The sequence below is a fragment of the Pseudomonas sp. JUb42 genome, from assembly GCF_024807945.1.
Lineage (GTDB): Bacteria > Pseudomonadota > Gammaproteobacteria > Pseudomonadales > Pseudomonadaceae > Aquipseudomonas.
Window position 1 is genome coordinate 55,081 of sequence record NZ_JANUFD010000014.1, and the last position, 110,618, is coordinate 165,698.

114 protein-coding genes, 1 tRNA gene, 1 pseudogene and 1 riboswitch (2 of these 117 only partly in view) are annotated in these 110,618 nt (G+C 60.1%); of the genes and pseudogenes, 58 read left to right on the forward strand and 58 right to left on the reverse strand.

The annotated features are described in order from the left end of the window. Positions 1-325 carry the end of a methyl-accepting chemotaxis protein gene (locus M2401_RS34745; protein WP_409033982.1) on the forward strand. It extends 695 nt beyond the left edge of the window, so the window shows 325 of its 1,020 coding nt (coding positions 696-1,020); its start codon lies off the left edge, out of view; the stop codon is at positions 323-325. A gap of 184 nt (positions 326-509) precedes the next feature. Here the strand turns inward: M2401_RS34745 and M2401_RS24855 are convergent, their stop codons facing one another. Continuing rightward, complete coding sequence (locus M2401_RS24855; protein ID WP_259106986.1) at positions 510-1,214, reverse strand: glutathione binding-like protein; 705 nt, start codon at positions 1,212-1,214, stop codon at positions 510-512. A 15-nt stretch (positions 1,215-1,229) separates the two neighbouring features. Beyond that, positions 1,230-1,823, reverse strand: coding sequence for a TetR/AcrR family transcriptional regulator (locus M2401_RS24860; RefSeq protein ID WP_259106988.1), 594 nt, complete (start codon positions 1,821-1,823; stop codon positions 1,230-1,232). 165 nt (positions 1,824-1,988) lie between these two features. On the opposite strand from M2401_RS24860, the gene M2401_RS24865 reads away from it, so the two are divergent. Continuing rightward, complete coding sequence (locus M2401_RS24865; protein WP_259106990.1) at positions 1,989-2,696, forward strand: glutathione S-transferase family protein; 708 nt, start codon at positions 1,989-1,991, stop codon at positions 2,694-2,696. A gap of 35 nt (positions 2,697-2,731) precedes the next feature. Here M2401_RS24865 and M2401_RS24870 read toward each other — a convergent pair whose 3' ends face one another. Both M2401_RS24870 and M2401_RS24875 read right to left on the reverse strand, forming a co-directional pair. After that, positions 2,732-3,649 carry an HD-GYP domain-containing protein gene (locus tag M2401_RS24870; protein WP_259106993.1) on the reverse strand — a complete coding sequence of 306 codons (918 nt, stop codon included), beginning with the start codon at positions 3,647-3,649 and terminating at the stop codon, positions 2,732-2,734. Positions 3,650-3,814: 165 nt separating this feature from the next. Next, on the reverse strand, positions 3,815-5,164 hold the full coding sequence (locus M2401_RS24875; protein WP_259106995.1) for an MFS transporter: 1,350 nt from the start codon (positions 5,162-5,164) through the stop codon (positions 3,815-3,817). A 124-nt stretch (positions 5,165-5,288) separates the two neighbouring features. Here M2401_RS24875 and M2401_RS24880 point away from each other — a divergent pair, with 124 nt between their 5' ends. The 4 genes from M2401_RS24880 (at position 5,289) to M2401_RS24895 (ending at position 9,228) form a co-directional block, all read left to right on the forward strand. Next, positions 5,289-6,197, forward strand: a complete 909-nt coding sequence (locus M2401_RS24880; protein ID WP_259106997.1) for a LysR family transcriptional regulator — start codon at positions 5,289-5,291, stop codon at positions 6,195-6,197. Positions 6,198-6,269: 72 nt separating this feature from the next. Then, complete coding sequence (locus M2401_RS24885; protein WP_259106999.1) at positions 6,270-7,064, forward strand: SDR family NAD(P)-dependent oxidoreductase; 795 nt, start codon at positions 6,270-6,272, stop codon at positions 7,062-7,064. A gap of 827 nt (positions 7,065-7,891) precedes the next feature. Beyond that, positions 7,892-8,854 carry a hypothetical protein gene (locus tag M2401_RS24890; RefSeq protein ID WP_259107002.1) on the forward strand — a complete coding sequence of 321 codons (963 nt, stop codon included), beginning with the start codon at positions 7,892-7,894 and terminating at the stop codon, positions 8,852-8,854. After that, entirely contained in the window at positions 8,854-9,228 is a 375-nt protein-coding gene (locus M2401_RS24895) for a hypothetical protein (protein ID WP_259107010.1), read from the forward strand. Before M2401_RS24890 ends, M2401_RS24895 begins: the two co-directional genes overlap by 1 nt. A 49-nt stretch (positions 9,229-9,277) precedes the next feature. Here M2401_RS24895 and M2401_RS24900 read toward each other — a convergent pair whose 3' ends face one another. Beyond that, a complete protein-coding gene (locus M2401_RS24900; RefSeq protein WP_259107012.1) occupies positions 9,278-10,807 on the reverse strand; it encodes an MFS transporter in 1,530 nt (509 codons plus the stop codon). Next, positions 10,804-11,301 carry a heme-binding protein gene (locus M2401_RS24905; protein ID WP_259107015.1) on the reverse strand — a complete coding sequence of 166 codons (498 nt, stop codon included), beginning with the start codon at positions 11,299-11,301 and terminating at the stop codon, positions 10,804-10,806. The genes M2401_RS24900 and M2401_RS24905 overlap by 4 nt, the downstream gene beginning before the upstream one ends. A 103-nt stretch (positions 11,302-11,404) precedes the next feature. On the opposite strand from M2401_RS24905, the gene M2401_RS24910 reads away from it, so the two are divergent. The 4 genes from M2401_RS24910 (at position 11,405) to M2401_RS24925 (ending at position 15,257) form a co-directional block, all read left to right on the forward strand. After that, positions 11,405-12,286 carry a LysR family transcriptional regulator gene (locus M2401_RS24910; RefSeq protein ID WP_259107018.1) on the forward strand — a complete coding sequence of 294 codons (882 nt, stop codon included), beginning with the start codon at positions 11,405-11,407 and terminating at the stop codon, positions 12,284-12,286. A gap of 78 nt (positions 12,287-12,364) precedes the next feature. Then, the gene (locus tag M2401_RS24915) at positions 12,365-12,799 is read left to right on the forward strand and encodes a DUF305 domain-containing protein (RefSeq protein ID WP_259107020.1); all 435 of its coding nucleotides are present in this window, start codon (positions 12,365-12,367) and stop codon (positions 12,797-12,799) included. A gap of 16 nt (positions 12,800-12,815) precedes the next feature. Next, positions 12,816-14,279 (forward strand): YncE family protein, encoded by a 1,464-nt coding sequence (locus tag M2401_RS24920; protein WP_259107022.1) that lies wholly within the window; start codon positions 12,816-12,818, stop codon positions 14,277-14,279. Positions 14,280-14,381: 102 nt separating this feature from the next. Beyond that, positions 14,382-15,257 (forward strand): methylenetetrahydrofolate reductase, encoded by an 876-nt coding sequence (locus tag M2401_RS24925; protein WP_259107036.1) that lies wholly within the window; start codon positions 14,382-14,384, stop codon positions 15,255-15,257. Here M2401_RS24925 and M2401_RS24930 read toward each other — a convergent pair. Beyond that, positions 15,231-16,724 carry an FAD-dependent oxidoreductase gene (locus M2401_RS24930; protein ID WP_259107038.1) on the reverse strand — a complete coding sequence of 498 codons (1,494 nt, stop codon included), beginning with the start codon at positions 16,722-16,724 and terminating at the stop codon, positions 15,231-15,233. The genes M2401_RS24925 and M2401_RS24930 overlap by 27 nt on opposite strands. Positions 16,725-16,787: 63 nt before the next feature. Between M2401_RS24930 and M2401_RS24935 the strand changes: the two genes are divergently transcribed. Both M2401_RS24935 and M2401_RS24940 read left to right on the forward strand, forming a co-directional pair. Further along, positions 16,788-17,279 carry a MarR family winged helix-turn-helix transcriptional regulator gene (locus tag M2401_RS24935; RefSeq protein ID WP_259107040.1) on the forward strand — a complete coding sequence of 164 codons (492 nt, stop codon included), beginning with the start codon at positions 16,788-16,790 and terminating at the stop codon, positions 17,277-17,279. 535 nt (positions 17,280-17,814) lie between these two features. After that, positions 17,815-18,042 carry a DUF6124 family protein gene (locus M2401_RS24940; RefSeq protein WP_259107042.1) on the forward strand — a complete coding sequence of 76 codons (228 nt, stop codon included), beginning with the start codon at positions 17,815-17,817 and terminating at the stop codon, positions 18,040-18,042. A 49-nt stretch (positions 18,043-18,091) separates the two neighbouring features. Here M2401_RS24940 and M2401_RS24945 read toward each other — a convergent pair whose 3' ends face one another. Beyond that, entirely contained in the window at positions 18,092-19,756 is a 1,665-nt protein-coding gene (locus tag M2401_RS24945) for a M24 family metallopeptidase (protein ID WP_259107045.1), read from the reverse strand. 79 nt (positions 19,757-19,835) lie between these two features. Here M2401_RS24945 and M2401_RS24950 point away from each other — a divergent pair, with 79 nt between their 5' ends. The 4 genes from M2401_RS24950 (at position 19,836) to M2401_RS24965 (ending at position 25,812) form a co-directional block, all read left to right on the forward strand. Then, positions 19,836-21,326, forward strand: a complete 1,491-nt coding sequence (locus tag M2401_RS24950; protein WP_259107047.1) for a PLP-dependent aminotransferase family protein — start codon at positions 19,836-19,838, stop codon at positions 21,324-21,326. Positions 21,327-21,413: 87 nt separating this feature from the next. Further along, entirely contained in the window at positions 21,414-23,663 is a 2,250-nt protein-coding gene (locus tag M2401_RS24955) for a tetratricopeptide repeat protein (protein ID WP_259107050.1), read from the forward strand. Positions 23,664-23,670: 7 nt separating this feature from the next. Beyond that, the gene (locus M2401_RS24960) at positions 23,671-24,372 is read left to right on the forward strand and encodes an acetyltransferase (protein WP_259107052.1); all 702 of its coding nucleotides are present in this window, start codon (positions 23,671-23,673) and stop codon (positions 24,370-24,372) included. Between the two features lie 255 nt (positions 24,373-24,627). After that, positions 24,628-25,812 carry a DUF5710 domain-containing protein gene (locus tag M2401_RS24965; protein ID WP_259107054.1) on the forward strand — a complete coding sequence of 395 codons (1,185 nt, stop codon included), beginning with the start codon at positions 24,628-24,630 and terminating at the stop codon, positions 25,810-25,812. 128 nt (positions 25,813-25,940) lie between these two features. On the opposite strand, the gene ychF is transcribed toward M2401_RS24965, so the two are convergent. The 8 genes from ychF to M2401_RS25005 all read right to left on the reverse strand — a co-directional run bounded on the left by ychF (position 25,941) and on the right by M2401_RS25005 (position 32,730). Then, positions 25,941-27,041, reverse strand: coding sequence for a redox-regulated ATPase YchF (gene ychF / locus M2401_RS24970; protein ID WP_259107056.1), 1,101 nt, complete (start codon positions 27,039-27,041; stop codon positions 25,941-25,943). A 21-nt stretch (positions 27,042-27,062) separates the two neighbouring features. Then, on the reverse strand, positions 27,063-27,647 hold the full coding sequence (gene pth / locus M2401_RS24975; RefSeq protein WP_259107059.1) for an aminoacyl-tRNA hydrolase: 585 nt from the start codon (positions 27,645-27,647) through the stop codon (positions 27,063-27,065). A gap of 43 nt (positions 27,648-27,690) precedes the next feature. After that, complete coding sequence (locus M2401_RS24980) at positions 27,691-28,284, reverse strand: 50S ribosomal protein L25/general stress protein Ctc (protein ID WP_259107061.1); 594 nt, start codon at positions 28,282-28,284, stop codon at positions 27,691-27,693. A 136-nt stretch (positions 28,285-28,420) separates the two neighbouring features. Next, a complete protein-coding gene (locus M2401_RS24985; protein ID WP_016971225.1) occupies positions 28,421-29,362 on the reverse strand; it encodes a ribose-phosphate pyrophosphokinase in 942 nt (313 codons plus the stop codon). A gap of 47 nt (positions 29,363-29,409) precedes the next feature. Beyond that, a tRNA-Gln gene (locus M2401_RS24990) sits at positions 29,410-29,484 on the reverse strand. Between the two features lie 37 nt (positions 29,485-29,521). Next, on the reverse strand, positions 29,522-30,373 hold the full coding sequence (gene ispE / locus M2401_RS24995) for a 4-(cytidine 5'-diphospho)-2-C-methyl-D-erythritol kinase (RefSeq protein ID WP_259107068.1): 852 nt from the start codon (positions 30,371-30,373) through the stop codon (positions 29,522-29,524). Positions 30,374-30,375: 2 nt separating this feature from the next. Continuing rightward, entirely contained in the window at positions 30,376-31,002 is a 627-nt protein-coding gene (lolB, locus tag M2401_RS25000) for a lipoprotein insertase outer membrane protein LolB (RefSeq protein ID WP_259107071.1), read from the reverse strand. Positions 31,003-31,005: 3 nt separating this feature from the next. Next, positions 31,006-32,730 (reverse strand): tetratricopeptide repeat protein, encoded by a 1,725-nt coding sequence (locus M2401_RS25005; RefSeq protein ID WP_259107073.1) that lies wholly within the window; start codon positions 32,728-32,730, stop codon positions 31,006-31,008. Positions 32,731-32,955: 225 nt separating this feature from the next. Here M2401_RS25005 and hemA point away from each other — a divergent pair, with 225 nt between their 5' ends. The 6 genes from hemA (at position 32,956) to M2401_RS25035 (ending at position 38,346) form a co-directional block, all read left to right on the forward strand. Beyond that, positions 32,956-34,233: a glutamyl-tRNA reductase gene (hemA, locus tag M2401_RS25010; RefSeq protein ID WP_259107076.1), complete on the forward strand. Its 1,278-nt coding sequence runs from the start codon at positions 32,956-32,958 to the stop codon at positions 34,231-34,233. Continuing rightward, entirely contained in the window at positions 34,230-35,312 is a 1,083-nt protein-coding gene (gene prfA / locus M2401_RS25015) for a peptide chain release factor 1 (protein ID WP_259107103.1), read from the forward strand. The genes hemA and prfA overlap by 4 nt, the downstream gene beginning before the upstream one ends. Beyond that, positions 35,313-36,146 carry a peptide chain release factor N(5)-glutamine methyltransferase gene (prmC, locus tag M2401_RS25020; RefSeq protein ID WP_259107107.1) on the forward strand — a complete coding sequence of 278 codons (834 nt, stop codon included), beginning with the start codon at positions 35,313-35,315 and terminating at the stop codon, positions 36,144-36,146. After that, positions 36,140-36,919, forward strand: a complete 780-nt coding sequence (locus M2401_RS25025) for a molybdopterin-synthase adenylyltransferase MoeB (RefSeq protein ID WP_259107108.1) — start codon at positions 36,140-36,142, stop codon at positions 36,917-36,919. Before prmC ends, M2401_RS25025 begins: the two co-directional genes overlap by 7 nt. Next, a complete protein-coding gene (murI, locus tag M2401_RS25030) occupies positions 36,903-37,703 on the forward strand; it encodes a glutamate racemase (protein ID WP_259107109.1) in 801 nt (266 codons plus the stop codon). The genes M2401_RS25025 and murI overlap by 17 nt, the downstream gene beginning before the upstream one ends. Positions 37,704-37,827: 124 nt before the next feature. Beyond that, complete coding sequence (locus M2401_RS25035; RefSeq protein ID WP_259107111.1) at positions 37,828-38,346, forward strand: acyloxyacyl hydrolase; 519 nt, start codon at positions 37,828-37,830, stop codon at positions 38,344-38,346. A 113-nt stretch (positions 38,347-38,459) separates the two neighbouring features. Here the strand turns inward: M2401_RS25035 and M2401_RS25040 are convergent, their stop codons facing one another. From M2401_RS25040 to M2401_RS25095, 12 genes are all read right to left on the reverse strand, one after another. Then, positions 38,460-38,774: a YkgJ family cysteine cluster protein gene (locus M2401_RS25040; RefSeq protein WP_259107115.1), complete on the reverse strand. Its 315-nt coding sequence runs from the start codon at positions 38,772-38,774 to the stop codon at positions 38,460-38,462. A 26-nt stretch (positions 38,775-38,800) separates the two neighbouring features. Further along, positions 38,801-39,334, reverse strand: coding sequence for a DUF2878 domain-containing protein (locus M2401_RS25045; protein WP_259107118.1), 534 nt, complete (start codon positions 39,332-39,334; stop codon positions 38,801-38,803). Beyond that, positions 39,327-40,595 carry a cyclopropane-fatty-acyl-phospholipid synthase family protein gene (locus M2401_RS25050; RefSeq protein ID WP_259107120.1) on the reverse strand — a complete coding sequence of 423 codons (1,269 nt, stop codon included), beginning with the start codon at positions 40,593-40,595 and terminating at the stop codon, positions 39,327-39,329. The genes M2401_RS25045 and M2401_RS25050 overlap by 8 nt, the downstream gene beginning before the upstream one ends. Further along, the gene (locus M2401_RS25055; RefSeq protein ID WP_259107122.1) at positions 40,582-41,382 is read right to left on the reverse strand and encodes a DUF1365 domain-containing protein; all 801 of its coding nucleotides are present in this window, start codon (positions 41,380-41,382) and stop codon (positions 40,582-40,584) included. The genes M2401_RS25050 and M2401_RS25055 overlap by 14 nt, the downstream gene beginning before the upstream one ends. Continuing rightward, positions 41,379-42,626, reverse strand: coding sequence for an NAD(P)/FAD-dependent oxidoreductase (locus M2401_RS25060; protein WP_259107125.1), 1,248 nt, complete (start codon positions 42,624-42,626; stop codon positions 41,379-41,381). Before M2401_RS25060 ends, M2401_RS25055 begins: the two co-directional genes overlap by 4 nt. Then, positions 42,623-43,411 (reverse strand): SDR family oxidoreductase, encoded by a 789-nt coding sequence (locus tag M2401_RS25065; RefSeq protein WP_259107128.1) that lies wholly within the window; start codon positions 43,409-43,411, stop codon positions 42,623-42,625. The genes M2401_RS25060 and M2401_RS25065 overlap by 4 nt, the downstream gene beginning before the upstream one ends. Continuing rightward, positions 43,408-43,830 (reverse strand): nuclear transport factor 2 family protein, encoded by a 423-nt coding sequence (locus M2401_RS25070; protein WP_259107130.1) that lies wholly within the window; start codon positions 43,828-43,830, stop codon positions 43,408-43,410. The genes M2401_RS25065 and M2401_RS25070 overlap by 4 nt, the downstream gene beginning before the upstream one ends. Beyond that, the gene (gene phrB, locus M2401_RS25075; protein WP_259107133.1) at positions 43,823-45,271 is read right to left on the reverse strand and encodes a deoxyribodipyrimidine photo-lyase; all 1,449 of its coding nucleotides are present in this window, start codon (positions 45,269-45,271) and stop codon (positions 43,823-43,825) included. The genes M2401_RS25070 and phrB overlap by 8 nt, the downstream gene beginning before the upstream one ends. Positions 45,272-45,287: 16 nt before the next feature. After that, positions 45,288-46,202 (reverse strand): MerR family transcriptional regulator, encoded by a 915-nt coding sequence (locus M2401_RS25080; protein ID WP_259107146.1) that lies wholly within the window; start codon positions 46,200-46,202, stop codon positions 45,288-45,290. Positions 46,203-46,205: 3 nt separating this feature from the next. Continuing rightward, entirely contained in the window at positions 46,206-47,165 is a 960-nt protein-coding gene (locus tag M2401_RS25085; RefSeq protein WP_259107474.1) for a DUF523 and DUF1722 domain-containing protein, read from the reverse strand. Between the two features lie 235 nt (positions 47,166-47,400). Next, entirely contained in the window at positions 47,401-47,616 is a 216-nt protein-coding gene (locus tag M2401_RS25090; protein ID WP_259107148.1) for a TIGR02450 family Trp-rich protein, read from the reverse strand. Then, positions 47,613-48,599: an NAD(P)/FAD-dependent oxidoreductase gene (locus tag M2401_RS25095; protein ID WP_259107150.1), complete on the reverse strand. Its 987-nt coding sequence runs from the start codon at positions 48,597-48,599 to the stop codon at positions 47,613-47,615. Before M2401_RS25095 ends, M2401_RS25090 begins: the two co-directional genes overlap by 4 nt. Before the next feature lie 301 nt (positions 48,600-48,900). Here M2401_RS25095 and M2401_RS25100 point away from each other — a divergent pair, with 301 nt between their 5' ends. Beyond that, on the forward strand, positions 48,901-49,803 hold the full coding sequence (locus M2401_RS25100) for a TIGR01777 family oxidoreductase (protein ID WP_259107152.1): 903 nt from the start codon (positions 48,901-48,903) through the stop codon (positions 49,801-49,803). Between the two features lie 13 nt (positions 49,804-49,816). Next, positions 49,817-50,842: a ferrochelatase gene (gene hemH / locus M2401_RS25105; RefSeq protein ID WP_259107154.1), complete on the forward strand. Its 1,026-nt coding sequence runs from the start codon at positions 49,817-49,819 to the stop codon at positions 50,840-50,842. Positions 50,843-51,042: 200 nt separating this feature from the next. Here the strand turns inward: hemH and upp are convergent, their stop codons facing one another. Beyond that, positions 51,043-51,678 carry a uracil phosphoribosyltransferase gene (gene upp, locus M2401_RS25110; protein WP_259107155.1) on the reverse strand — a complete coding sequence of 212 codons (636 nt, stop codon included), beginning with the start codon at positions 51,676-51,678 and terminating at the stop codon, positions 51,043-51,045. A gap of 204 nt (positions 51,679-51,882) precedes the next feature. Between upp and M2401_RS25115 the strand changes: the two genes are divergently transcribed. The 3 genes from M2401_RS25115 (at position 51,883) to M2401_RS25125 (ending at position 53,341) form a co-directional block, all read left to right on the forward strand. Next, positions 51,883-52,440 (forward strand): hypoxanthine-guanine phosphoribosyltransferase, encoded by a 558-nt coding sequence (locus tag M2401_RS25115; protein WP_259107157.1) that lies wholly within the window; start codon positions 51,883-51,885, stop codon positions 52,438-52,440. A gap of 52 nt (positions 52,441-52,492) precedes the next feature. Beyond that, on the forward strand, positions 52,493-52,987 hold the full coding sequence (locus tag M2401_RS25120) for a hypothetical protein (RefSeq protein ID WP_259107159.1): 495 nt from the start codon (positions 52,493-52,495) through the stop codon (positions 52,985-52,987). Between the two features lie 66 nt (positions 52,988-53,053). Then, complete coding sequence (locus M2401_RS25125; protein WP_259107161.1) at positions 53,054-53,341, forward strand: PA4642 family protein; 288 nt, start codon at positions 53,054-53,056, stop codon at positions 53,339-53,341. Between the two features lie 164 nt (positions 53,342-53,505). Here the strand turns inward: M2401_RS25125 and mqo are convergent, their stop codons facing one another. Further along, positions 53,506-55,014 carry a malate dehydrogenase (quinone) gene (gene mqo / locus M2401_RS25130; protein ID WP_259107165.1) on the reverse strand — a complete coding sequence of 503 codons (1,509 nt, stop codon included), beginning with the start codon at positions 55,012-55,014 and terminating at the stop codon, positions 53,506-53,508. 116 nt (positions 55,015-55,130) lie between these two features. Here mqo and M2401_RS25135 point away from each other — a divergent pair, with 116 nt between their 5' ends. Next, the gene (locus M2401_RS25135) at positions 55,131-55,343 is read left to right on the forward strand and encodes a hypothetical protein (RefSeq protein WP_259107167.1); all 213 of its coding nucleotides are present in this window, start codon (positions 55,131-55,133) and stop codon (positions 55,341-55,343) included. Positions 55,344-55,743: 400 nt separating this feature from the next. On the opposite strand, the gene M2401_RS25140 is transcribed toward M2401_RS25135, so the two are convergent. Further along, positions 55,744-55,974 carry a hypothetical protein gene (locus M2401_RS25140; RefSeq protein ID WP_259107170.1) on the reverse strand — a complete coding sequence of 77 codons (231 nt, stop codon included), beginning with the start codon at positions 55,972-55,974 and terminating at the stop codon, positions 55,744-55,746. A gap of 188 nt (positions 55,975-56,162) precedes the next feature. Between M2401_RS25140 and M2401_RS25145 the strand changes: the two genes are divergently transcribed. After that, the gene (locus M2401_RS25145; protein WP_259107172.1) at positions 56,163-56,747 is read left to right on the forward strand and encodes a YajG family lipoprotein; all 585 of its coding nucleotides are present in this window, start codon (positions 56,163-56,165) and stop codon (positions 56,745-56,747) included. Positions 56,748-56,842: 95 nt separating this feature from the next. Here M2401_RS25145 and M2401_RS25150 read toward each other — a convergent pair whose 3' ends face one another. Next, the gene (locus M2401_RS25150; protein WP_259107175.1) at positions 56,843-57,049 is read right to left on the reverse strand and encodes a hypothetical protein; all 207 of its coding nucleotides are present in this window, start codon (positions 57,047-57,049) and stop codon (positions 56,843-56,845) included. 143 nt (positions 57,050-57,192) lie between these two features. Here M2401_RS25150 and M2401_RS25155 point away from each other — a divergent pair, with 143 nt between their 5' ends. Continuing rightward, positions 57,193-57,468 carry a hypothetical protein gene (locus M2401_RS25155; protein ID WP_259107182.1) on the forward strand — a complete coding sequence of 92 codons (276 nt, stop codon included), beginning with the start codon at positions 57,193-57,195 and terminating at the stop codon, positions 57,466-57,468. Between the two features lie 92 nt (positions 57,469-57,560). Here the strand turns inward: M2401_RS25155 and M2401_RS25160 are convergent, their stop codons facing one another. Further along, a complete protein-coding gene (locus tag M2401_RS25160) occupies positions 57,561-58,727 on the reverse strand; it encodes a 1-acyl-sn-glycerol-3-phosphate acyltransferase (RefSeq protein ID WP_259107183.1) in 1,167 nt (388 codons plus the stop codon). A 122-nt stretch (positions 58,728-58,849) separates the two neighbouring features. Here M2401_RS25160 and M2401_RS25165 point away from each other — a divergent pair, with 122 nt between their 5' ends. The 4 genes from M2401_RS25165 (at position 58,850) to M2401_RS25180 (ending at position 60,845) form a co-directional block, all read left to right on the forward strand. After that, positions 58,850-59,032, forward strand: a complete 183-nt coding sequence (locus M2401_RS25165; RefSeq protein ID WP_259107184.1) for a CPXCG motif-containing cysteine-rich protein — start codon at positions 58,850-58,852, stop codon at positions 59,030-59,032. Continuing rightward, positions 59,032-59,292, forward strand: coding sequence for a DUF2007 domain-containing protein (locus M2401_RS25170; RefSeq protein ID WP_259107186.1), 261 nt, complete (start codon positions 59,032-59,034; stop codon positions 59,290-59,292). Before M2401_RS25165 ends, M2401_RS25170 begins: the two co-directional genes overlap by 1 nt. 30 nt (positions 59,293-59,322) lie before the next feature. Next, the gene (locus tag M2401_RS25175) at positions 59,323-59,958 is read left to right on the forward strand and encodes an SOS response-associated peptidase (RefSeq protein ID WP_259107189.1); all 636 of its coding nucleotides are present in this window, start codon (positions 59,323-59,325) and stop codon (positions 59,956-59,958) included. 68 nt (positions 59,959-60,026) lie between these two features. Then, positions 60,027-60,845, forward strand: coding sequence for a M48 family metallopeptidase (locus tag M2401_RS25180; RefSeq protein ID WP_259107192.1), 819 nt, complete (start codon positions 60,027-60,029; stop codon positions 60,843-60,845). A 45-nt stretch (positions 60,846-60,890) separates the two neighbouring features. Here M2401_RS25180 and M2401_RS25185 read toward each other — a convergent pair whose 3' ends face one another. The 3 genes from M2401_RS25185 to M2401_RS25195 form a co-directional block, all read right to left on the reverse strand. Then, complete coding sequence (locus M2401_RS25185) at positions 60,891-61,478, reverse strand: TMEM165/GDT1 family protein (protein ID WP_259107194.1); 588 nt, start codon at positions 61,476-61,478, stop codon at positions 60,891-60,893. An 88-nt stretch (positions 61,479-61,566) separates the two neighbouring features. Continuing rightward, positions 61,567-61,685, reverse strand: a riboswitch (yybP-ykoY riboswitch). Positions 61,686-61,724: 39 nt separating this feature from the next. After that, positions 61,725-62,723: a class I SAM-dependent methyltransferase gene (locus M2401_RS25190; RefSeq protein ID WP_259107197.1), complete on the reverse strand. Its 999-nt coding sequence runs from the start codon at positions 62,721-62,723 to the stop codon at positions 61,725-61,727. 189 nt (positions 62,724-62,912) lie between these two features. After that, positions 62,913-63,878, reverse strand: coding sequence for a 2-hydroxyacid dehydrogenase (locus tag M2401_RS25195; protein ID WP_259107200.1), 966 nt, complete (start codon positions 63,876-63,878; stop codon positions 62,913-62,915). Positions 63,879-63,955: 77 nt separating this feature from the next. Between M2401_RS25195 and M2401_RS25200 the strand changes: the two genes are divergently transcribed. From M2401_RS25200 to M2401_RS25225, 6 genes are all read left to right on the forward strand, one after another. Beyond that, positions 63,956-64,585: a LysE family translocator gene (locus M2401_RS25200; RefSeq protein WP_259107203.1), complete on the forward strand. Its 630-nt coding sequence runs from the start codon at positions 63,956-63,958 to the stop codon at positions 64,583-64,585. A gap of 241 nt (positions 64,586-64,826) precedes the next feature. Next, positions 64,827-66,509 carry a fatty acid--CoA ligase gene (locus M2401_RS25205; protein ID WP_259107205.1) on the forward strand — a complete coding sequence of 561 codons (1,683 nt, stop codon included), beginning with the start codon at positions 64,827-64,829 and terminating at the stop codon, positions 66,507-66,509. 345 nt (positions 66,510-66,854) lie between these two features. Beyond that, positions 66,855-68,792, forward strand: coding sequence for a DUF1302 domain-containing protein (locus M2401_RS25210; RefSeq protein ID WP_259107208.1), 1,938 nt, complete (start codon positions 66,855-66,857; stop codon positions 68,790-68,792). 31 nt (positions 68,793-68,823) lie between these two features. After that, complete coding sequence (locus tag M2401_RS25215) at positions 68,824-70,188, forward strand: DUF1329 domain-containing protein (RefSeq protein ID WP_259107211.1); 1,365 nt, start codon at positions 68,824-68,826, stop codon at positions 70,186-70,188. 245 nt (positions 70,189-70,433) lie between these two features. Continuing rightward, positions 70,434-73,166, forward strand: a complete 2,733-nt coding sequence (locus M2401_RS25220; protein WP_259107213.1) for a LuxR C-terminal-related transcriptional regulator — start codon at positions 70,434-70,436, stop codon at positions 73,164-73,166. Between the two features lie 166 nt (positions 73,167-73,332). Next, on the forward strand, positions 73,333-74,472 hold the full coding sequence (locus M2401_RS25225) for a transporter substrate-binding protein (protein ID WP_259107215.1): 1,140 nt from the start codon (positions 73,333-73,335) through the stop codon (positions 74,470-74,472). 87 nt (positions 74,473-74,559) lie between these two features. Here M2401_RS25225 and M2401_RS25230 read toward each other — a convergent pair whose 3' ends face one another. Together M2401_RS25230 and M2401_RS25235 are read right to left on the reverse strand one after the other, a co-directional pair. Then, positions 74,560-75,756, reverse strand: coding sequence for an HD-GYP domain-containing protein (locus M2401_RS25230; protein ID WP_259107218.1), 1,197 nt, complete (start codon positions 75,754-75,756; stop codon positions 74,560-74,562). Between the two features lie 412 nt (positions 75,757-76,168). Then, positions 76,169-76,762: an NUDIX domain-containing protein gene (locus tag M2401_RS25235; RefSeq protein ID WP_259107219.1), complete on the reverse strand. Its 594-nt coding sequence runs from the start codon at positions 76,760-76,762 to the stop codon at positions 76,169-76,171. Positions 76,763-76,878: 116 nt separating this feature from the next. Here M2401_RS25235 and M2401_RS25240 point away from each other — a divergent pair, with 116 nt between their 5' ends. Both M2401_RS25240 and M2401_RS25245 read left to right on the forward strand, forming a co-directional pair. Continuing rightward, on the forward strand, positions 76,879-77,523 hold the full coding sequence (locus M2401_RS25240) for an MBL fold metallo-hydrolase (RefSeq protein ID WP_259107222.1): 645 nt from the start codon (positions 76,879-76,881) through the stop codon (positions 77,521-77,523). Positions 77,524-77,621: 98 nt separating this feature from the next. Beyond that, positions 77,622-78,323, forward strand: coding sequence for an OmpA family protein (locus tag M2401_RS25245; RefSeq protein WP_259107224.1), 702 nt, complete (start codon positions 77,622-77,624; stop codon positions 78,321-78,323). Between the two features lie 140 nt (positions 78,324-78,463). On the opposite strand, the gene M2401_RS25250 is transcribed toward M2401_RS25245, so the two are convergent. From M2401_RS25250 to M2401_RS25260, 3 genes and pseudogenes are all read right to left on the reverse strand, one after another. Continuing rightward, positions 78,464-79,369, reverse strand: a complete 906-nt coding sequence (locus M2401_RS25250) for an acyltransferase (protein ID WP_259107226.1) — start codon at positions 79,367-79,369, stop codon at positions 78,464-78,466. A gap of 78 nt (positions 79,370-79,447) precedes the next feature. Next, positions 79,448-81,538, reverse strand: coding sequence for a phosphate acetyltransferase (gene pta / locus M2401_RS25255; protein WP_259107228.1), 2,091 nt, complete (start codon positions 81,536-81,538; stop codon positions 79,448-79,450). Between the two features lie 96 nt (positions 81,539-81,634). Next, positions 81,635-81,993: pseudogene (locus M2401_RS25260) on the reverse strand (DUF3565 domain-containing protein). Between M2401_RS25260 and M2401_RS25265 the strand changes: the two are divergent. From M2401_RS25265 to M2401_RS25275, 3 genes are all read left to right on the forward strand, one after another. Beyond that, complete coding sequence (locus M2401_RS25265) at positions 81,962-82,447, forward strand: peptidylprolyl isomerase (protein ID WP_259107230.1); 486 nt, start codon at positions 81,962-81,964, stop codon at positions 82,445-82,447. The pseudogene M2401_RS25260 and the gene M2401_RS25265 sit on opposite strands and share 32 nt — an antisense overlap. A gap of 121 nt (positions 82,448-82,568) precedes the next feature. Next, the gene (locus M2401_RS25270) at positions 82,569-83,051 is read left to right on the forward strand and encodes a glutathione peroxidase (RefSeq protein WP_259107232.1); all 483 of its coding nucleotides are present in this window, start codon (positions 82,569-82,571) and stop codon (positions 83,049-83,051) included. 254 nt (positions 83,052-83,305) lie between these two features. Continuing rightward, positions 83,306-84,409: an NADH:flavin oxidoreductase gene (locus M2401_RS25275; RefSeq protein WP_259107235.1), complete on the forward strand. Its 1,104-nt coding sequence runs from the start codon at positions 83,306-83,308 to the stop codon at positions 84,407-84,409. 15 nt (positions 84,410-84,424) lie between these two features. Here M2401_RS25275 and M2401_RS25280 read toward each other — a convergent pair whose 3' ends face one another. From M2401_RS25280 to cysZ, 4 genes are all read right to left on the reverse strand, one after another. Continuing rightward, the gene (locus tag M2401_RS25280; protein ID WP_259107477.1) at positions 84,425-85,630 is read right to left on the reverse strand and encodes a glycosyltransferase family 1 protein; all 1,206 of its coding nucleotides are present in this window, start codon (positions 85,628-85,630) and stop codon (positions 84,425-84,427) included. 1,067 nt (positions 85,631-86,697) lie between these two features. Further along, entirely contained in the window at positions 86,698-87,279 is a 582-nt protein-coding gene (locus tag M2401_RS25285) for a hypothetical protein (protein WP_259107239.1), read from the reverse strand. A gap of 38 nt (positions 87,280-87,317) precedes the next feature. Next, positions 87,318-87,623, reverse strand: coding sequence for a hypothetical protein (locus tag M2401_RS25290; RefSeq protein ID WP_259107242.1), 306 nt, complete (start codon positions 87,621-87,623; stop codon positions 87,318-87,320). Between the two features lie 288 nt (positions 87,624-87,911). After that, complete coding sequence (gene cysZ, locus M2401_RS25295; protein ID WP_259107245.1) at positions 87,912-88,661, reverse strand: sulfate transporter CysZ; 750 nt, start codon at positions 88,659-88,661, stop codon at positions 87,912-87,914. A gap of 265 nt (positions 88,662-88,926) precedes the next feature. Between cysZ and M2401_RS25300 the strand changes: the two genes are divergently transcribed. Continuing rightward, positions 88,927-89,526, forward strand: a complete 600-nt coding sequence (locus M2401_RS25300) for a peroxiredoxin (RefSeq protein WP_259107247.1) — start codon at positions 88,927-88,929, stop codon at positions 89,524-89,526. Positions 89,527-89,651: 125 nt separating this feature from the next. Continuing rightward, a complete protein-coding gene (gene trxB, locus M2401_RS25305; protein ID WP_259107250.1) occupies positions 89,652-90,614 on the forward strand; it encodes a thioredoxin-disulfide reductase in 963 nt (320 codons plus the stop codon). 238 nt (positions 90,615-90,852) lie between these two features. On the opposite strand, the gene M2401_RS25310 is transcribed toward trxB, so the two are convergent. From M2401_RS25310 to M2401_RS25335, 6 genes are all read right to left on the reverse strand, one after another. Further along, complete coding sequence (locus M2401_RS25310; protein WP_259107252.1) at positions 90,853-91,194, reverse strand: HopJ type III effector protein; 342 nt, start codon at positions 91,192-91,194, stop codon at positions 90,853-90,855. Next, complete coding sequence (locus M2401_RS25315; protein ID WP_259107254.1) at positions 91,187-91,483, reverse strand: DUF1244 domain-containing protein; 297 nt, start codon at positions 91,481-91,483, stop codon at positions 91,187-91,189. Before M2401_RS25315 ends, M2401_RS25310 begins: the two co-directional genes overlap by 8 nt. 58 nt (positions 91,484-91,541) lie before the next feature. Beyond that, the gene (folX, locus tag M2401_RS25320; RefSeq protein ID WP_259107256.1) at positions 91,542-91,913 is read right to left on the reverse strand and encodes a dihydroneopterin triphosphate 2'-epimerase; all 372 of its coding nucleotides are present in this window, start codon (positions 91,911-91,913) and stop codon (positions 91,542-91,544) included. 2 nt (positions 91,914-91,915) lie between these two features. After that, on the reverse strand, positions 91,916-92,476 hold the full coding sequence (gene folE / locus M2401_RS25325; protein ID WP_259107258.1) for a GTP cyclohydrolase I FolE: 561 nt from the start codon (positions 92,474-92,476) through the stop codon (positions 91,916-91,918). Positions 92,477-92,496: 20 nt separating this feature from the next. Then, a complete protein-coding gene (folM, locus tag M2401_RS25330; protein WP_259107260.1) occupies positions 92,497-93,207 on the reverse strand; it encodes a dihydromonapterin reductase in 711 nt (236 codons plus the stop codon). 212 nt (positions 93,208-93,419) lie between these two features. Continuing rightward, positions 93,420-93,989 (reverse strand): antibiotic biosynthesis monooxygenase, encoded by a 570-nt coding sequence (locus M2401_RS25335; RefSeq protein ID WP_259107262.1) that lies wholly within the window; start codon positions 93,987-93,989, stop codon positions 93,420-93,422. Positions 93,990-94,225: 236 nt separating this feature from the next. Between M2401_RS25335 and M2401_RS25340 the strand changes: the two genes are divergently transcribed. After that, a complete protein-coding gene (locus tag M2401_RS25340; protein WP_259107264.1) occupies positions 94,226-95,188 on the forward strand; it encodes a MerR family transcriptional regulator in 963 nt (320 codons plus the stop codon). Between the two features lie 9 nt (positions 95,189-95,197). On the opposite strand, the gene M2401_RS25345 is transcribed toward M2401_RS25340, so the two are convergent. After that, positions 95,198-95,803, reverse strand: a complete 606-nt coding sequence (locus M2401_RS25345; RefSeq protein ID WP_259107266.1) for a hypothetical protein — start codon at positions 95,801-95,803, stop codon at positions 95,198-95,200. 43 nt (positions 95,804-95,846) lie between these two features. After that, positions 95,847-96,320, reverse strand: coding sequence for a PAS domain-containing protein (locus M2401_RS25350; RefSeq protein WP_259107269.1), 474 nt, complete (start codon positions 96,318-96,320; stop codon positions 95,847-95,849). Between the two features lie 87 nt (positions 96,321-96,407). Between M2401_RS25350 and M2401_RS25355 the strand changes: the two genes are divergently transcribed. Beyond that, the gene (locus M2401_RS25355) at positions 96,408-96,860 is read left to right on the forward strand and encodes a flavodoxin (protein ID WP_259107272.1); all 453 of its coding nucleotides are present in this window, start codon (positions 96,408-96,410) and stop codon (positions 96,858-96,860) included. Positions 96,861-96,871: 11 nt separating this feature from the next. Here M2401_RS25355 and M2401_RS25360 read toward each other — a convergent pair whose 3' ends face one another. Then, complete coding sequence (locus M2401_RS25360; protein ID WP_259107274.1) at positions 96,872-97,756, reverse strand: LysR family transcriptional regulator; 885 nt, start codon at positions 97,754-97,756, stop codon at positions 96,872-96,874. Positions 97,757-97,958: 202 nt separating this feature from the next. On the opposite strand from M2401_RS25360, the gene M2401_RS25365 reads away from it, so the two are divergent. From M2401_RS25365 to M2401_RS25380, 4 genes are all read left to right on the forward strand, one after another. Then, the gene (locus M2401_RS25365; protein ID WP_259107277.1) at positions 97,959-98,345 is read left to right on the forward strand and encodes a CidA/LrgA family protein; all 387 of its coding nucleotides are present in this window, start codon (positions 97,959-97,961) and stop codon (positions 98,343-98,345) included. After that, entirely contained in the window at positions 98,335-99,021 is a 687-nt protein-coding gene (locus M2401_RS25370) for an LrgB family protein (RefSeq protein WP_259107280.1), read from the forward strand. Before M2401_RS25365 ends, M2401_RS25370 begins: the two co-directional genes overlap by 11 nt. Before the next feature lie 133 nt (positions 99,022-99,154). Further along, on the forward strand, positions 99,155-100,066 hold the full coding sequence (locus tag M2401_RS25375; RefSeq protein WP_259107282.1) for an SDR family oxidoreductase: 912 nt from the start codon (positions 99,155-99,157) through the stop codon (positions 100,064-100,066). Positions 100,067-100,317: 251 nt separating this feature from the next. Beyond that, positions 100,318-100,890, forward strand: a complete 573-nt coding sequence (locus M2401_RS25380) for a hypothetical protein (RefSeq protein WP_259107284.1) — start codon at positions 100,318-100,320, stop codon at positions 100,888-100,890. Between the two features lie 267 nt (positions 100,891-101,157). Here the strand turns inward: M2401_RS25380 and M2401_RS25385 are convergent, their stop codons facing one another. Beyond that, entirely contained in the window at positions 101,158-101,952 is a 795-nt protein-coding gene (locus M2401_RS25385; RefSeq protein WP_259107287.1) for a SirB1 family protein, read from the reverse strand. Between the two features lie 196 nt (positions 101,953-102,148). Here M2401_RS25385 and M2401_RS25390 point away from each other — a divergent pair, with 196 nt between their 5' ends. The 5 genes from M2401_RS25390 (at position 102,149) to M2401_RS25410 (ending at position 108,308) form a co-directional block, all read left to right on the forward strand. Next, on the forward strand, positions 102,149-103,171 hold the full coding sequence (locus M2401_RS25390; protein ID WP_259107289.1) for a Glu/Leu/Phe/Val dehydrogenase dimerization domain-containing protein: 1,023 nt from the start codon (positions 102,149-102,151) through the stop codon (positions 103,169-103,171). 88 nt (positions 103,172-103,259) lie between these two features. Next, positions 103,260-104,354, forward strand: coding sequence for a pyruvate dehydrogenase (acetyl-transferring) E1 component subunit alpha (gene pdhA, locus M2401_RS25395; RefSeq protein ID WP_259107292.1), 1,095 nt, complete (start codon positions 103,260-103,262; stop codon positions 104,352-104,354). After that, positions 104,344-105,330, forward strand: coding sequence for an alpha-ketoacid dehydrogenase subunit beta (locus tag M2401_RS25400; protein WP_259107294.1), 987 nt, complete (start codon positions 104,344-104,346; stop codon positions 105,328-105,330). Before pdhA ends, M2401_RS25400 begins: the two co-directional genes overlap by 11 nt. A gap of 139 nt (positions 105,331-105,469) precedes the next feature. Further along, positions 105,470-106,576, forward strand: a complete 1,107-nt coding sequence (locus M2401_RS25405) for a dihydrolipoamide acetyltransferase family protein (RefSeq protein ID WP_259107297.1) — start codon at positions 105,470-105,472, stop codon at positions 106,574-106,576. A 415-nt stretch (positions 106,577-106,991) separates the two neighbouring features. Next, the gene (locus tag M2401_RS25410; RefSeq protein WP_259107300.1) at positions 106,992-108,308 is read left to right on the forward strand and encodes an ammonium transporter; all 1,317 of its coding nucleotides are present in this window, start codon (positions 106,992-106,994) and stop codon (positions 108,306-108,308) included. A gap of 127 nt (positions 108,309-108,435) precedes the next feature. Here the strand turns inward: M2401_RS25410 and M2401_RS25415 are convergent, their stop codons facing one another. The 3 genes from M2401_RS25415 to M2401_RS25425 form a co-directional block, all read right to left on the reverse strand. After that, the gene (locus M2401_RS25415) at positions 108,436-109,206 is read right to left on the reverse strand and encodes an IclR family transcriptional regulator (RefSeq protein WP_259107302.1); all 771 of its coding nucleotides are present in this window, start codon (positions 109,204-109,206) and stop codon (positions 108,436-108,438) included. A gap of 317 nt (positions 109,207-109,523) precedes the next feature. Further along, the gene (locus tag M2401_RS25420; RefSeq protein WP_259107305.1) at positions 109,524-110,093 is read right to left on the reverse strand and encodes a sarcosine oxidase subunit gamma; all 570 of its coding nucleotides are present in this window, start codon (positions 110,091-110,093) and stop codon (positions 109,524-109,526) included. Then, positions 110,090-110,618: the 3' end of a 2Fe-2S iron-sulfur cluster-binding protein gene (locus M2401_RS25425; protein ID WP_259107308.1), read on the reverse strand. 2,375 nt of this gene lie beyond the right edge of the window; the window shows 529 of its 2,904 coding nt (coding positions 2,376-2,904); the start codon falls outside the window, past its right edge; its stop codon occupies positions 110,090-110,092. Before M2401_RS25425 ends, M2401_RS25420 begins: the two co-directional genes overlap by 4 nt.

Sequence of the window (110,618 nt, forward strand, 5' to 3'; positions counted from 1 at the left end):
CTCCACCGTGAGTCAGGCAGTCAGCTTGATGGAAGCCGCGTGCGGGCAGGCCCTGAGTGATGCGCAGTCGGTGACCAACCTGGGCCAGCGCCTGGGTGAAATCGCCCAGGCGGTGCAGGGCGTGACTGACACCTTGGCGCAGATCTCCACCGCCGTCGAAGAACAGGCGACTACCGCAGATGAAGTGAGTGGCAATATCCAGCAGGTGGACCAGGCCGCCGGGCGTCTGCTTGACGGTGCGCGGGCGGTCAATCAGGCGGCGGATACCTTGAGTCGTGGTAGTCGGGCCCTGAGCGACAATACTTCGCGCTTCCGCTTGAGCTGATCACGGGTTTTGCCCCACCCGTTCTGATGGCGGGTGGGGCACGACGCAATAATTTGATTTGAAACTCTATGTGGGAGCCGGCTTGTCGGATCGCCGCACCGTGGCGATCAAGTTCGAAGCGCTCGTAATGGCTCAGCGACTGGCCTGACGCCATCGCCAGCAAGCCGGCTCCCACAGGGTTGTATCAGTTGCGCTGTGAGGTCTTCGCTGTCTGCCCGAACAGAATCTTCTTGCCTTCCTCCGTCACCGTCGGCCGATTCCTCAATGGCTCGCCCTTGGCATAGGCGGCGATGGTCGCCGGGCGTGCAGCGATTGCGTTGAGCCAGCGCTTCAGATTCGGGAAGTCATCAATGTTCTGCTGCTGGTTCTGCCACGGCACCACCCACGGATACGCGGCCATATCGGCGATGCTGTAGTGCTCGCCGGTGATGAACTCGCGCCCGGTCAACTGACGGTCGAGCACGCCGTACAGGCGATTGGTTTCGTTGACATAGCGATTGATCGCGTAGGGGATTTTCTCCGGTGCGTACAGACCGAAGTGATGGTTCTGTCCGGCCATTGGCCCAAGCCCGCCCATCTGCCAGAACAGCCATTCGGTTACGGTCTTCTTGCCGCGCACATCGCCGGGCATGAACTGGCCGGTCTTTTCCGCCAGGTACAGCAGAATGGCGCCGGACTCGAACACCGTGATCGCCTCGCCGCCGTCGGCCGGGGCGGTGTCGATGATGGCGGGCATGCGGTTGTTCGGCGAGAAGCTCAGGAACCCGGGCTTGAACTGGTCGCCTGCGCTGATATCCACCGGGTGGATGCGGTAGTCCAGGCCTGACTCTTCGAGGAACAGGGTGATTTTGTGGCCGTTGGGTGTCGGCCAGTAATACAGCTCAATCATTGCAGCACATCCTCATCAGTGGAGTGGAGGGTCGAGCAGCGCCGCCACCGGGCGCACGATGCCTTCGAGCAGCGCGCGTTCCGGGCGCGCCCTGGCCAATACGCGAATGCCCAGCAGCATGCTCAACAGCAGGCGCGCCAGGTCTTCGGCCGGTTGCGCGCGGCTGATGCTGCCGTCGGCCTGACCGGCATTCAGGCAGCGCAGAAAGAAGTTTTCGGCGCGGTGCAGAAAGTCGGTCGCCAGGGTCTTGCATTCATCGTCATAGGGCGAGCGCTCCAGCGCTGTATTCACCAGCAGGCAGCCCTTGTGTTCGGGGTCGCTCAAAGACTTCCCGACCAGTTCGTCGAAGAAAGTGGCGATGGCCTGACGTGGCGGCAGATTGCCCTCAAGGCGTTGTATGCGGACATCGAAGCCCTGCTCGCGATAATGCAGCAGCGCGCGTTGATACAACGCGTGCTTGTCGCCGAAAGCGTTGTAGAGACTGGCACCGGTGATGCCCATCCGTTCGGCCAGATGACGCACCGAGGTGCCCTCGTAACCGTGCATCCAGAAACACTGGATGGCGGCTTCGAGCACGGCGGCTTCATCAAATTCTCTGGGGCGAGCCATGGCGCGATGTTCTCCATTGGGGATTTTCAGGGATTGCTCCCTGACGGCAGCTGATCTAATCTAAAACGGTTGCTCTAAAATAAAAAGGCCTAATTTTCCAGGCTCCGGCGGTCTGGCTGATTGTGCCTACCACTCGTTTTCCCACACCCCTGAATGAGAAGTCCGATGATCCGTCTCTACTTCAACCCTGCACCCAACCCGTTCAAGATCGCTCTGGCCCTTGAAGAGTTGGGCATGGCTTACGAACTGGTGCCTGTGGATCCGCGCAAGGGCGAGCAGCACAGCCCTGAATTCCGCGCCATCAACCCCAATGGCAAGATGCCAGCGATCATCGACACGGACGGCGCGGGCGGCAACGAGGTGCGGGTGTTCGATTCCACCGCGATCCTGATGTACCTGGCCGAGAAGAGCGGGCGCCTGCAAGGCTCGCCGGCGGACCGGCCCGAGCTGCTGTCGTGGCTGATGTTCATCGGTACCGGTATCGGCCCGTTTTCCGGGCAGGCGGTGCACTTCCAGCATGCGGCACCGGCGGGCAACGAATACGGAGTCAATCGCTATCTGCGCGAGATCGAGCGGCATTACGATGTGCTGGACAAGCATCTGGCGGGGCGTGATTTCATCGTCGGCAATGAGCTGACCATTGCCGATATTTCCGCCTGGGGCTGGCTGCGGGTGGCGCCTCGCGTGTTCAAGGACGCCGCCGATGCCTTCGCGCCGTTCCCGAACATCCAGCGCTGGTTCCAGCGTATCGACGCGCTGCCTGCTGCGGCCCGTGCCCGTGAGGCGGGCAAGGATCTCAGCTTCAAGCAGGACATGGACGAAGCGGCGCAGCGCGCCATGTTTCCGTCCAATTTTCCCAAGCAGGCCGTCTAGTTTTCAGCCTGGCTGATTGACCTGCTGTCGCGGTATCAGTGCCGCGACAGCGGGGTTTGCACATGACGTGCGGTGCGCTGCACCAACGTGTGGATCAGCAGCATATCTGCCTGTGGCGTCAGGTCTCTGGCCGTGCCATTGCGCCCGGTCGCCACCAGTTCCAGTGCGGCGCCGTGCTTGCCGTCCTGCAACTCATAATCGGCCCCGCACGACGCGCAGAACACATGATCCCCGGCCTTGTTGACCTGACGCAGCGTCACAGTCGGCCCGCACATGCCGCAATGGCGCAGCGGGATGCCCTCGTCGGTATGACCGATGATCGGGCTCAGGCGATCCTCTTCGCCCAATTGAATAAACAGCTCTCCAAAACGCGTATCGAACTGCGTGCCCAGGTTCTTGCGAATGATCCCCAGCGCCTGCTCTTGCGGCATGCCGGCGCGATAGGGGCGGGTGCTGGTCATGGCATCGAAGGCATCGCAAATGCCGGTGATGGCCGCCATCGGCGAGATTTCACCGACCTTGAGGCCCAGCGGGTAGCCGCGACCATCAGGGGTTTCGTGATGCAGGCGCACGGCATCGCTGACCAGTTCGGCCAAGGGGTGGCTGTGCAACAGGTTGTGGCCGATGTCGGGGTGAGTCTTGATCACCGCGTATTCTTCATCGCTCAGCGGGCCGGGTTTGCGCAACACGGCATCGGGAATGGCGATCTTGCCCAGATCGTGAACAAAGCCGCCGAGGGCAATGCGCGCCACTTCGGTTTTATCCATGCCGGCTTTTTCTGCCAACAGCTCGCAAAACTGCGCCACGCGCCACAGATGACCACCGGTATAAGGATCGCGGGCTTCCACTACCCAAGCCATGACCAACAGGCTCGACAGCAATTCTTCTTCGTGGCGTGCGCTGTCGGGGCTTTTACGACCGGACAGGTTGCGGATCAATTGCGTCAGATTCATGGGAGATATTTCCGAATACCGCCCGCGTCGGGCTGGATGATGGACAAGGTAAGACCAGTCATGGGCGACTTGCCATCATTAATTCGGAGAAAAGTGCTGCCCGGTTACAGCGCCGGGGAAAATATTCGGCCCCTGGGAAAACCGCAGAGGCCGGTTCAACGCTGATTATTTACGAATCATCACCCGCTCAAACCGCCCGGCCAGCACGGTGTAGGCGAAGATGCCGATCAGACTGTGTGCGGCGACGAACCACAGGGCCGAATTGAAGGAACCGGTGGTGGCGACGAAATAGCCGATCACCAGCGGGGTAACGATACCGGCAACGTTGCCGATGCCGTTGAAAACGCCGCCACTCAAGCCAACCATGCCTTCGGGTGCGGTGTCCGACAGCACGGCCCAGCCGACAGCCGCCAACCCCTTGCCGAAGAACGCCAGGGCCATCAGGGCGATGACCATCCAGTTGGCGTCGACAAAGTTGGCCGAGACCAGGCTTGCCGCCAGGGCCATGCCAATGACGAACGGGGTTTTGCGGGCACGGGACGGATGCACGCCACGGCGGATCAGGTAGTCGGAGACCAACCCGCCCAGTACGCCACCGGAGAAGCCGCACACTGCAGGCAAAGCGGCCACCCAGCCAGCTTCCATGATGGTCATGCCGCGGCCCTTGATCAGATAGATCGGGAACCAGGTAATAAAGAAGTACGTCAGCGCGGTGATGCAGTATTGCCCCAGATAAACGGCCCAGAGCGTGCGGTTGGTAAACAGTTGGGCGACCTGCTTGAAGTCGGTCTTGGGCTTGTCACTCTTGCGCGTCACTTCCAGGTCGACCAGGCCGCCACCTTCGCGGATGTATTCCAGCTCCTCTTCACTGAGGCGCGAATAACTGCGCGGTTCGTGATACAGGGCAAACCAGAACACCGTCGCTACCAGCCCCAGCGCACCCATCCACAGGAATACATGCTCCCAACCCAGCGTGTGGGTGAGCCATGCCATCAATGGCGCAAAGACCACTACAGCCATGTATTGCGCCGAGTTGAACAGCGCAGACGCGGTGCCGCGTTCACGGGTGGGAAACCAGCACGAGACGATCCGGTTATTGGCCGGGAAGGCCGGGGATTCGACCAAACCCAGCATGAAGCGCATGCCGAACAGCATCATGGCGGCGCTGGAGCCGACGATGCCGAACCAGCCCACAGTGCCTTGCAGCATAGTGAACAGCGACCAGAGCAACAGGCTGCACCCATAGACCCGACGCGCGCCGAAGCGATCCAGCAACCAGCCTCCGGGAATCTGGCCAAGGGCGTAGGCCCAGGCAAACGCCGAAAAGATCATGCCGAGCATGATCGGGTCCAGGCCCAGATCCTTGACCACGCCGGTACCGGCGATGGACATGGTGGCTCGATCGGCATAATTGAGGACGGTAACGACGAAGATCAGGGCGAGGATAACGAAGCGCTGACGACCGACGCGGGTGGTCGCAAGGGACGCCTCAAGGGGCGCTGTCTTGGCATTCATGGTGCTCTCCGGCTCCCTTCAAGGGGGCATTTATTATTGGAATGGTGCACAGAGCTACAGCCTAGGAAAAACAGCGATTCACGTCTAACATCCTTACTGAATCTATCAATACAAGAATTGAATCGTGGAACTGCACCAACTGCGTTGTTTTGTGATGGTGGCGGAGGAGCTGCACTTCGGTCGGGCGGCCAGGCGCATGTTCATGACCCAGCCGCCCTTGAGCCGACAAATTCAGCTGCTTGAGCGCTCCCTGGGCGTGGAACTGCTCGATCGCAGCAACCGCCAGGTGCGTTTGACCGTGGCCGGTCAGCATTTCCTGCGCGACGCCCAACACCTGCTGGCTTACACCGAGCAGGCGGGCAATGCTGCCCGGCGCCTTGCGCGTGGCGAGGCGGGGCAATTGGTATTGGGGTTTACCGCCGTCAGTGGCTACAACATGATTCCCGATCTGCTCTATCAGGCAGGCAAGTCCCTGCCAGAGGTGGGTTTCGAGTTGCACGAAATGGTGTCCGGCAGTCAGACCGAAGCGTTGATCGCCAAAATGATCGATATCGGCTTTGTCCGCCGTGTCGAACCGATACCCGAATTGCGCGCACACCTGGCCCGTCGCGAGTCTCTGCTGGTGGTGATGCCCCCCGGACATCCCCTGGCCGCCCAACAAACCCTGAGTGTCACCGATCTGGCCCATCAGCCGTTCGTCATGTACTCCCCCAAGGAAGGGCGTTATTTCTACGATTGTATCGTCGGGTTGTTTGCCAGCGCTGGCGTGTCACCGCGGTATCTGTATTACCTGGAACAGACTCACTCCATCCTCGGGCTGGTGCGGGCCGGGCTGGGCATTGCGATCGTTCCGGCATCGGCTCAGGAGCTGTTTCCCGGGCTGCTGGCATTCAGGCCGCTGCAAGGCGCGGTGCCCACGGCGGATATGTTCATGGTTTTTCGCGAGGACAATGACAACCCGGCGCTACCGCCATTTATCGAGATGGCCAAGGCGCACTTTGCCCAATTGCCCGACGCAACCATTACGACCTAACGGCATGAGCGAAGACAGCTAAGCTGTCCTTTCCGCGGCTACGGCCGACTCCTACCGAAGGATGTGATGCTGATGAAAATCTCCTTGCATGGAAAACACGCGCTGGTCAGTGGATCTACCGCCGGTATCGGCCTGGCCATTGCCACCGGGCTGGCCGAGGCGGGTGCCGAAGTAGTGATCAATGGCCGTAGTCAGGAGCGCGTTGATGCGGCCATCGTAGGTATTCGCGTGCAATTCCCGGAAGCAAAACTGCTGGGGCTGGCGGCTGACCTGAGCACGGTCGAAGGCGCGCAAAGGCTGTTCGAACAGGTGCCGCAGACCGACATTCTGGTCAACAACCTGGGCATCTTCGAGCCCAAGGGGTTTTTTGACATCACCGACGAAGAGTGGAGCCGTTTCTTCGATGTCAACGTACTGAGCGCCGTGCGCCTGTCGCGCTTCTATGCGCCGGGCATGGTCGAGCGGGGTTGGGGCCGGGTGCAGTTCTTGTCCAGTGAGTCGGGGTTGCAGATCCCCACCGAAATGGTTCATTACGGCATGACCAAGACCGCCTTGCTGGCGGTGTCCCGTGGCCTGGCCGAAACCCTGGCCGGCAGCGGCGTGACCGTCAATGCCATCCTGCCGGGCCCGACCCGCTCCGAAGGCGTGGGCGGCTTCATTGCACAATTGGCCAAAGACAGCGGCAAGAGCGTGGAGAGCCTTGAGCGAGATTTCATCGCGGAGCATCGCCCCAGTTCGATCATTCAACGCCTGGCCAGTGTCGAGGAAGTCGCCAACCTCTCGGTTTACCTGGCCTCGACCCAGGCCAGCGCGACGACGGGCGCGGCGATGCGAGTGGATGGTGGGGTGGTGCGCTCGATTGCCTGATTCTCACCTGGACCTGGAGTGAGGCTGTGCTCTTGTGGGACCGGCTTCAGCCGGGAAGCAATTGGTACATTCGATACACAGGTGTCGTCTGTCATGCCGTCTTCCCGGCTAAAGCCGGTCCCACAGATCATGTTCAGTCAGTGAGTTCTATATTTAGCAGCGCTCGACATGAGCCAATGAGCCATCCACCTCACATTTGAGCCGTTCGATCAGGTACAGCATCGAGAACAGCAGATCACGCTGCGAGCCACTGAGGCTTTCGCCGGTTCCTAGGCGATAGCGGCCAGATAGCGCAGCAGGTCGGAGGAATGTAGCAGGGATTTTTCGAGTGAAAATGGCGGTGTTTCGGACGTAGGAATATTCATTAGAAAGAGCCTTACAGGTAAGGCCACCAAATGCTGGCTGCTAAACAAACACAAGGGTGGCGACTTTGACGCGGGTTAGCAGACCGGTGCTCTTTCCCATACCCGGCGCACTCGAAAGTGCCCCACGCCAAGTCGCCATAATAGACACTTGCACGTATAGGAAAGAAAAAAGAGGCTGCTAAACCCGATCGCTGATATTCAGCGACCGGAGCAGCCTAAAGAGCGAAGCTGCCTCATGCAAGAGCCCGGAATTGTCTCGGAAATTTCATACGAAAGATACAGAAAGGCCTTTCACACAATGGTCGGTTTGTTAGCGAAAGTAAGTATTCCATTGACCTTGTAGGAATGGGTTACTACAAGTTGTAGGCGGTTTCTGGAAATCTAAAAAGTGCCGAGTTTGTTGTAGCCACCCCTTGATAAATTTCAATACTCTCGCGCTCTCAGTTACAGGGAGTACAAGGGATGACCAAGGCTTACGCATTTATCAATGACCAAATGCAAGGCGATAACGCCATCAAATCCAGGCTGGGCGCGGGTGACAAGTTCACAGCGCTCAATATACATATTCGCAATCAGGTCGTCATGCCGGGGCAAATGGTCATCGTGCCCGATAGCACCACTAAATCCTGCACCGTCGAGGAGGCCGAGTTGATGCGCATGGCCCGGCAGGTCAGCCATGATATACACCATCACTCCCTGGGTTCCGATGGCCTGATGCTCAAGCACTACGATGTGCTGCAGCGCATGCTTGGCTACGGCTCGCTGGGGCTTGGCGCGGTCTCTGGCAGTTGGGCCAATCACCTCAAGGCCGTCGAAACTACCCTGGCCGATATCGAGAGGCTGCATAAATTGTCGCTGCAACGCGGCACGCCCATCGCGCGGCAGGAGTTCATCAACCAGCGCCAGGTGCTGTTCAACAAACTGGATGGCCAACTCAAGGGCATTGCCCGCTGGGGCACGGGCATGCAGAACAGAGGTTCGATCAAGAAAATGCTCGGGATCTCGACTAAAAGTTATCTGCACACCGGAGAGTTGCGCGATTACGCACGGCGCATGAATCGCGTGGCTAGGGTGGCGATGTTGTTGAAGGGTGGGACGTATGTGGGGATAGCGTTGAATGCCACTTCGACCACACTGGAGATAAAGGAGGCTTGCTCAACGGGGCGCGAGGATAAGTGTGAGAAGGCGCATTATGTGGAAAGGAGCAAGTTGGTCGTAGGGGTATTGGGTGGTTTAGCCGGGGGTGGTGTCGCCGGCGCCTTTACGGGGCCGATGTGCGCCGCCATTGCAGTCCCTACGGGAGGGGCGGGAGGGCTGGTTTGCGCAATTGTTGTCGGGATTGCAGGAGGGTATATAAGGGGATCTGCTGGAGAAATTGTCGGCGAAAAGATAGGTACGAAAGTTTATGAGTGGAGGCCGCAATAATGACGGATGGAGAGTTCTGGGTAGCCATCATTATCGTTGTAAACCTCTTTGCAAGCCTATGCATCCTGGCTTTTTTCCAACACCGCCCGCTGGAAAAACTGGAAAGCTATCTCAAAGGTGTCAAATGCGTAGAGTGGAACCGTACGGTTTGGGGCGGCGGATATATTGGTCGACAGATGAGGCTAAGTACCATAGTGAATATCGTTGTGTGGCCGACATTGTATTTTAAGCTGGGTCATATTCCCCTGGACGCTCATAAACGGATACCTGTGAGGCTTCGTAAGCAGTTAGTTGCGGTTTACGCTTATCTTTTTTTCTCGATGATTGGTTTGTGCGCGCTGTATTTCACACTTTCCGATAAATCCGGCGGCTAGCGCATCCCCGTAAGACCGGCTGAAGCCGGTTCTACGGTTTTGTGCGCTGTCAGGGGGGCGGCGTGGCCTTTTTCAGCATCAACGGCATCGGCTTGCGCATCAAACTCCCCACCACCACGGCCCCAAGCAACGCCAATAATCCTGCCACCCACAGCAATGTCGTAAAGCCGCCCACAAAGGCCTGTCGAGCCAGTGGTTCCATTTGCGCTCGGGCGCTTTCCGGCAACAGGCCAAGGGCAGCAGGCATATCCCCGGCGACCACCCGGGCGCTGATGCTGCGGGCCTGATCCGCCCATTGCGGTGCGACGTCACTAAGGCGAGTGTGCAGGAGTTGTTCGCTCTGGCTGGCGAGCAAGGCACCGTACACGCCGATGGCCAGCACGATGGCGCTAAAGCGCATGGTAGTGCTCATGCCCGAGGCCATGCCGGTGCGGTCGCGGGGTACGCAGGCCATGATGTTTTTCTGCGTGTCGCCGTTGAGCAGCCCGGCGCCGGCGCCTGTTACGGCGATGGCCAGGGCGAAGCTGAGGTAGCCGCCGAGATGGGCGGCCCAGGCGCTGAGCAGGTTGCCACTGCCAACCAGAATCAACCCGACCGCCATCAGCGTTGCCGGGCTGTAGCGACCGGCCAGACGTGCGCCGATACGCGGGAAGATCAGCATGGTCGCGGCAAAGGGCAGCATGCCCAGGCCCGAGGCAATGGCGGAAAAACCCAAGCCGTTTTGCAGGTAAAACGGCAGCAGGGTCATCATCACCTGGGCGCAGCCGGCGTAGCTGAACATACCCAGCAACGCGCCGATAAAGCGCGGATGGCGCAGCAGAGTAAGGTCGACCATGGGCCGCTGTTGGGCGCGCTCGATCAGTACGAACAGCCCCAGCAATGCGACGCCACCGAGCAGGCGTGCAGAGGTCAGCGAGCTGTTCCAGCCGATGCGATTGGCCTCGATCAGGCCCCAGATCAGGCACAGCAGGCTGCTGCTGAAGGCCAGGCTGCCCCAGGGGTCGAGGCGTGCGGCGAGGCTGTCACGGGATTCGGGCACGCAGCGCTGCACCATCAGCATCAACAGCAGGCCCACCGGCAGGTTGAGGTAGAAGATCCAGCGCCACCCGATGTACTGGGTAATCAGCCCGCCGACGGTGGGCGCCGCCGTCATTGCCACGCCCATACAGGCGCCCCAGAAGGCCCAGGCCTTGGCCCGTTCGACTTCGTCATGGAAGGTATGGCCGATGGTGGCCAAGGCCGAAGTCAGCAGCAGCGCCGCGCCGATACCCTTGCAGGCCCGAGCAATATCCAAAAACATCGCATTGGGCGCGGCGCCGCAACCCAGGGACGCGAGGATGAAAATGCTCAGGCCACAGAGCAGAGTTTTCTTGCGGCCGAAGCGGTCGGCCAGGCTGCCTGCGGGTAGCAGCAGGGCGGCGAAGGCGAGCATGTAGGCGCTGACCACCCATTCGATATCGGCGAAATTGGCCCCCAGGTCCCGGGCAATGCTTGGCAGGGTTACGGCGACGATATTGGTGTCGAGGACGATCAGCGAGCACACCCCCGACGCGGTGAGCAGGGTCTGCCGTGGGGTCATGGCTGCACCTGCGGGCGCAACGCGGCGACGGCGGCCAGGGCGATTTCGTCGTCATGGGCCGGGGTGTCGGCGCTGATGCCGATGGCGCCGATCACCCGGCCTTCGACGACAATGGGCTGCGCCCCTTTCATCATCAAGAGGCCAGCGGTGATGGCCGCCTGACGCCCGCCATTGATGGCGTTTTCCAGATCCCCGGAAGGGCGTTTGAACAGCGCCGAAGTGCGCGCTTTGCCCTCGGCCAGTTCGATACCGGCCACCACGGGGGCGCCATCCATGCGTGCAGTGAGGATTGGCCAGCCGCCGTCGTCGACGATGGCTATGGCGCAGGGCCAATGCCCGGCTTCGGCGGTGCGTTGCGCGGCCATGAGCAGTTGTTGGGCGGTACCCAGGTCCAGTATTGCTTTGTGAGCAATATTGGATTCTGGCGGCGCCGCTAAGGCGTTAGTAACGACGAAACTGAAAGCGAGGGGCAGTAAAACGGATTTGACGCGCATGGCTGAAACTCTCTAGTTTTGGTCTGCTGCCAGCTTATCCCGCTGCCTGGGCGCCTTTGTTAGGTCGCCTTCGCCTCTTCATTACCTTTGAGCTAACGCAGTTATGGAAATACGTCATTTCCGCTACTTTCTCGAAGTCGCCCGCCAGCGCAACTTCACCCGTGCCGCCGAGCAATTGGGTATCGCCACGCCGACCCTGAGCCGACAAATTCAGGACATGGAACAGGCCTTGGGCACGCGCCTGTTCGTGCGCCAGCAGCGCGAAATCAGCCTGACCGAAGCGGGCGCGGCATTGGTGCGGGAGGCCGAGGCGACGGTGCGCCAGTTCGAGCTGGCGCAACGCAGCGCTCAACGTGCCGGGCGGGGTGATACCGGGCATATCGAGTTGGGTTATGTGGCGTCGGCAGTCTATTCGGGCGTGCTGCAAAAGCAGGTGCAGGGCTTCAGCCGTGAGCATCCGGACATCACCCTGAGCCTGCACGAAAGCCCCATGGCCAGCTTGCCGAGCCTGATTGCCGAGGGGCGTTTTGATATTGGCTACGTGCGTTCGCCGATGAATCTGCCCGAAGGTGTGGAGGCCGTGCGTCTGGATGCCGAAGGATTTGTCCTGGCCTTGTCGTCAGACTCCTGGCTGCGGCGTTTGCCGGAAATCAGCGTCGAGCATCTGCAGAACGAGACGTTTATCCTGCCCGAGCAAATCAACGGCACCTTGCAGGTCGCCGCCGACGGCGGTTACGCGCCGACTCTGGGGCCGCAGCCCGGCGGCCTGCTGGCGGTGATTGCCTTAGTGTCGTTGGGTCAGGGGGTGGCGGTGGTGCCGGAGTCGGTGGTTGGCCACTTGAGTCTGCCCAATGTGCTGTACCGACCGATCAAGGGCAGCAGTGGCTCGTCGTGGTTGTCGCTGATCCATCGACGCTTCGAAAAAGCCCCGGCGGTGACGCGCTATATCGAACGGGCCCTTCAGGCATTTCGTCGAACGTTGTAAAAAATTTCATCGAGCATGGAATAGAGGCCCAGGCTCTGCGTCCCACTGACGAACCCTTTCTTTACGGAGGAAACGCCAGTGCTGAACCTTGAACGCACCCCGTCGCGGCACAGCCTGCTCTGCGCTTTCGGCCTGTTTCTATTGACCTGCATGAGCAGCGCCATGGCCCACGAAGGTCATGACCACGGCCCGGCGCCTGAGGCGGTCAGCGCCGAGGCGCCGTTTCTCACTGAGAACGATGCCGCCATGGACAAAATGATGGCCGGCATGGGCGCCCAGCCCAGCGGCGATATCGACCGCGATTTCGTCACCAGCATGACCGCCCACCATCAGGGCGCCATCGATATGGCCGTGACCATGCTCAAGTACGGTCACAACGACCAGCTCAAGCGCATGGCCCAGGAAATCATCGTCGAGCAGCAGCAGGAAATTGCCGCGATGCGCCTGGCCCTTGGCGACCCGCTGCCGCCGTCAGTGGCATCCCCCACCCAGATAGCCCCCGTCAAACCCTGACCCGAAGGACATAACAATGAAAATGCCAAACTTCCCCCTGGCGCTGCTGGCCTGCGCACTCTTCAGCGGTCCCCTTGCGGCCATGGCCGGGCAGATCCCCGGCAAGGCGTCGGCCAAGGACATTCCGGTCAGCCATCAGGACCGGGTGTACGCCTCCGAGCAGTTCTCCAACACCCTGTCGGTCACCGACCCTGTGGATAACAAGTTGCTGGGCGTGATCAGCCTCGGCGATCCGCAACCGGGCAACCTCAGCCCGCTGTACCGGGGCGAAGTATTGGTCCACGGTCTGGGCTTCTCGCCGGATCACAAGACCCTGGCGGTGGTGTCCATTGGCACCAACTCAGTGTCGTTCATTGATACCGAGACCAATACGGTCAAGCACAAAACCTACGTCGGCCGGGCGCCGCATGAGGCGTTCTTCACCCCGGATGGCAAGGAGGTGTGGGTGACGGTGCGCGGCGAAGATTATGTGTCGGTCCTCGACGCCCATACCTACGCCGAGAAAACCCGGATCAAGACCCCGGCCGGCCCTGGCATGCAGATTTTCTCCCCGGACGGCAAATACGGTTACGTCTGCTCGTCGTTCAACCCCGAAACCGTAGTGGTGGCCGTGGCCACTCACAAGATCGTCGGCCACGTCGAGCAGGCCAGCCCGTTCTGCCCTAACATCGCCGCATCCGCTGATGGCAAACAGGTCTGGTTCACCCTCAAAGACGTCGGCAAAGCCCAGGTATTCGAGGCCACGCCGCCATTCAAGTTGATCAAGACCCTGGATATCGGGCCCATCGCCAACCACGTCAATCTGCTGACCAACGCCCATGGTTCGTTCGCCTACATCACCGTGGGCGGCCTGAATGAGGTGCAGGTCTATCGCACGGATACCTTCGAGAAAGTGGCGACCATCCCTGTAGGCAACCTGCCTCATGGTGTGTGGCCGTCGGGTGATGGCACGCGGGTCTATGTCGGCCTGGAAAACGCCGATGCCCTGGCGGTGATCGACACCTTGAGCAACACAGTGATCGGCAATGTGCCTATCGGCCAGGCGCCCCAAGCCATTGCCTACGTGCCCAATGCCGTGAGCAAAGGCCCAGGCACCGAGAACCTGAAACCATTGGGTGTTGCCGGGCAGGCGGTGCATCTGACGCTGCAGGCGACGGGCACATCCACTGACAAGGCGCCGACCAGCGTAACGCTGTTCAGCCAGGGCCTGACTCAGGTGTTGCAGGCCGCGGTGACCGGTCTTAATCCCAAGCAGCCCTACACCCTGGCGCTGTCAACTCAGGCCGATGGCGGCGGCACGCTTGAACCTTTGGCCGCCTTCATGACCAACCCGGCCGGTTCGGCCATCGTCAACACCATCGGGCCGATCCGCCAGATTGTGCAGAACGACAGCGCCGATCAGCGCCGTTATCTGGTGGTGGTCGAAGGCAAACCGGAGCAGTTGGGCGCGCTGATGCAGGTGCAGGTCACATCTCGATAAAAAACCCGGATCGGGAGCGCTGCGGCGCTTCCAATCCCGTTGGCAAAAGGCGATAAGTGAGGCAGTCCCGGCAGCACTTTTCCCAAGGCCCTCGCCATTATCATGAGCAACATTCGGTCATCGCTGTTCCAGGGCTTCTCTCTGGAAACCACCGCAAAAGACGTATCGCGTTTGCTTCAGGCCAAAGCCCTGCTGCCCACGGACATACCCGTCAATATCGCCTTTATCAGCAACGAGTCCTACGCCGAGCGGCTTGCCGCTGTCGAAGCCTTGCGTGCCGCCGGCGCCCGGCCGCGGCCGATTATTTCCGCACGGCGCATCACTTCCCCTGAAGTACTGCGTTCCTACCTGACCCAGGCCGTGGAGGTAGGGCAGGTGCGCGGGGTGTTTCTGGTCGGCGGTGACCCGGCCGGGCCGCAGGGCCCGTTCACCGATTCGATGGATGTGATCAACGGCCGTTTCCTCGACGGCCTGGCTATCGAAACGGTGGGCATCCCCGGCTACCCGGAAGGCCATCCGCGCATCACCGATGAAGTGCTGTGGGACTACCTGCGGCGCAAGGTCGATGCCCTCACGGCCAAGGGCTTCAAGGTCGAGATCACCACGCAGCTATCGTTCGACACTGATGCGGTGATCCGCTGGATCGAGCAGGTGCGGCAGGCCGGTATCCATGTGCCGATCCGCGTCGGCATTCCCGGCCCGAGCAATATGACCGGGCTGCTCAATTTCGCCCGACAATGCCGCGTCGGCACCTCCGCGCAACTGTTGCACCGCTATGGCTGGCAAGTCACCTCCTTGCTCGGTACGGAAGGGCCGGAACGCTTTCTGACCACGCTGTTGCAGCGCATGGCCTTGCACGATCTGGGCGAATTGCACCTGCATATCTACACCCTGGGAGATATTTCCAGGGCTATTCAGTGGTTTCAGGATTACGAACAGCGTGCGCCAGGCTTAAGCGCTCAGACCTTGCCGTTGTAAAAAGCTTTCCAGTGCGCCGAGCTCATTCCCGTTAACGATGGCAGCAACATAGCCATCGGGGCGTATCAGGATCCAGTCGCCCACTGCCGCAGCGCAGGCGTCGCGCAAAAGGTTTTGCTCATCGATAAGATCACCGCGCGCGCCAATCATATGAATGTGCAGCCCTGGCCGTGGCGACACGAGTTTGCGCTCGGTTTCGTAGCCCAACAGCGTCCAGTGCGTGCCGCGCAATAGCTCGAACAGACGTGTCGGCTGACCCGCCGCACCGCGCAAAGGCGCATCCGGCGCGCGATCACCGGCAAGCAATCCTTCGCTGCGTTGGGTGCCAAGGGCGAGGGACGATTCGCGATAACCGAGATCAAGCTGCCTGACCTCGCGACCCCGATGCATGTCCCCGCGCTTCGCCGCATCAAGCAGACGCGAAGCCAGTCCCAGCATAGTGGCGGCGATAGGCCGACGTTCCTCTTCGTAACTGTCGAGCAGGCTATCGGGCGCACCGTTGAGCACGGCTGCCAGTTTCCAGCCCAGGTTATAGGCGTCCTGCACGCTGGTATTGAGCCCCTGGCCGCCGGTTGGCGGATGGACATGGGCCGCGTCGCCGATCAGCAGGACGCGATCAACGCGATACCGATCCGCCAGGCGCGCGCTCATGCTATAGGCCGATGCCCAACTCACCGACTGCACCGCAATGTCATCGCGCCCGCTGCGTGCGGCGACCAACGCGGTCAGGCCCTCAGGTGACAAATCGACATCGCCTTCCAGCGGCACCGGTGCCTGAATCTGAAACAGGTCGGTGCCTGCCAGCGGGCAGATCGCCAGTTGATGAGCCGGCGAGCCTTGGTTGAACTGATGCCAGGCGTCAGCTTTCAGTCCGGTTAAATGCACGTCGGCGACCAGTGCGCGCACGCCCAGGGTTTTGCCGGGGAAGCCTATCTCCAGGGTATGTCGGACATAGCTACGGCCGCCGTCAGCGCCAATCAGATAGCGGGCGCGAATGGTCTCTTCGCCTTGTGCGGTGGTTAGGGTGGCCGTGACACCTTGCGCGTCCTGAACAAAGCCGGTCAGCTCGCAGCCGAAGGCAGGGCGCTGGCCCAGCGCCAACAGGCGTGCGCGCAAGACCTGCTCGGTGAGGAACTGCGGCACCAGCAGGGCATGGTGATAGGGCTCGGCGGGGGTTGGCGGTTCGGCTTCGATGACGGCTGTCTGCGTGTAACTGCCGTCGCTGGCGTACTGGCGCAGTGGCGGATACAGGCCGCCGGTGGCCAGCAACTGGTCGAGAACGCCTTGGTCTTCGAAGATTTCCTGAGTCCTCGGCTGAATGCCTTTGCCCCGCGAGCCGGGGAAGGGCGTAGGCATTTTCTCGATCAGACGCAGGGATATTCCCCGACGGGCCAGTTCGATTGCCAGGGTCAGGCCTGCCGCGCCTGCGCCACAGATCAGTACTTCCACCGCCGGGCTATCTGTCATGACTCACTCCAATATGTGTAATATGCACGCAACTGGCCGGATCCTATGCCAATGGAGAAAAGAGTGCAAGATACACATAATTCCGCGCAGCTCAGGGCGCTGCATAACGCCCTGATCAGTATTGTCAGCGTGATGAACCGCCCGCAGAACGACGAGGCCATGGTTCGCGACGCCGGCATCGCCCTGGACCGGGCGCTGTTTCCACTATTGGTCGGCATCGAGCGCCTGGGGCCGATTGGCGTGGTGGACATGGCCGACCGCATCGGCCGCGACTACACCACGGTCAGCCGCCAGGTGGCCAAACTGGAAAGCCTGGGCCTGATCGCTCGCCAGGCCAGCGAGAAGGACCGGCGCGTACGCGAGGCGGTGATCCTGCCCAAGGGCAAGACCATGACCGACGCCGTGGACGAGGCGCGGGCGCGCCGGGCACGGGAGATTTTTGCCACCTGGGAGCCGGGTGAGTTCGAAGACCTGGTGCGCCTGATGGGCAAGTTTGCCGACGGCATGGAGCGCAGCGCGGCGGATGCGTTGGCAGCGCAGAATGTGCAGTTGTGATCGCATAGCAACACCTTATTTGGCGAGCTCGCATGTGTGGTGGTGAACTCTGCGGGAGCGGCTTTGGTGGGAGCGAATTCATTCGCGAAAGCGGTATTTCAGACACTAAATAGGCGTCGGATGTACCGGCGTCTTCGCGAATGAATTCGCTCCCACATTTCATAACGTGCCGCCATAACGATCTGCTTCAGTATTTTCGGCGTGCTTGCAGGACATCGCCTACAAGAAAAGTGACGAATCTGACGGACCGCTCTCTATCTCTTGAGTGAATTTTCCTAAACAATTCCAACCGCTTGTGCCTGCCAAATTCGGTCACTAATCTGCGCTCCGTCACTGACGAATCAGTGGCCGGGTGTGAGATCCCGGTTCAATTTAGTGGGCACGCAAGCTGTCTTCATGGCAGCTGTGTGCAGGCAGACGTATGTCTGGCCGGGTGCCTACTAACCGGAATCTCACCCTGTACATAGCTGCCACCCTTTTTCGTCGAGTGAGATTGACAAAAAAGATGGCGTTAACGAGTAAGTAGGAGAATCCAATGATTAAGCTCGTCCCCGATCCACCCCACACCCTCGAAGAAAACCTGATCCGCATTTCCGACATTCTGCGCTGCGCCTCTGCGGTTGCGTACGAAGCGGGCGATCACCTCAACGGCTCGAAACGCAGCCTGGCCTTGGCCGTGGTCTACATGATCGATATGGCCAGGGCGCTGGTTGATCAGTCCATTGTCGAGTTGGAGGCGCGCTCGAAAACGGTTAAGGCTTAACCGCCCGGAGGTTTTTCTGTCGGACCGGCTAAAGCCGGTCCCACATAAGCTATGAGCCGTTCTCACCAATCAAAATATCCTCAAAAAACCCGCCCACCGCCTCCGTGGGATGGCACAGCTGAATCTCCAATACCCAGACCATTTCGCTCGGCACAATCTCCAGCTCCGCCAGTTTGTCCTGGCCGAACAGCGCGTGGGGGAAGTCGGCGATGCGGTGGCCGGCCAGATTGCGCTCCAGACGCCAGCCTTTGGCGATTGCACTGTGTTCGGCGAAGTCATACAGCTCACGCCCGGTGAGGCCGCGGTGCCAGGCGTTGCGGGTCTCGTCGAAGACTTCGTGCAGCGCTTTCACACAGGCCTGATGCAGCGGGTGCTCGCCGAAGACGAAGGTGTCGCCGTAGTCGCCTTCGTAGCCGTCCCACACCGGACCCAGGTCGACCACGGCGATATCGGTGGCGCGCAGTCTGCGTTCGGGGTCAATGCCCTGGCGCGGCGTGCGCACCGTATCATCGCCGAAGCGGATGTAGGTGGGGTGCCAGGTATGGGAGGCACCCATGGCCTGCAACTGTTCGTTGGCCATTTCCAAAGCCTGGGCGGTGGTCATGCCGACTTTCAACTGGCTGGCGATGGCGGCCAGGGCGCGAACCGATTGCTCGCGAGCTGCAAGCATGCCGTCCAGCGAGTAGCGCGGGCCGACTTTTTCCAATATCGGGTCCAGCGCCGCGAGCAGTGCAACCGGCGCCAGCGCACCGCTGGCAACGAAGGCTTCGGCGACAAAACGGTGGGCCTGCACGCCCGCTTTCAGGCAGTGTTCCCGGACCTGGCTGATCATCGTGCCATTGCCGCAGGCATAGACCTGCACATCGGCCCAGTCATGCGCCTGGGCCAGTGCGACGTGGTGTACCCGTGCCTCGGCCGACAGCACCGGGTGCCAGCGAAAGCGTGGATGTTCACGGCTGGCCTGCTCGAGAAATTCGCGGTCGTAGAAATCTTCGGGCGTCGATCCAGCCCAATACAGCGTCACTTCGGCATCACGCGCCAGGGCCGTCAGCAGCATCGGCTTGATCCCGGCATAGCCGGTGCCGGTGGCGAACAGTACGATAGGGCGCTGATCGTGCTGCCAGGTGCAGGCGCCCAACGGGCCCTCCAGTTGCAGCGCGTCGCCCGCTTGCAGGCCCGGCAGGATGCCTGCGGAAAACAGCCCGCCCTTGACCTGACGGATATGAAAGACCAGTTCTCCATGGTCCAGTGCCGGCAGGTTGCTGACGGAGAAACAGCGGCTGTCGCCATTGTCGAGACGAAATCTGACGTATTGCCCGGCGCGAACCTCGAGAGGCTGCGGCGTGCGCAGTACCAATTCAACGATGTCGCTGCTCAGCGCCCGCTGGCTGACGACCTGTGCGGTGACTTCCAGGGGCGGCGTATCCAGTGACCAGCCGGGGATTTCCAGGCGCATGTCGCTGCAGGCGTGGCTCTGGCACAGCAGCATTTCGTCCGGGGCCAATGGATAGCAGGGGGCCGGGGCGTCTTGTGCCAGCAGCTTGTCGCGATACTGGCCCGAAACCACCTTGACCTTGCACGACCCGCAGGCGCCGCGGCGGCAGGAAAATGGCACGGCCAGGCCGTTGGCAAGCATGGCATCGAGCAGCAGCTCGTCCGTGGCCTGGAAGGTTTTGCCCGAGGGCGACAATTGGATGACATGACCTGCGTGCATAAAAACCTCGGGGGGCGAGTGAGGTTCAATTGTTGCGTTAGACTAGGACCAGGAAAACCTCCAGTTTTGGATAGTTCATATGGTCCAGTTGCGTAAATGGCGTCCGCTGCTCAATCTTGATGCCGGTCAATCCAAGGCGTCATTTCGGCGAATTGTCGAAGGACTGGTCACGGCGATTGCCGAGGGCCGTCTTGCCCCTGGAACCTTGCTGCCGGGCACGCGGGAGATGGCGCAGTTGCTGGACGTCAACCGCAAGACGGTGATCCTGGCCTACGAAGAGGCGGTGACCAAGGGCTGGCTGGTCAGCGAGCAACGCCGCGGCACCTTTGTCAGTGCGCAACTGGCGTCTGGCGCAAGCATGGCCCGCAGCGTGCCGCAGTCGTTTGCTCTGGAGTTGAGAGACGCGCCGCCGGTGGCCTATTTCACCCAGAGCGAAGAGGTGAGGGCGCTGCAACATCGGCCTGGCGCGCTGTTCTTCGACAACGGCGCCTGCGACCACCGCCTGCTGCCGCAAGCCGTGCTCCATCGCTACTACCGCAATGCGCTGCGCAATACCTTCACCTCCAATACCGTGCGCCACGGCAGCGAGGGCACCAGTCACGCCCTGCGCAGAGCCCTGGCGCAAATGCTGCGTAACAATCGCGGCCTGGCCGTGGACGTTGAGCATATCTGCCTGACCCAGGGCACGCAGATGTCGCTGTATCTCACGGCCAGTGCCCTGCTCAAACCCGGAGATGTGGTACTGGTGGAACGCCTGAGTTATCCACCGGCCTGGGAGATATTTCGCCGTCTGGGGGCGCGATTGGTCACGGTGGATATGGACGGCGAAGGCTGTCGCGTCGAGCAGATCGATGCGCTGTGTCGTGAGCATGACGTGCGCATGATGTACCTCACGCCCCACCATCAGTTTCCTACCACGGTGAGCCTGCACGCCGGGCGTCGCCAGCAGTTGCTGGCGCTGGCGCGGGAGCATGATTTCTGTGTGATCGAAGAAGACTACGACCACGAGTATCACTTTGCCGGGCGGCCCTACCTGCCATTGGCCAGCGACAGCGCGCAGCGCCATGTGATTTATATCGGCTCGATTTCCAAGTCCTTGGGCAACACCTTCCGTTGCAGCTACGTGGTCGCCCCGGCCGACCTTATCGCTGTGCTTGAACGCAATGCCGCGCTGACCCTGGGCCAGGGCGATGCGATCATGCAGCAGATGCTCGCTGACCTGATCAATGACGGCGAGTTGAAGAAGCACCTGCGCCGGGTTTCGAAGGAATACCGGCGACGTCGGCAAACCCTGCAAAGTTGCCTGCACGAAGCATTCGGCGAGCAGATCGCGGTGCAGGAACCGGAAGGCGGGCTGGCGCTGTGGGTGCGGTTTGCTGAATCGATCGATGTCGATCAATTGATCGAGAAGGCGCTGGAACGGGATCTTGTGGTGCGCGGCGGCCGGCAGTTTTCCCCCGACGATCAGCCGGAAAACGCCTTGCGCCTGGGTTTTGCTTCGCTCAATGAAGAGGAGATTCGGCGGGCTGTACAGCGGTTGGCGCAGGCAGCGAAAGCCCTCGGCTGTTGAACCCGGTGGCCCGCTCAAAAAAGGGGCCGTGCATGCATGGCTAAATACTGGCTCCAAGACGCAGGCTTTCTGGAATACTCTGACCTCATGACCGATACCACTGCAGATCAGCTCTTGAAACAAGCCATCGCCCTGCATCGCGCCGGGCAGTGGCCGGACGCCGAGCGGCTGTATCGGACGATTCTTCAAGCTCAGCCGCATCACGCCAGTGCCAACCATAACCTTGGCATGCTGGCCCTGGCCGCCCATACGCCTCAGGCAGCGTTGCCATGGCTCAAGCGTGCGCTGGAAGCCGAGCCGGGTGTCGAGCAGTTCTGGCAGAGTTACATTCAGGCCCTGATCAATGCAGGCCAAACGAGCCAGGCCCAACAATTACTCATGGCCGCGCCGTTGCAACATCGGCAGAATCTCGACAGGCATTTCGACCTGCCGTTGCAGACTGCCCTCACCGAGCAATTAGCCAGTCTGTATGAACAGCACCGTCTCGACGAAGCCGTCATAACCGCCAGGGCCTTGCTGCTGCGCCAGCCCGGCGACGCCGGGGTGCTGGGCACTCTGGCGGTGATGCTGCGCCAACAAGGCCAACTGCGAGCGTCCGCCGATTGTTATGCCCAGGCTATTCCTCTGCATCCACATAACGCGCAGTTGCACGCCAATTACGGTCTCTGCCTGTTGGCGCTGAATGAGCCGCAGCAAGCCCTAGGTATGGCGCAGCGGGCGCTGCAGCTTGAGCCACGGCACCTCGGCGCATTGATCAATGGCGGCAATGCTCTGAAAGCACTGGGCCGTGTGGACGAAGCCATCAGTGCTTATCGCCAGGCCCTGAGCATCAACGCGCAACTGCTGAGTGCGCTGATCAATCTGGGCGCGTTGCTGAACCGACAGAACCAGCCGGCCCAGGCCCAGATCCATGCCGAACAGGCCCTGGCCATCGAACCCGATAACGCTGATGCGCTGCTTATTCTCGGCACGGCCCTGCAAAAGCAGGATCTGCTGGCTGGCGCCATTGCCGCCTTTCGCCGGGTTGTCGCCTTGCGGCCAGCCGACGCCAAGACCCATACCACCCTGCTGTTTCTGTTGATGCACGATGAAGCGCAACCCCCCGCAGACCTGCTTGCTGCGCACCTGAGGTTTGCCGACTGCTTTGAAGCGCCGCTGCGGGGCAAATGGCCCGTCCACAGCAACCGCCGTGAGCCCGATCGCCGTCTGCGCGTCGGTTTTGTCTCCGGCGATTTGCGCAATCATGCGGTGGCGCACTTTATCGAACCGGTCTGGGCCAACCTCGACCCGGCGCTGTTGGATGTCTGGGTCTATGCCAATCATCCGCGCGAAGATGCCGTGACCCAGCGCCTGCGCCAACAGGTGCCTAATTGGCGTAAGGTTGACGGCCTTGGCGACGAGCAATTGGCCGCGCAGATTCAGGCCGATGGCATCGACATTCTTATCGACCTGTCCGGGCATACCGAACTCAATCGCTTGCTGACCTTCGCCCGCAAGCCGGCGCCGGTGCAGGCCACCTGGATCGGCTACCCCGGCACCACCGGCATGAGCAGCATCGATTACCTGATCTGCGACCCGTTCAACGCGCCGCAGGGGTTATACGAACGTTACTACAGCGAACGTTTCGCCCGACTGCCGTCCACCGGAGCCTTCGCGCCCGCTGCCAGCGCGCCGCCCGTCAATGCACTGCCTGCGCTGGAAAACGGCTATGTCACCTTCGCCAGCTTCAATCGCGTCAGCAAACTGGGCGACAGTGTGGTTCGAGCCTGGAGCCGTGTGTTGCAAGGTGTGCCGGATTCGCGACTGCTGTTGGCCCATGTCGATAGCGATGCCTTGGGTCAGCAACTGATCGCCCGTTTTGCCCGCCACGGTATTGCCCCTGAACGTCTGCGCGTGCTCCCCCGGTTCAGCCTCAATGAATACCTGGCCTTGCATCAGCAGGTCGATATCATCCTCGACACCTGGCCCTATACCGGCGGCACCACCAGTAATCACGCGGTCTGGATGGGCGTGCCGGTGGTGACCTTGCGCGGGCCGTCTCGTGCCCACTGTCAGAGCGCTGCGGTTCTGGGGCGCACCGGGCTGGGGGACTGGGTGGCCGATGACGTGGAAGGCTTCGTTGGCATGGCCATACGGCACGCAGCCGATCTGCACGCCCTGGCGCGTTTACGTGCAGGCATGCGCGATCAATGGCGGGCATCGCCATGGCGCCAGGCGAGCACTGTTGCCCGAGGCCTTGAAGCCGGTGTGCGGGTGATGTGGCAACGCTGGTGCGCGGGTTTGCCCGCCGAGGATTTCCAGGTACCCGCTGCTGCAATCCAGATCAACCTGAAGTAGGCACACCATGCATACCAATGACGCAGCCCTGGTCAGCTCCAACGATGTTGTCCTGTTTGGCGCTGATACCTTCGCCAGCCTGGCCTGGTTCTGCCTGACCCACGACAGCCCCTGGCGCGTACGCGCCTTCACCGTCGATGCGGCTTACCTGAGCAATGGCAGCCACGAAGGTTTGCCCGTGGTGCCATTCGAGCAGCTCCTGGAACACTACCCACCGGACAAAGTGCGTCTGCTCCTGCCACTGGGTTACCACGCCATCAACGGCCTGCGCCGCGAGCGCTATCTGCAGGCCAAGGCCATGGGTTATCAATTCATCAGCTACGTCTCCAGCCGCGCCAGTACCTGGCCGGATCTGCAAGTCGGTGAAAACACGCTGATCTACGAACACGCCATCATCCAGCCGTTTGCCCGCATCGGCAGCAACGTGATCATCCGCAGCGGCACGCATATCTCCCATCATTGTCAGGTGGCCGATCATGCCTTTGTCGCGGCGGGGGTCACCCTGGGCGGCAATGTGCGGATAGGCGAGCAGGCGTTTATCGGCTTGGGCGCTATATTGCGCGACGGCATACAGATTGCCGAACGCACCTTCGTGGGGGCAGGTGCTGTGGTTTTGCGTGATACCGAAGCCGATGGGGTGTATGTCGGCAATCCGGCGCGCAAGGGTGAGCGCACGGCGCAGCAAGTGACAGGTTTTCAATCGTCATAGAAACGAAAAAGCCCGGCTCATTGGGTGGGTGCGGGGCTTTTACCGCTTGTCACATTCGACGTTGGGCAAAGAGTGTTATCAGTTTTGTCTTGGGGGACCGGGTAGAAATACTTTGTCTTCGATTTAGGTTTTACGACTGCAGAATCTGCCACTTAGTCTGGGCACCCACTGTGAGTGCACGAACGCTCTAACGACAAATGCCGTCGCTTCGCCCTCGTGCCTCATGAGCGTGTGCAACCTGGCGGGATAATGGAAATGTCCAAGCGTATAGATTTAGCGGTTCCCTTCGAAGAAAAGGATGAGGCAAAGAAGTTCTACGTAGAGTGGGACGATGAAAAACGTGTCTGGTGGACCACCGAAGCATTCATGTGTAAGGAACTCGAACGCTGGCTTCCATTCCAGCCAACACCCGAGGAGGTTATTGAGTCACTGCCTGCCTTCGCCTCGACGGATGACGACAGGACGTCTGTGGAGCTGATGTCTCAGACCTGCGAATTTGCGGAGTGGATGCTGTTGATGCTTCCGGGCGGCCTGTGGGGAGCATTTCTACGGGCTGATCTGGAAGGTCGTGCGGCTTCGGCTGTTGCAGAGGGTCATTATCAGGACGGGTGTCGTTACCTTTCCGGCAAGCCCGCTGACACGCTGGGTTTCATGCGCGAGAATCGTATTTATCAGGGCGTACTCGGGAAGGACGACGACAGTTGGCCCCTCGATGCCGCTGATCATGATGATCTCGATGGGAGCAGCCCCTCGTACTGCGTCGGCCTGCTTACCGTAGGCAATCAGACCCTCGAAGTTCAGCTGCCTGCGAGCTGCGAAAAGCTGATGGCTCATCTGGCTGATCACGCCCCGGTGCCCCACCGGGATAGCAGGCTTTCCCTGCAGGTGTTCGCTTATCTGGATAGCTACACTCCTGACTCGGTGAAATATCCCCTGCGCGAGCAATTGCACCTGGCTCGTGAGATCTCACAGAAGCTTTGTATCCCGATGTCTTCGCTCGAGCGTGAGAACCGCGCCGCTTGTGCGGCCTTTATTGCCCAGCACAAAGCGGAGCTGACGATGTACCGCGCGATCTTCAAAGAGTTGAACTCCGGGATGTGGCCATTGGCGAAGCTCATTAATAACTACGTGAAATGGTCGGCGGCCAGGAGTGCGCTTTCCAGCGATGTTGCGTGGGAGTCCATTGCCGAATCGCTGGGCGTGAAAACCAGGGCGACCGTCGAAAAATATGCCGCGTCAGCCACCCAGGCCGAAATTGAGACGCCCGAACTACTGACTGAGCCTTTATTCCAGGACTTGATTCAGCTTGGACGAGAGGGGGCGAGTGTAGAACTGGCAGTGCGGGAGAGGGTAGAAGCCCTGACTTGGCAGCGCTTCAGTCGAGAGCGTTTGATCAGGGCTGCGCTGCGTAAGCAAGCGACCATCGAACGGGTTGAATGAACCGAACAATCTGCCGCATAAACCAAATGCACCCCCCAGAAACAGCAAAACCGCGACAGGCGCGGTTTTGTTGAGGGTTCTCCGGTTTCTCGGTGTTTCAGCGAACACCTTGAAACCGGATGTGCCAATCAGACGTTAAAGCGGAAGTGCAGCACGTCACCGTCTTTGACGATGTAGTCCTTGCCTTCCAGGCGCCATTTACCGGCTTCCTTGGTTCCGGCTTCACCCTTGTACTGGATGAAGTCGTTGTAGGCGATGCACTCGGCGCGGATAAAGCCTTTTTCGAAGTCGGTGTGGATTACGCCGGCCGCCTGTGGCGCGGTAGCGCCGACTTTTACGGTCCAGGCGCGGACTTCTTCGACACCAGCAGTGAAGTAGGTCTGCAGGTTGAGCATTTCGTAGCCTGCGCGGATCACGCGGTTCAGGCCAGGCTCTTCGAGGCCCAGGGCTTCGAGGAACATGTCTTTCTCTTCGCCGTCATCGAGCTCGGCGATTTCCGCTTCGATCTTGTTGCACACCGGCACCACGATCGCGCCTTCTTCGTCGGCAATGGCTTTCACCACGTCCAGCAACGGGTTGTTCTCGAAACCGTCTTCGGCGACGTTGGCGATGTACATGACCGGCTTGGTGGTCAGCAGGTGGAAGCCACGGATGACCTGCTTCTCGTCGGCGCTCATGTTTTTCATCAGGCTGCGCGCTGGCTTGCCTTCGGTGAAGTGGTTGATCAACTGCTCCAGCAGGCCCTTCTGGACCACGGCATCCTTGTCGCCGCCCTTGGCGTTGCGCGCGACTTTCTGCAGTTGCTTCTCGCAGCTGTCGAGGTCGGCGAAGATCAGTTCCAGGTCGATGATTTCGATATCGCGCTTGGGGTCGACGCTGTTGGCGACGTGGATGACGTTGTCATCCTCGAAGCAGCGGACCACGTGGGCGATGGCATCGGTCTCACGGATGTTGGCGAGGAACTTGTTGCCCAGGCCTTCACCCTTGGACGCGCCCGCCACGAGGCCGGCGATGTCGACGAACTCCATGGTGGTCGGCAGGATGCGCTTTGGATTGACGATCGCGGCCAGGGCATCCAGGCGCGGGTCGGGCATCGGTACGATGCCGCTGTTCGGTTCGATGGTGCAGAAGGGAAAGTTCTCCGCCGCGATACCGGATTTGGTCAGGGCGTTGAACAGGGTGGACTTGCCGACGTTGGGCAGGCCGACGATGCCGCAATTGAATCCCATGGTGTTTCCCCTCGAGTGGTGTCAGGCCTTCTGGCTGTGCAGGTTTTTCATCGCCCGGTTCCATTCACCGGCGAAGATATCCGGCAGCACGCCGAGGGCAAAGTCGATGCTGGCGTCCAGTTTTTCCTGTTCGGCGCGCGGCGCTCGACCCAGGACAAAACCGGAGACCTTGCTGGCATCGCCCGGGTGGCCAATGCCAAGCCGCAAGCGATGGAAGGTGTTCTGGTTGCCGAGCTGCGCAATGATGTCGCGCAACCCGTTATGACCGCCATGGCCGCCGCCAACCTTGAGCTTGGCAACGCCCGGAGGCAAGTCCAGTTCGTCATGCGCCACCAGGATCGCGTCTACCGGGATGCGGTAGAAACCGGCGAGAGCCGCTACGGCCTGGCCGCTGCGGTTCATGTAGGTGGTGGGTATCAGCAGACGAACATCCTGACCCTGGTGCGTGAAGCGCCCGGTCAGGCCGAAGAATTTGCGCTCGGCGACGAGATTGACTCGTTGCGCCGCAGCGATACGCTCAACGAAAAGAGCCCCTGCGTTATGCCGGGTCTGTTCGTATTCAGTGCCTGGATTTCCCAGGCCAACGATCAGTTGTATGGCGGTCACGACAGGGGCCCTTCTTCAGCAACTTCTGACAATGGCGAGTGGATTACTCGGCAGCGTCTTCGGTTGGTGCTACGCGTGGAGCGTGAACGTTGGCAACAGCCAGGTCGTTACCGTGCGCCAGTGCAACGAATTCAACGCCTTTAGGGGCCTTGACGTCGGACAGGTGAACGATGTCGCCGATTTCAGCGTTGTTCAGGTCGACTTCGATGAACTCAGGCAGGTCTTTCGGCAGGCAGGTCACTTCAACTTCAGCAACAACGTGCGAAATTTCGCCGCCTTTCTTGACCGGAGCAGCTTCGTTGATGAAGTGCAATGGAACGTGAGCGGTCAGTTTCTGACCAGCAACAACGCGGACGAAGTCAGCGTGCAGCACGTGGCCTTTGGCCGGGTGACGCTGCAGGGCTTTGATGACGACGTTTTGCTTGGTGCCACCGATGTTCAGCTCGATGATGTGGCTGTAAGCCGCTTCGTTTTCGAGCAGTTTGGCAACTTCTTTGGCCAGCATGCTGATGGACTCAGGGGCTTTTTCGCCGCCGTAGACTACAGCTGGAACCAGGCTTGCGAGACGACGCAGGCGGCGGCTCGCACCTTTCCCCAGGTCGGAACGCACTTCAGCATTCAGGGTAAAATCGTTCATGTTGTATCTCCAAATTAGCCACATTCGACTGGCGTTTGCGACCGACGCCAGGACGATATGGGCAAAAAAGCCCCGCCCCGACGGAATGTCGGGGCGGGGCGCTTTTCGTCAACGGGATGGGCGAAGGGCAGGGCCCTTAGCGGAACATCGCGCTGATCGATTCTTCATTGCTGATGCGGCGGACCGCCTCAGCGACAACCGGTGCGATATCCAGTTGACGGATACGGCTACAGGCTTGTGCAGCAGCGGACAACGGGATGGTGTTGGTCACCACCAGTTCGTCCAGCACTGAGTTTTCGATGTTCTCGATTGCACGACCCGACAATACAGGGTGTGTGCAATACGCGAATACCTTGGCAGCGCCATGCTCTTTCAGGGCCTTGGCCGCGTGGCACAGAGTGCCGGCGGTATCGACCATGTCATCAACCAGAATGCAGGTACGCCCTTCGACGTCGCCGATGATATGCATCACTTCAGAGTGATTGGCTTTCTCGCGGCGTTTGTCGATGATCCCGAGATCGACGCCCAGGGATTTGGCAACAGCTCGTGCACGCACGACGCCACCGATATCCGGGGATACGATCATCAGGTTTTCAAAGCGCTGATCTTCAATGTCATCCACCAGAACCGGGGAGCCGTAGATGTTATCTACCGGAATATCGAAGAAACCCTGAATCTGGTCAGCATGCAGATCAACCGTGAGAACACGGTCGATGCCGACTACGGTGAGCATGTCAGCGACGACTTTCGCGCTTATTGCCACACGTGCGGAACGCGGACGGCGATCCTGACGGGCATAACCAAAGTAAGGAATAACAGCTGTGATTCGAGTCGCTGAGGAGCGGCGGAAGGCATCAGCCATCACGACGAGTTCCATCAGGTTATCGTTGGTCGGAGCGCAAGTCGGCTGAATAATGAAGACGTCTTTACCGCGAACGTTTTCATTGATTTCCGCAGTAATTTCGCCGTCGGAGAACTTACCGACAGAAATATCACCGAGAGGAATATGCAGCTGACGTACGACACGTCGAGCCAGATCGGGGTTAGCGTTCCCCGTAAAGACCATCATCTTGGACACGCGCAGTACCTGAAGGCTGAGGGTATACCTGGATGAGTATAGGAAAATGGCAGGGGCGGCTGGATTCGAACCAACGCATGGCAGGATCAAAACCTGCTGCCTTACCGCTTGGCGACGCCCCTGTATCTGTTGCAACGAGTACCCAGTACTCGGTTCCTTTTAGAGCAGACTTTGTAACTTGCGATGCAACATCGAAACGTTGCTTCCCTTTGCTACAAACCCTGTAAGGGTCTCTGTAAGAAGGGCCGAGACTTTATCAGCTTCAGCTTTGTTTGGGAAGGCCCCAAACACACAACTTCCAGTTCCGGTTAATTTTGCTTCGGTAAATTTACCTAACAAATTCAAAGCGTTACGTACATCTGGATAACGCCTTGCTACAACCGGTAAGCAGTCATTTCGACTGTTTCCCTTGGGAACGGGGCGCACTTTAATGGGAGGTGTGTCGCGTGTCAACAGTGGATCTGAAAAAATTTCTGCTGTACTTACAGAGACTTGCGGTACGAGCACCAGATACCACGGTTCTTCGGGGTTTTCCGGGGTGAGGATTTCACCCACACCTTCGGCAAAAGCCGCGTGGCCACGGACGAAAACCGGCACATCGGCACCTAGGGTCAGGCCCAGAGCGGCGAGCTGATCCTCGCTCCAGTCCAGCTTCCACAAATGATTGAGCGCCAGCAAAGTGGTGGCCGCATCGGAACTGCCGCCACCGATACCGCCGCCCATGGGCAGACGTTTTTCCAGCCAGATGTCCATGCCGAGCGGGCAAGCGGATTGTTTTTGCAGGGCGCGGGCGGCCTTGACGATCAGATTGCTGTCGTGGGGCACGCCGGGGACATCGGTCTGCAGGCGGATTTCGCCGTCCTCGCGTACGGCGAAGGAAAGTTCGTCGCCGTAATCGAGAAACTGAAACAGGGTTTGCAGTTCGTGATAGCCGTCAGGACGACGGCCCAGGATGTGCAACATCAGGTTGAGCTTGGCCGGGGCGGGCAGGGTCAGGCGTGGCTGGCTCATGCTTATTGCCCCAGTTTGCGTGGCTGCCAGTCCTTGACCACCACTGTGACATCGAGATCCTGGCCATGCAGCTTGATGCGCTCGGGCAGCCAGTAGCCGTTCTGTTCCACGTAGCTGAGGTATTCGACCTGCCAGCCATCCTGCTCGAGGCTGGCCAGGCGGCTGTCACCATCGAGGGTCAGGCGACTCTTGGTATCCGGCGCGGGAAGGCCGCGGACCCACCAGACCAGATGGGATACCGGCAGTTTCCAGCCCAACTGTTCTTCAAGCAGGGTTTCCGGGTCCTTGGCTTCGAAGCGGCCCTGGTTGGCCACTTCCAGCGACACGGCACCGGGGCGCCCGGTCAGGCGTGCGGCGCCGCGACCCAGTGGGCCGGACAAGCGGATATCGTAGTAATCCTGGCGTTGCAGCCAGAACAGCGTGCCGCTACCCGAGTCCTTGGGGGCGCGGATGCCGACCTTGCCGTTGATCTGCCAGCCGTCGAGGCTGCTCAGCTGGGTCTTGTGGGCATTCCACTGGGCCGGGTTGCCCTGGCCTTGCAGCGATTCGTGGGAGGTAAGCCCCGCGCAACCGGCGAGCAGGGCGATCAGGCTGAGAGCGATAACGTGGCGAACGTGGCGCAAAAACATAAATCAGAGGGTCTCGGAGCCGGTCAGGCGCTTGATGGTGCTGCGCAGGACGGGGCTGTCAGGTTGTTGTTCGAGGGCCTTGCTCCACACCTTGCGGGCTTCGCGTTGCTCGCCTTTGGTCCACAGGACTTCACCCAGGTGCGCGGCGACTTCGTGGTCCGGAAAGCGTTCCAGGGCCTGACGCAGCAGGCGTTCGGCTTCGTCGAGGTTGCCCAGGCGATAGTTGACCCAGCCCAGACTGTCGAGCACCGCCGGATCTTCCGGATTGAGGTCGTGGGCCTTCTGGATCAGTTCCTTGGCTTCGGCATAGCGTGTGGTGCGGTCGGACAGGGTGTAGCCCAGGGCGTTGAGCGCCATGGCGTTTTCCGGCTCGCGCTTGAGAATCGCCCGCAGGTCTTTCTCGGTCTGAGTCAGGTCATCGCGTTTTTCCGCGAGCATGGCACGGGTGTAGAGCAGGTTCAGGTCGTCAGGGTACTGTTTGAGCGCGGTGTTGAGCGTCTGCCAGCCACGTTCGCCCTGATTGTTGTTGACCTGGGTTTCGGCCTCGATCAGGTACAGCTGGATCGCATAATCAGGGTTGGCTTCACGGGCTTCGGCCAGGCGCTTGGACGCTTCGGCAGCACTGCCGTTGCTCATCAGGATATCGCTCTGGCGCAGTTGCGCTGGCAGATAGTCACTGCCGGGGCCGACCTGGGCGTATTCACCCAAAGCCTGCTGCGGATCGTTGCGCTCTTCGTAGATGCGCCCCAGGTTGAGGTGCGCCGAATCGACGTGGGCACCGCGCTCGACCAGTTCCTGCAGGTAGCCGGCCGCTTCGTCCCAGGCCTTGGCTTCCAGGCAGACCAGTGCCAGGGAGAAGCGCAGTTCATCATCATCAGGGAACTGCTGCACCAGATTGGAGAACTGGGTCTTGGCGTCTTCCATGCGATTCTGTTCGACCAGCGCGCGGGCGTAGCTCAGGCGCAGGCGCTTGTCGTCCGGGTATTTCTTGATGCTTTTTTCCAGCAGCGGCAGCGCTTCCTTACCCCGGTCCAGGCCTTGCAGCAGGCGGGCGTGGAGCAGGATCGGCGCAACTTCACCCGGCTTGGGCGGGTTGTCTTCGAGCAGCTTGAGGGCTTTATCGGCATCGCCGTTCTGTTGCAGCAACAGCGCCTTGCCGAAGATCAACTGGCCGTTTTTCGGATATTTGCCCAGCAGGCGGTCGAAACTGGTCAGCAGGCCGTTGCGGGTATTGGAATCGGTTTCCGCCGCCGACAGGGCGAGGAAATCGAAATGGGTGTCGCCCTGACCTTGCAGGACTTTTTCCATGTACATCATCGAGTCGTCGTAGCGACCGGCGCGGGCCAGTTGAATGGCGGCTACGCGCTGGGCTTCGAGGTTGTCCGGGTCATTGCGCGACCAGATCAGCGCGGTATCCAGGGCGGCCTGATCGGCACCCAGGTATTCGGCGATACGGTAGGCGCGCTCGGAAACACCAGGGTCCTGGGTCTTGATCGCCTGGGTGACGTACTTGTCCAGGGCCAGGTCGAAGCGATTGCGCTGGCCTGCCAGCTCCGCGCTCAACAGGCTGACCAGAGTCTCCTGGGTGAACGAGCCATACACCTGCGGCTTGGCGGCAGGCGCAGGCGGCGCGTCTTGCTGCGCCGGGACGGACGGCGAATCGGCAGCCATGTTCTGGCAGCCGCCAAGAAGGGCAAGGGCGAGGAATAACGCGGAGGATCTATTCATATATAAGAAGGGACGACTTACCTGCGGTTTGAGCATCATGACACAAGGCTGGGAGCAAACCCACAGCCGCTTGGAAAACTACGGGATAGCCATTTGTAGCCCATCTGCAGGGCAAAATGATGGCATTTCCCGATCCGTTCTATAGGGACAATAGTCAGCGGTAGTTGTTCTGAACCTTTTGAAGTAGGACAATTGCCGGCTTCACGTCACCATCAGCGACCTTGAATGGCCTTCCTTGCACTTGGTATCAACCATAAGACTGCCTCGGTAGACGTCCGCGAGCGCGTGGCATTTACGCCAGAGCAGCTGGTTGAAGCGTTGCAGCAGCTCTGTCGGATCACCGACAGTCGCGAAGCCGCGATCCTTTCGACCTGCAATCGCAGCGAGCTGTACATCGAACATGATCAGCTTGAAGCCGAAGCGATCCTCGCGTGGCTGGCCCATTATCACCATTTGAACCTCGAAGAACTGCGCGCCAGTGCTTATGTGCACGAGAACGATGCGGCAGTTCGTCACATGATGCGCGTGGCCTCGGGGCTCGATTCTCTGGTGCTGGGCGAACCGCAGATTCTCGGCCAGATGAAATCGGCCTACGCCGTGGCGCGGGAAGCCGGCACTGTCGGCCCGCTGCTGGGGCGGTTGTTTCAGGCGACATTCAATGCGGCCAAGCAGGTGCGCACCGATACCGCCATCGGCGAAAACCCGGTGTCCGTGGCGTTTGCCGCCGTCAGCCTGGCCAAGCAGATTTTCAGCGACCTGCAACGCAGCCAGGCTCTGCTGATTGGCGCCGGCGAGACCATCACTCTGGTTGCGCGCCACTTGCATGACCTGGGGGTCAAGCGCATCGTGGTGGCCAACCGGACCCTGGAGCGTGCCAGTCTGCTGGCTGCCGAGTTTGGTGCCCACGCCGTATTGCTCTCGGATATCCCGGCCGAACTGGTCAACAGCGACATCGTGATCAGCTCCACCGCCAGTCAGTTGCCGATCCTGGGTAAGGGCGCGGTGGAAAGCGCGCTCAAACTGCGCAAACACAAACCGATCTTCATGGTCGATATCGCCGTGCCCCGGGACATTGAACCGGAAGTCGGCGAGCTCGATGACGTCTACCTTTACAGCGTCGATGACCTGCACGAGGTGGTCGCCGAAAACCTCAAGAGTCGCCAGGGCGCGGCTCAGGCCGCCGAAGAAATGGTCAGCATCGGCGCCGACGACTTTATGTCGCGCTTGCGCGAACTGGCTGCCGTCGACGTCTTGCGCGCCTATCGCCAGCAAAGCGAACGCCTGCGCGACGAGGAGCTGGCCAAGGCCCAGCGATCCCTGGCCAACGGCGGCAATGCTGAAGAAGTACTGGCGCAACTGGCCCGTGGCCTGACCAATAAACTGCTGCATGCCCCCAGCGTACAGTTGAAGAAACTGTCTGCCGAAGGTCGCTTCGACGCGCTGGCCATGGCCCAGGAATTATTTGCCCTCAACGAGGGCTCGACGGATAAAACCCCGCAATGAAAGCTTCACTGCTCAATAAGCTGGATGTGCTCAGCGACCGTTTCGAGGAACTGACCGCGTTGCTCGGCGACGGCGAAGTCATTTCCGACCAGACCAGGTTCCGCGCCTATTCCCGTGAATACGCCGAAGTCGAGCCGGTTATCGAGGCTTACCGTCAACTGCTCAAGGTGCAGTCGGACCTCGAAGGCGCCCAGGCGCTGCTCAAGGACAACGACCCCGACATGCGCGAAATGGCGGTCGAGGAAGTGCGCGAGGCCAAGGAACAACTGGTCGAACTGGAAAGCAATCTGCAACGCATGCTGTTGCCCAAGGACCCCAACGACGGTCGCAACGTGTTCCTCGAAATCCGTGCCGGTACCGGCGGTGACGAGGCGGCGATTTTCTCCGGCGACCTGTTCCGCATGTACTCGCGCTACGCTGAGCGTCGTGGCTGGCGCGTTGAAGTGCTGTCGGAAAACGAAGGCGAGCATGGCGGCTTCAAGGAAGTCATTGCCCGGGTCGAAGGCGAGAATGTCTACGGCAAGCTCAAGTTCGAATCCGGCGCCCACCGCGTGCAGCGCGTGCCGGAAACCGAATCCCAGGGCCGTATCCATACCTCGGCCTGCACCGTGGCCGTGTTGCCCGAGCCCGATGAGCAACAGGCCATCGAGATCAACCCGGCGGATTTGCGCGTCGACACTTATCGTTCGTCCGGTGCCGGTGGTCAGCACGTCAACAAAACCGACTCGGCGATCCGCATTACCCACTTGCCGTCGGGTATTGTCGTCGAGTGCCAGGAAGAGCGTTCCCAGCACAAGAACCGTGCGCGGGCCATGTCCTGGCTGTCGGCCAAGCTCAACGATCAGCAGACCAGCGCCGCTGCCAACGCCATTGCCAGCGAGCGTAAGCTGCTGGTCGGCTCGGGGGATCGCTCCGAGCGCATTCGTACCTATAACTTCCCTCAAGGGCGAGTCACGGATCACCGCGTCAACCTCACTTTGTATTCGCTGGATGAAGTTCTGGCCGGTGGGGTCGATGCAGTGATAGAACCGCTGCTCGCTGAATATCAGGCTGACCAACTTGCGGCTCTGGGTGAGTAAATGACCATCATTGCCAGTTTGTTAAGAAATGCCGAACTCCCCGATTCGCCGACCGCGCGTCTGGATGCCGAACTGTTGCTGGCCGCTGCCCTGGGCAAGCCGCGCAGCTTCCTGCACACCTGGCCTGAGCGCATCGTCAGCACCGAGGCGGCGCAGACTTTCGCCGATTACCTCAAGCGCCGCCTGACCGGCGAGCCGGTGGCTTATATCCTCGGCCAGCAGGGCTTCTGGAAGCTGGATCTGGATGTGGCACCCCACACCCTGATCCCGCGTCCCGAGACCGAAATGCTGGTCGAAGCCGCGCTGGAACTGGTGCCGGGTTTTGCCACCGTATCGTTGCTTGACCTGGGCACCGGCAGCGGCGCCATTGCCCTGGCCCTGGCCAACGAGCGGCCGGTGTGGAACGTCACGGCCGTGGACCGCGTGCCCGAAGCCTTGGCCCTGGCCGAGCGCAACCGCAAGCGCCTGCATCTGGATAACGTCACGGTGCTGGAAAGCCAGTGGTTCAGTGCCCTGGAAGGCCAGCGCTTCGACCTGATCATCAGTAACCCGCCGTATATCGCCAGCAGCGATCCGCATCTGGCCCAGGGCGATGTGCGTTTCGAGCCGAGCAGCGCTTTGGTTGCGGGCACTGATGGCCTTGACGACCTGCGGCAAATCATCGCCCAGGCGCCGCAGCACCTGAACAGCGATGGCTGGCTGCTGCTCGAACATGGTTACGATCAGGGTGCCGCCGTGCGCGAGCTGTTGGTCCAGCATGGTTTCGAGCGGGTCAAAACCCGGCGTGACCTGGGTGATCACGAACGTATTACCTTCGGGCACCTGCCGTGCTGACAGACGCCGAACTGCTGCGCTACAGCCGCCAGATTCTGCTGCAACACATCGATATCGACGGTCAGTTGCGTCTCAAACAGGGGCGCGCGCTGATCATCGGCATGGGCGGCCTGGGGTCGCCCGTGGCGCTGTACCTGGCCGCAGCCGGAGTGGGCGAGTTGCACCTGGCCGACTTCGATACGGTGGACCTGACCAATCTGCAACGGCAGATCCTGCACGATAGCCATAGCGTCGGCCAGGCCAAGGTCGATTCGGCCATGGTCCGGCTCAGTGCGATCAATCCAGGCATCACACTGGTGCCCCATCGCACGGCGCTGGATGCCGACTCCCTGGCCGCAGCGGTGGCTGCTGTCGATGTGGTGCTCGATTGCTCGGACAACTTCGGCACCCGCGAAGCAGTGAATGCCGCCTGCGTCGCGGCGCGCAAGCCATTGGTCAGCGGTGCGGCGATTCGCCTGGAAGGGCAACTGTCGGTATTCGACCCACGTCGCGAAGACAGCCCGTGCTACCACTGCCTGTATGGGCATGGCAGCGAAGCGGAGCTGACGTGCAGCGAGGCCGGCGTGGTCGGCCCGCTGGTGGGGCTGGTTGGCAGCCTGCAAGCGCTCGAAGCCCTGAAGCTGTTGGCGGGCTTCGGTGAAACCCTGGTCGGGCGGCTGCTGCTGATCGATGCCCTGACTACACGGTTCCGTGAACTGAAAGTGCGCCGCGACCCGCAATGCAGCGTCTGCCAGGCCATTCATCATCAGGGCAGCCATGACCAAAGCCAGTGACGCTCCGGTTGCCGTGTTCGATTCTGGTGTCGGCGGCCTGTCGGTACTGGGTGAGATCAACCGCCTGCTGCCCAATGAATCACTGCTGTATGTTGCCGATTGCGGACACATTCCCTACGGCGAAAAAAGCCCCGAGTTCATTCGCCAGCGTTGCGCGCTCATCGCCGAATTCTTCCATCAGCAACGCGCCAAGGCGTTGGTCATCGCCTGCAATACCGCGACCGTGGCCGCTGCCGCCGAACTGCGCCTGCGTTATCCCGACTGGCCGCTGGTGGCGATGGAGCCTGCGGTCAAGCCGGCCGCAGCGGCGACCCGCAGTGGCGTGGTCGGCGTGCTGGCCACTACCGGCACTCTGAAAAGTGCCAAGTTCGCCGCCTTGCTCGATCGCTTCGCCACCGACGTAAGGGTAGTGACCCAGCCATGCCCCGGTCTGGTCGAACTGATCGAAACGGGTGATGTACAGAGCCCTGCCATTCGCCAGTTGCTGCAAAGCTATGTAGAGCCATTACTGGCCGAAGGTTGCGACACCATCATTCTCGGTTGTACCCATTACCCATTCCTCAAACCGCTTTTGCGGCAAATGGTGCCCGACTCGATCAGCCTGATCGACACTGGCGGCGCCGTTGCCCGACAACTTCAGCGGCTGCTGCAACAGCAGGATTTACTTGCCCAGGGCCCTGCGCGTGAAACACTGTTCTGGAGTAGCGGCGATACGGACTCATTCAGAAAAATCCTTCCGGCACTATGGAAAAGCACTGACTCTGTGCGAAGCTTTAGCCTGTAAGTAATCTGTTACAAATTCGTCAGCCCGATTGAACTATTCGGTGAAGGCGGATTTCTACAGTCGTCTGCATGACTGTTTCAAAAAAAATATCGTGATAGTGCGTTCAAAAAATAGGATGTTTCCGATGAAGCGACTGTTTTGTTTGGCTGCGATTGCGGCTGCGTGTGTGGGACAAAGTGCACTGGCATTGGCCGATGGGGTGGAGTTTTCCGTAGGCGCCACCGGCCAGTCGGACATGACCTATCGGCTGGGTGTGCAGCTCGATTGGGACAAGAGCTGGATGCAGAGCGATGTGGGGCGTCTGACCGGCTACTGGAGCGGCGCCTACACCTATTGGGATGGTGACAAACGCTCCAGTGTCAGCAGTCTGTCGTTCTCTCCGGTATTGGTCTACGAGTTCGCCGGTGACCGGATCAAGCCGTACATCGAGGCAGGCATCGGGGTCGCCGTATTCTCCAATGACCGTATCGAAGACAAGGAACTGGGCACGGCTTTCAACTTCGAAGACCGCATTGGTTTCGGCCTGCGTTTCGCTGGGGGTCATGAAGTCGGCATTCGCGCCACGCATTATTCCAACGCCGGTATCAAAGAGCCTAATGACGGTATTGAAAGCTATGCCGTACACTACACCATGCCGTTCTGATGTTTGCTGTAAGAAACAGAGAGTGGCTGTCTGTTAGCTGTCTGTAATCAATGCTTCATGAATATGTGCGTCCGGACGGTTTGGTTAGTCCGGGCAAGCATGTTCATGAGCAACTAAATATATGCCGAAGCGATACCCTGGCGTTCATTCATACACTCATCTGACCCCGTCTCGAACTCGCGGCAGATCAATGGCCGCCGGTCATAGATCGTGCACAGCATGCTGTCGCGATCCAGCGCCGCACACCAGCCGTCGTCCAGACGCAGCATCACTTCGCCGCCCCAGTCATCGACATCGATAAAGCGTTCGGGCACTCCGGTGTCGGTGATCAGCATCACTTCGAGCTGGCAGCAGCACGCCGCACAGGTCGAGCAGGTGACGGCAGGCTCTGTGGCAACGGGCAAAAGGGGGATGAGGGTCGTGGTCATAGCGGCGCAGTGTAGGGCATGATGGCTCAGCCGTGGTGACGATCGAATGACTGTGCCGACGGGGTGTTGCGCAAGTACCGGGCCAGCCAGTGCAACGCTGGAAATACGCAGGCCCAGATCAGCCCCAGCAGGATCAGGCTCGGCCACAGCCCCAGCGGCAACTGCACCCCTGCCAGGCGGGCGCCGGCAAAATAAGACAGCGGGCCGCCGATGGCGCCGAACAGACTCGCCCGCCACCAGGGCATGGCACTCCAGGCCAGGCAATGATTGAGGGTGATCGCCAGCAAAGCCCACATCAGCATCAGCCAGAGTGGAATCAGTGGCCCGCCGGGCGGAAATTGAAAGACGTCGAGCATGGTCAGGCTGCTGTCGAGCAGGGTACCGAGAGCGGTGACCCAGATCAGCAGCTTGCCTTCCCTTGCCCACGAGCCGACCCACAACAGGTGCAGCAACACGATGGCCCCGGCCAGCAACAGCCAGTAGCTGTCGCCGCCCAAGGCACAGGTGAACCAACCCGCCTGGAACAAGGCGGCGTTGACCAGCACCGGCTGTCTACGCATCAAAGCGCCCTAGCAGCGGTTGCGGCACGGCAGCCGGTTTGGCCAGCAATAGCTGCGCGGTGCCGATGGTGCGTTCCAGAAACCCGCCTTCGCAGTAGCACAGATAGAACTCCCACAGACGCAGGAAGTAGTCGTCATAGCCCAGCTCGGTCAGCGAGCCGTGGGCGCGGCGGAAGTTGTCGTGCCACAGGCGCAGGGTGCGAGCGTAGTGCAGGCCGAAGTCTTCCATGTGCAGCAGGTTCATGTCGGTGTCGCGGCCAACGATTTCCAGCATCTTCTGCACCGAAGGCAAGGCGCCGCCGGGGAAGATATAGCGCTGGATGAAATCGACACTGCGCCGTGCCTGTTCATAGCGCTGCTCGCGAATGGTGATGGCCTGCAACAGCATCAGACCGTCGCTCTTGAGCAGGCGGGCGCATTGCTGGAAGTAGGTGGGCAGGAACTGATGGCCCACGGCTTCGATCATTTCGATGGACACCAGCTTGTCGTACTGGCCCTGCAGGTCGCGGTAATCCTCCAGCAACAGGGTGACCCGATCAGTCAGGCCCAGGGTTTCCAGGCGTTGGGCGGTGTAGGCGAATTGTTCCTTGGACAGGGTGGTAGTGGTCACCCGGCAGCCATAGTGCTGCGCCGCGTAGATCGCCATGCTGCCCCAACCGGTGCCGATTTCCAGTAGATGGTCATTGTGGGTCAGGGCCAGCTTCTGGCAGATCCGCTCCAGCTTGTTCAGCTGGGCCTGTTCCAGGGTGTCGTCCTTGCCCTGGAACTGGGCGGCGGAGTACATCATGGTCGGGTCGAGGAACTGCTCGAACAGGTCGTTGCCCAGGTCGTAGTGCGCCGAAATGTTCTTCTGCGAACCCTTGCGGGTATTGCGATTGAGCCAGTGCAGGGCCTGGATGAAGGGGCGACCCAGGCGGGCCAGGCCACCTTCCAGGGCATCCAGCACATCCAGATTGCTGACGAACACACGCACCACCGCCGTTAGGTCTGGCGAGGTCCAGTAGCCATGAATGAAGGCTTCCCCCGCGCCAATCGAGCCGTTGCCCGCGACCATGCCCCACAGCGCCGGGTCAACAATGGTGATTTCACCCTGCACCGGCGCACCGGCCTGGCCGAAGACATGCCGCTCCCCGCCTTCATTGATCACCAATAATCCACTGCGCAGGTTGGCCAGTTGGCGCAGGACCCCACGCCGCAGGAGGTTGGCAGTGAGGCCGTTGGCGCTCAGGCTGCTCGAAAAACTGCTGCTAGGGTTTTTCATGGCGTCGATCCTTGGGTTGCATGTGCGCAATACGAAAGGCGCCGTCGGCGGCCTGATGGGAAAAAATCGGTATGCGCTTGAGCAGCAGGCGCAGGGCCTGCCAGTAGATGGCCAAGGCGGTCTTGGCGGTCATCCACGGGTAGGCGAACAGATAGCGGTGCAGCGTGGCGCGAGTCAGCGGCTGGCGTTCGAGATTGAGCGTTGCATCGAACATCTTCAGCTCGCCCTGCCAGTCGGCCATGTGCACGCCCAGACGCGCGGCCGGCTGGCTGAAACTCATGCGGTATTCCAGGTCCCGGGGCAGGAACGGCGAGACATGAAAAGCCTTGGCCACCGCGAAGTGTTGATGACCGTCGCCGTTGGCGGGCAATACGTAGTGGTAGCGCTCGCGCCACGGCGTATTGGTGACTTCGCAAAGCACAGCAGCCAGTTCGCCATCGGCGTTAAAGCAGTAGAAGAAACTCACCGGATTGAACGACAGACCCCAGCTGCGCACTTGGGTCAGCAGACAGACCTTGCCCTGTGGCGTATGGCCCAGAGCCGTCGCGATTCGTCCGCGCACGGCATCGAGCAGGCTCACGCCGCCCTTGGTCAGCTCGGGCAGATAGTCGCTTTCGCGAAAGGAAAACGGCGCAAAACGGCGGCTGCCAGCCAGGGGCGACAGGTCGAGCACGCGCTCCCGTTCGCTCAGATCCAGGTACAGCATGCCGATGCGGTAGGTGAACTGATGGGCCCTGGGCGAGAACCGCCGATGGCTGATCCAGCCATGGTACAGGGCGCTGTTCACAGGTATTCCCCGAAGGCACTGGCGACGCGCAAGGCGCTGACGACGCCATCTTCATGAAAGCCGTTGGCCCAGTAGGCACCGCAAAAATAGCTGTGCTTTACACCGTGCAGCTCTTCCCAGCGTGCCTGTGCGGCAACGGCGGCCAGGCTGTATTGCGGATGGGCGTAGCGGTAACGGGCGAGAATCTTCTGCGGGTCGATGGCGGCCGTCTGGTTCAGGCTGACGCAGAAGGTGGTATCGCTGGCGATGCCCTGCAGGATGTTCATGTCGTAGGTCACGGCGGCCAGTTGTTGGCCGTTGCCGCCCAGGCGGTAGTTCCAGCTGGCCCAGGCCAACGGGCGTTTGGGCAGCAGGCGGGTGTCGGTGTGCAGGACGACGTCGTTGTCGGCGTAGGGCAGGGCGCCGAGAATCTCCCGCTCGGTCGTCGACGGCTCGGCGAGCATCGCCAGGGCCTGGTCGCTGTGACAGGCGAATACCACTTTGTCGAAGCGCTCACTGCCGTGGGCGCTATGGATCAGCACGCCAGCGGCATCGCGCTCGACCCGTTGAACCGGGCAGTTGAGGCGGATGTGCTGGGCGAACGAGCGGGTCAGAGGTTCGATATAGCGACTGGAACCACCGCTGATGACCTGCCATTGCGGCCGATGATTGACCGACAGCAGGCCGTGATTTTTGAAGAAACGCACGAAGAATTGCAGAGGGAAACCGAGCATGTCGGCCAGGGACATGGACCAGATCGCCGCACCCATGGGCACGATGTAGTGCTCGATGAAGCGCCTGCCGTAGCCTCCGCTTTCCAGGTATTGGCCCAAGGTCGTATCGTCGGCGATACGGCGGTTTTGCAGGTCGTCGATGGCTTCACGGTTGAAGCGCATGATGTCGCGCAGCATGCCCCAGAAACGCGGCGACAGCAGGTTGCTGCGCTGAGCGAACAGGCTGTTGAGGTTATTGCCGTTGTACTCGGTGCCGGTCGCCGGATCGCTCACCGAAAAGCTCATCTCGGTGGCTTTGAAATCGACCTTCAACTGGTTGAGCAGGCGGATGAAGTTGGGGTACGTCCAGTCGTTGAACACGATGAAGCCGGTATCGATCGAGTAAGGCCGATCGGCCACCGCCACGTCAACGGTATGGGTATGACCGCCCACCCAGTCGGCCGCCTCGAACACTGTGATGTCGTGCTTGCGCGCCAGCAGATAGGCGGTGGTCAGGCCGGCAATACCACTGCCGATGATGGCGACCTTCATTGCGCGTCCTTGTGGGTGTGTTCGTGACGCACCATGCGTTTGCCCAGGGCCAGTTGCAGGCGCAGCGGCAGCAGGGCCAACAGACGCATGGCCATGATAAACGGGCCGGGAAAGGCGATTTCCAGCGGACGACGCTGGCGTTGAATGCGCGAGGCGATATAGCGCGCAGCCCTGAGTGCCGGCCAGCGCATGGGCATGGCGAAATCGTTCTGTTCGGTCAGGGGCGTGTCGACGAAGCCGGGGGTGACCACGGTGACGTCGATGCCTTCTTCGGCGATATCGATGCGCAGCGAGTCGAATAGGTAACGCAAGCCCGCTTTCGAGGCGCCATAGGCTTCGGAGCGGGGCAGCGGCAGGAGAGTGACCGCACTGACCACGCCGACCAGATGTGGACGATGACCCAGGCGCAGCAGGGGCAAGGCTTCCTGTATGCAGTAGCTGGTGGCGATCAGGTTGGTGCGTACCACACGCTCGACCATGGCGGCATCGAACTGCCGGGCGTCGATGTATTCACAGGTGCCAGCATTGAGGATCGCCATGTCCAGCGCGCCCCAGACGGCGGCAATGCGATCGCAGATTGCGCAGATTTGCGCGGCGTCGTTGATATCGCCTGCGGCGACCATGACCTGCTTGGGAAAGCGTTTGTACAGGGCCTCCAGCGGCGCAACCTTGCGCGCGGTGACGGCGACGTGATGACCGGCAAGCAGCAGCTCTTCGGCCAGGGCCAGGCCGATGCCACTGCTGGCACCGGTCAGCCAGATACGCAGATGATCGGGATGGCTCATGACAATCTCCTTTTCAACCAACCGATGGCCTGCCCCATCACTGGCAGGTGTTCGTAGAGCAAGGCCCCGGCATCGAAGTAGTCGCGGTGCCGATAGACCTTGTCGTGCCACGCCAGGTGCGAGCAGCCCTGGACGTGGAGGATGCGGCCCTTGTTCAGGCGCGGATGGGCGTAATGCATGGTCCAGCGCAGATAGCCTTCGCCTTCGCGGACCTGATCGAAACCGTGAAAATCGAAACGCAGCTCGCTGACCTGGCTATACAGCTGGGCGAAATAGCGGCGCAGCGCCGCAAGGCCATGGACCTCGTGGAGCGGATCGGTGAAGCGCACGTCGTCGCTGTACAGCTCACCGAGGCGGTCCAGATGGTCCTTGTCCAGGGCGGCGAAGCCTTGGGCGAAACGCTGCAGAAAGTCACTCATAAGCGGGCTCGAGGGCCGATTGGCGACCGGGCAACGCCTTGAATGCAGCCAGGGCGCGGGCGCGGCTGGCACCCAGGTCGACAATGGGCGCCGGGTAGCCGTTGGGGGCGAACAAGCCGCCCGCAGCGTTCGGGTTGTGCACTTCTTTTTTGTTCAAATCGGCCAGTTCAGGCAGCCAGTGCTTGATGAAACGTCCGTCCGGGTCGAACTTCTGCGACTGCGCCAGCGGATTGAAGATGCGGAAATACGGTGCCGAATCCGTCCCGGTAGACGAACTCCACTGCCAGCCGCCGTTATTGGCTGCCAGGTCGCCATCAATCAGGTGGCGCATGAAAAAGCGCTCGCCTTCGCGCCAGTCCAGCAACAGGTTCTTGGTCACGAACATGGCGACGACCATGCGCAGCCGGTTATGCATCCAGCCGGTGTCGAGCAGCTGGCGCATGGCCGCGTCGATGATCGGCAGGCCCGTGCGGGCCTCTTGCCAGGCGGCGAGATCCTCGGAAGACTTGCGCCACTTCAAGTCCTCGGTTTCCGGGCGGAAAGCGCGATGGCGCGAGACACGTGGGTAGCCGACCAGAATGTGTTTGTAGAACTCGCGCCAGAGCAGCTCGTTGATCCAGGTCACGCTGCCGGTGTTGCCGGTTTCGAACTCGCCGTTGTTGCTGCTCAAGGCCGCATGCAGGCACTGGCGCGGCGACAGCACGCCGCTGGCCAGGTAGGGCGATAGCTGGCTGGTGCCGGGTTTGGCCGGGAAGTCGCGTTGCAGTTGATAGTCCTGAATGCGCTCATCGCTGAAACGCTCCAGACGCTGCCGAGCTTCTTCTTCCCCCGCTGGCCAGAGTGCTTGCAGGCTGGCCGACGGAGTGGCAAAGCCTTCGACCCGGGTCGGTGGCACATCGCTCTTGATCGACAGCGGCGCCTGCGCCTTGGGTGTGCGTACCGGCCGGGGCATGCTTTCGTAGAGACGCGAATAGCAGACCTTGCGGAACTGGCTGAAGACCTGGAAGTAACTGTCGTTGCGGGTCAGTACGCTGCCAGGCTGGAACAGCAGTTGGTCCAGATAGTGATGAAAGCCAACGCCGGCATTTTCCAGTGCGCGGGCCACTGCCTGATCACGACGGGTTTCGTTGATGCCGTACTCATCGTTGGCATGCACGGCTTCGATGCGGTGCTCACGGCACACTTGCAGCAACACTTCGGGCGCCAGGTCCCAGGTATCGGCATGACGGATCAGCAAGGGGATGTTCAGTGCGCCCAGACCTTTCTCCAGCGTCACCAGGTTGCGCAGCCAGAAATCCACCTTGCTGGCGGCGTCATCGTGTTGCAGCCATTGGCCGGGGCTGAGCAGATACAGGGCCACGGTCGGCCCGCGTTCCATGGCCGCAGTCAGGGCTGTGTTGTCGTGAGTGCGCAGGTCGCTGCGTAGCCAGAGCAATTGCATATTCAGTCCTTAGCTTTCAAATAAGGCCGAGCCGCTGGAGAGCGGACTGGGCGGTCAAGGGGTCTTCGGCGAGCGTCAAACCCTCGATCTCGTTAGCTGATACGGATAAGTCGGCCGAATGGATGCAGACCGTTGGTCCGGCCAGCAATCGCGGGCAGGAAATCGTGGCCAGTAGCCTGGGGAGCTGAGCCAGATTTACCGGCTTGCTCGAATACAGCAGGACCCCGCGCGCCTTCAGGCGTTCGACGGCCATGGCCAGCTCGCCCACGGCCAGGGGCCAGTCGAAGACTTCCACCGGGCAGTCGGCCGAGCTGACCAGCCAGGCGGTGAGCCACAGGTGCGGCTCCATGGCCAGGTCGGAGTGGTTGACCAGCAGCAGGGGCGCGCCGCTGATCTGGCGATTGTTGTGATAGATCCGCGCGCCGAGCTTGCTGCGCAGCCAGGAATAGAAGAACACCTGCTCCAGTTGCGCGCCGAGTTGACCCTGCCAGCGTTGTTCCAGCTCGCTGAGCAGTGGCTGAAGCAATTGTTCGCAGAGGGTACGCGGTGGATACAGCGACATGGCCTGGTTGAAGATATTGTCCAGATGCCGTTCGGCCAGGTCATGAATGGCGGCCATCAGGTTCTGACGCATGGCTTGCCAGTCGTTGCCGGGGACCGCACTGACCGGCTGGCGGCTGTCGAGCAGATGCTTGACCTGGCTGACCGGCACGCCGCGATTGAGCCAGGTGAGGATGTTCAGCACGCGCTGCACATGCTCTTGCGAGTACAGGCGATGCCCCTTGGGCGTGCGGTGCGGCACGATCAGGCCATAGCGTCGTTCCCAGGCCCGCAGGGTGACGGCGTTGACGCCGGTCTGCCGGGCAATTTCACGGATTGGCAACCAGTCGGGCTGCACACCTTCGAGAGCGCTGTCGGGTAATTCATTCATGATTTAGATCGCATTGCGCAAGCTGAGGTTTTCCGGGTGCGGCTGCATGTAAACCTGGAGCGCGACGTACGGATCGGGGTGTTGGCGAAAGTGATGCTTGAGCAGGGTCAGGGGCACGATGAGGGGCACGATGCCCTGGTGGTACTGGCTGATCAGTTGCTGGAGTTCCTGCTTGTCGGCGCTGCTCAAGGTCTGTTTGAGATAGCCGCTCAGGTGTTGCAGGACATTGGTATGGGTGCCACGGGTGGCGCATTTTTTCAGTGCCGCCATCAGCTCGCTGAAATAGCGCGGGGCCAGTTCGTCGACATCATCGTGCTTGCCCATGCTGCCCAACAGGCCGCCGAGCACCTTGTATTGCAGCGGGTTACTGGCCATCAATTGGTATTTATAGCGGGCGTGGAACTCGGTCAGGCTGCGGCGGCTGATGCCCGTTGCGCACAGCGCCTGCCAGGCGGCGTAGGCAAAAACCCGGGTGATGAAGTTCTCGCGCAAGACCGGGTCATTGAGCCGGCCGTCCTCTTCCACCGGCAGGTTGGGGTGGCGGGCGCAGAACGCCTTGGCGTAGATCCCCGTACCGCCGCCATCCACCGGCGCGCCGTTTTCCCGGTAGACCTTGACCCGTTCCAGCCCACACGACGGCGATTTCTGCATGAAGATGTAACCGCAGATGTCGCTGAGCTCGACGGCCATCTGTTCGCCGTAGGCGGCCAGTTCCTTCGTAACATTCAGATCGCTGCTGACCGTGCCCACCGCCTGCGGCTGCTCGGCATCGCCGACCAGGCGGATGGTCTCACGCGGGATGCCCAGGCCGATGGCAACTTCCGGGCAGGCGGTAACGAATTCAAAGTATTCGCTCAGTACCTGGGTACACAGCTGGGATTGTTTGTGCCCGCCGTTATAGCGCACCTCGGCGCCCATGAGGCAGGCACTGATACCGAGCTTTGGCTTGTTGACGACGGGCACGAACATGGCAGCCTCTGGACAATACTTGTACGCAGGACTTCCCATGTACAACTTCTGTTTATCATAGGGCTGAAGTTGTACAAGTCAAATTTTATGTATAGGTATTTACGCGTGCAGAAAGAATTGTGGGAGCGAATTCATTCGCGAAGAGGCAGGTACACCCGACGCATCTGCAGTGATTGGAATACTGCTTTCGCGGATAAATCCGCTCCCACAAGGGCTGTAAGCGATGAGGTTATTGCCAGCCCATCCGCCAACAGCCGGTATCCTGCAAGGTCTGCCATGGCAGGCGTTCGCTGCGGTGGGTGAGCACGGCCTGGAGTTCGATCTCCAGTACCGTGCCTTCTTCGTCGCGGAACAGTTCGGTGACCAGGAAATGTTTTTCCCGGTTGCGCGGCTGTGCTGCCGTCCATTTGGACAGCAGCAATTTGCGCGGATTGATTTGATTCATTGCAAATGCTCGAGCAGGCGTCGCGCCGCTTCCTGGCCGCTGAGCCAGGCGCCTTCGACCCGGCCTGACAGGCACCAGTCGCCACAGACATAAATGCCCAGGTCGGCGTCGGACAACGCGCCCCACTCGTGGGCGCCAGCCGGGCGGGCGTAAAGCCAGCGGTGGGCCAGGCTGAATGCCGGGGCAGGCATGGCGCAGCCGATCAGCTCGGCGAAGGCGCCATGCAGGTGCTCGATCACCTCTTCCCGGGACATGTCCAGATGCTCGCGGCTCCACTGGCTGGTGGCGTGCAGCACCCAGGTGTCGACGCTTTCATTGCGCTCCGGCTTGCTGCGGTTGCGCGCCAGCCAGTCGATCGGGCTGTCCCGGACGAAGCAACCTTCCAGCGGTGTTTGCAGCGGGGTGTCGAAGGCCAGGGCGACGGCCCAGGTCGGCTCCATCTTCACGCCAGAGACCACGCCGGCCAGCTTGGGGGCTGCTGCCAGCAGCGTGGTGGCCTGAGGTGCGGGCGTGGCAACCACGACATGACTGAAAGGACCATGGCTTTTGCCTTCACTGTCGATCAGGTGCCAGTGTTCTTCGCCGCGAAAGACTTCGCTGATACGGCAGGAGAAGGTCACCGGCAGATCGCCAAGCATGGCGCGGGTAATGGCGCTCATGCGCGGCTTGCCGACCCAGCGCACCTGCTCGTCGGGCGACGGGCTGAGCTGGCCGTTATGGGCGTTATAGAGTTGCGGCGCCCACTCGGCGACGAAGCCGTTGGCCCGCCACTGGTTGACGACATTGACGAAACGGCGGTCGCGGGCGGTGAAGTATTGCGCGCCCAAGTCCAGCGCGCCGGCTTCGCTGCGCTTGCTCGACATGCGCCCGCCGCTGCCGCGGCTCTTGTCAAAAAGATGAACGGCATGCCCGGCAGCGTGCAGCGCCTGGGCAGCGGAGAGTCCGGCGATGCCGGTACCGATGATTGCGATAGGTACAGTCATAGGGGCCTCGTTACCTTGTCTGCACAGAGTACGCCGTAGTTAAAACCTGTACAAATCTGTTTTTTGGTATAAGTTGTCGCGTATTCAAAAAGCACAGAATCCTGGCTTTGGGCTCGTACGGCGCGAGCGCTATTCTGATCCTTGGGTGCAAGCGGTCAACTCTGCGAACGGATAGTCAACCGTCGATGTCTTTGTGCCAGGGCTCGGGGTCGTTGATGATCGGCTGCATTTTGCGCTCATCAGCGCTACCTTGAAAAATAGACTACCGAAGTGCCATGAACGCCACGCAAGGACACCTGCCATGCATATATTGCTGACCGGCGGTACGGGATTGATAGGACGCGAACTGTGTCGTCACTGGCACGCCCAAGGGCATCAACTGACCGTGTTGAGCCGTAGCCCCCATGAGGTCGCCGCGTTGTGCGGGCCACAGGTGCTCGGTGTCGCGCGACTGGAAGACATCGGCGAACAACCGGTGGATGCCGTGATCAACCTGGCGGGCGCACCGGTGGCTGCCCGGCCCTGGACGAGCAAGCGCAAAACCTTTGTCTGGGACAGCCGCATCGGCCTGACCGAGCGTCTGCTGGCCTGGTTGCAGGCGCGCGAGCAAAAGCCTCAAGTGCTGATCTCAGGTTCCGCGGTGGGCTATTACGGCGACTGCGGCGAGCGGGAAATCGATGAGCAATCCCTACCGGTCATCCCGGACTACGCCAGTCAGTTATGCGGCGCTTGGGAAGAAACCGCCCTGCGTGCCGAAACCATGGGTATCCGCGTGATTTGCCTGCGCACAGGCCTGGTGATGTCGTCCAAGGGCGGCTTTCTGCAACAGATGCTGGCGCCGTTCAAGGTCGGCCTGGGCGCACGCCTGGGCAATGGTCGGCAGTGGATGCCATGGATTCATATCGCCGATCAAATCGCGGCGATTGATTTTCTGTTAAACCTGCCGGATGCCCGAGGTCCGTATAATGTCTGCGCGCCATCACCGGTGCGCAATCAGGTGTTTACCAAGACCCTGGCCAAGGTGTTGCGCCGCCCGACCTTCATGATCATGCCGGCGGCGGTGTTGAAAGTGTTGCTGGGTGAGATGTCGGTGCTGTTGCTGGGTGGCCAGCGCGCACGACCGGCACGCCTGCAGGCGGCGGGCTTTACCTTTCGTTATCTCGATTTGACTGCGGCCTTGAGTGATGTGACAGGCCGCCACTGAAATAGGACGTTGCATGACCGATCACGCGCTGTTGCTGGTCAACCTGGGTTCGCCGGCTTCTACCAACGTGGCCGATGTGCGCCGCTATCTCAATCAGTTTCTGATGGACCCTTATGTCATCGACCTGCCATGGCCGGTGCGGCGTCTGCTGGTTTCGCTGATCCTGGTCAAGCGGCCGGAGCAGTCGGCCCACGCCTATGCGTCGATCTGGTGGGATGAGGGCTCGCCGCTGGTTGTGCTCAGCCAGCGCTTGCAGGAGCAGATGCGCAAGCAGTGGAGCCACGGCCCGGTAGAACTGGCGATGCGCTACGGCGAGCCGTCCATTGCATCCGTGCTGACCCGCCTGGCTGCCCAGGGCATCAAGAAAGTCACCCTGGCGCCGCTCTATCCGCAGTTCGCCGACAGCACCGTGACCACTGTGGTTGAAGAAGCCAAGCGGGTGGTCAAGGCCCAGGGTCTGAACATGCAGTTCTCGCTGTTGCAGCCGTTCTACGATCAACCCGAATACCTCGACGCCCTGGTAGAGAGCGCCCGCGCTCATCTGCAGCAACCCCACGACCATTTGCTGTTGAGTTTCCATGGTCTGCCGGAGCGCCATCTGCATAAGCTCGACCCTACGGGTCAGCATTGTTTCAAGGGCAGCGACTGCTGCCAGAACGCGCCTGCCGAAGTGCTCGCCACCTGCTACCGCGCGCAGTGCCTGCGCTCGGCGGCGCATTTTGCTGAGCGTCTGGGTCTGGCTGACGGCACCTGGTCGGTGTCGTTCCAGTCGCGGCTTGGGCGGGCCAAGTGGATCGAACCCTACACCGAGGCACGTCTGGAAGAGTTGGCCCGCCAGGGCGTAAAGAAGATTCTGGTGATGTGCCCGGCGTTCGTCGCCGACTGCATCGAGACGCTGGAAGAAATCGGCGACCGTGGCGCCGAAACCTTCCGCGAGGCCGGGGGCGAGGAGTTGGTGCTGATTCCATGCCTCAACGACGACCCGAACTGGGCGGCGGCGTTGAACCGGATGTGTGAGAGGGCGCCGGTGATGCTGTGAAAACCGTTCGTTGGGCGCCAATTGTGTAAGCGAGCTATTGAAGCAAATTGTGGGAGCGAATTCATTCGCGAAAGCGGCATTCCGGGCGATGAATATCTATCGGATGTATCGGCCTCTTCGCGAATGAATTCGCTCCCACAGTATTGGCCCTCACAAAATGCGTTCCAGCAGAAGGTCATTGACCTCTTGCTGCTTCGCTATCAATCCTTCTGCTTGGTCCCGAAAATCTTGTCCCCGGCATCGCCCAGGCCCGGCATGATGTAGCCCTGTTCGTTGAGGCGATCATCGATGGAAGCGGTGTAGATCATCACGTCCGGGTGTGCCTTCTCCACGGTGGCGATGCCTTCCGGGGCGGCGACCAGGACCATGGCGCGAATTTCCTTGCAACCGGCTTTCTTCAGCAGGTCGATGGCCGAGACCATGGAGTTGCCGGTGGCCAGCATCGGGTCGATGATCATCGCCAGGCGCTCGTTGATCTCGGGCACCAGTTTTTCCAGGTAGGTGTGGGCCTGCAGGGTTTCTTCGTTGCGGGCCAGGCCCACGGCGCTGACCTTGGCGCCCGGAATCAGGCTGAGTACGCCGTCGAGCATGCCGATACCGGCGCGCAGGATCGGCACTACAGTGATCTTCTTGCCGGCGATCTTCTCGACCTGCACGGTCCCGGCCCAGCCCTGGATTTCGTAGCTTTCCAGGGGCAGATCGGCGGTGGCTTCATACGTCAGCAGGGCACCGACCTCTTGCGCCAATTCACGAAAATTCTTGGTGCTGATATCGGCACGGCGCATGAGGCCGAGCTTGTGGCGGATCAGCGGGTGGCGGATCTCACGGATGGGCATAGGAAAAGCTCCGGCGTCAGGCAAAAAACGGCCTAGATTAATCTATTCGCTTGTTACTGTCTTACTACAGATAGGGCGAAGTCTTACTGCAAGGAAGGCTGTGTACCACTTCTGAAGCAACGTTAGTCCATAATTACTTGCCCTGGCCCGAGCGGATGCGTACCTTTGCCCGCTTTTCTTACACTGCCCCCTCTGGAGAGCCTCATGTCTGCCGATCTCGAGCATATCCGTCAAATCATGCGCGAGGCTGACTGCCTGTATAACGAAGCCGAAGTCGAAGCGGCCATTGCCCGTGTCGGCGCTCAGATCAATGCCGAACTGGCCGAACGCAACCCGGTGGTGTTCTGTGTGATGAACGGCGGCCTGATTTTCGCTGGCAAGCTGCTGACTCATCTGAACTTCCCCCTGGAAGCGTCCTACCTGCACGCCACCCGCTATCGTAATGAAACCAGCGGCGGCGAGCTGTTCTGGAAGGCCAAGCCGGAAGTGTCGTTCATCGACCGCGACGTGCTGATCATCGATGACATTCTCGACGAAGGGCACACCCTGGGCGCGATCATCGACTTCTGCCGCCATGCCGGTGCCCGCGCCGTGCACACCGCCGTGCTGATCGACAAGGACCATGACCGCAAGGCGCGTCCGGATCTGAAAGCCGATTTCGTCGGCCTACCGTGCATCGACCGCTACATCTTCGGTTACGGCATGGACTACAAGGGCTACTGGCGCAACGCGGCGGGTATCTACGCCGTCAAGGGCCTCTAAGTCCCCCGACATCCCGTGCTAAAGTGCCAGCCACTTTTCACGGGATGCCGACATGAAGTCATTGCTTTGTCGCCGTACCGCAGCCCTCTTGCTGTTGTGCAGCCTGCCTCTGGTTACACCTGCCTTTGCCGAACCCATGCACGCGCAATACCTGCCGCCCGATGACCTGGCGGTCCGGGAAGGCGAGCCCGAGCAACAGCAACTGTTGCAGATCACCGAGTATTCGGTGGTAGTGGGCAGCCAGCGGCAATCCAATCAGCAGCCGATTCCGGTCACGTCGCCCCTGGTGCTGCGCCTCAAAGGCAAGCCGATGAACAAGGGCGCGACCATCAGCGAGGTGCTGATCCACTTCGATGGCGAAAGCAAAAGCCTGAAAAAGCCCACCTTTGATCCGGCGACCCGCGTCCTGACCCTCTATTATCCGCCCACGCAATACCGGGTGTTGGTGGATCTGCTGCGCAACGAGAAGGTCTATTGCCAGTTCCTCAGCTACGCCAATGGCCATGTCTGGGCCGATATCCATACCACGGGCTTACGTGCGCGTTGAGCCGCAGGACAGGCCGGGGGTAAACTGCCCGGCCGTGAAGGTGTCTGCGACCAGTTGGAGTCTGCAATGCGTAAAGATAAGAAGCAGTTGATTGGGGACGAGATCGGCGACGCGCAGATCAAATTGTTCCTCGATTTCGAGCCGGTCGATGCCACATCGCCGTCGCTGCACAAGTTGATCAAGGCCTACCGTGGCCTGCGTGTCGGTGATTTCGAGCGTTTCCTGGTGTTCTTCAAGGAAGCCGGTTTCGATCTGGACGGCACTGACGAGCAGGGCAATACCTTCGTTGCCTTGATCAAGGATCAGCGCAACGCCGAGGAGTACATCGAGTTGATCGATAAGGCGCGCGGCTGATAATCCGGTGCTATAAAAAAACGCCCCGCCTGTTACCAGTCGGGGCGTTTTTATGACGTTGAGTCAAAAGCAACGCAGCTATTTGAATCAGTGCAAGAACCGTGGGACCGGCTTTAGCCGGGAAGGCGCCTTCTCGGCTAAAGCCGGTCCCACAGAGTTACGCGTCAGGCGATGTTTTCCGTCGCAGGGTTTTTCTCGACCAGTTCCAGCAGCTCGTTGTTCTCGGTGTTGATGCGGTTGTACAGCTGCGCATCGGTTTCCAGGATCTTTTCCCGAGCCGGGAAGATCTCGTTGAGCTTGGCAGCCCATTCACCGCGAGCCTTCTCAGGGAAGCAGCGTTCGATCAGTTCCAGCATGATCGACACGGTCACTGAAGCACCCGGCGAAGCGCCGAGCAGGGCGGCGAGGCTGCCGTCCTTGGCCGAAACCAGCTCGGTGCCGAACTGCAGCACGCCGCCTTTCTTCGCGTCTTTCTTGATGATCTGCACGCGTTGGCCGGCCACTTCCAGGCGCCAGTCTTCGGCCTTGGCCTCCGGGTAGAAGCGGCGCAGGGATTCCAGACGCTGTTCCATGGACTGCATCACTTCGCTGACCAGGTATTTGGTCAGGTCCATGTTGTCCCGGGCCACAGCCAGCATCGGGCCGATGTTCGCGGCGCGTACCGACAGCGGCAGGTCGAGGAACGAGCCGTGCTTGAGGAACTTGGTGGTAAAGCCGGCGTATGGCCCGAACAGCAGGGATTTCTTGCCGTCGACCACGCGGGTGTCCAGGTGCGGCACGGACATCGGTGGCGAACCCACGGCAGCCTGGCTGTAGACCTTGGCCTGATGGCGCTTGACCACTTCCGGGTTATCGCAACGCAGCCACTGGCCGCTGACCGGGAAGCCGCCGAAGCCCTTGCTCTCTTCGATACCGGACATCTGCAGCAGCGGTAGGGCCGCGCCACCGGCGCCGAGGAAGACGAACTTGGCGTCGATTTCGCGCGTGCCGCCGCTGTTGACGTCCTTGATGCTGACGCTCCAGCCGTCGCCTTTACGGCTCAGGCCGGTCACGCGCTTGCTGTACTTGACCTGGGCATCCGGGGTGCTGGCCAGGTGCTTGAGCAACTGATTGGTCAGGTTGCCGAAGTTGACATCGGTGCCGTGCTCCACACGAGTGGCGGCCAGCGCCTGATTCGGGTCGCGGCCCGGCATCATCAGCGGCATCCACTCAGCCATCTTGCTCTTGTCTTCGGTGTACTCCATCGAAGAAAAGGCGTGATGCTTGTGCAGGGCTTCGAAGCGCGCCTTGAGGAAGGCCACGCCTTTGTCGCCCTCGACGTAGCTCAGGTGCGGCACCGGGCTGATGAAGGACTTCGACGAGCCGAAGGTGCTCTTGCGGGTCAGGTACGCCCAGAACTGTTTCGACACTTCGAACTGGGTATTGATGTGGATCGCTTTCTTGATGTCGATGGAACCGTCGGCGGCCTGGGGCGTGTAGTTCAGCTCACACAGCCCGGCATGCCCGGTCCCGGCGTTGTTCCACGGGTTGGAACTCTCCGCCGCACCCGAATCCATCAGCTCAACGACTTCCAGCTTGAGGCTGGGGTCGAGCTCTTTGAGCAGCACCGCGAGGGTAGCACTCATGATGCCGGCCCCGACCAGTACCACGTCGACTGCTTCGTTATGCGCCATTAACGTGTCTCCAAAATCTGCAACCCAATTGACGGCAAGCGATCCCTAGGTCAGTGGCCGGGGAGGGCGGGGCGTTGTTCATAGTGGGCCCCAGGTGCACCCTGGCCAGGATCAGCATGTCCGATTCTTCGCAATTCTTTGCATCGCCACCGCAGGCCGCTACCAGGCTCGAACAGGCATTAAATCAGGTCGGCATGAACGCATTTTTCCGACCCGCAAGCCATTCGACCATGGTCAAGGCATCCGGTTGTGCAATCCATCTCGTTACCGTTTCAGGCCTCGCTGATGGAGACTGCGCAGTGAGCAATCCTCAAGGTGGTTGGTTCTGATGTTAATGGTGCTTTGACACACGCATACCTATTCATTGCTTGCCACACTCTTGTGAAGTTGTGAAAACCCGTTTTTTCACGCTCTTTTGGAAACGTGAACCTCAAACCTCAAAAAGGGCTGCGCGATGGCAGCTCTGGCAGCTCAGTGTTCAGTCTGGTGTGAGGGCGGCAGGTGGGAAAAGGTTCGAAGAAATTCGAGCGATCGCACACCGAACAGCGACTACACCGGCCTGGACATGACCTGTGTGGGCGGCTCTCTGTGGGCGATACGGAGGTGCTAATACTGGGATTAGCGGTGCTGCGAGGCCCGATCAGGAGACGTCCTTATAATCGGGGGGAGATTATAGCGATGAAACGCCTGAAATTGATCGAAATAAAATGACTTTTGTTCGCTGATCGGTCAGGCCGTGAGCAAAGGACGCCGACGGGACCGCGCGGGTGCGCGAACGACGCGGGCTGTAGCGGGCAATGGCTGGTTCAGCCAGCACAGGCGCGACTCGTTTATTTCCACCCAGTCATGGCCGGCGGGCGGCTTGATGCAATGCTTGAATGCGCGGCAGATACCGGCCTGGTCTACCCGTGCATAGTGGCGATGCTGGCGAAAACTGAACAAAGACCAGAGGAAGTCCATGGTCCGGCTCCTTTTGTGTGAGTACGCCCAGCATCTCAGGCGCAAGTGACATGGCAGTGACGTGCCCATGACATCTGTGTGGCTGAACCATTGCGCTCGCATAACGGTCCCATTTTCAACTGGTGAGTCGCGGTTTGACGCCGCTATACTGCGGCACATTCGGAGTTACCCCCATGGAGAAATTGAGCATGCTGCGTCGCTTTTTGTTTGGTTTGCTTGCTGTAGGCACCTTGACCCTGGTCGGTTGCGCCAACAGCCCGCAACAACTCAGCCCGCAACCCAAACTGAACAGCCAGTTGGCCCCTGTCGGCCGCGGTCAGCCGGTTGTGGTACGCGTGGTCGACGGCCGTCCGAGCCCGACCCTGGGCACGCGTGGCGGCCTTTATCCGGAGACCAGTGCGGTGACCGTCCAGGCCAATGACCTGCTGCCCAAGCTGCAGGCCCAGGCCGAAGCCGCCGTGCGCCTGTTGGGCTTCACCCCGACCGGCAGCGCCGGTAACGCGCCGCAACTGACCGTGACCCTGGCCGACCTGAAATATCAGTCGCCCAAGGAAGGCATGTACGTGACCGAGGCCACCATCAGCTCGACTTTCCGTGCCGATATCCAGAACAACGGTCGCAGCTACAGCGGGCGCTACGCGGCGTCCCTGAACCAGCGCTTCGGCATGGCGCCGAACCAGGACACCAACACCAAGCTGGTCAGCGACGTGTTGAGCGATGCCCTGACCCGCCTGTTCCAGGACCCGAGCGTCGGCCAGAACCTGGCTAACTGATTCGGTTTTTCCGTAATACAAAAAAGCCCGGCTCTCATTACAGGAGGCCGGGCTTTTTTGCATTTGATCGAGACACCTACAGAAAACTGTGCCTTTTAAGCCGCCTGCTGATAGAAATCGAGAAAGCTGAAACCAGTCTCTTGATCCATCTCCGGCAGGTCGTGATGCTGATGGCCGCCGATGGCGCAGTACACCAGCCAATGACGGTCCTGAATATTGAAGGAGAGGGCGTCGACCAGCGCCTGCTGTTCATCGCTGGGGGCGATCAGGTAGAGGCGGTCCTGGTTGGTTGCATGCAGCATCGGGAACTCCGGAAAGTCAGGTGCATCCTTGAGGACCGATACCGTGCCCGATTCAGGTTACGTTAAGGTGACGAACGTTAAATTGGCCGGGTAGATCAATCTGAATCCCGGCGTCTGTGCAAAGCGGCGCCACCGAGGCCCGCATGTCGTCCCTTCCTTTCACCCCTGCCATCATTCTAAATCTGCTCGCCCTGGTGGCTGCTGCGCCGGGTATCTGGTTGCTGCTGGTTACCCGAAACAGGGAGCAGCGCGAACTGGATCATCTTGCGGCCCTGACCGAGCAGGCGCCATTCGACGAGCCGATGTATCTGATGGATGTGGCGAGCCTGCGGATGAATCGCTTGTGCTACCGCGTCGGTTTTGCCTGCCTGGGGTTGGCATTGTTGACGTCGTGGCTGAGTACGCAGTTGCACGTTTGACGCAGGATTGTGGGAGCGGACTCATCCGCGAAAGAGCCAGTTCAAAACCTCTTTCGCGAATGAATTCGCTCCCACACTCGCGCCAGCTCTTGTCAGAGTGCCAGTCCGGCCTTGATCCGGTACTGATTACGCACGGGCGTCGCGTATTGCAGGATCAGGTAAGGACGATGTTCCACCGGGCAGCCCTCAAGACGGCGTTGCCATTCTTCCCTGGCCTTGGCCAGTTCATCAGCGGCGAACACCTCATCGGCCTGCGGCACGTTCAGGCTCGCGTCGGCATCTGACCACTGCGCATAGGCCAGGTAATGCACGGGGAACAAGCGATAGCCGCCGAGAATCTGCCGATCCATCTCGATAGCCAGTTGCTTGGTATCTTCGAACAGCTCGCTGATCGGCGGGGCGAAATTGATGTGGACACGACCTTTATAGCCGGTAATGCCCAGGGCAATGCTGACGTCATCCTCGCCTGAGGCTTTGGTGTAGCTGCCGGTGGTGGCACGGATGTACAGCTCGCGGGCCTTGGCCTGGTCGCAGGGATCATATTCGTAGCTGATCGAAACGGGCGTCAGGTTCAGCGAGCGAATCACCTCGCCAAACGGCTCGTCCTTGCGGCTCATATGGAACATCTTGAGGATTGCCGACTCAGTACGGTCGTCGCCGTCCTTGGCCCGGCCTTCGGCCTGGGCGATCCAGATCGAGGCGCAATCGTTGCGGATCGAGTGGTTGATATAAGCCGAGAGCAGCTGATAAGCCGCCATCTTTTCCCGCCGCCCGGCAATCGAACGGTGCACGATAAAGCTCTTGTTCAGGCGCATCAGATCGCTGACGAAGGGCTTTTGCAGCAGGTTGTCGCCGATGGCGATGCGCGGCGTCGGCAGTCCGGCGTGATACACGGCGTAATTGACGAACGCCGGGTCCATGACGATATCGCGGTGGTTGGCCAGAAACAGGTAGGCCACCCCGGACTTGAACTGCTCGACGCCGGTGTAGGTCACACCGTCAGTTGCCCGTTCGATGGTGTGATCGACGTAGGCTTCGACCTTGTCCTGCAAGGCGGCGACCGAGTCGATCCCGGCGAATTCGCGGCGCAGGCGATGGGCGATGACCGGTTGCAGCAGCCAGCCCAGGCTTCCCGACAGGCGCGGGAAGCGAAAATGAGTGAGGATAGCGAGAAATGCTTTGTCACCGAGCAAGCGCGCCAGGACAGCGGCTACTTCGGTGTCGTCGTACGGTCGGATGGCATCAAATTCGCCCATCATGTTCTCTTGTTGGAAATGGCTGAATGGAAAACCGGGGCTTTAAAGATATTGTCGTCTTAAATTGAAACAAATGACCCCTTAACAGCCCGCGATTATACGCACAACTCACCCCGGAGGCCCTGATGCAGGAAATACAGGCTTATGACTGCCCATATTGCGGCGAACCGGTAGAAGCGGTGCTGGATCTGTCCGGCGGCGACCAGCAGTACATCGAGGATTGCCCGGTGTGCTGCCGACCTATCGTGTTCGACCTGCAAACCGATGGCGAGGACTGGAATCTGGACGTACGCAGCGAGAACGAGTGATGCAGAAAATCTACGAGCCGGAAAACCTCATGGAAGGCGAGTTGCTCCAGGCGATGCTGGCTAGCGAGGGCGTCGAGGCCCATCTGACCGGCCGCCACCTGCTGGGCGGGATCGGCGAGCTGCCGGTGTTCGGCCTGCTGGGTATCAGCGTCGACAACGATCAGGCCGAGCGGGCACGGGCGCTGATCACTGCGTACAATGGCGCGTCACCCTTCAGCGGTGACGAGCCGGACGTCTTCCCTGATGTATTGGTTTGTTAACTCACCCGTAAGCACGAGTCCGATTGCCCCATGTGTGGACGTTATGCCCTGTTTCGATGGACGCCCGCCTTTGCGGCTTTGCCCGGTTTTCCCGGCGATCAGCGAGCGCAGTGGAATATCTCCCCCGCCGACAGCGTGCTGATGATGCGCGCCAACCCCGAGGCGCCCGGCGATGTCGAGCTGGCGCGGGCGCGTTGGGGGCTGACCCCGGCCTGGCTGACCGACCTGTCCCGCACCCCGGCCCATGCCCGCGCCGAAACCCTGGCCGAGCAGCCGATGTTTCGCGATGCCTTTCGTCAGCGCCGCTGCCTCCTGCCCGCCAACGGCTTCTATGAGTGGCGTGGCAGCGTGCGCAAACGGCCATTCTGGCTCACGCCGGGGGAGGGCTCGGCACTATTCTTTGCGGCGATCTGGGAGGCGTATCCGGTGCAGGAACATGTTTATCTGAGTGTTGCGGTGGTGACCCAGGCGGCAGCGACCCAGCGCCGTCCTCTTATTCTCGACAGCGCCGGGCAAAAGACCTGGCTCGATGCAGAGGCCTCGCAACCTGCGTTGCTCAGTCTGCTCGCCAGCCCACAAATGGCCTTGCGTGAGCGGCCGTTGGCCAATCTCGTCAACGATCCTAAATTGAATGCACCGGAATGTTTGACGCCGTTGGGGTCCTGAAACACGCCGGGTGAGAACGTATTGGTAAAACAGCAGACTAAAGAGCACTGTTTCCAGGGAGCATCACCATGCGTCAGCTATTTATCTTGAGTGCCCTCAGCGCGGGGTTGCTGCTCGGCGGTTGCCAGGCCGTCAATACCACCCAGGGCGACGCCGTGGGTGTCGAGCGCAAGCAATACATGTTCAGCATGCTCTCGACCCAGGAGGTCAACGAGATGTATGCCAAGTCCTACACCGAAACGGTGAGTGAGGCGGGCACCAAAGGTGTGCTGGACAAGAACAGTGCCGAAGCCAAGCGTGTACAGACCATCGCCAATCGCTTGATCGCCCAGGCGCCGAAGCTGCGGCCGGATGCGGCGCAGTGGCAGTGGGAAGTGAACCTGATCAAGAGTGACGAGCTGAACGCCAACTGCGGGCCGGGCGGCAAGATCATTGTCTACAGCGGCCTGATCGATACCTTGCAACTGACCGACGATGAAATCGCCGCGGTGATGGGCCATGAAATCGCCCACGCCCTGCGTGAGCATGGTCGTGAAGCCATGTCCAAGGCCTATGGCGTGGCCATGGCCCGACAGGGTGCCGGGGCGCTGCTGGGGATGGGCGAGGACAGCCTGAAACTGGCCGATACTGTGGTCAATTACAGCCTGACCCTGCCCAACAGTCGCAGCAATGAAAACGAAGCCGACCTGATCGGGCTGGAGTTGTCGGCGCGGGCCGGTTATGACCCTAACGCCGCCATCACCCTGTGGCAGAAAATGACCCAGAAGTCCGGCGGCGCACCGCCTGAGTTCATGAGTACGCACCCGGCTTCACAAAATCGTATTGCTTCGTTGCAGGCAGCCATTCCCAAGGTCATGCCGTTGTATCAGCAGGCACCGAAGTCCTGACCCCCGCAAAGGCGGATCGCGTCGCAACGACACGATCCGTCGTCGTCACACCCAGCCACTGACCTGCATGGCGTTGTAAACCGCGACTATGGCCAGGACGAAGAACGAACAGGCAGCCAGGCGACGAATCAGCGTCAGCGGCAGTTTCTCTGCGGCGAAATTACCGGCCAGCACCACCGGCACGTTGGCCAGCAACATACCCAGGGTCGTGCCCATGATCACCATGAACAGGTGGCCGGTGTACTGAGCTGCGAGCATGACCGTGGCGATCTGCGTCTTGTCGCCGATCTCGGCGATGAAGAAGGTAATCAGGGTGGTCATGAACGGGCCGAACTGACGTTTGGTACTGGCTTCGTCGTCGTCCATCTTGTCCGGCACCAGGGTCCACAGCGCCGTAGCGGTGAAGCTGGCGGCGAGGATCCAGTGAAGTGCTGCGTCGGAGACGAAACCGCTGAACCAGGCGCCGACGGCACCGGCGGCGGCATGGTTGGCCAGGGTCGCGGCAATGATGCCGGCGATAATGGGCCATGGCTTGCGGAAGCGAGCGGCAAGAATGAGAGCAAGCAGTTGGGTTTTGTCACCGATCTCGGCAAGCGCAACAATACCGGTGGGGACCAACAGGGATTCCAGCATCAGGGTTCCTAAGGGGCGGGTCGACACGGCTATGACACGTACGACCTTCCCGCCCCGGGTAAGGTGTTCGTGTCATAGGTCTTGTCAAACCTCGGATCTATCTAAGTAGATTCCGGGTCGTACGCACCATGGTCTGAGGACCAAGTATGTTGATGCGTACCGGACGAGCGCTGGGCTCGTGGGAGACTACTCCCCTAGGACGGAGCGGATTTTGCCTACCTCAATGCCATTGAGCAAGCACTTATTTCACTTGCGTTTGGCGTTGTAAACGCGGAAGCCATTGCCTTCGGCCTTGGTCACGCAGGGGCCCAGATGCTCTTCGATCAGCGGTTGGTAGCGCAGGAAACTATTGGCAACCAGCCGAAGAACGCCGCCATTTTTCAGATGTTGCCGCGCTTTTCGCAGCAGGTTTTCCGTCGCCTGATAATCCGTGTGCACCCCGACATGGAACGGCGGATTGGTCAGGATAGTGTCCAGGCCCATCGGCGCGGCGTCGATGCCATCACCGGTAATCACCTCGGCTTCCAGACCGTTTGCCGCCAGGGTCAGGCGACTGCTGGCAGTGGCAAAGGCATCGACATCGAGCATGGTTACGCTGTTATGCGGGTAACGCCGCTTGATTGCCGCGCCCAGGACGCCAGCACCACAGCCGAAATCCAGCAGGTGACCGCTTGGCAGCTTGTCGAGGTTTTGCAGGAGCAGCGCCGAACCACGATCCAGGCGGCCATGGCTGAAGACGCCGGGCAGGCTGATCACGGTCAGGGGGCCGTCTTCCATCTCGATGGGATAGCGCTGGGCCAGGCTTTCCAGTTCCACGGCCTGGGGCGCGTCTTCCACGGTGACTTGCCAGAGCTGGCAATGGCGGGCGCTGTCGAGCTTGCGGGCGCGGCCGAAGGGGCTTAACTGGCGGGCTGCGGCTTCGATGCCGGAGCGCTTTTCGCCGACCAGGAACAACTCGCGACCGGCCAGGCGTGAGGCGAGGGCGTTGAGCAGGTAGTCGGTCAGGTCCCGAGCCTTGGTCAGGAACAGCACGGCCGCGTCGAAGCCATGCTCGGGCGCGTTGACGCCGAAGTGCGTGCGCTCCGGGAAGCGTGCGTCGAGCGCCGCCTGATCACCGGCATGCCAGCACCAGCCACGGGCATTGGGCAGCTTGCCCAACAGATCGTCGGCGGGCAGCCCGGTCAGCAGCAGCGAGCCCTGAAACAGCTCGGCCTGCCGGAGTAACACTTCACTGCGCGGGTCCATGACGGGCTCCTGGAAAAAGGGGCGCAGTTTAGCAGGGTTGTCGGTGTCCGCGGATTTCAGACGGGCGCTGTAGGAGCGAGGCTTGCCCGCGAAGGCTATCTCTCAGGCCCTACAGCTCTATCGGATGTACCGGCCTCTTCGCGGGCAAGCCTCGCTCCCACAGGTTTTGTGTTTGTCGCGATAGCGTTGTCAGCTGACCACTCGCAGCTCCTTGCCAGCAAAAAACGCCTGGGTATTCTCGGTCACCTGGCTGACGATGCGCTGTCTTGCCTCGCGGGCGCCCCATGCGCTGTGAGGAGTGATGATCAGGCGTGGAATATCATCAGCCAGCAGTGGATTGCCGGTCACTGGCGGTTCGACTGTCAGCACGTCGGAGGCCGCGCCACCCAGGTGTCCGCTGCGCAGGGCGTCGGCCAGGGCCTGTTCGTTGATCAGCCCGCCGCGAGCGGTATTGACGATAAAGGCGCCGGGCTTGAGCAGGCTCAGGGCGTGGGCATTGATCATGTCGCGGGTGTGCTCGTTCAACGGGCAGTGCAGGGTCAGAGCGTCGACCTGCGGCAGCAACTCGGCCAAAGGCAGGCGATCCGGGCGGGCAGGGCGGCCGGGAATCTGCCCGAGCAGCACGCGCATGCCGAAGGCTTCGGCCAGTTTCGCCACCGCGCCGCCCAGTTCGCCATGACCGAGCAGGCCAAGGGTTTTGCCTTCCAGTTCGACGATGGGGAAGTCCAGCAGGCAGAACTGCTTCGATTTCTGCCACTGACCTTGCTGCACGGCGCGCTGATAGTCCGGCAGGGACGTAGCCAGGGCCAGTAACAGCAGCAGGGTGTGCTGGGCCACCGACGGTGTGCCATAGCCCTGGCAGTTACAGACGGTAACGCCATGTTCCCGGGCGGCAGCCAGGTCGACATTGTTAGTGCCGGTGGCGGTGATCAGCACCAGTTTCAGGTCCGGGCAAGCGGCAAAGGTCGCGGCGTTGATCATGATCTTGTTACTGATCACCACCTGCACGCCTTGCAGGCGTTCGATCACCTGATCCGACGTGGTACTGGCATAGAGTTGCAGGTCGCTGAAACAGGCACGCAGCGCACCCAGATCAAGGTCGCCCAGGTCCAGGGAGGTATGGTCGAGGAAAACTGCTTTTGCTTGATTACTCATCAGCTGTACCTTTTTCAAAGAAAGGGGAAGGCGTAGATTGTTTCAACTTTTGTAATCGCCATGACCCTGGAGGCCTTATGTACTGGGCGGAGTTTCTCACTGTTGCCTTGATTCACCTGCTTGCGGTTGCCAGCCCCGGCCCCGATTTTGCCGTAGTCGTACGCGAAAGCGTTACCCACGGGCGTAAAGCGGGCACCTGGACCGCCATGGGCGTCGGCACCGCGATCTTCCTGCATGTCGGCTATTCGCTGCTGGGGATCGGCCTGATCGTTTCGCAATCTATCGTGCTGTTCAATGCCTTGAAATGGGCGGCTGCCGCATATCTGTTGTACATCGGCATAAAAGCCCTGCGCGCCAAACCCGCCAGTGCTTCTGACGCTCCGGTCGATATCGCCACCGGCGTACGCACTGCCCGGGGCGCCTTCACCAGCGGCTTCATCACCAACGGCCTGAACCCCAAGGCGACGCTGTTCTTCCTGTCGCTGTTCACCGTAGTCATCAACCCGCACACACCACTGGTGGTGCAGGCCGGTTATGGCGTCTACCTGGCCCTGGCCACCGCCCTGTGGTTCTGCCTGGTGGCACGGCTGTTCAGCCAGGAGCGAGTACGCGCCGGGTTTGCCCGCATGGGGCACTGGTTCGATCGGGCCATGGGCGGGGTGTTGATTGCCATTGGCGTGAAATTGGCGTTGACCGAGGCGCATTAAATCTCACGAAATCGTAGGACCGGCTTTAGCCGGGAGGGTGCTCTCGCGGCGAAAGTTGCTCCTACAGGTTTCAATGTTACTGCCCTTCACGCCATTTCCGCCCTTTCAAGCGACCCTGACGCCAGAATTCCTACGCACGTTTGTCCAGCAAATCATCCCTTCGGCTGATTTGGCTGGCGGGCGAGGGCTCTAGAGTGCATATTTTTTCGGCCAAGCCTGTGCACCACGAAAAGGGATTCTTATGTTGCAGACTCGCGTTATTCCGCCCGCTGATGGCGCCTACCAATACCCTCTGTTGATCAAACGGCTATTGATGTCCGGCAGTCGCTACGAAAAGACACGCGAAATCGTCTACAGGGATCAATTGCGCTACACCTATCCGACCCTGGTCGAGCGCGTTGCGCGCCTGGCCAATGTGTTGACCAATGCCGGGGTCAAGGCCGGGGATACCGTGGCAGTCATGGACTGGGACAGCCACCGTTACCTGGAGTGCATGTTTGCCATCCCGATGATTGGCGCGGTGGTGCACAAGGTCAACGTGCGCCTGTCCCCGGAGCAGATCCTCTACACCATGAATCACGCTGAAGACCGCTTTGTCTTGGTCAACAGCGATTTCGTCGGGCTGTATCAGGCGATTGCGCCAAACCTGACCACGGTGGAGAAGACCCTGCTGCTGACCGACCTGCCGGAAAAGACCGCCGAGCTGCCCAATCTGGTCGGCGAGTACGAGACCCTGCTGGCGGCGGCGAGCCCGGAATACGAGTTCGAGGATTTCGACGAGAACTCCGTCGCCACCACCTTTTACACCACCGGTACCACGGGCAATCCCAAGGGTGTGTACTTCAGCCATCGGCAACTGGTGCTGCACACCATGGGCGTGGCAGCGATCATGGGCTGCATCGACAGCGTGCGTCTGCTCGGCACCAACGACGTCTACATGCCGATTACGCCGATGTTCCATGTGCATGCCTGGGGCGTGCCGTATGCGGCGACCATGCTCGGTCTCAAGCAGGTCTATCCCGGCCGTTATGACCCGGAACTGTTGGTGGAATTGTGGCGCAAGGAGAAGGTGACCTTCTCCCATTGCGTGCCGACCATCATGCAAATGGTGCTCAACGCCAAGGCCGCCAAGGACGTCGATTTTGGCGGCTGGAAGATCATTATCGGCGGCAGCTCCCTCAATCGTTCGTTGTACGAAGCGGCCAAGGCCAAGGGTATCCAGTTGACGGCGGCTTATGGCATGTCGGAAACCGGGCCGCTGGTGTCGGTGGCGCACTTGAACGACGAGTTGATGGCGGGCACCGAAGACGAACGCATCAGTTACCGTATCAAGGCAGGCGTGCCGGGCATGCTGGTCGAAGCGGCGGTGGTCGACGAGCAGGGCAACTTCCTCCCGGCCGACGGCGAGTCCCAGGGCGAACTGGTACTGCGCGCCCCGTGGCTGACCGAAGGTTATTACCGCGAGCCGGAAAAGGGCGCCGAACTCTGGAAGGGTGGCTGGCTGCACACTGGAGACGTCGCCACCCTGGACAGCATGGGCTTTATCGATATCCGCGACCGCATCAAGGATGTGATCAAGACCGGCGGTGAATGGATTTCTTCCCTGGCCCTGGAAGACCTGTGCAGTCGCCATCCGGCGGTGCGCGAAGTGGCCGTGGTGGGTATTGCCGATCCGCAGTGGGGCGAGCGACCCTTTGCGCTGCTGGTCGCCCATGAGGGGCAGACCATCGATGCCCGGGACTTGAAGGAGCACCTCAAGCCTTTCGTCGAGTTGGGGCATATCAATAAATGGGCGATCCCCCACCAGATTGCCCTTGTTACTGAAATTCCCAAGACCAGCGTAGGCAAGCTCGACAAGAAGCGCATCCGCCTGGACATCATCGAATGGCAAAGCACTAACAGCACCTTTCTCTCCACGCTCTAAGCCCTGGCCCGCCGAGCTGCTGCCGTACGGCGGGCCGCTCTGGCGGGCGCGTTGCTTGCCAAATCAGAAAATTAAGCCATCCTCCCTGCACCTGTTGGAAATACAGGGCAAATAGCCATTCCAGACGGTTTTCACGCTGCAAATCACACTTTAGAGGGATCAAGCAGTTCAGCCTGCTGGCTATAGTCGGCACAGGACAACCAGAGCGTTAAACGACCCGCGCTTGTATGGCGGCCTCCTTAGGCTGCGAGACGCGGGACGTACCCGGCAGGAGCAGAAGTTGAAGGCCGGGGCGCTCTGCAAGTACTCACTGCCATAAAAATAAAAGCACATGGAGTAGCGTCGATGACATCAACAAACCAGTTCTGGCGCCGGGCGAAACTGCCTTTGGCCGTCAGCCTCGCTTCTACGCTCGCAGGTCCCGCGTTCGGCATCTCATTCAACATCGGGGAAATCGAGGGTAATTTCGACTCGTCGCTGTCGCTGGGCGCCAGTTGGTCCACGCAAAGCCCGAACAAAAACCTCATCGGTTCCAACAACGGCGGCCACGGCCTGTCGCAGACTTCCGATGATGGCCACCTGAACTTCAAGAGCGGCGAAACCTTCTCGAAGATCTTCAAGGGCATTCACGATCTCGAGCTGAAGTACGGTGATACCGGCGTGTTTATCCGGGGCAAGTACTGGTATGACTTCGAGCTCCAGGACGAGAGCCGCGAGTTCAAGGACATCAGCAATTCCAACCGCAAAGAGGGCGCCAAGTCGTCTGGCGGGCAGATCCTCGACGCCTTCGTCTACCACAACTACTCCATCGGCGATGAGCCGGGGTCGGTACGTTTTGGTAAGCAGGTCGTCAGTTGGGGTGAAAGTACCTTCATCCAGGGCGGTATCAACAGCATCAACCCGGTCGACGTTTCAGCGTTCCGCCGGCCTGGCGCGGAAATCAAGGAAGGCTTGATTCCGGTCAATATGTTCTATCTGTCGCAAAGCCTGACCCAGAACCTTTCCGCTGAAGGTTTCTACCAGCTGGAATGGGACCAGACAGTGGTCGACAACTGCGGCACTTTCTTCTCGCAGCCAGACGTAATTGCTGACGGTTGCAGCAACAACCTGGCGGTATTGCGCAGCCGCAGCGGCCTGAACAGCTCTCTGCAGGCCGCCGGTCTGCCTGCCACGGCGCGTGGTGCCGTGCTCAACTCCCTGGGCCAGCAAGGCGTGAACTTCGGCAACCCGGACGAGGGCGCCATCGTCAAGCGCGGCCCGGATCGTGATGCCCGGGACAGCGGCCAGTTCGGCGTCGCGTTTCACTACAACTTCGAGCCGCTGGACACCGAATTCGGTGCCTACGCCATGAACTATCACAGCCGTGCGCCTATTTTCAGCGGCAAAGGCGGTCCGGCCAGTGCCTACAGCGCTTCCGGCCTGGTCGGTTCGCTAGTGCGCAACGGCATTCCACAGGCAACCGCGACGGCCCTGGCGCCGACCCTTCTGCCAGTGGTCGTTGCCGCCAACTCCAGCTACTACGTCGAATACCCTGAAGACATCCATCTGTATGGCCTGAGCTTCTCCACCACCCTGCCTACCGGTACGGCGTGGAGCGGTGAATTCAGCTACCGTCCGAACGCACCGGTACAGCTCAACACCACTGACATCCTGTACTCCGGCCTGAGCCCGCTGAACTCCAGCGTCTCCCTGCTGCAAGGCACGCCGGGGCAGGATCAGAAAGGCTACCGCCGCAAGGAAGTCAGCCAACTGCAAACCACCTTCACTCACTTCTTCGACCAAGTCATGGGTGCCGAGCGTCTGACTGTAGTCGGCGAGGTGGGCTGGACCCACGTCGGCGGCCTGGAAAGCACTTCCAAACTGCGTTACGGGCGTGACCCGAGCTATGGCCCTGGCCCATTGCCTAATGGCCAGTGCACCACGCTCAACGCCAGCACCCTGGCTGGCGCACCGCTGAACAACCTCAGCCGCTACTGCGAAAACGACGGCTTCACCACCACCGACTCCTGGGGCTATCGCGCCCGGGCGATCTGGGACTACAACAGCGTTTTCGCTGGTGTGAACCTCAAGCCAAGCGTGGCCTGGTCTCATGACGTGAGCGGTTACTCGCCAGGTCCTGGCGGCAACTTCGAGGAAGGTCGCAAGGCTATCAGCCTGGGTCTGGATGCCGAATACCAGAACACCTACACCGCGAGCCTTTCCTACACCAACTTCTTCGATGGCAAATACACCACCGTGGATGACCGCGACTTCGTTGCGCTCAGCGTTGGCATGAACTTCTAAGAACACGGCTTTTTCAGGACGACATATGAAAATGAAAACAACAAAGAGCCTGTTACAAGTAGGCGTATTGAGTCTGTCTCTGTTGGCGACAGGTGTGATGGCGGCGGTCTCTGCCAGTGACGCAGCAAAACTGGGCACCAGCCTGACGCCAATGGGCGCGGAAATGGCCGGCAATGCCGACAAGTCGATCCCGGCCTGGACCCCGCTGGCGACCAATGCCGGAGCGGTGGACAGCAAAGGCTTCCTCGCCAATCCGTACGCCAGTGAGCAACCGCTGTTCATCATCACTGCGCAGAACGTCGACAAGTACAAGGAAAAGCTGGCGCCGGGCCAATACGCGATGTTCAAGCGATATCCGGACACCTTCAAGATGCCGGTCTATCCGTCCCACCGCGGCGCCACCGTGCCTGCCGATGTGTTCGCGGCGATCAAACGCAACGCCACCAACACCAATCTGGTGGGCGGCGGCAACGGTCTGGAAAACTTCGAAACCGCCGTGCCCTTCCCGATTCCGAAGGACGGTACCGAAGTCATCTGGAACCACATCACCCGTTATCGTGGTGGTAGCGTCAGCCGTCTGGTAACCCAGGCGACGCCACAGACCAACGGTTCGTTCAACCCGGTGTATTTCAGCGACTCGTTCGTTTTCCGCGACAAAATGAAGGATTTCGATCCGAAGAACCCTGGCAACATCCTGTTCTACTTCAAGCAGGAAGTGACCGCGCCATCGCGTCTGGCCGGCAGTGTGCTGCTGGTGCACGAAACCCTCGACCAGGTGAAAGAACCACGGGCTGCGTGGGTCTACAACGCCGGTCAGCGTCGTGTACGTCGCGCTCCGCAAGTGTCCTATGACGGGCCGGGTACTGCGGCGGACGGCCTGCGCACCTCCGACAACCTGGACATGTACAACGGTGCTCCGGATCGTTACGACTGGAAGCTGATCGGCAAGCAAGAAATGTACATTGCTTCCAACAACTACAAGCTCGACGATCCGAAACTGAAGTACACCGATATCATCAAGGCCGGTCACCTCAATCAGGATCTGGCGCGCTATGAGTTGCGTCGTGTCTGGCACGTGACTGCGACCCTGAAGGAAGGTCAGCGTCATATCTACGCCAAGCGTGACTTCTTCATCGACGAAGACACCTGGCAGGCAGCAGTGATTGACCAATACGACGGTCGCAACCAGCTGTGGCGTGTGTCCGAGGCCTACGCCGAGAACTACTACGACAAGCAAGTACCGTGGTACGCCCTGGAAGCCATCTACGACCTGCAGTCTGGCCGTTACCTGGCACTGGGCATGAAGAACGAAGAGAAGCGCGCTTATGACTTCGGCTTCACCGCCACCATCAGCGACTTCCAGCCTAACTCCCTGCGTCAGGAGGGTGTGCGCTGACAGTTGATCCATCGTTGAACGTGCGCCGTTGATCACAGCCACTGCGCATTGAACTCCACACAAACGCCCCGACTCGTCGGGGCGTTTGTGTATGCGCCCGGCTATGGCCGTATATTCTTTTCGATGATTGTGGGGATTTTGTTACAGACTTTTAGGAAACCGCCTACAAAACCCCTTGCTTAACCGCTAGTCTCGGGACATCCGCAACGCCGATAAATAGCACTTTCGAATAACAAGAGCCGGCTATGAGTGATTTGTCCCGTTTGCAAGGATTCGCAGACAACGTAGTGCCTGCGTTGGAAGGGCGATTCTTTCGACCCCCGCTGCCGGACGGCTATGTTGCCCGTGCCCGGTTGTGCGAGCGGCTGCACGCCGGATTGTCCGGGCGCCTGCTGCTGATCAGTGCCCCGGCAGGGTTTGGCAAAAGCTCATTGGCAGTCGAATTCTGCGAAGGGCTGCCCCGACAATGGCAGAGCCTGTGGCTGGGTTTGAGTCAACGCGACAGTGATCCGGGCCGCTTCCTCGAACGCCTGCTGGCCGGTCTGCAACAATTCTTTCCGCAATTGGGTGGCCAGGCCCTGGGCCTGTTGAAAATGCGTCAGCGTCACCAGCCCTTCGCCTTCGAAGAATGGCTCGACGGTTTGCTGGACGAACTGGCGCTGCACCTGATTCCCGGCAGCCCGGTTTTAGTGGTGCTCGATGACTACCATCTGGCGCAAGGCCCGGTGCTTGACCGTTGCCTGCAATTTTTCCTCAATCATTTACCAAGCGCACTGGTGGTGATGGTCACCAGCCGCCAGCGACCGGACTGGCACTTGGCTCGTCTGCGCCTGTCCCGGCAATTGCTCGAACTCAATGAACAAGACCTGCGCCTGACCCACGCCGAATCCCTGGCGGTGCTCGATCAACAGGGCAGCGCCCTCAACGGCGAAGCGCTACACACCCTGATCCAGCGCAGCGAAGGTTGGGTGGCCGGGCTGCGCTTCTGGTTATTGGCCGCATCCGAGGCGGGGGACAACACCTTGCCCCAAGCGCTGCATGGTGGCGAGGCGCTGATCCGCGACTACCTGCTTGAAGAAGTCATCGATTGCCTGCCCACCGATGTGCAGGCCTTCCTTTATGAAACCGCGTGCCTCGAACGCTTCTGCGCCGAATTGTGCAACGCCGCCCGGGATAGTCACGACAGCGTGTCGATGCTCGGCTATTTGCAGGCCCATCAAGTGTTTCTCGTGCCACTGGATGAACACGGTCGCTGGTTCCGCTATCACCATTTGTTCTCCGACCTGCTGCGGGCGCGGGCGACTCAGACGGTAGGGCCGCAGCAGCGCCGCCTGCATCTGAACGCCTGTCGCTGGTTCAGTGAGCAAGGGTTGCTCGACGAGGCAGTGGAGCAGGCCTTGCGTGCCGGACATGTGGATGTGGCGGCGAATCTGGTGCAGAACCTGTCGGAAGAAAAACTGCTGGCTGAGCAGAATATCGGTCTGCTGCTGCGCTGGAAGATGGACTTGCCTGACAGCCTGCTGATCAGCACACCACGGCTGATCGTGCTCTATTCCTGGGCCCTGGGTCTGGCCTGCCAGCTCGACGCCGCCGAAGAGTTGAGCGCGCACTTGAGCCGCTTCCTGCCCGCGCCATCGGCCACCGCACAGAAGTCCATGCTGGCACAGTGGCTGGCCCTGAGCGGCATCATTGCCCGTGGGCGTGGTGAGCGGGACAAGGCGCAGCGTTATTGCAGTGAAGCCCTGTCCAGCCTGCCCAATCTGCGTTACGGCCAACGCCTGATGTGCCTGTCGACCCTGGCCAATCTGGCGGTGACCGAAGGCGATCTGTGGCGGGCGAGGGCGTTGAACCGCGATGCTCTGGAGCTGGCCCAGCGCGTGGCCAATCCGCTGTTCGAAGCCCTGGCCCATTACGACCGTGCCCGGGTGTTGCAGGCCCGGGGCGAAACGCTGCGTGCCCTTGAGGAAGTCCGCCAGGGACTGCAACGTCTCAAAGGCTTGTCGGCGCAACGCCTGTATGCCATCCGCGCGCGGTTGACCTGTTACGAAGGCTATCTGCTGACCACGCGCCTGCAAACCGAGGCCGGTCGTGAGCGGCTATTGGCCGGACTGAGTGAGGCTCGCGCCTGTCGCGATATCAGCGTGTTGATTGCCCATTGTGTGATCGCCGGGCTTGAAGGTCGGGCCGGGCGCTTTGCTGCGGCCTTTGCCGAGCTGGGTGAAGCCGAGCGCCTGATGCATATCTGGGATGTGCCGCCGATCTACTACCTGGCGATGATCACCCTGGTCAAATGCGAGCTATGGCTGGCCCAGGATCGCATCGACCTGGCCGAGGCCTGGCTGGTACGTCTGGCGCAGACCTACAGCGGCGACCAGGCGGCCACCGCGCCCGAATGTTTGCCGCATCTGCCGTATCTCATTGACGTGCAGCGCGCCGTGCTTGAGCGTATTCAAGGTAAAAACCAGGCCTCGGTCGAACGCCTGCAAGCCCTGGAACTGTGCGCGCAAAAGGCTGACAGCCAACTGATGCGCCTGATCGTCCTGAATCAGCAGATCCTTTCGCTGATGGGCACTCCCGACGAAGGCCTGGCCCGGGATCTGTTCAGCCAATGCCTGCAGGCCGCCATGGGCGGAACCTTGTCGCCCTTCGAGGAGCTGATCGAGCGCCATCCCCTGTGGGTAAAAGAAATGCTGCTGGTGCGGGCGCCTTGCCCGGTGCGCGATGCCCTGATGCAAAGGCTGCCGGTTACCCTGGCGGTAGCCCGGGAAATCGGTGATCAGGCGGATAACCTCAGTGCCCGGGAGCTGTCAGTGCTGCAGCTGATTGCCCAGGGTTGCTCGAATCAGGAGATCAGTGAACAGCTGTTTATTTCTCTGCACACGGTGAAAACCCACGCCAGTCACATCAACAGTAAGCTGGGCGTCGAGCGACGTACCCAGGCCGTGGCGCGCGCCCAGGAGATGGGTTTGCTGGGCTGACAGAACGAGCGCAATTTTCCTGCGAGAACAGGCAAATTTTCTACGCCAACCTTTAGTGCATGAGCTAGTGTCTCTGGGGTACGCGAATGATTTTCCTGCACGGATTGCCATCGTTAAGCAAAACCTGACCGGGCTCCAGTCGTCAGGTTTTTCTGGAGTCGATCATATGCGCTGCACCTTCGACGTAGGCTTACTGTTTTCCACTGATGGCGGCTACAAGCGCCTTGGGCTCGCGGCTCTGTCCGGCGCCCAGCAGGCCTTGGCCGAAATCAATAATGATCCGCAACTTGACTTCTCCTTGCGTGCCCACGCGTTCAATCCCCAGGGTTTTCTGCATCGCTATCGCCAGGGCGCCCAGGCGTTGCTGCAGGATGGTGTGCGGCATATCTTCGGTGGCACGACTTCGGCCGGGCGCAAGGAAATCATGGGCGCCCTTGAGCGTCGTGATGGCCTGCTCTGGTACGGCAGCCCCTACGAGGGCTTTGAGAGCAGCGAGCAAGTGATCTATCTCGGTGCCTGCCCGAACCAGACTCTGCTGCCGTTGCTGCGCTATGCCCTGGAGCACTTCGGCAAACGGGGAGTATTGCTGGGCGCCAATTCCATTTGGGGGTGGGAATACAATCGTATTGCCGTTGAGGCAATGAATGCTGCCTGCGCCGAGGTGGTGTTCGAACAATGCGCCAGCCTGGGCGCGACCCAATTCGGCGATGTCGTGGCGAAAATCATCAGTGAACGACCTTCGTTCATCCTCAACAATTTACTCGGTGATTCAGCTAGCGCTTTTCTGCGACAGCTGGATCAGGCCTGCCAGGCCAATGGCCTGAGTTTTCCGGTACTCAGTTGCAGTCTGAGCGAAGCCGAGGCGGATGCCATTGGCGAGCTGCGCTGCCTGCGCTTATTGTCGTCCGGGACTTTTTTCGAGGACGTCGACCTGGCTTTCTGCGTGCATCAGCAACAATTGCACGGCGCTGTCGCCTGCTCTCACTACTACGTCAGCAGCTACGTCGCGATGCATCTGTTGGCGAGTGCCTTGCAACATTTGGGCAGCGATGAGCCGGTGGGCGTTCGTCGTTATCTCTGTGAACACGCCGAGGACACCGTGCTGGGGCAGCTGAAATTTTCCCCGCGCAATGGCCACAGCCCGTTGCCGTGCCATATTGCGGAATTGCATCAGGGGCGCTTCTTGCGTCTGCATAGCGAAGCACAGCCGCTTGCCCCCAGCCCCTACTTGACCAGCAACGACCTGAGCGAGTTTTATCGACTGCGTGATCCTGCCCGGGAGCCGCATTGGTTGCGGGTCAGGTGACAGCGGACTGCAAATTTATAGGTATTTGAGGGAGGCATTGCGGGGAGGGGGGTAAAGCATCCTTGCCTTGCGATCATTCCATGAGGGTCAAAGTTTTTTCTTGCACCAGATCTCATCGATGTTGCTGATACCCCAATCATCAGGAGACTCGATGCGCACAATCGGATCGCGATCATACTGGCTCGCCAGGTTGATCACCTTGGGTTCCAGTTGCTTGCGGGTCAGCGCCGACATGAAGACTTTGACCTTGGGCAGCAACAGCGAGGTGTCATTCTGTTCGACCACCACGCCCAGGCGACCGCTTTCCAGCCGTACCAGGGCGCCGATCGGGTAGATCCCCACCGTTTTGACGAAGCTCTGAAAGACCTTCTCATCGAAGTGACCTTTCCAGGTCGCCATCTCACGAATCGAATGCGCCGCGCCCCAGCCCTTTTTGTAGGGGCGCTCGGAGGTCACCGCGTCGTACACGTCGCAGACCGCGCCCATGCGTGACAGCAGGCTGATTTCTTCCCCGGCGAGGCCGTGGGGGTAACCGGAACCGTCGACTTTTTCGTGATGGTGCAGGCAGACGTCCATCACTGACGGGATGACATGGCGATTTTCCTGGAGGATTTTCAGACCCTCTTCGGGATGCTTCTTCATCGCCAGGAATTCCTCCCGGGTCAGGCTGCCCGGCTTGTTGAGAATTTCTATCGGAATCATCATTTTGCCGACGTCATGCAGCAGCCCGGCGGCACCTGCTTCGCGCACCTGATCCTCACTCATGCCCATGCGTCTGGCCAGGGCAATCATCAGCGCGCACACCGCGACCGAATGCATGTAGGTGTACTCGTCGGAATTCTTCAGGCGAGACAGACTGATCAAGGCGTGGGGATGGCGCATGATCGAGTTGGAAATTTCCCCGACCAGCAAGGCCACATCTTCCATGTCCATCGCCCGGCCCATGCGCGCGTCAGTGAACATGCCCATGACCGCCGTCTTGGCCTTGTTGCAGATCTCCTGAGCGCGGTTGATTTCTTCGTCCAGCGTGGTCGGTTCGGTATCAACTACGTCATCGCCCTGCAGCCCGTCCTGCGAGCCGCAGCACTCATCAGGGCGTTTGCCCCGGGCGGTATCAATCCATACTTCTTTGGTAGTGGACTGTTGAATAAGCTTAAGTACTTCAACATCTTGCAGTTCAACTTCAACGTGCTTTATCCAGAACGGATCGTTTGCCCATGGGCGGCAAAATTCGTGGATATACATACCCAGAGCAAGTTCGGAGACGCGGATTTTTTTTAGCATGACTGCATGCTCGCTGAACGTATTGACTGACTGGCAAGCAGTACTGCAATCATCGGGCTATGCACTGAGTGATAAGCGATGTGAAAATGTCCTATCGCCATATGGTTCCACCTTGAAGGCCAAGCCCGCTGCACTGGTTGCGTAGTGCCAGTATAAGGGGCGGCCTGTGAAAAAAACACGAAGTTTTATAGCGATAAGTGAAGCGCTGTGAATATTTATTTTTTATCAAAATCAAATGCTTAATAATGTATCTGTTTTGACGTCAAATTATTGATGTTATAGCCGTCCGGCAATAGCGGTGTTTTAGTTTAAATAAGACGCGGTCTTGATCGCGTTGCCGCTACGGTTGACCGGTTAGAGCAAACTCCGTAGCGACCTAATGAATTGTTTGGCTCAAGAGCAAGTTGAGACTTCAGCCTCCATGAGCGTGATTGACCAGCCGTAGTTGCAGATATTGCAGCAGCATGATGGTCTTGCCGTCGACGATATCGCCGCTGCCGATCATGGCGATGGCTTCGTCGAAACCCAGTTCCAGCACTTCGATATCCTCGCCTTCCTCGGCCAGACCGCCACCGCTATTGATGCGATCGCCCGGTTGGTACTGGCCAATGAAGAAATGGATGCGCTCGGTGACGGAGCCCGGGCTCATGAACGCCTCGAAAATCTTCTCGATGGCGCCGATCCGATAACCGGTTTCTTCTTCTGCCTCAAGGCGAATGCGTTCTTCAGGGCTGGCATTGTCCAGCAGCCCGGCGGCGGACTCGATCAGATAGCCGCTGTGGCCGTTGACGAAAGTCGGCATGCGAAACTGCCGGATCAGCAGCACCGTGCGTTGCGCAAGGTTATACAGCAGGATCGTCGCGCCGTTGCCACGGTCATACACCTCCCGCGTCTGCGCTTGCCAACTGCCATCGCGGCGGCGCAGGTCGAAGCTGTATTTCTTCAGCAGGTACCAGTTGTCCGAGAGGGTTTCTTCGGCGGTGATACGAATCGGGCTGTCTTGCATGGCGGGTCCTTTGGCGGGCAGTGAACAGTGCTTTGATCATACTGCGCCTTGAAAGGTCAGGGCAGTTGGCGTCAATCTTCGCTTCTGAATCGCAAAAAGTTGCCCCAGGACACCTGATGAACCCTATAAATCCCACCCTGATCCGCGAAACCTTCCCCGTCGGCCCTTTGCAGTGCAACTGCACCATCATCGGCGACCCCGTCACCAGACAGGCCATCGTGGTCGATCCGGGCGGCAATCATGAGTTGATCCTCGCGCGGCTGGAGGCGTTGGGGTTGAAGGTAGTTAGCATCATTCATACCCATGCGCATCTGGATCATTTCCTGGCATCAGGGCAACTGAAGGAGAAGACCGGGGCGACGCTGCATCTGCACGAGGAGGATCAGTTCCTGTGGGACAACCTCGAGATGCAATGTCAGATGTTTCGCGTGCCTTATGTTCCCGTGCCGTCCCCGGATCGCTGGCTGGCCGATGACGAGGAATTGGCCTGCGGCTGCGGCGTGGCGATTCATACGCCAGGGCATACGCCGGGGTCGATGAGTTTCTGGTTTGCCGAGGCCAAATTGTTGATTGCCGGTGACACGCTGTTTCGTCGCGGGGTCGGGCGGACCGATTTGTGGGGCGGGGATCAGGCGACCCTCGTGCGTTCGATCAAACAGCGGCTGTATACCCTTGATGAAGATGCGACCGTAGTGGCAGGGCATGGTCCTGATACGCGATTGGGCGACGAGATGCGTGAAAATCCTTTCATCCGCGCGTAGGGAATTGTTCAGGCGGTGTTAAGGAATTTTTGACGGCTTCAATGCTCTAATTCCGGTATTGGGCTTTAGCCCTGTGCCAGTAGAGTCAGGAGCCGTTCATGTTTTTTACTTCCCGTCGTTTGATTATTGTTGCTACCGCTGTTGCCCTGCTATCCGGCTGCGCATCGCCTAATCCTTACGACAATCAGGGCCAGGCGCAAAACTCCACAGGCATGAGCAAAACTGCCAAATACGGTGGTCTGGGTGCGCTGGCGGGTGCCATTGCCGGTGCCGCGATCGATCACAACAACCGTGGCAAGGGCGCCCTGATCGGCGCTGCCGTGGTCGGTGCCGGTGCTGCCGGTTACGGCTATTACGCTGACAAACAGGAAGCCGCATTGCGTGCCAGCATGGCCAATACCGGCGTCGAAGTGCAGCGTCAGGGCGACCAGATCAAACTGATAATGCCCGGCAATATCACCTTCGCCACCGACTCCTCGGCCATCGCCAGCAGCTTCTATTCGCCGCTGAATAACCTCGCCGGATCGCTGCGCCAGTTCAATCAGAACAACATTGAAATCGTCGGTTACACCGATAGCACCGGCAGCCGTCAGCACAACATGGATCTGTCGGTTCAGCGCGCCCAGAGCGTTGCAACTTACCTGACCTCCCAGGGCGTCGACGGCACTCACCTGTCAGTGCGCGGCGCCGGCCCCGATCAGCCGATTGCCAGTAACGCCGACGTCAACGGCCGGGCGCAGAATCGTCGGGTAGAGGTCAATCTGAAGCCGATTCCAGGGCAGCAATACCAACAGCAATAATGCCTGCAGGCCTCATGAAGGTTGATGTGGGAGCGGATTTATCCGCGAAATGGGTGCTGAAGGCGACGCAAATTCGGCGGACCTACCGGCCTATTCGCGAATGAATTCGCTCCCACATATTCGCCCCCCGCAGCTTTGCATCAACCCTTCTTTGGATACTGTTGGTGCAACTGCCCCAGCAATTGGTCCTTCTCTTCCCACAGCCGGTTGATCCACTGCTGGAATTCCAGGCGGTAGGCCTCGTCCTGGTCGTAGCTCTTGCCGATGAATTGCGCAGGAATCTGCACTTCTTCGAAATGCACGACCACTTCATTGACCTTGCCGCACAGCAGGTCCCAGTAACCGGAGCGTCCATTTGGATAGTGGATGGTGACGTTGATGATCGATTCCAGCTGATCGCCCATGGCATCCAGTACGAACGCAATGCCGCCGGCTTTGGGCTTGAGCAAGTAGCGCAACGGTGATTTCTGTTGCGCATGCTTGCCGGGGGTAAAGCGCGTGCCCTCGGCGAAGTTGAAGATGCCTACCGGGTTATGACGGAACTTGTCGCAGGTGCGGCGAGTGGTTTCCAGGTCCTTGCCTTTCTTTTCCGGATGTTTTTCCAGATAGGCCTTGGAGTAACGCTTCATGAACGGAAAGCCCAGAGCCCACCACGCGAGACCGATCACCGGCACCCAGATCAGCTCTTGCTTGAGGAAGAATTTCAGCGGGCGGATGCGGCGATTGAGCACGTATTGCAGCACCATGATATCGACCCAGCTCTGGTGGTTGCTGGTCACCAGGTAAGACTGCTGATAGTCAAGCCCCTCCAGGCCACTAAGGTGCCAGCGTGTGCCGCCGAGCAGGTTCATCCAGCCTTTGTTATTGCTGATCCAGGCCTCATGAATGTGACTCATCAGCCAGTCGGTGAAGCGCTGGGCGGCGGGGAAGGGCAGGCACAGCTTGAAGATCGCGACGATAAACAGCGGGGTACAGCACACCACTGTATTGAGCGCCAAAAGCAGCGAGGCGAGGACGCCGCGCAAAGGTGCTGGCAAGAAATCCATGGCGGATCGAACTCCGGATAAAAGACATGTGCCGTCGGTGTCGAGCCGACGGCATTGTTATTGTGGGTGAGAAGTGTGTCAGGAAAGCTTGTCTGCCTGAATCGCTGTCAATGCGATGGTGTAGACGATGTCATCGACCTGGGCGCCCCGGGGCAGATCGTTCACCGGCTTGCGCAGGCCTTGCAGCATCGGGCCGAGGCTGACGCAATCGGCGCTGCGTTGCACGGCTTTGTAGGTGGTGTTGCCGGTATTCAGGTCGGGGAACACGAATACCGTGGCGCGACCGGCTACCTGGCTGTCCGGCGCCAGTTGCCGGGCGACGTTCTCGTTGTGGGCGGCATCGTATTGCAGCGGCCCATCGATCAGCAGGTCGCGCTGGGCTTCCTTGGCTAGCAAAGTGGCTTCGCGGACCTTCTCCACTTCTTCGCCGCTGGCCGAATTGCCGCTGGAATAACTGATCATCGCCACCCGTGGCGCAATGCCGAACGCAATGGCCGAGTCGGCGCTCTGCTGGGCGATTTCCGCAAGTTCCGCGGCGCTTGGATGCGGGTTCATGATGCAGTCGCCATAGACCAGCACCTGCTCCGGAAACAGCATGAAAAACACCGAAGACACCAGGGTGCAGCCTGGCGCGGTCTTGATCAGTTGCAGGGCCGGGCGGATGGTGTTGGCGGTGGAGTGAACCAGGCCCGAGACCAGGCCATCGACTTCGTCCAGCGCCAGCATCATGGTGCCGATCACCACCGGGTCTTCCAGTTGCTGCTCGGCCATGGGGGCGTTGAGGCTCTTGCTCTTGCGCAGCTCGACCATCGGCGCGACATAACGCTCACGAATCAGGTCCGGATCAAGAATCTCCAGCCCCGGCGGCAGCTCGATGCCCTGGGCCTGGGCCACGGCGTAGACTTCTTCCGGCTTGGCCAGCAGCACGCAACGGGCGATACCCCGAGCCTGGCAGATGGCCGCCGCCTGGACCATGAACGGCTCGGCGCCTTCGGGCAGCACGATGCGCTTTTTGGCCGCCTGGGCGCGCTGGATCAGTTGATAGCGGAATACCGCTGGCGACAAGCGCAGTTCCCTTGGTGTGCCGCAACGCTGGTGCAGCCAGTTGGCGTCCAGGTGGCTGGCGACGAAATCGGTGATGACCTCGGCGCGCTCGCGGTCATCGATGGGGATTTCCTTGTTCAGCTGATTGAGCTGGTTGGCGGTGTCGTAGGAACCGGTGCTCACCGACAGCACCGGCAGCCCGGCCTGCAAGGCGCCACGGCACAGGTCCATGATGCGCGGGTCGAGCATGGTATCGCTGGTCAACAGCAGGCCCGCCAGGGGCACGCCGTTAAGGGTGGCGAGGCTGACAGCGAGGATGATGTCGTCGCGATCGGCCGGGGTCACCACCAGCACGCCCGGTTTGAGCAGTTGCAGGGTATTGAGCACGGTGCGGGCGCACAGAATGATCTTCGACATGCGCCGGGTTTCGTAATCCCCAGCGTTGATCACCTGGGCGCCGAGCAGTTCGGCCACGTCGCGGGTGCGCGGCGCGTTGAGATCGGCCTGGAACGGAATGCAGCCGAGCAGACGGAAATCGCCGTTACGCAGCAGCGGCGAATGCTCCTTCAGGCGCGTGGCGAAGGCCTCCATGCTCTCGTCCGTGCGCACTTTGTTGAGGATCACGCCGAGAACTTTCGGATCCTTGGGGCCGCCAAACAATTGCGCCTGCAACTCGACCCGCCCGGACAGCTCGGTCAGCACTTCGTTTTCCGGCGCCGACACCAGGATCACCTCGGCATCCAGGGCCTTGGCCAGGTGCAGGTTGACCCGGGCGGCATAACTGGCGTGACGGGTCGGGACCATGCCTTCGACGATCAGCACATCCTTGCCCACCGCCGCCTCTTGATAGAGGTTGATGATCTCCTCCAGCAGCTCGTCCAGCTGACCATCGCCGAGCATCCGTTCGACATGAGCCAGGCCCAGGGGCTTGGGCGGCTTCAGGCCATGGGTGCGGGCGACCAGTTCGGTGGAGCGTTCCGGGCCGAGATCACCGGGGTGCGGCTGGGCGATGGGCTTGAAAAAACCGACCTGCAGGCCGGCGCGCTCCAGGGTGCGTACCAGGCCGAGGCTGATGGAGGTCAAACCCACACCAAAGTCGGTCGGGGCGATAAAGAAAGTCTGCATGCGGGCTTCTCAGTATGAGCAGTGCAAGGGGCTGACCGGCAAGTCGCCAGCCAAGGCCAATCGAGAAAGACTCTGACGTCGTCGAGTTGCGGCGCCTTATGAACCTAGGTTATCCCGATCCTGCTCCTGAGCGCACCAACCGCAGTCAAAGCGTCGGCCGATTTTTTTTGCGCGTTCGCCAGGATCAAGCACCCAGGCCCGGGATTGCCAGGGCGGCTGGTGGCGCAGATGCTGGGTGTGGCCGCAGGACAATACGGCAACCCAGTGGCCGTCTTCGTCCTGGCGAAAACCCAGGATGGTCGGGGCTTGCAGGGTGCTCATGGGATATCCGTCGGGGCCGTCTGTCAGAGTTGCGTTCGCTTTCGCGCGAGGGCTTGGTTAAACTGACTCGCTATCCATCAACAAGCAAAAGGTCTTGCCCTCATGTCGATCGCCGCAAACAAGGCTGTCTCCATTGACTATACCCTGACCAACGACGCCGGTGAGGTCATCGACAGTTCTGCTGGCGGTGCGCCGCTGGTTTACCTGCAAGGTGCAGGTAACATCATTCCAGGCCTGGAAAAGGCTCTGGAAGGCAAGGACGTTGGTGATGAACTGATCGTTGCCATCGAGCCTGAAGAGGCTTACGGCGAGTACTCCGCCGAACTGGTCAGCACGCTGAGCCGCAGCATGTTCGAAGGTGTCGACGAGCTGGAAGTCGGCATGCAGTTCCACGCTTCTGCGCCCGATGGCCAGATGCAGATCGTCACCATCCGCGATCTGGATGGCGATGACGTCACCGTTGACGGTAACCACCCCCTGGCTGGTCAGCGCCTGAACTTCAAGGTCAAGGTCATCTCGATTCGTGATGCCAGCCAGGAAGAAATGGCTCATGGTCACGTGCATGGCGAAGGCGGTCACCACCACTGATTTGTGCTGCTAAGCTCAGTTAGCTGGCGAGGCGCCCAGACAGGTTTTGTTACAACGCCTTGCGTTGGCACAGCCTGATTGCGGCGCCTTTTTCGTCTGCTGGTTTTTTCGGGAGTTCGCCATGAGTGCTTTTCACGACCTCAAACTAGAAGCTCTGGATGGCAAGGAACTGCCGCTCACGCCCCTCAAGGGCAAAGTGGTCCTGGTGGTCAACGTCGCTTCCAAATGCGGCCTGACGCCTCAGTATGCCGCGCTGGAAGTGCTTTATCAGACCTACAAGGACCAAGGCTTCAGCGTCCTTGGCCTGCCGTGCAACCAGTTTGCCGGGCAGGAGCCGGGCACCGGGTCCGAGATCCAGGAGTTTTGCAGCCTCAACTACGGCGTAAGCTTTCCGTTGGGCAGCAAGCTCGAGGTCAATGGCCCGCATCGTCATCAGCTCTATCGCCTGCTGGCCGGAGAAGGCGCCGAGTTTCCCGGGGATATCACCTGGAACTTCGAAAAATTCCTGGTCGGCAAGGATGGTCGGGTACTGGCGCGCTTTTCGCCACGTACGGCACCTGATGATCCGAGCGTGATCCAGGCTATCGAGAAAGCGCTGCACTGATTCCCCGGCTGCCTGCACTCATCTGAATTCTGTAGGAGCTGCCGAAGGCTGCGAATGGGTCAATCTGATGGACCGCCTTCGCAGCCTTCGGCAGCTCCTACGTGAATTGTGCTTGCATCGAGAGGGCCCAACACCGGCTTCTACAGCACAATCACGCTAATCAATAGTGCTGTTGCGCGCATTTGTCCGGTCTTATTCTGTTCCTCTATGTTGGCGCCATGCGCCTGTCGAATCGACCTTTCGAGGAGCGTCCCATGCCTGTAAAAGCCCTGTTCCAGCCCTTTCGACTGGGCAGTCTGGAGTTGTCTTCCCGTGTGGTCATGGCGCCCATGACGCGCTCGTTTTCCCCAGGCCATGTGCCTAACTCCAAGGTCATCGAGTACTACCGCCGTCGCGCAGCGGCGGGCGTTGGCCTGATCGTCACCGAAGGCACCACGGTTGGTCACAAGGCTTCCAACGGTTATCCGAATGTCCCGCAATTCTTCGGCGAAGCGCCGTTGGCCGGCTGGAAGAAAGTGGTGGATGCGGTGCATGGCGAAGGCGGCAAGATCGTCCCGCAGCTCTGGCATGTAGGCGCAGTGCGCCGTCTGGGCACCGAGCCGGATGGCGAAGTCCCGGCCTATGGCCCGATGGAGAAGCTCAAGGAGGGCAAGGTGCTGGTCCATGGCATGACCCAGCAGGATATCGATGAGGTCATCGCCTCATTTGCCCAGGCTGCCAGCGACGCCAAGGCCATCGGTATGGATGGCGTGGAGATCCACGGTGCCCACGGTTATCTGGTCGACCAGTTTTTCTGGGAAGGTACCAACCAGCGCACCGACGGTTACGGTGGCAGCCTGGCCAATCGCTCGCGCTTTGCCATCGAACTGATCCAGGCCGTACGCGCGGCGGTAGGGCCGGACTATCCGATCATCTTCCGCTTTTCCCAGTGGAAGCAGCAGGATTACAGCGCACGGCTGGTGCAGACCCCGGAGGCTTTGGGCGAATTCCTCAAGCCACTGTCTGACGCTGGCGTGGACATTTTCCACTGCTCGACACGCCGTTTCTGGGAGCCTGAGTTCGAAGGTTCCGACCTAAACCTGGCCGGCTGGACCCGCCAGTTGACTGGCAAGCCGACCATCACCGTGGGCAGCGTCGGCCTGGATGGCGAGTTCCTGCAATTCATGGTCAACACCGACAAGGTCGCGCAACCGGCCAGCCTGGAAAACCTGCTGGAGCGTCTGGGCAAGAACGAATTCGATCTGGTGGCGGTAGGCCGTGCGCTGTTGGTCGATCCGGATTGGGCGGTGAAGGTCCGTGACGGCCGCGAGCAGGACATCCTGCCGTTCAGCCGTGAAGCGCTGACCACCCTGGTCTGACGTTGGCAGACACGATCACGGCTTGCCGCTGGCAGCCGTGGTCGACCCGCCGATCATCCTTTCTGCGCCGAGCGCTTCATTGGCCGGGCAGACATTGTGCAAATGCCGCTCGAACATATCGATCACCGCGCCCCAACCCTGACGGCTGGCATGGCGTCGCGCGTTCAGGCGCACGGTGCGCAGGGTCTCGCTGTTATCCAGCATCCAGCACGCCGCATCGATAAAGGCTTCCTCGTCCCCTGGCATCGCCAGCGCGCCGTTATGCCCGTGGCGGATATGTTGGGCGGCGGCTGCTTCATCGTAGGCCACCACGGCCAGGCCAGAGGCCAGCGCCTCGAGCACGACATTGCCGAAGGTCTCGGTCAGGCTTGGAAAGATAAACAGATCCCCTGACGCATAGTGCGTGGCCAAGGCTTCGCCCCGTTGCGTGCCACAAAAAATAGCCTCGGGCATCTGCTGTTCAAGCAGGGCGCGTTGTGGTCCGTCGCCGACGATCACCAGTTTCAGGCAGCGCTCGGGATGAGTGGTTTGCAAGGCTTCAAAGCTGGACTTGAGCAGGCCGAGATTTTTCTCTTGCGCCAGCCTGCCGACATGCAGCACGACGATGTCATCTGCCGTCAGACCCCAACTTTCACGCAGACTTTGCGAGCGCCTGGCCGGATGGAACAGCTGGCTGTCGACACCCCGGGACAGCAACTCGATGCGCTCGAAACCGCGCCGCTCCAGTTCCATCTTCTGGCTGACGCTGGGCACCAGGGTCACCCGCGAGCGGTTATGGAACCAGCGCAGGTAATGGGTCAGCAGACGCGTGATGAAGCCCATGCCATAAGGTCGGGTGTATTGCTGGAAGTTGGTGTGAAAACCACTGATCACCGCAATCCCCAGACGCCGCGCCGCCCGCAGCGCCGACAGCCCCAGCGGTCCTTCAGTGGCGATATACAGCACATCCGGGCGCTGCCGTTGCCAGCGCCGCAACAACTTGTGCATCGACGACTGGCCCCATTGCAGCCCCGGATAACCCGGAATCGGCCAGCCGCGACACAGCATCAGATCATCCGCCGCGACAAACCCCGTCTCCGCGCTCTGTCGCGGCCGGATCAACTCGACCCGATGCCCACGCAAACGCAACCCGTCACACAGCCGCCCCAGGGTATTGGCGACGCCATTGATTTCCGGGCTGAAGGTTTCGGTGATGAGGGTGACGTGCAGGATTTTACTCATGACCCCAGTGTCGACTTGTTGCATTTCGTTTCTGTGGCTTGTGGATGATGGATTTGTGACGGATTTACGAAAGGGCTGTGATGCTCTGGTCGAGGTATCTGAGAGCTTTCCGGTAGGGCCTGACACTGCGCTTTAGTGCAGCGGACGCAGAACTCGTGGGAATCGGCTTGTCGGATCGCCGCACCGTGGCGATCGAGTGCGAAGCGCATCGCAACGATGCCACTGCCTGATCTCACGCCATCGCCAGCAAGTCGCCTCATACAGGTTTGTTGTTTTCTGTGCGAATTGCGATATAGGAATAACTGTGCAGGCGTTTATTGGTGCGTAATTAGTTAATATTGAAAATCTCTCGGGGTAAACAGTTTTTTGCTCGGAAGTGCAAGATGGAAGTTTTACGTCTGATACATAAGTAGGAGTTTTCTGTAAGTTGATTTTTAGCCGGTTTTGCCATTGACGCCGATTCGTTTCTGAATAACGTCGGGGGTGTCGATTGAAAGATCTCTCTAGGTGAGGTCTGTCGACAGTTTGAATGATCTATCTCAAATTTTTTCGAGGTAGATATTCATCCCGAATTTTTCAGGAACAAAAAATGAAAAACTTTAAAAGTTGAACGGTATCCTATTGTCTGCAATTATTGGTTCTATTGCTGGGCTGGACAGTCAGGTTGTGCTGGCAGGAGAGTATAGCTATAGTGTTGAAATTCCCTATACCTATAAGAGCGGAGACCAGCATAAAGTATTCATTCCCTTCGATGCGAAGGCTCCGGATTACGAAAAAATCACAAGCGTGAGCTGGACCTGGACCCCGAAGCATCAGAGATACCAAGTCCTGTTATGTAACATGCTATGGGATCAGTGTGAGGAAATTTCAGGTACAAGGTCGGGAATGACTAAACGATTCAATTATGCCGGTGCATCAATGCCCTTTTATTTTCTTGTTAAGGCGGTGGGGCGACCTTTTAACCCCGAGTGGGGGGGTAAAAGGCGGTATAACAGTGAGGTGGTGATAACATCAGCAGTGCGAGTGACTTTGCTCGCACTGCTGTTTCTCTATATGTGTATGGGTAGCTACCACCCCGTCATTCGACGAAAGTCCTCGGGCATAGTGCAGTTATAGCGGAAGACCTTCTCTACGATTTCCAGCAGAGGAGTGCCTTTGGCTAGCTCTGCTTCATATAGTTTTTTGCGGCCTTCTTCATAGAGGCAGGCGATGCGAAAAAGATACTCCTGCTTTTCTTCGGTATAAATCTCACCCGATTCGACAAAGCGTGGGGGATGGCAGCTGAGGGTAAAGAGCGGAGTGCCCTGTGAATCCTTTATGCACATATGCATCCATCTCTCTGCCCAGTCAGGACGTTCAGCCATATCCGCTAGCAAATGCTCAAATCGATTTCTGGCTTGGGAGCTCATTTCGGGTAAGGGTGATGACGCTTGCTCGTCTTCATGGGATAGAACGCCTTGATCCTTTTTAAGAGTAATGAGTGTTTCCGTAACTACTGAAGAAGCGCCAGGTTTTTCGCTGGTCACCGGTGTAGAGGATGCCTCCTTCAATATCTCATCAAACGAGTGTTTACCGACTGTTAGTGGGAAAGCGGTTGTCTCTCGCGCCTGAACTATCGGCGTTGCTCCATTGCTCGAATTTATATACATATCAACTCCTTTTTTTATGGACGATGATGAGGGGCGCCTTACCCTTTATTAGTTGGCGTCGTTTGGATAAATACACGGGCCTTTTCCACCCTCTCCAATGCCGCCGGCCCTGGTATATATAACTCCTCAAGTCTCTTCAGGCTGGCCAGTTCCAAATGAGCGCGAGGCTTCACCAACGGTGCCAGTGCAGCCGGTTGGGGTTTTATATCCGCTATCTTGGGTTTTGTGAGCTTGTTCAAGATTTGCGAAAACTGTGATCCACAATCCAGCTTCTGCCGTTCAAGTGTGGCCGGGGCAAGCTTGGGCTGGCGTTGGGTGGTGCCGGGCTTCAGATTTGTATCCATATGGCGTGCTGCTCCTGTTCTCGATTGTGGCGTGACAGAAGGGAGCAACAAGAATGCCAATACATACATTCAATGCGTTGTTCAATATTTGCGGGGTATAAATGTTTCAGAGTGCCGAGGCTTTATACATATCTTGTAATGCCTCGGCGAATTATTGCCTGTCGTAATCATTGTTTGCCGATGTGTTATTTGTTCTTTCTAGTGCGTAAGGTGTTTGTATTTTTTATGTAGGAATATTCCAGAATTAAAAAAAGGCCCAATCATGGGCCTTTGTCGTAACAAGCAAATCTATTTGGCAACCAATGCCTCAGCCCCATTCTCCCTGACCCAGAACAAGGTGGCCCCAGCCACTGCCGCCGGCATCATCAGGATATTGACCACGGGAATCAGCAACGCCAGGTAGACGATGCCGCCGAAGCTCATGCTCTGCCAGCGTTTCTGCCGCAGCCAGGCAAGCATTTCGTTCCAGCCCAGTTTGTGGTTGTCCGCCGGATAGTCGATGTACTGGATGGCCATCATCCAGATACCGAAGACCAGCCACAACGGCGTGGCGATCAGGTTGACCACGGGGATGAAGGACAGGATGAACAGGCCGATAGTGCGCGGCAGGAAATAACCCAGCTTGCGCATTTCCCGGCCGAAGGTGCGGGGCACCATCTCGATCAGTTCGGCCCAGCTGAAGGAGGGGAAGTCGTCGGTGCCACGGATCACCACCTCGACCTTTTCCGAAAGAAAACCGTTGAATGGCGCGGCGATGACGTTGGCGATCATAGTGAAGGTGAAGAACACCATCAGCAGGACCAGCACGACGAACAGCGGCCAGAGGATGTAGTTGAGGAAGCTCAGCCAGTGGGGCAGGGTCGGCATGAAAGTATCGACCCACATTTCGAACTGGTGCACGGCCAGGTAGATCAGGCCGCTGAACAGAATCAGGTTGATCGCCAGGGGCAGCAGGACAAAGAGTCGCAGGCCGGGGCTGAGAACCAGTTTCAGGCCTTCGCGCAGGTATTGCGGGCCCGATAGAGCGGGAGCAGGCATGACAGCCTCCAAACGGTGGAAAACCGCCCGACCTTACCGGCTTTGTCTGGGGCTTGAAAGGGGATCTGGAAGCGCTGGAGCATTCGCCATCTGCAGCGCCTGGGCCTAGAGTCAGACGGACAGGCGTTCGTAACAGTTTGTAGGGATAGCGCTTGCCTATAAGGTGGATTGTAAAACGATATTTCCTTAATCTTTGCGGTCTCTATAAGCTGCCCGACAACTTATTAACCCTTTCCTTTTAACCTTGAACCTCCAAGGAGATGTCATGAGCGTACTGGTAAACAAGCAGGCCCCGGATTTCGATGCTGCGGCAGTACTGGGTGATGGCTCCATCGTCGACAGCTTCAAGCTGTCCTCCCTGCGCGGCAAGTACGTGGTGCTGTTTTTCTGGCCTCTGGACTTCACCTTTGTCTGCCCGTCGGAAATCATTGCCCACGACAACCGCATCGCCAAGTTCCGCGATCTGGGTGTGGAAGTGGTCGGTGTGTCCATCGACTCGCAGTTCACTCACCATGCCTGGCGCAGCACCCCGGTGGCCAAGGGTGGCATCGGCGAAGTGCAGTTCACCATGGTGGCTGACGTCAAACACGAAATCACCCGTGCCTACGGCATCGAGCACGACGACGGCGTCGCCCTGCGCGCTTCGTTCCTAATCGACAAGGCCGGTGTGGTTCAGCATCAGGTGGTGAACAACCTGCCACTGGGCCGTGACGTGGACGACATGGTGCGTCTGGTCGAAGCCCTGCAATTCACCGAAGAGCACGGCGAAGTCTGCCCTGCCGGCTGGCGTCCGGGCCAGAAAGGCATGAAGGCCGACGCCAAGGGCGTGGCTGACTACCTGGCCGAGAACGCCACCAGCCTGTAAGACCTTCGCTGCGGCCGAGGTCGCAGCGTCAATACTTTCAGGGTTGCCGGGCCGATATTTGGCAGCCCCTATTCATACAGCCGTTCCGACCACGGCTTTAGATGGCCGGTCGATAGGAGTGTGTCATGTCTGATGTACGTCATTCCCGAGTGATTATTCTCGGCTCCGGCCCTGCCGGTTATAGCGCGGCGGTGTATGCCGCCCGTGCCAACCTCAAGCCGCTGCTGATCACCGGCATGCAGGCTGGCGGTCAATTGACCACCACCACCGAAGTCGATAACTGGCCCGGTGATGTCCACGGCCTGACCGGCCCGGTGCTGATGGAGCGGATGCGCGAGCACGCCGAGCGCTTTGAGACCGAAATCGTCTTCGACCATATCAATGCCGTCGATCTGGCAGGCAAGCCGTTCAGCCTTAAGGGCGACAGCGGTACCTACACCTGCGACGCGCTGATCATCGCCACGGGCGCCAGCGCCCGTTACCTGGGTCTGCCGTCGGAAGAGACCTTCATGGGCAAGGGCGTTTCTGCCTGTGCCACTTGTGACGGCTTCTTCTACCGCAACCGCGAAGTCGCGGTGGTCGGTGGCGGCAACACCGCCGTGGAAGAGGCACTGTACCTGGCCAATATCGCCAGCAAGGTGACCCTGGTTCACCGTCGCGAGACATTCCGCGCCGAGAAGATTCTGATCGACAAGCTGCACGCCCGTGTTGCTGAAGGCAAGATCGAGCTCAAGCTCAACGCCACCCTGGACGAAGTGCTGGGTGACAATATGGGCGTGACCGGTGCACGTCTGAAAAACAACGACGGCAGCTTCGCCGAGCTGAAAGTCGATGGCGTGTTCATTGCCATTGGCCATACCCCGAACACGTCGCTGTTCGACGGTCAGTTGGCGCTGAAAGATGGCTATCTGGTAGTTCAGGGCGGCCGTGAAGGCAATGCGACTGCAACCAGCGTTGAAGGTGTCTTCGCCGCAGGCGACGTGGCTGACCACGTTTACCGTCAGGCGATCACCTCGGCCGGCGCCGGCTGCATGGCGGCACTGGACGTCGAGCGTTATCTGGACGGCCTGGCCAACGCCTCGTTCTGATTGCGTTTGGCAATAACAAAAAACCGCCTGATTGCAGGCGGTTTTTTGTGGGCGGTTACCCAACGCCTGCAGCGAACCCCGTGCAGGGTGGGAACGCATTCTGTGGGAGCGAATTCATTCGCGAAAGCGGTAGTTCAACCACTAGAGGTGTATCGCCTGCAATGGCCTCTTCGCGAATGAATTCGCTCCTACAACACGGTGTTATTTCAGATAGTCATGGGTCGCTCTGCAAAACATTTCAGCCCTTGCGGGTCAGTGGCTCACCGCTAAACTTCACCCCGGCCAGGCCATGGGCAATCAACGCACGAATATTGCCGTGGTCGCTGCCCTCAGGCGTGGCCTTGACCGAGCGATAGTGTTCGCCAAAGGCGAGCAGGGCTTCTTCGTCGCTCAGGCCTTCGAGCAGGGCCAGGCCCAGTGTCTTGCACGAGCCTTCGTTCTGCCCGGCGGCGTTGTCCACGGGGCCGTTGCTGAAGGCCTGGGGCTGATAGTCGTAGTGTTCGGCAACAAAGGCCAGGGTGTCGGCGAAGGCGTGTTCGCCGCTGCGCAGGCTGCTACGCAGGGTGTTCAGGTCAGTCATGTTTCGGTTCCTTGGCGAACGCGGCGTGTTGTTCGGCGCTGGCTTCTTTCTGGTACTGGGCTTTCCACTCGCTGTACGGCATGCCGTAAACCACTTCGCGGGCGTCATCGAGGCTCAGCTCGATGTGTTTTTCATCGGCGGCGGCCTTGTACCACTTGGACAGGCAGTTGCGGCAGAAGCCTGAGAGGTTCATCAGGTCGATGTTCTGCACGTCCTTGCGGCTGTCCAGATGGGCGACCAGGCGGCGGAAGGCGGCGGCTTCGAGTTCGAGACGTTCTTGGTCGGTCATGATCGGGGGCTCTGGTTCGTAAGTCGTGTGCGGGCTGAGGGCGCGGATGATAAAAGTTTCAGCGGCGTCCCGCCAAGGTAATCGACACCGACTCGGCAAAGCGCAGGGCGTGGGGCTTGTCGACTTCCACTTCGGCGTAGGACACCTCGGCGTGGCTCATCACCAGGTCCAGTACTTCCTGGGTCAGGCGCTCGAGCAGGGCGAAGCGGTTGCCTTCCACATGCTGAATGATGGCCTTGGTGATGGTGCGGTAGTTCAGCGCGTGATCGATATCGTTATCGCGCACGGCTTCCTGAGCGGGATAGAGAATAGTCAGGTTGATCAGCACATCCTGCTTGTTGATGATCTCGTCTTCGTTGATGCCAATGAACGTGCGCAGGCGCAGATCCTTGACCCGAATACGTGCGGTTCCCGGTTCCAGTATGGGCATCGTTATTTGCTCCGTCCGATCAGTTGCAGGAATTCCATGCGAGTGGTGTTGGACTCGCGGAAGGCGCCGAGCATCACCGAAGTGTTCATGGTCGAGTTCTGCTTCTCGACACCGCGCATCATCATGCACATGTGCTTGGCCTCGATAACTACTGCGACGCCAGCGGCGTTGGTCACTTCCTGAATCGCATCGGCGATTTGCCGGGTGAGGTTTTCCTGGATCTGCAGGCGCCGGGCGAACATGTCCACCAGGCGAGCGATCTTCGACAGCCCCAGGACCTTGCCGGTCGGAATGTAGGCCACATGGGCCTTGCCGATAAACGGCAGCAAGTGGTGCTCGCACAACGAATACAGCTCGATGTCTTTGACGATCACCATCTCGTCGTTGTCAGAGGCAAACAGTGCGCCGTTGACGATTTCCTCGATGCTTTGTTCGTAGCCGTGACACAGGTATTGCATGGCCTTGGCGGCGCGTTGCGGGGTGTCCAGCAGGCCTTCACGATCCGGGTTTTCACCCAGACCGACGAGAATTTCGCGGTAGTGCTGAGGCAGGGACAGGGTCATTGAAGGATCCTCGGGGCGGCTTATTTTAGGTGCCGTCCGCCGTTAACGGTCAGGGTTGTGCCGGTGACATACGGGCTGTCCAGTAGATAGCGCAGGCTTTGGTAGATCACCTCGGCACCGGGTTCGATACCCATGGCCGACTTGGCCAGGGCCTGGGCGCGGTAGGCCGCGTTGTCCTCGGGTTGAAACATCAGCAGGGCCGGAGCGATGCCGTTGACCTTGATGGCCGGGGCAAAGCGCGCGGCAAACGACAGGGTCAGGCTGTCCAGCCCGGCCTTGGTGGCGCAGTAGGCGGTGTGCTTGCTGCTGCCCTTGCGGGTCACGTCATCGCTGATATGTACGATGTCGGCAAATTCACTGTGGGAAAGTAGCTCGGCGCCATGCAGATTGATCAGGTAGGGCGCCAGCATGTGCACGTTGTACATGCGGGTAAATGCCTCGGCCTCTGCGCCAGGTGTCTCGCCCAGCCATTGCGAGGCGTTATGCACAATCGCCCGCAGGCTGTCGGTGTGGGCCTTGAGCGCCTCGATAAAGGCCATGATGCCCGCTTCGCTGGCGAAGTCGGCGTGAATCGCAATGGCCCCTTGCTCACGCAATAACGCGACGCCGGGGCGTTCGCTGCGATAGCTGAATATCACCGGGAAGCCATCCGCCAGCAGACGCTGCGCGCAATGCAGACCCACGCGCTGGCTGGCGCCGGTGATCAGGATCGGGGCAGAGGCAGAGGCCATTGGGACGCTCACGGGCAAAAAGAGGGTGTACTACGTTGCGAAGGGAATTTTCCTACGTTGGAAGGGAAGTTATACCAACGGTCGGCGGCAAACAACCGTGGTTGACGTGTGCGTCAGGTTTACCAGGCTCACATCACCGTAGGACCGGCTTTAGCCGGGAGGGCGCCCTCGCGGCTGAAGTTGCTCCTACGGAAAAACGCATGGCATAGGCATTAATGCGTCGACGCCGACTCCACAGGCCTTACGGGCGTGGCAGGTGTGCTATTCAGCCATGGCGCCAGCAGGCGGGTCGATAGCGGGATAAACAGGAACACCATGAGCGGGGTCAGCACCAGGGTACTGAGCATGATCCGTGGCAGCAGTTCCAGGTGATTGAGCAGCGGACCGAGCAGATAGTTGAATACCAGTGACACCGGGAAAAACGCCAGCCAGATGGCGACGGCCTGTTTCCAGCGCGGCGGGCGTGCATCAACGGCGCCGAACCAGCCCTCGATACCACTGACCCGACGCTCGGATGGCTGGATAAACATGCCACTGCCGCGCACCAGCCAGGAGCGTCGCGAGGAAGAATGCTCCCAGGCGTGCATGGTTTCGGCGTTGGCGAAACGGAAAATAATCTGGAATTCATCACCGCCAGGAGGCGGGGCCAGGACACCGGACCCGAGGTAGCCGGGAAAATCCGTGGCGAGCTGTTCGCCTTCGTGCAGCCAGCTCATCAGTTCCTGATAGCGGCCATGGGCGACGCGGCGAGCCACCATCAAGGTGACGGGAGAGGTAGACATTGTGTATCTCCAGTAAACAAGTGAGGGTCCCGGATAGGGACGTCACATGACCGGGTGCCGGGGTGTTGGCACTTGGTCAGTTTTGCAATGGCTTGCGATAGCTTGCCAGGAAAAGCGTGCAAGGATTATTCCTGAAATTCATAAATAAGCCAGTGGTCTTCGTCGCTCCCGGCCTTTGACCAATTTTTCACCATGCAAGGGTACAATGTCGTTATTGTTTGCAAGTGATTCCTGTCATGACCGAAGCTGCCGATGCCCGCGTCTATACCCTTGATTTGAAGCTTGATCTGCACGATCAAGAGCTGTTCCCTATTCGTGAAGTGGCTCGCCTGACCGGCGTCAATCCCGTGACATTGCGGGCCTGGGAGCGCCGCTACGGGCTGATCCAGCCCACCCGCACCGAGAGCGGTCACCGTCTGTATTCCCAGGCCGATGTCGAGGAAGTGCGCAGCATCCTCGGCTGGATCGAGCGCGGTGTGGCCGTCAGCAAGGTCAGCAAAATTCTCGCGACCGCGAAGATCTCCAAGGCCCAGGCCATGCCCGTGCAGAACGACGCGGTGCTCGGTGAGTGGGGCGAATGGCAGTTACAGATCCGTCAGGCTGCTGAATCATTCGACGAGCGGCGCCTTGAGCAACTCTACGGTCAGGTCTTTTCCAGCTACCCGATGCATGTGGTGTTTCAGGACATCTTCATGCCGGTCTGGCGCGGGCTGGCTCAGCATCAAGAGGTGTTTGGCCAGACCAGTCAGTGGCTGTTCCTCGACAGCTTCCTGCGAGCCCGCACGTTGCAACGCCTGCAACTGGGCACTGCGCCAGCAGAACAGCAGGTACTGTTGGCGGCCATGCCGGGGCAATGCCGGGAGCTGGAGCTATGGGTCGCTGGCCTGATGCTTGGCAGCTTCGATACCGGTGTTCGCATTCTGCCCATGGGGCAACCCCTGGAGGAGTTGAGCCTGGTGTGCAGCAAGGTCAGGCCCTCGGCATTGGTGCTGTTCTCCAATCACTCGCCAGCCCTCGATTTACCGCGTCGACTCACGCGTCTGAGCCTGACACTGGATTGCCCGTTGCTGATGGCGGGGGAGATATCTGATCTGGCCCAGGACGCGTTGCGTGGTTCGGCGGTGGCCTGCCTGGGTAGTGAAGGGCGTTCGATGCAGCGCCGCTTGCAGCAGTTTCTGGCCGGGCATCTGGATAGCTGAATACTGCTGTTACTTGTGCATCGTCGGGTGAATCTGCCGATGCTGGGCAAGGATGTACTGGCGCAAACGCTCTACATGATCCTTGTTGCGTTGATTCAGGCGGTAGGCCACCAGGCCTTTTTCCGTCACCCGTTCGATGCTGCCATGCAGTGCAATGGGGCGAATCCCCGGCGGATGCAGCCAGGCCGAGAAGCGCTTGGGTGTTCTGGTCGGGTTACGGTTTTCCAGTAATACGCCTTTGAATGACAGCTCATGGACCCACAGACCGGTAATCGTGCCTTTCTCGGTTTCCAGGGGCAGCGGCTCCGGCAGTATCAAGCGCCACGGGCGAATCCGCGGGCCTTCCTCGAAGATGCTCGGCGCCCCCACTTCCAGATGCAGGGCATGAAACTCGTCTTCCACCAGATGCAGCGGGAAGGTCATCTGCTGATTTTCGAACTGCGCCTGAATAGTAATTTGCTCATGGGCAGCCAGACGCGTCAGCAGGTCCTGAATCTGGACGCCACCGTTCACCAGCAGGCTGCGTGTCGCATCGCGCACGTTCAGCCTGGGGTTGTGCTGCATGTTCTGGATGAAATCCAGTTCTGCCTGGGTGAGGAGGGTGTCGTGCTGCATGGTCTTGCTCGGTCTACCCGGTAATTACAAAGCAGACTCCGTCTTAGATTTTTTGTTGCGTCCGTTCGTCTGTTTTATACGCGGCCAGCTCGGTCCGGGCTGCAGCCAGCTCGGCTTCCAGGGCCTCGACCCGTTGCAGGGCTTCGACTTGCAGGGTGACGTCCTTCTGCACCCCGATGAAGTACAGGCGCTGGTCGGCCTCGTTGCGCACCGGGGTAATCGACAGCTCGTTCCAGAAGGCACTGCCGTCGTGGCGATAGTTGCGCAACACCTGACGACAGGGCACGCCGTTGATCAGGGCCTGGCGAATTGCTTCGCGGGCCGGTTGATCGCGTTCGGGGCCCTGCAGAAAGCGGCAGTCCTGATAAAGGATGTCTTCCGAGGCGTAGCCAGTCAGCCGTTCGAAGGCCTTGTTCACGTAGATGAGGATATTGTCGTCATCGCCTTCCTTCTCGGCGACGACAATACCGTCGTTGGAAGCATCGACCACCATTTGCAGCAATTTCGCATTGATCATGGAGCACTTTCCGTAGTGTCGGGGGGCTGGGAGCCTCTGTGGTTTCGGGCATACTACGGCACGATTTTACCCAGAGATGGAAGCACTATGAGAATCGCCATTATTTCCGGTTCGGTTTACGGTGCGGCTGAAGAAGTCGCCCGCCATGCCGGGAGCATACTTCGTGCCGCAGGCCATGAAACCTTCTACGACTCGCGCGCGACGCTGGAGCAATTGCAGGCTTTCAATCCTCAGGCATTGCTGGCGGTGACGTCCACTACCGGTATGGGCGAGCTGCCGGACAACCTGCAACCCCTTTATTCGCAGATTCGCGACATCCTGCCCGCTGCCTGGCGCGGCCTGCCCGGCGGCGTGATTGGCCTGGGCGATGCCAGCTATGGCGATACGTTCTGCGGTGGCGGCGAGCTGCTGCGCGAGCTGTTCGCTGAACTGGGCGTCGTGGAAGTGCAGGAGATGGCGCGTCTGGATGCCAGCGAAAGCGTTACCCCGGAAACCGACGCCGAGCCATGGCTGGCGCAGTTCATCAAACTGTTGGGCTAAAAGCTACGGGGCTAAAGGGTCGAGCGTTCGCGCAGCAAGGCCAGCCAGGCCTGGGCGGCCTTTGACAGATAGGCGCCCTGACGCCAGATAAAGACGATGTCCCAGCGCAGTTCGGCCGGTGCTTTCAGGCGCAGGCGGATGATGCCGGGGCGTACCAGGCCACGGGCCACCACGCTGGGCAGCAGCACCACGCCCTGCCCGGCGGCCACCAGCGCGGCGAGGAAGTCCGCCTGACCGCTGCGCCCGCTTTCCTTGGGCGTGAAGCCCACCTGCTGGCACGCCTGAATCAGGCGGTTGTTGAGCACGAAGCTGCGCTGATACATCAGGAATGGCGTGTCGGCCAACTCTGCCAGCTCAATCTCGCCGTTCTCGGCCAGTGGGTGACCACTGGGCAGCAGTACGTCCAGTGATTCGTCGCAGAACGGCTGATAGGCAAAGGTCGGATCATCTGGCGTCAGGCTGCCGCCGACTTCCAGCTCGCCGCTCATGATCGCCTGCTCGATGGTCAGGCTGCCGCCTTCGAGCAACTGAATATTGATATTGGGGTAGCGCCGTCGGTATTCGGCAAACAACTCGGCGAACAGCGTCTCGCCCCCGAGCATGGGCAGGCCCAGGCGCAAATCGCCTCGTGCCAGATCGCTCAGATCGTCCAGTTCGCGCAGCAGGCCCTTGCGCAACAGCAGCATCTCTTCGGCACGCTGCAGCACTACGTTGCCCGCCGCCGTCGGACGGATCTGTGAAGCCTCGCGATCCAGCAGCACGACCCCCAGGCTCTGCTCCAACTGCGCCACCTGTTTGCTGACTGCCGACTGGCTGACGTGCAGGGTCCTGGCCGCCTGGGTAAAACCACCCTGGCGGACGACCTCGATAAAGCTGCGCAGTTGTTTGAATTCCAAGTGTCAGACCCTTCTTTTCTCGTGGGACCGGCTTTAGCCGGGAATGCGCCTTCCCGGCTAAAGCCGGTCCCACCTGGTGAGGTGCTTGCTGGGGTAAAACTCATACTGGCTCGATTCCTGAATGGAATGGCATCGAATCCAACTATTCGCTTTTGGGATGATAGTCACGGATTTAGACTGCACGCCAGAGGAGTCAAAGATCATGAACGTTGCAACTTTGCGTCGTCTGGGGCGGCTGGTTTTCGAACTGGCGGTGTTTCTGGCTATTTACCGCCTCGGCTGCGCCCTGGCGCTGTGGCTGGACTGGCCGATTCCCGGTGGTGTGATCGGTCTGGCGTTGTTGCTCGCGGCGTTCGCCACCGGTGTGCTCAAGCCCGCCGCCCTGCAGTTGGGGGCTGGTTTGTTGCTGGCTGAGATGCTGCTGTTTTTTATCCCGGCGCTGATGAGCCTGCTCGATTACGGTGCGCTGGTGCGTAACGAGGGTTGGCGGATCATGCTGGTCATCGCCATCAGCACCCTGACGGTCATGCTGGTCACGGCGATGACCGTGGAACTGGTGTGCCGCTGGAGGATGAACCGTGAAGTTTGAGCCGATGCCGGTGTTTTGGCTGGTGCTGACCCTGGCGGCCTATTTGTTCAGCCGCTGGCTTTACCGGCGCACCGGACGCTATCTGCTGTCGCCGCTGATCCTCGTGCCGGTCCTGCTGTTGGCCGTGGCCATGCCCCTGCACACCGCCTATGCCGAATACTCGACCAACACCCACTGGCTGATGCTGGTATTGGGGCCCGTCACCGTGGCTTTTGCTGTGCCGATCTGGCAACAGCGGGCCCTGCTCGCGCGCAACTGGCTGGCCTTGTTGATCGGCATGCTGGCCGGGAGTGCCGCGTCCATCGGCAGTTCGTTCTGGCTGGCCAAGGCCCTGGCTTTGGACACTTCGGTCACCATGTCGCTGGTGCCGCGCTCGATCACTACGCCCTTCGCCATGCCCCTGGCCCATGATTTGGGCGGCGTCCCTGAATTGACCGCCGTGTTCGTCATGTTTACTGGCGTGTTCGGCGCGGCCCTGGGCGGCGTGCTGCTCAAATGGCTGCCGCTGCGCAGCGCCCTGGCTCGTGGCGCGCTGTTCGGCGTCGGTGCTCACGGTGCCGGTGTCAGCCGGGCGCGGGAGGTCGGCGGCGAGGAAGGCTCAGTAGCCGGGCTGGTCATGGTCCTTACCGGCCTGCTCAATCTTTTCGCTGCGCCTCTGCTGGCTGCCGTGTTGTAGAGCGGTTTGCGCCCCATCCTGCTGCGTTATCGGGCACTATTCAGCGTCTGCTGTATTGATTGTGACCGGCACGCGCCTGGATGACACTTCCGGCTCGTCCGCCCTTGTCTGGACCTAGCCAGGAGTAGTTAGCATGAGTGATGCCGTTCGTTTCGAAGACAAAGTCGTGATTGTGACCGGTGCAGGTGGCGGCCTGGGCCGGGCGCATGCGCTGTTGTTCGCCAGCCATGGCGCCCGGGTAGTGGTCAATGACCTCGGCGGCTCGGCCCACGGTGAGGGCGCCAATGCTTCGGCGGCAGACAAGGTCGTCGCAGAGATCGTCGCGGCAGGCGGTACCGCCGTGGCCAACCACGATTCGGTGACCGATGGCGACAAAATCGTGCAGAACGCTCTGGATGCCTTCGGTCGAGTCGATGTACTGGTCAATAACGCTGGGATCCTGCGCGACAAGACCTTCGCCAAGATGGAAGACGCCGATTGGGACCTGGTCTACCGCGTCCATGTCGAAGGTTCCTACAAAGTGACTCACGCTGCCTGGCCGCATTTGTGTGAACAGAACTACGGTCGGGTGATCTTTACTTCTTCGACGTCCGGTATCTACGGCAATTTCGGCCAGTCCAACTACGGCATGGCCAAGATGGGTCTTTACGGCCTGACCCGCACCCTGGCCCTGGAAGGGCGCAAGAACAACATCATGGTCAATGCCATTGCGCCGACAGGCGGTACACGCATGACCGAAGGGCTGATCCCGGCCAATATCTTCGAAATGCTCAAACCGGAACTGATCAGCCCGCTGGTGGTGTACCTGGGCAGCGAGCAATGCAAGGACAGCGGCGGCCTGTTCGAAGTCGGCGGCGGCTGGATCGGTAAAGTGCGCTGGGAGCGCAGCCTGGGCGCCGGTTTCGACCCCCAGGCCGGCTTCAGCCCGGACGACGTCGCGGCGCAATGGCAGACCATCAATGACTTCACTGACGCGGCGCATCCACGGGATAACGTCGAGGCGCTGAAGGAAATGATGGCGAATTTGCAGAAGTACGCGAACTAAGTGCAAAGATATCTGTGGGACCGGCTTTAGCCGGGAAGACAATATGGCAGGCGATAGAAATTTAGCTATCGGACTGCCTCTTCCCGGCTAAAGCCGGTCCCACATCGTAGAATTATCTTTGATTTAAGTAGGATGTTTCTTGTTCAGTCGTAGTATTGATCTTGATTTAATCCATCACCCACTTCAACCATAAAGTTAAACTTCTCGCCTCCGATAGTCCCTTTGCATCTTCAATTAAAAGGGATATCACCATGTCAAAATTCCATATCTGGGGCGACCTGCCTCAAGTGACATTCAAAACACCGCCCACCGACAAAACTGAACAGAAAACCCCGGCCCAGCACATCGCCGCACTGGAGATCAGTCTTGTATTACGGGAAATCGGCAAAGACCCGGTTGCCATCGATACAACCGACATGGAGCGCAAGAACCTGCGGGCCATGTTTCAGGGTTTCGATCCGGAAAATATAACGCCCAACGAACTCAGCCTGGTCGGTAAGGAGTTATTGAGCCGTAAACTGATCGACAATCACACCGCTGAACTATTCCAGCGCACGGGCCTTGAGTTCGATACACAAGGGCGGGTGTTGCAGGCCGACACGAAAATGAATGCCCTGGATATCCTCGCCGGGCGCATTGCCGAGATGGCGACAAACGAGATGCGCGGCGACCCCTACGCAAAAATGCTGCGGCCCGATTACGTCAAGGCCATTCATGTGCTGCAAAACCTGCAAGCCTTCGGTTCGACCGGGGACACCTTCGCGGCGGCCCGGCACAAGGCGCTGGGCAAAGCGGATGTTATTAAGGCGCAAACCGAGAAGTAGTGACGTCGTACAACTTTGATGCGGGCAAAAAAAAGCCGCTGTATATAACAGCGGCTAAACAAGACGTTGGTTACAGGAGCTTCAAAACAACGTCGGATACATGGAGGCATGACGACAATATCACCCAGCCAATATGACTGTATGAATTCAACATTAAACGTTCGTTAAGATGAGTCGTTAGCGTGGCGCCATTCTAGCGAATTTGCGCCGATGAAAAACCGCACTTTGCGACATTGACTGTTACATTCACGGCAACAGTCGTACGTATTAATGAAATGCCCCGTGTGATGGCAAATGGCTAATACGCTCGGTCAGGCGCAGCCGCTGGATTGGGTCGTCACTGAGCAACAAGGCGTGTTCCAGATCGAAGCGCTCCGCCTGTGGGCATTCCAGGGACTGGTACAGCGCCGCCCGCGCCAGATGATCGCTGGTGGTGGCCTGGCCCAGTTCGACGACCCGGTCGGCGTCCTTGAGCGAGGCCAGCAGGTCATCATTGACCTGATGCAGATGGCGCAGGTTGCGTGACAGGCGCTGCAGCATGGCCACGCTGCTGGCGCGCAGCAGGTGTTCGGACTTGAGTTGCATGTCGGGGCCGAATTGCCGGGCCAGCAGGTCGCGGCAGTCTTTGGTGTACAGGCGCCGCCCGCCGCAGGGGTCGAGCAGGTGATCGGCGCCGGGCACGCGCAGCAGGAAGTGGCCGGGGAAGTTCACGCCTTCCAGCGGGATATCCAGGCGTCGCGCCAGCTCAAGGGTAAGCAGCGCCAGGCCCAATGGTTGGCCCCGACGCCGTTGCACGATCTGATGCAGCAACGCTGCCTGGGGTTTGAGCGGGTTCCAGTCGTCCTGCTGGAAGCCCATGCTGCTGAGCTGGCGCAACAAGGGCTGAGCCAGTTCCTGGCGCGGCATCATCGGCAGCGCCGCGCCAATCTGGCGTTGCAGCGAATCCATCTCGTGCTGAAGCTGACTCGGGCTGAATTGCGGGTCATGTTCGGCGCACACCCACAACGCCGCTTCGAACACCGAAGAGGGCAGGCAGGCCAGACAATGTTGGCGTGGAGTCATCGACCTCTCCGGGCAGATTCATGGGCAGTGATGCTTCGTTTTAGCCCTGGCTTGCGGGTTCGTCCAGTGGCAAAAAACTGACGTCACGGTTATATCGCGCAATGCTGATCGGGCCGCACATATATGTTGCAGTCGTCGATCGCTTTTCTGGACAACGCCTATACTCGCTGTAGAAAAATACAAGGGAGCACTGCCGATGTTCGCTCTCATGCAAAACGCACGGGTGCAGACACTGCACTTGGTTGTCGATCCTGAAACCGGTCTCAAGGCCGTCATTGCCATTCACAGCAGCCAGAAAGGTCCGGCGCTGGGCGGCTGCCGCTATCTTCCCTATCCAGACGAACAGAGCGCCATTGAAGACGCCATTCATCTGGCCCGAAACATGAGTTACAAAGCCGTTCTCGCCGGCCTGCCCCATGGCGGTGGCAAGGCGATCATCATGCGCCCGGCCCATGTGGCCAATCGCGGCGCATTGTTCGAGGCGCTGGGGCGCTTCATCGAAACCCTCGACGGGCGCTATATCACCGCCGTGGAAAGCGGTACTTCCAGCGAGGATATGGACTGTATCGCCCAGCACACCCGGCATGTCACCAGCACCACCGCTGAAGGCGATCCGTCACCCCACACGGCCATGGGCGTGTACGCCGGGATTCGCGCCACGGCCATGGCGCGGCTGGGCAGCGACAATCTCGAAGGGCTGCGCATCGCCATCCAGGGCCTGGGTCATGTCGGCTATGCCTTGGCCGCGCAGCTGCACGCGGCAGGGGCCGATCTGTTGGTCAGCGATTCCGACCACGGCAAGGTGCAACTGGCCATGGAACAGTTCAACGCTCACCCCATCGCCTGCGAAGCCCTGCTCAATACGCCCTGCGACATTCTCGCGCCCTGCGGCCTCGGTGCGGTACTCAACAGCAAGAGCGTGGCGCAATTGCGTTGCGCAGCCGTGGCAGGTTCAGCCAACAATCAACTGAGTAATGCCCAGATTGCCGACCAGCTGGAAAAGCGCGGCATCCTCTACGCCCCGGACTATGTGGTCAATGCGGGCGGCCTGATCTATGCGGCCCTGCGCCACAAGGGCGAGGATCTGGGCAGCATCACGGCGCACCTGGCAAAAATCGGTGTGCGCCTGACCGAAGTCTACGCCCACGCCCAGGCGGAAAAGCGCTCACCCGCGCATGTCGCCGATGATCTGGCGGAGCGTCTGCTCAATACCGATTAGGGTCTTACCCGGCTCTATCGGTGTGAATACGCTGCCACAAGCGGCGAGTTCCCGGTGAACACACCTACCTGTGTGTGAGGAGTGTGCAATGTCCAATAACAAGATCGCCTGTACCCGCTATCTGACTCCCGAGGGTCAACTCAATACGTCACTGCCCGCCTGGGCCGATGATTTCAACCTGCTGACCCGTCTCTACCGGCAGATGGTCCTGACCCGCCTGTTCGACCAGAAAGCCGTCGCCCTGCAACGCACCGGCCGCATCGGCACCTACGCGCCGACCCTTGGCCAGGAAGCCATAGGCGTGGCCATCGGCAGCCTGATGCGCAGCGAAGACGTGCTGATTCCCTACTATCGCGACACCGCCGTGCAACTCATGCGCGGAGTGCGCATGGAAGAAATCCTCCTGTACTGGGGCGGTGACGAGCGCGGCAGCGACTATGCCGAACCTGCCGTGGCCCAGGACTTCCCGCTCTGCGTGCCCATCGCCACCCAGGCCTTGCATGCCTGTGGTGTCGCGAGTGCGTTCAAGATTCGCGGCGAGCATCGGGTCGCGGTGACCACCTGCGGCGATGGCGCCACCAGCAAGGGCGATTTCCTCGAGGCCCTGAACGTGGCGGGCGCCTGGCAGTTGCCGATTGTGTTCGTCATCAACAACAACCAGTGGGCGATCTCCGTGCCCCGGCGTATCCAGTGCGGTGCGCCGACTCTGGCGCAGAAAGCCGTGGGCGCGGGCTTCCATGGCGAACAAATAGACGGCAACGACATTATTGCCGTGTATGACCGCATGCAGGTTGCCCTCGAACGCACCCGCCAGGGTAAGGGCCCCGTGCTGCTGGAATGCCTGAGCTATCGGCTGGGCGATCACACCACCGCCGACGATGCGACCCGCTATCGCCCCGCCGACGAGGTCAAGCAGGCCTGGCAGGAAGAACCGATCAAACGCCTGCAAGCCTTCCTCGCCTCTCAAGGCGTGTGGGACGAAGGCCGCGAACAGGCCCTGATCAGCGAATGCCAGGGCCTGGTACAGCAGGCGGTCAGCGCCTTCGACAATGCCGGGAGCCAGTCCCCTGAGTCGGTGATGGACCACGTCTACGCGCAATGGCCCGCTGCCTTGGCCGAACAGCGCGAGTGGTTCCTTGAGCGTGCCCAGCGTCGCGCCGGAGGTGAAGATCATGACCAGTGAAAAAATCACCCTGCTTGAGGCGGTTAATCTGGCCCTGCACCGGGCCATGGCTGAGGATGAAAATGTGTTGGTGCTCGGTGAAGACGTCGGCGTCAACGGCGGTGTGTTCCGCGCCACCCAGGGCCTGCGCGATGAGTTCGGTTTCAAGCGCGTTATCGACACGCCGTTGGCCGAAACCATGCTCGGCGGTCTGGTCGTCGGCATGGCCGCGCAGGGCCTGAAGCCGGTGCTGGAGATCCAGTTCATGGGCTTTATCTACGCCGCCATGGAGCACTTGGTGTCCCACGCCAGCCGCATGCGCAACCGTACCCGAGGGCGCATCACTTGCCCCATGGTCCTGCGCACGCCCATGGGCGCGGGGATTCGCGCGCCGGAACATCACAGTGAAAGCACCGAAGCGATGTTCGCCCATGTCCCGGGGCTGCGCGTGGTGATTCCTTCTTCACCGGCCCGGGCCTACGGCCTGTTGCTGGCGGCCCTCGACGATCCCGATCCGGTGATCTTCCTTGAGCCAACCCGGCTCTACCGCATGAACCCGCAACCCTTGCTCGACGACGGCAAGCGCTTGCCTTTGGACACCTGCTTCACCCTGCGCGAAGGCAGCGATATCACCCTGATCAGTTGGGGCGCCAGCGTGCACGAGACCTTGCAGGCGGCTCAGGCATTGGCCGAGCAGGGCGTGTCGGCGGAGGTGATCGACGTCGCCTGCGTCAAACCCCTGGACCTGGACACCCTCGAAGCCTCGGTGCGCAAGACCGGGCGCTGCGTGATCGTCCATGAGGCGCCGCGCTCCTGCGGCGTCGGCGCAGAAATCGCCGCCAGTCTCTACGAGCGGGTGCTGCTCGATCTGCAGGCGCCGATCCAGCGCGTCACCGCCCCGGATATCCCGCCGCCACTGTATCGGCTGGAGTCGCTGTATATCCCTGGCGTGGACGACATTCTGCAGGCCTGTGACAGCGTACTGAATTTTGCTTAGGTCATAGAACCGGGGCTGAGGACAGAGGACCTGTGGGAGCGTGGCTTGCCCGCGAAGAGGTCGGTACATTCGACGTATCTTCTGGATCAAACCATCGTATTCGCGGGCAAGCCTCGCTCCAACGGTGGGAGTGTAAGAGATGAAATACTTCAAACTGCCCGATCTGGGCGAAGGTCTGCAGGAAGCGGAAATCGTCGAATGGCACGTCAAGGCTGGCGATACGGTCAAGGCCGATCAACGCCTGGTCTCGGTGGAAACCGCCAAGGCCATCGTCGATATCCCCGCGCCCTATGACGGCGTGATCAGCAAGCTCTATGGCGGCGACGGCGACATTCTGCATGTCGGCGAGCCATTACTGGCATTCGAAGGCGAGGGCGATGCGGGAACGGTGGTTGGGCGTCTGGAGGGCGGTGGCGGCAGTCAGGACGATCAGTTCTTCGTCGGTGCCGCGCCGTCCACCCGCGAGCATCTCGGCGCCCGGGCTACGCCTGCTGTGCGGCAAATGGCCCGGCAGCTGGGCGTCGATTTGAGCACCCTCAGCGGCAGTGGCGAAGCCGGTTTGATTACCCGCGCCGATGTAGAAGGCGCCGCCCAGGCCGCCCGTGATCGTTTCGGCGGGGAAAAACTGCGCGGGGTACGGCGCAGCATGGCCCTGAACATGGCCCGTTCCCATGCCGAAGTGGTGCCGGTGACCATTTTTGGCGATGCCGATCTGCACCTCTGGGGCCAGGCCCGCGACCCGCTGATTCGCCTGGGCAAGGCCATGGCGGCGGCATGCGCGGTGGAACCGGTACTCAATAGCTGGTTCGATGGCAAAACCCTGTCGATCCGCCAGCATCAAAAGCTCGATCTGGGCATCGCCGTCGACACCCCGGACGGCCTGTTCGTGCCGGTGCTGCGCAATGTTGGCGAGCGCGACGCCCAGGACCTCAAGGACGGCATGAGCCGCCTGCGCGCCGACCTCAAGGCCCGCTCCATTCCGCCTGCCGAAATGATGGGTGCGACCATCACCCTGTCCAACTTCGGCACCCTGTTCGGCCGCTACGCCAACCCCATCGTCGTCCCGCCGCAAGTGGCGATCATCGGCGCGGGCAGTATCCGCGACGAGCCGGTGGCGGTTAACGGCGAAGTGGTGGTGCACCCGATCCTGCCCCTGTCCCTGACCTTCGACCACCGCGCGGTCACCGGCGGCGAGGCAGCGCGATTTTTCCGGGCGCTGGTGGAGGCATTGGAGCAGCCCGATTAATTAAAGAGATCAACAGATCTACCTGTATGGGAGCGAACTCTGTGGGAGCGAATTTATTCGCGAAGGCGGTGTTGCAGGCAAGAAATCTGCAGTGGATGTACCGGCCTCCTCGCGAATGAATTCGCTCCCACATTTATCTCCCACAGATCAGTCCTCTCCATTGGAAATTATTAATGGGGTCGCACACTGCGCTCCGTTTTGGTGTGCACGCTGCCCGGCCGCGCACGCTTGCATGGCATGCCTCTTTTTTGTATCGCCTGTTTGCCCCTGATTGCCCGTCTTCACTACCTCTTTGGAGGTAGTCGAGCGCAGGTTGGCCGTTTATTTGCTTTATCTGAGGGAATCAAAATTTCCTTGTGGGAATGTTTATTCCGGCAAAACGGTCATTTCAGCGTTTCATTCAAGAGGACGTGCAATGAAAAACAAAGGAAGCGGTGTGCGCTATCTGGCGTCAGGTCTATTGGCAATCGGCGCAGGCAATGCCTGGGCGGCGGATGCGCCGGTGCTCAACAGTGGCGATACCGCCTTCGTCGCCACCTGTTCACTGGTGGTGCTGTTGATGACGTTGCCTGGCCTTGCGCTGTTCTACGGCGGCCTGGCGCGCAGCAAGAACGTGCTGTCGATCCTGATGCAGGTGTTTTCGGTCGCTTCCTTGATGTCGGTGCTGTTTGCGATCTACGGCTACAGCCTGACCTTCGCTCCCGGTGGTGACTGGCAAGCCTTTATCGGCGGCTGGGACAAGCTGTTCCTCAAGGGCGTCGGCCCGGATGCGCTGACCGGGACCATCCCCGAGTTGCTGTATTTCCTGTTCATGCTGCTGTTCGCCGCGATCACGCCAGCGATCATCGTTGGCGGTTTTGCCGAGCGCATGAAGTTTTCGGCGGTGATGGTGTTCATGGCCATCTGGTTGACCATCAACTACGTGCCCATGGCTCATATGGCCTGGGGTGGTGGCTGGGTGTTCAACCTTGGCGTGCAGGATTTTGCGGGCGGCAACGTGGTCCACGTCAATGTCGGCATCGCCTCTCTGGTCGGCGCCTACCTGCTGGGTCGCCGTCGCGGTTTCGGCACCTCGGCCCTGGCGCCGCACAACATGACCATGACCATGACCGGCGGCTCGATGCTCTGGGTCGGCTGGCTGGGTTTCTGCGGCGGTTGCGCGTTGATGGCCAACGGTTTCGCCATGTTGGTAATGGTTAACACCATGCTCGCCAGCGCCGCCGGGGCGATTGCCTGGCAACTGGTGGAATGGAAGCATCGCGGCAAGCCGAGCATGCTCGGGGCGATCTCCGGTGCCATTGCAGGTCTGGTGGCGATCACTCCGGCCTGTGGTTTTGTCGGGCCGATGGGCGCGATCCTGCTGGGCTTTATCGTTGCGCCGATCTGCCTGTGGGCGGTGGAGAAACTCAAGCCGATCATCGGCCTGGACGACGCTTTCGATGTGTTTGGCGTGCACGGTGTCGGCGGTATCGTCGGCGGCCTGCTGACCCCGGTATTCGCCCTGCCTGTGCTGGGTGGTCTGGGCTTCACCGGCGAGCGCGGTCTGCTCGAGCAACTGGGCGTCAATGGCGGCGTGCTGCTGTTCAGCATCCTGTTCTCCGGGCTGACCAGTTGGATTGCCTATGCCATTACGGCGAAGCTGTGCCGCGGCCTGCGGGTGGATGAGGAGCAGGAAGTGGATGGCCTGGACCTGTCGGCCCATGGCGAGGTGGGATACAAATATTCGAATTGAATGAATTCGATTTCTCGGCCGCGCCCGTAGGAGCGGCTTTAGCCGCGAGGGCGTAAGCCCAGTCACCCACGCTGTGACTGATAGAGCACCCTCCCGGCTAAAGCCGGTCTTACGGGTTGGTATGGGGTCAAGCCTCGTTGCTAAACCCCAACTCCCGGGAAATCGCCGCGCCACTGGCCAGCACCTCGGCGATCATCAGTTGCTGCGTGCCGGGGCTGTCCATCACTGCGTCCGGCCCGGACAGGTTGATCGCGGCAATGATCTGCCCGCTGTGATCGCGAATCCCCGTCGCCACCGACGTCGAGTAATCCGAACGATGCAGCACCCAGGCCTGTTGCCGATCAGCCGCGATCATTGCCAATAGTTCCGGCAGGGTCCGTGGCGCCGGGGCCGGGTAGCCGTCCAGGCGCACGCTCTGGTAGAGCTGGCTGAGTTCGCTGTCATCCAGCCCTGACAGCAGAATCCGGCCCATGGCAGTGCAGTGGCAGGTGATACGCGTGCCGATGGGAATATTCACCGACAGGCGTTGCGCGGCGAAGGCGCGGTACAGGTACAGGCTGTCGGTCTGTTCGCGGATGCTGAGGTGGCACGACAGCGACGTGCGATCACGCAGGGCGTTGAGATGGGGCATGGCGACTTCGACGATATCGCGACTGGCCAGGTAGCTGAAGCCATCGCTGATCACCCGGCTGCCGAGTTCGTAGTGGCTGGTGAGTTTGTTCAGGTAACCCATTTCGGTCAGGGTAAACAGGATGCGATAGCAGGCCGAGGTACTGACCCCCAGGCGCGTGGCGATTTCATTGATGCTCAGGGTGCGGGTCCGGGCATTGAACATGCCCAACACGCTGAGCCCGCGTTGCAAGGCGGGCACCCAATAGTCGGTGGTGTCTTTGTCCATGGTTGGAAACCTGTTGAAGCTGAAGGCATCGGGGCGAATTCTGCGGCGGCGGGAGAGTGTGGGAGCGAATTCAGTGGGAGCCGTCCCGCCGCTAACGCGCCGCGCTGTCGCGCAGCAAACACTAGCCGAGGCAGGGAGCAAATATGTGGGAGCGAATTCATTCGCGAAGAGGCCGGTACATTCGACGCATCTTCATCGCCTGGAACACCGCTTTCGCGAATGAATTCGCTCCCACAATTCGCTCCCACGGGAATTGGCCCCTACAGGAATTCGCTCCCACAGCATCCATTGCCACAAAAACAATGTTGCCGAAGGGGTTACTGAAACTCCTGCATCGCATCCAGCAACGCCGCGGTGAAGTACTCCCGCGATGCCCGGTCGAAGAGGATCTGGAAGCACGGCACCGGCCCGCTGCCGAGGTTGATCACGATGGCGTTGAGCCGCGCCACCGAGGTCTGGGCCACAGCGCCTGCCGGGAAGCTTTGTGCACGCAGGTCGACGCCACAGACCTTGGCCATGACCTCGGCCACGCAATCACCGCTCAGTTGCAGCCAGGCATGGCTGTCCTGGCGTGGCAGCAGGTAGTTGGCCTGATGATCCAGCTCCCAGCGCGCTTCCTCATCGGCAATGCGCTGGCCCTGATCCTTTGTGCTGCCAAGGATGAAGTACTCGGTCTGGGACAACCGCGCCACATGGCTGCCGTCTGCCTGAGTCACAGCCTGGTTGGGCTGTTCGGGCAGGACGAAGTCGCGGCTGCGCAGATACTCGGCGCTGAAACTGCCGCGAAAACCCACTCGCGGCAGGTCCGTCAAGTCGAGCAGGGCGCAGGGTGACAGCGCCGCCTGGGCGATGCCTTTTTCAAGATTTTCCGCTAGCAGACTGCTCATGCCTGGCGCTCCTGGCGTTGGTTATCGGGATCGAAAAACGGCAGTTGCACCACCGTGGCCTGGACCATCACGCCGCCTTCGACGCGGATCGGAATCTGCTGCCCCGGCGCGCTCTGGGTGGCTCCTGCATAGGCCAGGCCGATGATCTGGCCCAGAGTCGAAGAGTATTCGCAGGAGGTAACGTTACCGCTGATATCCGTGCCGTCGAGGACCAGATGGCCTTCCAGCGGTTGCGGGCTGCCCTTGGGCAGGGTAAAACCGACCAGTTTGCGCTTGAGCGGCTGGGCTTCGAGGATGTCCACCGAGCGGCGGCCGACGAAGAACGGCTTGGTGCGGCTGACCGCCCAACCCATGTCGATCTCCGCTGGATGGGTCATGCCATCGGTGTCCTGGCTGATGATTACATGGCCTTTTTCCAGACGCAGCAGGCGCTGGGTCTCGACGCCGAACGGGCGAATGTCGTGTTCCTTGCCCGCCAGCATCAGGGCGTCCCAGAGTTGCAGGGCATGGCGCGCCGGGACGTGG

Excerpts from the sequence above, each read along its gene's own strand:
- ispE (WP_259107068.1), bottom strand. The coding sequence starts at position 30,373 with ATGAGCCAGCCACGCCTGACCCTGCCCGCCCCGGCCAAGCTCAACCTG.
- M2401_RS25135 (WP_259107167.1), top strand. The coding sequence starts at position 55,131 with ATGTCCGATTCTTCGCAATTCTTTGCATCGCCACCGCAGGCCGCTACC.
- M2401_RS25165 (WP_259107184.1), top strand. The coding sequence starts at position 58,850 with ATGCAGGAAATACAGGCTTATGACTGCCCATATTGCGGCGAACCGGTA.
- upp (WP_259107155.1), bottom strand. The coding sequence starts at position 51,678 with ATGCCCATCCGTGAGATCCGCCACCCGCTGATCCGCCACAAGCTCGGC.
- M2401_RS24980 (WP_259107061.1), bottom strand. The coding sequence starts at position 28,284 with ATGAACGATTTTACCCTGAATGCTGAAGTGCGTTCCGACCTGGGGAAA.
- prmC (WP_259107107.1), top strand. The coding sequence starts at position 35,313 with ATGACCATCATTGCCAGTTTGTTAAGAAATGCCGAACTCCCCGATTCG.
- phrB (WP_259107133.1), bottom strand. The coding sequence starts at position 45,271 with ATGCAATTGCTCTGGCTACGCAGCGACCTGCGCACTCACGACAACACA.
- M2401_RS25090 (WP_259107148.1), bottom strand. The coding sequence starts at position 47,616 with ATGAATCAAATCAATCCGCGCAAATTGCTGCTGTCCAAATGGACGGCA.
- M2401_RS25035 (WP_259107111.1), top strand. The coding sequence starts at position 37,828 with ATGAAGCGACTGTTTTGTTTGGCTGCGATTGCGGCTGCGTGTGTGGGA.
- murI (WP_259107109.1), top strand. The coding sequence starts at position 36,903 with ATGACCAAAGCCAGTGACGCTCCGGTTGCCGTGTTCGATTCTGGTGTC.
- M2401_RS25345 (WP_259107266.1), bottom strand. The coding sequence starts at position 95,803 with ATGCAGCACGACACCCTCCTCACCCAGGCAGAACTGGATTTCATCCAG.
- M2401_RS25205 (WP_259107205.1), top strand. The coding sequence starts at position 64,827 with ATGTTGCAGACTCGCGTTATTCCGCCCGCTGATGGCGCCTACCAATAC.
- M2401_RS25080 (WP_259107146.1), bottom strand. The coding sequence starts at position 46,202 with ATGAATGAATTACCCGACAGCGCTCTCGAAGGTGTGCAGCCCGACTGG.
- M2401_RS25350 (WP_259107269.1), bottom strand. The coding sequence starts at position 96,320 with ATGATCAATGCGAAATTGCTGCAAATGGTGGTCGATGCTTCCAACGAC.
- M2401_RS25155 (WP_259107182.1), top strand. The coding sequence starts at position 57,193 with ATGTCGTCCCTTCCTTTCACCCCTGCCATCATTCTAAATCTGCTCGCC.
- M2401_RS25265 (WP_259107230.1), top strand. The coding sequence starts at position 81,962 with ATGTCGATCGCCGCAAACAAGGCTGTCTCCATTGACTATACCCTGACC.
- M2401_RS25375 (WP_259107282.1), top strand. The coding sequence starts at position 99,155 with ATGAGTGATGCCGTTCGTTTCGAAGACAAAGTCGTGATTGTGACCGGT.
- M2401_RS25160 (WP_259107183.1), bottom strand. The coding sequence starts at position 58,727 with ATGATGGGCGAATTTGATGCCATCCGACCGTACGACGACACCGAAGTA.
- M2401_RS25285 (WP_259107239.1), bottom strand. The coding sequence starts at position 87,279 with ATGTATATAAATTCGAGCAATGGAGCAACGCCGATAGTTCAGGCGCGA.
- M2401_RS25400 (WP_259107294.1), top strand. The coding sequence starts at position 104,344 with ATGACCAGTGAAAAAATCACCCTGCTTGAGGCGGTTAATCTGGCCCTG.
- M2401_RS24895 (WP_259107010.1), top strand. The coding sequence starts at position 8,854 with ATGACGGATGGAGAGTTCTGGGTAGCCATCATTATCGTTGTAAACCTC.
- M2401_RS25405 (WP_259107297.1), top strand. The coding sequence starts at position 105,470 with ATGAAATACTTCAAACTGCCCGATCTGGGCGAAGGTCTGCAGGAAGCG.
- prfA (WP_259107103.1), top strand. The coding sequence starts at position 34,230 with ATGAAAGCTTCACTGCTCAATAAGCTGGATGTGCTCAGCGACCGTTTC.
- folM (WP_259107260.1), bottom strand. The coding sequence starts at position 93,207 with ATGGCCTCTGCCTCTGCCCCGATCCTGATCACCGGCGCCAGCCAGCGC.
- M2401_RS25300 (WP_259107247.1), top strand. The coding sequence starts at position 88,927 with ATGAGCGTACTGGTAAACAAGCAGGCCCCGGATTTCGATGCTGCGGCA.
- M2401_RS25210 (WP_259107208.1), top strand. The coding sequence starts at position 66,855 with ATGACATCAACAAACCAGTTCTGGCGCCGGGCGAAACTGCCTTTGGCC.
- M2401_RS24930 (WP_259107038.1), bottom strand. The coding sequence starts at position 16,724 with ATGACAGATAGCCCGGCGGTGGAAGTACTGATCTGTGGCGCAGGCGCG.
- M2401_RS24940 (WP_259107042.1), top strand. The coding sequence starts at position 17,815 with ATGATTAAGCTCGTCCCCGATCCACCCCACACCCTCGAAGAAAACCTG.
- M2401_RS25120 (WP_259107159.1), top strand. The coding sequence starts at position 52,493 with ATGAAGTCATTGCTTTGTCGCCGTACCGCAGCCCTCTTGCTGTTGTGC.
- M2401_RS25115 (WP_259107157.1), top strand. The coding sequence starts at position 51,883 with ATGTCTGCCGATCTCGAGCATATCCGTCAAATCATGCGCGAGGCTGAC.
- M2401_RS25195 (WP_259107200.1), bottom strand. The coding sequence starts at position 63,878 with ATGAGTAATCAAGCAAAAGCAGTTTTCCTCGACCATACCTCCCTGGAC.
- M2401_RS25095 (WP_259107150.1), bottom strand. The coding sequence starts at position 48,599 with ATGACTGTACCTATCGCAATCATCGGTACCGGCATCGCCGGACTCTCC.
- M2401_RS24950 (WP_259107047.1), top strand. The coding sequence starts at position 19,836 with ATGGTCCAGTTGCGTAAATGGCGTCCGCTGCTCAATCTTGATGCCGGT.
- M2401_RS24905 (WP_259107015.1), bottom strand. The coding sequence starts at position 11,301 with ATGCGCGTCAAATCCGTTTTACTGCCCCTCGCTTTCAGTTTCGTCGTT.
- M2401_RS24955 (WP_259107050.1), top strand. The coding sequence starts at position 21,414 with ATGACCGATACCACTGCAGATCAGCTCTTGAAACAAGCCATCGCCCTG.
- M2401_RS24965 (WP_259107054.1), top strand. The coding sequence starts at position 24,628 with ATGTCCAAGCGTATAGATTTAGCGGTTCCCTTCGAAGAAAAGGATGAG.
- M2401_RS25390 (WP_259107289.1), top strand. The coding sequence starts at position 102,149 with ATGTTCGCTCTCATGCAAAACGCACGGGTGCAGACACTGCACTTGGTT.
- M2401_RS25250 (WP_259107226.1), bottom strand. The coding sequence starts at position 79,369 with ATGGATTTCTTGCCAGCACCTTTGCGCGGCGTCCTCGCCTCGCTGCTT.
- M2401_RS25180 (WP_259107192.1), top strand. The coding sequence starts at position 60,027 with ATGCGTCAGCTATTTATCTTGAGTGCCCTCAGCGCGGGGTTGCTGCTC.
- hemH (WP_259107154.1), top strand. The coding sequence starts at position 49,817 with ATGACCGATCACGCGCTGTTGCTGGTCAACCTGGGTTCGCCGGCTTCT.
- M2401_RS24925 (WP_259107036.1), top strand. The coding sequence starts at position 14,382 with ATGAGCAACATTCGGTCATCGCTGTTCCAGGGCTTCTCTCTGGAAACC.
- M2401_RS25235 (WP_259107219.1), bottom strand. The coding sequence starts at position 76,762 with ATGCAAGACAGCCCGATTCGTATCACCGCCGAAGAAACCCTCTCGGAC.
- M2401_RS25100 (WP_259107152.1), top strand. The coding sequence starts at position 48,901 with ATGCATATATTGCTGACCGGCGGTACGGGATTGATAGGACGCGAACTG.
- M2401_RS25190 (WP_259107197.1), bottom strand. The coding sequence starts at position 62,723 with ATGGACCCGCGCAGTGAAGTGTTACTCCGGCAGGCCGAGCTGTTTCAG.
- M2401_RS25200 (WP_259107203.1), top strand. The coding sequence starts at position 63,956 with ATGTACTGGGCGGAGTTTCTCACTGTTGCCTTGATTCACCTGCTTGCG.
- folX (WP_259107256.1), bottom strand. The coding sequence starts at position 91,913 with ATGCCCATACTGGAACCGGGAACCGCACGTATTCGGGTCAAGGATCTG.
- M2401_RS25420 (WP_259107305.1), bottom strand. The coding sequence starts at position 110,093 with ATGAGCAGTCTGCTAGCGGAAAATCTTGAAAAAGGCATCGCCCAGGCG.
- M2401_RS25290 (WP_259107242.1), bottom strand. The coding sequence starts at position 87,623 with ATGGATACAAATCTGAAGCCCGGCACCACCCAACGCCAGCCCAAGCTT.
- M2401_RS24875 (WP_259106995.1), bottom strand. The coding sequence starts at position 5,164 with ATGAATGCCAAGACAGCGCCCCTTGAGGCGTCCCTTGCGACCACCCGC.
- M2401_RS25225 (WP_259107215.1), top strand. The coding sequence starts at position 73,333 with ATGCGCTGCACCTTCGACGTAGGCTTACTGTTTTCCACTGATGGCGGC.
- hemA (WP_259107076.1), top strand. The coding sequence starts at position 32,956 with ATGGCCTTCCTTGCACTTGGTATCAACCATAAGACTGCCTCGGTAGAC.
- M2401_RS24910 (WP_259107018.1), top strand. The coding sequence starts at position 11,405 with ATGGAAATACGTCATTTCCGCTACTTTCTCGAAGTCGCCCGCCAGCGC.
- M2401_RS25070 (WP_259107130.1), bottom strand. The coding sequence starts at position 43,830 with ATGAGTGACTTTCTGCAGCGTTTCGCCCAAGGCTTCGCCGCCCTGGAC.
- mqo (WP_259107165.1), bottom strand. The coding sequence starts at position 55,014 with ATGGCGCATAACGAAGCAGTCGACGTGGTACTGGTCGGGGCCGGCATC.
- M2401_RS25050 (WP_259107120.1), bottom strand. The coding sequence starts at position 40,595 with ATGAAAAACCCTAGCAGCAGTTTTTCGAGCAGCCTGAGCGCCAACGGC.
- M2401_RS25335 (WP_259107262.1), bottom strand. The coding sequence starts at position 93,989 with ATGTCTACCTCTCCCGTCACCTTGATGGTGGCTCGCCGCGTCGCCCAT.
- M2401_RS25355 (WP_259107272.1), top strand. The coding sequence starts at position 96,408 with ATGAGAATCGCCATTATTTCCGGTTCGGTTTACGGTGCGGCTGAAGAA.
- M2401_RS25380 (WP_259107284.1), top strand. The coding sequence starts at position 100,318 with ATGTCAAAATTCCATATCTGGGGCGACCTGCCTCAAGTGACATTCAAA.
- M2401_RS24865 (WP_259106990.1), top strand. The coding sequence starts at position 1,989 with ATGATCCGTCTCTACTTCAACCCTGCACCCAACCCGTTCAAGATCGCT.
- M2401_RS25270 (WP_259107232.1), top strand. The coding sequence starts at position 82,569 with ATGAGTGCTTTTCACGACCTCAAACTAGAAGCTCTGGATGGCAAGGAA.
- M2401_RS25215 (WP_259107211.1), top strand. The coding sequence starts at position 68,824 with ATGAAAACAACAAAGAGCCTGTTACAAGTAGGCGTATTGAGTCTGTCT.
- M2401_RS25410 (WP_259107300.1), top strand. The coding sequence starts at position 106,992 with ATGAAAAACAAAGGAAGCGGTGTGCGCTATCTGGCGTCAGGTCTATTG.
- M2401_RS25230 (WP_259107218.1), bottom strand. The coding sequence starts at position 75,756 with ATGCTAAAAAAAATCCGCGTCTCCGAACTTGCTCTGGGTATGTATATC.
- M2401_RS25140 (WP_259107170.1), bottom strand. The coding sequence starts at position 55,974 with ATGGACTTCCTCTGGTCTTTGTTCAGTTTTCGCCAGCATCGCCACTAT.
- M2401_RS24870 (WP_259106993.1), bottom strand. The coding sequence starts at position 3,649 with ATGAATCTGACGCAATTGATCCGCAACCTGTCCGGTCGTAAAAGCCCC.
- M2401_RS25045 (WP_259107118.1), bottom strand. The coding sequence starts at position 39,334 with ATGCGTAGACAGCCGGTGCTGGTCAACGCCGCCTTGTTCCAGGCGGGT.
- pta (WP_259107228.1), bottom strand. The coding sequence starts at position 81,538 with ATGCAGACTTTCTTTATCGCCCCGACCGACTTTGGTGTGGGTTTGACC.
- trxB (WP_259107250.1), top strand. The coding sequence starts at position 89,652 with ATGTCTGATGTACGTCATTCCCGAGTGATTATTCTCGGCTCCGGCCCT.
- M2401_RS25065 (WP_259107128.1), bottom strand. The coding sequence starts at position 43,411 with ATGAGCCATCCCGATCATCTGCGTATCTGGCTGACCGGTGCCAGCAGT.
- M2401_RS25365 (WP_259107277.1), top strand. The coding sequence starts at position 97,959 with ATGAACGTTGCAACTTTGCGTCGTCTGGGGCGGCTGGTTTTCGAACTG.
- cysZ (WP_259107245.1), bottom strand. The coding sequence starts at position 88,661 with ATGCCTGCTCCCGCTCTATCGGGCCCGCAATACCTGCGCGAAGGCCTG.
- M2401_RS25125 (WP_259107161.1), top strand. The coding sequence starts at position 53,054 with ATGCGTAAAGATAAGAAGCAGTTGATTGGGGACGAGATCGGCGACGCG.
- M2401_RS25310 (WP_259107252.1), bottom strand. The coding sequence starts at position 91,194 with ATGACTGACCTGAACACCCTGCGTAGCAGCCTGCGCAGCGGCGAACAC.
- M2401_RS24900 (WP_259107012.1), bottom strand. The coding sequence starts at position 10,807 with ATGACCCCACGGCAGACCCTGCTCACCGCGTCGGGGGTGTGCTCGCTG.
- M2401_RS25005 (WP_259107073.1), bottom strand. The coding sequence starts at position 32,730 with ATGAATAGATCCTCCGCGTTATTCCTCGCCCTTGCCCTTCTTGGCGGC.
- M2401_RS24920 (WP_259107022.1), top strand. The coding sequence starts at position 12,816 with ATGAAAATGCCAAACTTCCCCCTGGCGCTGCTGGCCTGCGCACTCTTC.
- M2401_RS25175 (WP_259107189.1), top strand. The coding sequence starts at position 59,323 with ATGTGTGGACGTTATGCCCTGTTTCGATGGACGCCCGCCTTTGCGGCT.
- M2401_RS25340 (WP_259107264.1), top strand. The coding sequence starts at position 94,226 with ATGACCGAAGCTGCCGATGCCCGCGTCTATACCCTTGATTTGAAGCTT.
- M2401_RS25245 (WP_259107224.1), top strand. The coding sequence starts at position 77,622 with ATGTTTTTTACTTCCCGTCGTTTGATTATTGTTGCTACCGCTGTTGCC.
- M2401_RS25240 (WP_259107222.1), top strand. The coding sequence starts at position 76,879 with ATGAACCCTATAAATCCCACCCTGATCCGCGAAACCTTCCCCGTCGGC.
- M2401_RS25415 (WP_259107302.1), bottom strand. The coding sequence starts at position 109,206 with ATGGACAAAGACACCACCGACTATTGGGTGCCCGCCTTGCAACGCGGG.
- M2401_RS24860 (WP_259106988.1), bottom strand. The coding sequence starts at position 1,823 with ATGGCTCGCCCCAGAGAATTTGATGAAGCCGCCGTGCTCGAAGCCGCC.
- M2401_RS25275 (WP_259107235.1), top strand. The coding sequence starts at position 83,306 with ATGCCTGTAAAAGCCCTGTTCCAGCCCTTTCGACTGGGCAGTCTGGAG.
- M2401_RS25315 (WP_259107254.1), bottom strand. The coding sequence starts at position 91,483 with ATGACCGACCAAGAACGTCTCGAACTCGAAGCCGCCGCCTTCCGCCGC.
- M2401_RS25060 (WP_259107125.1), bottom strand. The coding sequence starts at position 42,626 with ATGAAGGTCGCCATCATCGGCAGTGGTATTGCCGGCCTGACCACCGCC.
- M2401_RS24855 (WP_259106986.1), bottom strand. The coding sequence starts at position 1,214 with ATGATTGAGCTGTATTACTGGCCGACACCCAACGGCCACAAAATCACC.
- M2401_RS25170 (WP_259107186.1), top strand. The coding sequence starts at position 59,032 with ATGCAGAAAATCTACGAGCCGGAAAACCTCATGGAAGGCGAGTTGCTC.
- M2401_RS25040 (WP_259107115.1), bottom strand. The coding sequence starts at position 38,774 with ATGACCACGACCCTCATCCCCCTTTTGCCCGTTGCCACAGAGCCTGCC.
- folE (WP_259107258.1), bottom strand. The coding sequence starts at position 92,476 with ATGACCCTGTCCCTGCCTCAGCACTACCGCGAAATTCTCGTCGGTCTG.
- M2401_RS25280 (WP_259107477.1), bottom strand. The coding sequence starts at position 85,630 with ATGAGTAAAATCCTGCACGTCACCCTCATCACCGAAACCTTCAGCCCG.
- M2401_RS24885 (WP_259106999.1), top strand. The coding sequence starts at position 6,270 with ATGAAAATCTCCTTGCATGGAAAACACGCGCTGGTCAGTGGATCTACC.
- M2401_RS25385 (WP_259107287.1), bottom strand. The coding sequence starts at position 101,952 with ATGACTCCACGCCAACATTGTCTGGCCTGCCTGCCCTCTTCGGTGTTC.
- M2401_RS24960 (WP_259107052.1), top strand. The coding sequence starts at position 23,671 with ATGCATACCAATGACGCAGCCCTGGTCAGCTCCAACGATGTTGTCCTG.
- pdhA (WP_259107292.1), top strand. The coding sequence starts at position 103,260 with ATGTCCAATAACAAGATCGCCTGTACCCGCTATCTGACTCCCGAGGGT.
- M2401_RS24890 (WP_259107002.1), top strand. The coding sequence starts at position 7,892 with ATGACCAAGGCTTACGCATTTATCAATGACCAAATGCAAGGCGATAAC.
- ychF (WP_259107056.1), bottom strand. The coding sequence starts at position 27,041 with ATGGGATTCAATTGCGGCATCGTCGGCCTGCCCAACGTCGGCAAGTCC.
- M2401_RS25185 (WP_259107194.1), bottom strand. The coding sequence starts at position 61,478 with ATGCTGGAATCCCTGTTGGTCCCCACCGGTATTGTTGCGCTTGCCGAG.
- M2401_RS25150 (WP_259107175.1), bottom strand. The coding sequence starts at position 57,049 with ATGCTGCATGCAACCAACCAGGACCGCCTCTACCTGATCGCCCCCAGC.
- lolB (WP_259107071.1), bottom strand. The coding sequence starts at position 31,002 with ATGTTTTTGCGCCACGTTCGCCACGTTATCGCTCTCAGCCTGATCGCC.
- M2401_RS24945 (WP_259107045.1), bottom strand. The coding sequence starts at position 19,756 with ATGCACGCAGGTCATGTCATCCAATTGTCGCCCTCGGGCAAAACCTTC.
- M2401_RS25220 (WP_259107213.1), top strand. The coding sequence starts at position 70,434 with ATGAGTGATTTGTCCCGTTTGCAAGGATTCGCAGACAACGTAGTGCCT.
- M2401_RS25145 (WP_259107172.1), top strand. The coding sequence starts at position 56,163 with ATGCTGCGTCGCTTTTTGTTTGGTTTGCTTGCTGTAGGCACCTTGACC.